Origin of the sequence: Pseudomonas sp. SAR267 (assembly GCF_052077595.1) — a bacterium.
Taxonomy (GTDB): Bacteria; Pseudomonadota; Gammaproteobacteria; order Pseudomonadales; family Pseudomonadaceae; genus Aquipseudomonas; species Aquipseudomonas vlassakiae.
This window is the reverse complement of sequence record NZ_JBQIHU010000001.1, coordinates 329,000-440,307: the sequence shown is the minus strand read 5'-3', so window position 1 is coordinate 440,307 and position 111,308 is coordinate 329,000. Positions and strand designations below refer to the sequence as shown.

100 protein-coding genes and 6 pseudogenes (2 of these 106 running past the window's edge) are annotated in these 111,308 nt (G+C 63.6%); 52 read left to right on the top strand and 54 right to left on the bottom strand.

The annotated features are described in order from the left end of the window. On the bottom strand, positions 1-4,546 hold the 5' portion of the coding sequence (locus ACTORR_RS02370) for an NEL-type E3 ubiquitin ligase domain-containing protein (RefSeq protein ID WP_441343530.1). It extends 332 nt beyond the left edge of the window; the window shows 4,546 of its 4,878 coding nt (coding positions 1-4,546); the start codon lies at positions 4,544-4,546; the stop codon falls past the left edge of the window. Positions 4,547-4,717: 171 nt separating this feature from the next. On the opposite strand from ACTORR_RS02370, the gene ACTORR_RS02365 reads away from it, so the two are divergent. Continuing rightward, on the top strand, positions 4,718-5,644 hold the full coding sequence (locus ACTORR_RS02365; RefSeq protein WP_054887698.1) for an alpha/beta fold hydrolase: 927 nt from the start codon (positions 4,718-4,720) through the stop codon (positions 5,642-5,644). A gap of 238 nt (positions 5,645-5,882) precedes the next feature. Beyond that, positions 5,883-7,556 carry an MFS transporter gene (locus ACTORR_RS02360; protein ID WP_441343529.1) on the top strand — a complete coding sequence of 558 codons (1,674 nt, stop codon included), beginning with the start codon at positions 5,883-5,885 and terminating at the stop codon, positions 7,554-7,556. 77 nt (positions 7,557-7,633) lie between these two features. On the opposite strand, the gene ACTORR_RS02355 is transcribed toward ACTORR_RS02360, so the two are convergent. Next, positions 7,634-8,203, bottom strand: a complete 570-nt coding sequence (locus ACTORR_RS02355; protein ID WP_054887696.1) for a hypothetical protein — start codon at positions 8,201-8,203, stop codon at positions 7,634-7,636. 75 nt (positions 8,204-8,278) lie between these two features. Further along, on the bottom strand, positions 8,279-8,665 hold the full coding sequence (locus ACTORR_RS02350; RefSeq protein ID WP_054887695.1) for a VOC family protein: 387 nt from the start codon (positions 8,663-8,665) through the stop codon (positions 8,279-8,281). 214 nt (positions 8,666-8,879) lie between these two features. Here ACTORR_RS02350 and ACTORR_RS02345 point away from each other — a divergent pair, with 214 nt between their 5' ends. Next, positions 8,880-9,344: a hypothetical protein gene (locus tag ACTORR_RS02345; protein WP_054887694.1), complete on the top strand. Its 465-nt coding sequence runs from the start codon at positions 8,880-8,882 to the stop codon at positions 9,342-9,344. 177 nt (positions 9,345-9,521) lie between these two features. Beyond that, positions 9,522-10,427 carry a LysR family transcriptional regulator gene (locus ACTORR_RS02340; protein ID WP_054887693.1) on the top strand — a complete coding sequence of 302 codons (906 nt, stop codon included), beginning with the start codon at positions 9,522-9,524 and terminating at the stop codon, positions 10,425-10,427. Between the two features lie 41 nt (positions 10,428-10,468). Here ACTORR_RS02340 and ACTORR_RS02335 read toward each other — a convergent pair whose 3' ends face one another. Beyond that, complete coding sequence (locus ACTORR_RS02335) at positions 10,469-10,885, bottom strand: RidA family protein (RefSeq protein WP_014590706.1); 417 nt, start codon at positions 10,883-10,885, stop codon at positions 10,469-10,471. Then, a pseudogene (locus tag ACTORR_RS02330) lies at positions 10,885-12,287 on the bottom strand (flavin-containing monooxygenase). Before ACTORR_RS02330 ends, ACTORR_RS02335 begins: the two are co-directional and overlap by 1 nt. 207 nt (positions 12,288-12,494) lie before the next feature. Here ACTORR_RS02330 and ACTORR_RS02325 point away from each other — a divergent pair. Together ACTORR_RS02325 and argE are read left to right on the top strand one after the other, a co-directional pair. Next, a complete protein-coding gene (locus ACTORR_RS02325) occupies positions 12,495-13,172 on the top strand; it encodes a DUF1028 domain-containing protein (protein ID WP_054887690.1) in 678 nt (225 codons plus the stop codon). Beyond that, positions 13,165-14,325, top strand: coding sequence for an acetylornithine deacetylase (gene argE, locus ACTORR_RS02320; protein WP_313364464.1), 1,161 nt, complete (start codon positions 13,165-13,167; stop codon positions 14,323-14,325). Before ACTORR_RS02325 ends, argE begins: the two co-directional genes overlap by 8 nt. A gap of 109 nt (positions 14,326-14,434) precedes the next feature. Here argE and ACTORR_RS02315 read toward each other — a convergent pair whose 3' ends face one another. The 4 genes from ACTORR_RS02315 to ACTORR_RS02300 form a co-directional block, all read right to left on the bottom strand. Beyond that, positions 14,435-15,703, bottom strand: coding sequence for a carbohydrate porin (locus ACTORR_RS02315; RefSeq protein WP_313364465.1), 1,269 nt, complete (start codon positions 15,701-15,703; stop codon positions 14,435-14,437). A 92-nt stretch (positions 15,704-15,795) separates the two neighbouring features. Continuing rightward, on the bottom strand, positions 15,796-16,749 hold the full coding sequence (locus ACTORR_RS02310; RefSeq protein WP_212632438.1) for an IS110 family transposase: 954 nt from the start codon (positions 16,747-16,749) through the stop codon (positions 15,796-15,798). A gap of 237 nt (positions 16,750-16,986) precedes the next feature. After that, positions 16,987-19,404, bottom strand: coding sequence for a glucose/quinate/shikimate family membrane-bound PQQ-dependent dehydrogenase (locus ACTORR_RS02305; protein ID WP_441343528.1), 2,418 nt, complete (start codon positions 19,402-19,404; stop codon positions 16,987-16,989). A 218-nt stretch (positions 19,405-19,622) separates the two neighbouring features. After that, positions 19,623-19,976, bottom strand: a complete 354-nt coding sequence (locus tag ACTORR_RS02300) for a hypothetical protein (RefSeq protein ID WP_054887686.1) — start codon at positions 19,974-19,976, stop codon at positions 19,623-19,625. 118 nt (positions 19,977-20,094) lie between these two features. Between ACTORR_RS02300 and ACTORR_RS02295 the strand changes: the two genes are divergently transcribed. After that, entirely contained in the window at positions 20,095-20,994 is a 900-nt protein-coding gene (locus ACTORR_RS02295) for a LysR family transcriptional regulator (protein ID WP_054887685.1), read from the top strand. A gap of 113 nt (positions 20,995-21,107) precedes the next feature. Continuing rightward, on the top strand, positions 21,108-22,307 hold the full coding sequence (locus tag ACTORR_RS02290) for an MFS transporter (protein ID WP_054887684.1): 1,200 nt from the start codon (positions 21,108-21,110) through the stop codon (positions 22,305-22,307). Positions 22,308-22,310: 3 nt separating this feature from the next. On the opposite strand, the gene ACTORR_RS02285 is transcribed toward ACTORR_RS02290, so the two are convergent. From ACTORR_RS02285 to ACTORR_RS02265, 5 genes are all read right to left on the bottom strand, one after another. Then, the gene (locus ACTORR_RS02285) at positions 22,311-22,922 is read right to left on the bottom strand and encodes a LysE family translocator (RefSeq protein ID WP_054887683.1); all 612 of its coding nucleotides are present in this window, start codon (positions 22,920-22,922) and stop codon (positions 22,311-22,313) included. A gap of 48 nt (positions 22,923-22,970) precedes the next feature. After that, complete coding sequence (locus ACTORR_RS02280) at positions 22,971-23,822, bottom strand: CAP domain-containing protein (protein ID WP_054887682.1); 852 nt, start codon at positions 23,820-23,822, stop codon at positions 22,971-22,973. A gap of 165 nt (positions 23,823-23,987) precedes the next feature. Further along, on the bottom strand, positions 23,988-24,599 hold the full coding sequence (locus tag ACTORR_RS02275; RefSeq protein ID WP_099813617.1) for a cell wall hydrolase: 612 nt from the start codon (positions 24,597-24,599) through the stop codon (positions 23,988-23,990). 48 nt (positions 24,600-24,647) lie between these two features. Further along, entirely contained in the window at positions 24,648-25,565 is a 918-nt protein-coding gene (locus ACTORR_RS02270) for an AEC family transporter (protein ID WP_441343527.1), read from the bottom strand. Positions 25,566-25,664: 99 nt separating this feature from the next. Then, positions 25,665-26,528, bottom strand: a complete 864-nt coding sequence (locus ACTORR_RS02265) for a LysR family transcriptional regulator (RefSeq protein ID WP_313364468.1) — start codon at positions 26,526-26,528, stop codon at positions 25,665-25,667. A gap of 127 nt (positions 26,529-26,655) precedes the next feature. On the opposite strand from ACTORR_RS02265, the gene sodC reads away from it, so the two are divergent. Beyond that, positions 26,656-27,171: a superoxide dismutase family protein gene (gene sodC, locus ACTORR_RS02260; protein WP_054887679.1), complete on the top strand. Its 516-nt coding sequence runs from the start codon at positions 26,656-26,658 to the stop codon at positions 27,169-27,171. A gap of 12 nt (positions 27,172-27,183) precedes the next feature. On the opposite strand, the gene ACTORR_RS02255 is transcribed toward sodC, so the two are convergent. The 4 genes from ACTORR_RS02255 to ACTORR_RS02240 form a co-directional block, all read right to left on the bottom strand. Then, positions 27,184-27,783, bottom strand: coding sequence for an START domain-containing protein (locus ACTORR_RS02255; RefSeq protein ID WP_313364469.1), 600 nt, complete (start codon positions 27,781-27,783; stop codon positions 27,184-27,186). Positions 27,784-27,871: 88 nt separating this feature from the next. After that, positions 27,872-28,708: a bifunctional allantoicase/(S)-ureidoglycine aminohydrolase gene (locus ACTORR_RS02250; RefSeq protein WP_027918838.1), complete on the bottom strand. Its 837-nt coding sequence runs from the start codon at positions 28,706-28,708 to the stop codon at positions 27,872-27,874. A gap of 132 nt (positions 28,709-28,840) precedes the next feature. Continuing rightward, entirely contained in the window at positions 28,841-30,205 is a 1,365-nt protein-coding gene (locus tag ACTORR_RS02245; protein ID WP_313364471.1) for an LLM class flavin-dependent oxidoreductase, read from the bottom strand. Positions 30,206-30,221: 16 nt separating this feature from the next. After that, entirely contained in the window at positions 30,222-31,193 is a 972-nt protein-coding gene (locus ACTORR_RS02240; RefSeq protein WP_099813621.1) for an aliphatic sulfonate ABC transporter substrate-binding protein, read from the bottom strand. 191 nt (positions 31,194-31,384) lie between these two features. On the opposite strand from ACTORR_RS02240, the gene ACTORR_RS02235 reads away from it, so the two are divergent. Further along, complete coding sequence (locus ACTORR_RS02235; protein WP_054887675.1) at positions 31,385-32,263, top strand: hypothetical protein; 879 nt, start codon at positions 31,385-31,387, stop codon at positions 32,261-32,263. A 39-nt stretch (positions 32,264-32,302) separates the two neighbouring features. On the opposite strand, the gene ACTORR_RS02230 is transcribed toward ACTORR_RS02235, so the two are convergent. The 3 genes from ACTORR_RS02230 to ACTORR_RS02220 are packed head-to-tail and all read right to left on the bottom strand — an operon-like array spanning position 32,303 to position 34,494. Then, positions 32,303-32,965: a class I SAM-dependent methyltransferase gene (locus tag ACTORR_RS02230; protein WP_099813622.1), complete on the bottom strand. Its 663-nt coding sequence runs from the start codon at positions 32,963-32,965 to the stop codon at positions 32,303-32,305. 27 nt (positions 32,966-32,992) lie between these two features. Then, positions 32,993-33,814 carry a phosphatase PAP2 family protein gene (locus tag ACTORR_RS02225; RefSeq protein ID WP_054887674.1) on the bottom strand — a complete coding sequence of 274 codons (822 nt, stop codon included), beginning with the start codon at positions 33,812-33,814 and terminating at the stop codon, positions 32,993-32,995. A 2-nt stretch (positions 33,815-33,816) separates the two neighbouring features. Continuing rightward, positions 33,817-34,494, bottom strand: a complete 678-nt coding sequence (locus ACTORR_RS02220) for a histidine phosphatase family protein (RefSeq protein WP_313364472.1) — start codon at positions 34,492-34,494, stop codon at positions 33,817-33,819. A 177-nt stretch (positions 34,495-34,671) separates the two neighbouring features. On the opposite strand from ACTORR_RS02220, the gene ACTORR_RS02215 reads away from it, so the two are divergent. Both ACTORR_RS02215 and ACTORR_RS02210 read left to right on the top strand, forming a co-directional pair. Further along, a complete protein-coding gene (locus ACTORR_RS02215; RefSeq protein WP_054887672.1) occupies positions 34,672-34,872 on the top strand; it encodes a DUF1289 domain-containing protein in 201 nt (66 codons plus the stop codon). A gap of 53 nt (positions 34,873-34,925) precedes the next feature. Continuing rightward, positions 34,926-35,057 (top strand): annotated as a pseudogene (locus ACTORR_RS02210) (LysE family translocator); the annotation flags it as partial. Between the two features lie 32 nt (positions 35,058-35,089). Here ACTORR_RS02210 and ACTORR_RS02205 read toward each other — a convergent pair. Beyond that, positions 35,090-35,584, bottom strand: a pseudogene (locus tag ACTORR_RS02205) (AraC family transcriptional regulator); the annotation flags it as partial. Between the two features lie 128 nt (positions 35,585-35,712). Beyond that, the gene (locus ACTORR_RS02200) at positions 35,713-35,886 is read right to left on the bottom strand and encodes a DUF2986 domain-containing protein (RefSeq protein ID WP_082433707.1); all 174 of its coding nucleotides are present in this window, start codon (positions 35,884-35,886) and stop codon (positions 35,713-35,715) included. Positions 35,887-36,002: 116 nt separating this feature from the next. Here ACTORR_RS02200 and ACTORR_RS02195 point away from each other — a divergent pair, with 116 nt between their 5' ends. Then, positions 36,003-36,407 carry a tetratricopeptide repeat protein gene (locus ACTORR_RS02195; RefSeq protein WP_054887668.1) on the top strand — a complete coding sequence of 135 codons (405 nt, stop codon included), beginning with the start codon at positions 36,003-36,005 and terminating at the stop codon, positions 36,405-36,407. Between the two features lie 58 nt (positions 36,408-36,465). Here ACTORR_RS02195 and ACTORR_RS02190 read toward each other — a convergent pair whose 3' ends face one another. The 4 genes from ACTORR_RS02190 to ACTORR_RS02175 form a co-directional block, all read right to left on the bottom strand. Then, entirely contained in the window at positions 36,466-37,527 is a 1,062-nt protein-coding gene (locus ACTORR_RS02190) for a ferritin-like domain-containing protein (RefSeq protein WP_054887667.1), read from the bottom strand. 15 nt (positions 37,528-37,542) lie between these two features. Next, on the bottom strand, positions 37,543-39,174 hold the full coding sequence (locus ACTORR_RS02185) for a GMC family oxidoreductase (RefSeq protein WP_313365767.1): 1,632 nt from the start codon (positions 39,172-39,174) through the stop codon (positions 37,543-37,545). Next, on the bottom strand, positions 39,171-39,650 hold the full coding sequence (locus ACTORR_RS02180) for a hypothetical protein (RefSeq protein ID WP_054887665.1): 480 nt from the start codon (positions 39,648-39,650) through the stop codon (positions 39,171-39,173). Before ACTORR_RS02180 ends, ACTORR_RS02185 begins: the two co-directional genes overlap by 4 nt. Positions 39,651-39,816: 166 nt before the next feature. Beyond that, the gene (locus ACTORR_RS02175) at positions 39,817-40,200 is read right to left on the bottom strand and encodes a hypothetical protein (RefSeq protein ID WP_054887664.1); all 384 of its coding nucleotides are present in this window, start codon (positions 40,198-40,200) and stop codon (positions 39,817-39,819) included. Between the two features lie 257 nt (positions 40,201-40,457). On the opposite strand from ACTORR_RS02175, the gene ACTORR_RS02170 reads away from it, so the two are divergent. Continuing rightward, positions 40,458-41,648 (top strand): MFS transporter, encoded by a 1,191-nt coding sequence (locus ACTORR_RS02170; RefSeq protein ID WP_099813628.1) that lies wholly within the window; start codon positions 40,458-40,460, stop codon positions 41,646-41,648. 10 nt (positions 41,649-41,658) lie between these two features. Here ACTORR_RS02170 and ACTORR_RS02165 read toward each other — a convergent pair whose 3' ends face one another. After that, on the bottom strand, positions 41,659-42,591 hold the full coding sequence (locus ACTORR_RS02165; protein WP_099813629.1) for a LysR family transcriptional regulator: 933 nt from the start codon (positions 42,589-42,591) through the stop codon (positions 41,659-41,661). A gap of 303 nt (positions 42,592-42,894) precedes the next feature. Between ACTORR_RS02165 and ACTORR_RS02160 the strand changes: the two genes are divergently transcribed. The 4 genes and pseudogenes from ACTORR_RS02160 (at position 42,895) to ACTORR_RS02145 (ending at position 46,663) form a co-directional block, all read left to right on the top strand. Further along, on the top strand, positions 42,895-43,788 hold the full coding sequence (locus ACTORR_RS02160; RefSeq protein ID WP_054887661.1) for a LysR substrate-binding domain-containing protein: 894 nt from the start codon (positions 42,895-42,897) through the stop codon (positions 43,786-43,788). Positions 43,789-43,888: 100 nt separating this feature from the next. Beyond that, positions 43,889-44,593: an SDR family oxidoreductase gene (locus tag ACTORR_RS02155; protein WP_054887660.1), complete on the top strand. Its 705-nt coding sequence runs from the start codon at positions 43,889-43,891 to the stop codon at positions 44,591-44,593. 116 nt (positions 44,594-44,709) lie between these two features. After that, positions 44,710-44,883, top strand: a pseudogene (locus tag ACTORR_RS02150) (hypothetical protein); the annotation flags it as partial. A 154-nt stretch (positions 44,884-45,037) separates the two neighbouring features. Continuing rightward, positions 45,038-46,663 carry a methyl-accepting chemotaxis protein gene (locus tag ACTORR_RS02145; protein WP_099813631.1) on the top strand — a complete coding sequence of 542 codons (1,626 nt, stop codon included), beginning with the start codon at positions 45,038-45,040 and terminating at the stop codon, positions 46,661-46,663. A gap of 3 nt (positions 46,664-46,666) precedes the next feature. On the opposite strand, the gene ACTORR_RS02140 is transcribed toward ACTORR_RS02145, so the two are convergent. Both ACTORR_RS02140 and ACTORR_RS02135 read right to left on the bottom strand, forming a co-directional pair. Further along, positions 46,667-46,963, bottom strand: a complete 297-nt coding sequence (locus ACTORR_RS02140; RefSeq protein ID WP_054887657.1) for a DUF3144 domain-containing protein — start codon at positions 46,961-46,963, stop codon at positions 46,667-46,669. Positions 46,964-47,048: 85 nt separating this feature from the next. Next, positions 47,049-47,900 carry a GGDEF domain-containing protein gene (locus tag ACTORR_RS02135; protein WP_099813707.1) on the bottom strand — a complete coding sequence of 284 codons (852 nt, stop codon included), beginning with the start codon at positions 47,898-47,900 and terminating at the stop codon, positions 47,049-47,051. 119 nt (positions 47,901-48,019) lie between these two features. Between ACTORR_RS02135 and ACTORR_RS02130 the strand changes: the two genes are divergently transcribed. From ACTORR_RS02130 to ACTORR_RS02105, 6 genes are all read left to right on the top strand, one after another. Then, entirely contained in the window at positions 48,020-48,508 is a 489-nt protein-coding gene (locus ACTORR_RS02130; protein WP_313365712.1) for a cysteine hydrolase family protein, read from the top strand. Positions 48,509-48,596: 88 nt separating this feature from the next. Then, a complete protein-coding gene (locus ACTORR_RS02125) occupies positions 48,597-49,367 on the top strand; it encodes a hypothetical protein (RefSeq protein ID WP_441344116.1) in 771 nt (256 codons plus the stop codon). A gap of 890 nt (positions 49,368-50,257) precedes the next feature. Next, positions 50,258-51,139 carry an RHS repeat-associated core domain-containing protein gene (locus tag ACTORR_RS02120; RefSeq protein ID WP_441343526.1) on the top strand — a complete coding sequence of 294 codons (882 nt, stop codon included), beginning with the start codon at positions 50,258-50,260 and terminating at the stop codon, positions 51,137-51,139. 196 nt (positions 51,140-51,335) lie between these two features. After that, entirely contained in the window at positions 51,336-51,857 is a 522-nt protein-coding gene (locus ACTORR_RS02115; protein ID WP_262108235.1) for an HvfA family oxazolone/thioamide-modified RiPP metallophore, read from the top strand. 64 nt (positions 51,858-51,921) lie between these two features. Then, positions 51,922-52,767, top strand: coding sequence for an HvfB family MNIO-type RiPP peptide maturase (locus tag ACTORR_RS02110; protein ID WP_313365193.1), 846 nt, complete (start codon positions 51,922-51,924; stop codon positions 52,765-52,767). Then, positions 52,760-53,491, top strand: a complete 732-nt coding sequence (locus tag ACTORR_RS02105; RefSeq protein WP_099813634.1) for an HvfC family RiPP maturation protein — start codon at positions 52,760-52,762, stop codon at positions 53,489-53,491. The genes ACTORR_RS02110 and ACTORR_RS02105 overlap by 8 nt, the downstream gene beginning before the upstream one ends. Before the next feature lie 57 nt (positions 53,492-53,548). Here the strand turns inward: ACTORR_RS02105 and ACTORR_RS02100 are convergent, their stop codons facing one another. Continuing rightward, positions 53,549-53,974 carry a hypothetical protein gene (locus ACTORR_RS02100; protein ID WP_313365192.1) on the bottom strand — a complete coding sequence of 142 codons (426 nt, stop codon included), beginning with the start codon at positions 53,972-53,974 and terminating at the stop codon, positions 53,549-53,551. A 127-nt stretch (positions 53,975-54,101) separates the two neighbouring features. Here ACTORR_RS02100 and ACTORR_RS02095 point away from each other — a divergent pair. After that, positions 54,102-54,281, top strand: a pseudogene (locus ACTORR_RS02095) (ATP-binding protein); the annotation flags it as partial. A gap of 19 nt (positions 54,282-54,300) precedes the next feature. Here ACTORR_RS02095 and ACTORR_RS02090 read toward each other — a convergent pair. Continuing rightward, a complete protein-coding gene (locus tag ACTORR_RS02090) occupies positions 54,301-55,002 on the bottom strand; it encodes a DUF3053 domain-containing protein (RefSeq protein ID WP_099813635.1) in 702 nt (233 codons plus the stop codon). Here ACTORR_RS02090 and ACTORR_RS02085 point away from each other — a divergent pair. Then, entirely contained in the window at positions 55,001-55,204 is a 204-nt protein-coding gene (locus ACTORR_RS02085) for a hypothetical protein (protein ID WP_054887649.1), read from the top strand. The genes ACTORR_RS02090 and ACTORR_RS02085 overlap by 2 nt on opposite strands. A gap of 225 nt (positions 55,205-55,429) precedes the next feature. On the opposite strand, the gene ACTORR_RS02080 is transcribed toward ACTORR_RS02085, so the two are convergent. From ACTORR_RS02080 to ACTORR_RS02070, 3 genes are all read right to left on the bottom strand, one after another. Next, complete coding sequence (locus ACTORR_RS02080) at positions 55,430-55,906, bottom strand: YMGG-like glycine zipper-containing protein (RefSeq protein ID WP_313365191.1); 477 nt, start codon at positions 55,904-55,906, stop codon at positions 55,430-55,432. A gap of 134 nt (positions 55,907-56,040) precedes the next feature. Further along, the gene (locus tag ACTORR_RS02075) at positions 56,041-57,597 is read right to left on the bottom strand and encodes an MDR family MFS transporter (protein WP_441343525.1); all 1,557 of its coding nucleotides are present in this window, start codon (positions 57,595-57,597) and stop codon (positions 56,041-56,043) included. A 5-nt stretch (positions 57,598-57,602) separates the two neighbouring features. Further along, positions 57,603-58,265 carry a TetR/AcrR family transcriptional regulator gene (locus ACTORR_RS02070; RefSeq protein WP_313365190.1) on the bottom strand — a complete coding sequence of 221 codons (663 nt, stop codon included), beginning with the start codon at positions 58,263-58,265 and terminating at the stop codon, positions 57,603-57,605. Positions 58,266-58,527: 262 nt separating this feature from the next. On the opposite strand from ACTORR_RS02070, the gene ACTORR_RS02065 reads away from it, so the two are divergent. The 7 genes from ACTORR_RS02065 to ACTORR_RS02035 all read left to right on the top strand — a co-directional run bounded on the left by ACTORR_RS02065 (position 58,528) and on the right by ACTORR_RS02035 (position 65,362). Beyond that, positions 58,528-58,848: a hypothetical protein gene (locus tag ACTORR_RS02065; protein ID WP_054887645.1), complete on the top strand. Its 321-nt coding sequence runs from the start codon at positions 58,528-58,530 to the stop codon at positions 58,846-58,848. Between the two features lie 347 nt (positions 58,849-59,195). Beyond that, the gene (locus tag ACTORR_RS02060) at positions 59,196-59,792 is read left to right on the top strand and encodes a paraquat-inducible protein A (RefSeq protein ID WP_099813639.1); all 597 of its coding nucleotides are present in this window, start codon (positions 59,196-59,198) and stop codon (positions 59,790-59,792) included. After that, positions 59,789-60,433 carry a paraquat-inducible protein A gene (locus ACTORR_RS02055; protein ID WP_254480075.1) on the top strand — a complete coding sequence of 215 codons (645 nt, stop codon included), beginning with the start codon at positions 59,789-59,791 and terminating at the stop codon, positions 60,431-60,433. Before ACTORR_RS02060 ends, ACTORR_RS02055 begins: the two co-directional genes overlap by 4 nt. Continuing rightward, entirely contained in the window at positions 60,417-62,057 is a 1,641-nt protein-coding gene (locus ACTORR_RS02050; protein ID WP_313365189.1) for a PqiB family protein, read from the top strand. The genes ACTORR_RS02055 and ACTORR_RS02050 overlap by 17 nt, the downstream gene beginning before the upstream one ends. A 28-nt stretch (positions 62,058-62,085) precedes the next feature. Beyond that, positions 62,086-62,622 (top strand): PqiC family protein, encoded by a 537-nt coding sequence (locus tag ACTORR_RS02045; protein ID WP_262108226.1) that lies wholly within the window; start codon positions 62,086-62,088, stop codon positions 62,620-62,622. Between the two features lie 30 nt (positions 62,623-62,652). After that, the gene (locus ACTORR_RS02040) at positions 62,653-64,527 is read left to right on the top strand and encodes a diguanylate cyclase domain-containing protein (protein ID WP_441343524.1); all 1,875 of its coding nucleotides are present in this window, start codon (positions 62,653-62,655) and stop codon (positions 64,525-64,527) included. Positions 64,528-64,546: 19 nt separating this feature from the next. Continuing rightward, positions 64,547-65,362: a substrate-binding periplasmic protein gene (locus tag ACTORR_RS02035; RefSeq protein ID WP_313365519.1), complete on the top strand. Its 816-nt coding sequence runs from the start codon at positions 64,547-64,549 to the stop codon at positions 65,360-65,362. 75 nt (positions 65,363-65,437) lie between these two features. Here the strand turns inward: ACTORR_RS02035 and ACTORR_RS02030 are convergent, their stop codons facing one another. The 4 genes from ACTORR_RS02030 to ACTORR_RS02015 form a co-directional block, all read right to left on the bottom strand. Further along, positions 65,438-66,451: an XdhC family protein gene (locus ACTORR_RS02030; protein ID WP_313365520.1), complete on the bottom strand. Its 1,014-nt coding sequence runs from the start codon at positions 66,449-66,451 to the stop codon at positions 65,438-65,440. 141 nt (positions 66,452-66,592) lie between these two features. Beyond that, positions 66,593-67,939 (bottom strand): c-type cytochrome, encoded by a 1,347-nt coding sequence (locus tag ACTORR_RS02025; RefSeq protein WP_313365521.1) that lies wholly within the window; start codon positions 67,937-67,939, stop codon positions 66,593-66,595. A gap of 18 nt (positions 67,940-67,957) precedes the next feature. Beyond that, the gene (locus tag ACTORR_RS02020; RefSeq protein WP_313365522.1) at positions 67,958-70,207 is read right to left on the bottom strand and encodes a xanthine dehydrogenase family protein molybdopterin-binding subunit; all 2,250 of its coding nucleotides are present in this window, start codon (positions 70,205-70,207) and stop codon (positions 67,958-67,960) included. Further along, positions 70,207-70,662 carry a (2Fe-2S)-binding protein gene (locus ACTORR_RS02015; protein ID WP_054887635.1) on the bottom strand — a complete coding sequence of 152 codons (456 nt, stop codon included), beginning with the start codon at positions 70,660-70,662 and terminating at the stop codon, positions 70,207-70,209. The genes ACTORR_RS02020 and ACTORR_RS02015 overlap by 1 nt, the downstream gene beginning before the upstream one ends. Before the next feature lie 257 nt (positions 70,663-70,919). Here ACTORR_RS02015 and ACTORR_RS02010 point away from each other — a divergent pair, with 257 nt between their 5' ends. Then, a complete protein-coding gene (locus ACTORR_RS02010) occupies positions 70,920-73,106 on the top strand; it encodes an OsmC domain/YcaO domain-containing protein (RefSeq protein ID WP_441343523.1) in 2,187 nt (728 codons plus the stop codon). 102 nt (positions 73,107-73,208) lie between these two features. Beyond that, positions 73,209-73,994, top strand: a complete 786-nt coding sequence (locus ACTORR_RS02005; RefSeq protein ID WP_054887633.1) for a hypothetical protein — start codon at positions 73,209-73,211, stop codon at positions 73,992-73,994. Between the two features lie 3 nt (positions 73,995-73,997). Here ACTORR_RS02005 and ACTORR_RS02000 read toward each other — a convergent pair whose 3' ends face one another. Continuing rightward, entirely contained in the window at positions 73,998-74,297 is a 300-nt protein-coding gene (locus tag ACTORR_RS02000; RefSeq protein WP_313365524.1) for a hypothetical protein, read from the bottom strand. 171 nt (positions 74,298-74,468) lie between these two features. Between ACTORR_RS02000 and ACTORR_RS01995 the strand changes: the two genes are divergently transcribed. The 4 genes from ACTORR_RS01995 (at position 74,469) to ACTORR_RS01980 (ending at position 77,558) form a co-directional block, all read left to right on the top strand. Continuing rightward, positions 74,469-74,897 carry a DUF2231 domain-containing protein gene (locus tag ACTORR_RS01995; RefSeq protein WP_099813649.1) on the top strand — a complete coding sequence of 143 codons (429 nt, stop codon included), beginning with the start codon at positions 74,469-74,471 and terminating at the stop codon, positions 74,895-74,897. Then, positions 74,894-76,183, top strand: a complete 1,290-nt coding sequence (locus ACTORR_RS01990; RefSeq protein WP_054887630.1) for a PQQ-dependent sugar dehydrogenase — start codon at positions 74,894-74,896, stop codon at positions 76,181-76,183. Before ACTORR_RS01995 ends, ACTORR_RS01990 begins: the two co-directional genes overlap by 4 nt. 148 nt (positions 76,184-76,331) lie before the next feature. Beyond that, complete coding sequence (locus ACTORR_RS01985; protein ID WP_054887629.1) at positions 76,332-76,910, top strand: hypothetical protein; 579 nt, start codon at positions 76,332-76,334, stop codon at positions 76,908-76,910. 141 nt (positions 76,911-77,051) lie between these two features. Next, entirely contained in the window at positions 77,052-77,558 is a 507-nt protein-coding gene (locus ACTORR_RS01980; protein WP_054887628.1) for a DMT family transporter, read from the top strand. Here the strand turns inward: ACTORR_RS01980 and ACTORR_RS01975 are convergent, their stop codons facing one another. Further along, on the bottom strand, positions 77,559-78,467 hold the full coding sequence (locus tag ACTORR_RS01975) for a LysR family transcriptional regulator (RefSeq protein ID WP_099813652.1): 909 nt from the start codon (positions 78,465-78,467) through the stop codon (positions 77,559-77,561). It lies immediately after the preceding gene. 158 nt (positions 78,468-78,625) lie between these two features. Between ACTORR_RS01975 and ACTORR_RS01970 the strand changes: the two genes are divergently transcribed. The 3 genes and pseudogenes from ACTORR_RS01970 to ACTORR_RS01960 form a co-directional block, all read left to right on the top strand. Continuing rightward, the gene (locus ACTORR_RS01970) at positions 78,626-79,840 is read left to right on the top strand and encodes a YeeE/YedE family protein (RefSeq protein WP_313365733.1); all 1,215 of its coding nucleotides are present in this window, start codon (positions 78,626-78,628) and stop codon (positions 79,838-79,840) included. Between the two features lie 32 nt (positions 79,841-79,872). Next, the gene (locus ACTORR_RS01965) at positions 79,873-80,343 is read left to right on the top strand and encodes an OsmC family protein (protein ID WP_313365732.1); all 471 of its coding nucleotides are present in this window, start codon (positions 79,873-79,875) and stop codon (positions 80,341-80,343) included. 120 nt (positions 80,344-80,463) lie between these two features. Further along, positions 80,464-80,763 (top strand): annotated as a pseudogene (locus ACTORR_RS01960) (LysR substrate-binding domain-containing protein); the annotation flags it as partial. Positions 80,764-80,817: 54 nt separating this feature from the next. Here ACTORR_RS01960 and ACTORR_RS01955 read toward each other — a convergent pair. Further along, positions 80,818-81,147 carry a hypothetical protein gene (locus tag ACTORR_RS01955; protein WP_262108218.1) on the bottom strand — a complete coding sequence of 110 codons (330 nt, stop codon included), beginning with the start codon at positions 81,145-81,147 and terminating at the stop codon, positions 80,818-80,820. Between the two features lie 40 nt (positions 81,148-81,187). Then, a complete protein-coding gene (locus ACTORR_RS01950) occupies positions 81,188-81,871 on the bottom strand; it encodes a DUF998 domain-containing protein (protein ID WP_313365731.1) in 684 nt (227 codons plus the stop codon). A gap of 144 nt (positions 81,872-82,015) precedes the next feature. Here ACTORR_RS01950 and ACTORR_RS01945 point away from each other — a divergent pair, with 144 nt between their 5' ends. Continuing rightward, a complete protein-coding gene (locus ACTORR_RS01945) occupies positions 82,016-82,765 on the top strand; it encodes a FadR/GntR family transcriptional regulator (RefSeq protein ID WP_054887622.1) in 750 nt (249 codons plus the stop codon). A gap of 107 nt (positions 82,766-82,872) precedes the next feature. Here the strand turns inward: ACTORR_RS01945 and ACTORR_RS01940 are convergent, their stop codons facing one another. From ACTORR_RS01940 to ACTORR_RS01890, 11 genes are all read right to left on the bottom strand, one after another. Further along, positions 82,873-84,453 carry an aldehyde dehydrogenase (NADP(+)) gene (locus ACTORR_RS01940; protein WP_441343522.1) on the bottom strand — a complete coding sequence of 527 codons (1,581 nt, stop codon included), beginning with the start codon at positions 84,451-84,453 and terminating at the stop codon, positions 82,873-82,875. A gap of 185 nt (positions 84,454-84,638) precedes the next feature. Beyond that, positions 84,639-86,192 (bottom strand): galactarate dehydratase, encoded by a 1,554-nt coding sequence (gene garD, locus ACTORR_RS01935; RefSeq protein WP_313365868.1) that lies wholly within the window; start codon positions 86,190-86,192, stop codon positions 84,639-84,641. 78 nt (positions 86,193-86,270) lie between these two features. Next, positions 86,271-87,635: an MFS transporter gene (locus ACTORR_RS01930; RefSeq protein WP_099813658.1), complete on the bottom strand. Its 1,365-nt coding sequence runs from the start codon at positions 87,633-87,635 to the stop codon at positions 86,271-86,273. Positions 87,636-87,738: 103 nt separating this feature from the next. Further along, positions 87,739-88,650: a 5-dehydro-4-deoxyglucarate dehydratase gene (kdgD, locus tag ACTORR_RS01925; protein WP_054887618.1), complete on the bottom strand. Its 912-nt coding sequence runs from the start codon at positions 88,648-88,650 to the stop codon at positions 87,739-87,741. 607 nt (positions 88,651-89,257) lie between these two features. Further along, complete coding sequence (locus ACTORR_RS01920) at positions 89,258-90,067, bottom strand: gamma-glutamyl-gamma-aminobutyrate hydrolase family protein (protein ID WP_054886601.1); 810 nt, start codon at positions 90,065-90,067, stop codon at positions 89,258-89,260. A gap of 297 nt (positions 90,068-90,364) precedes the next feature. Continuing rightward, positions 90,365-91,147, bottom strand: a complete 783-nt coding sequence (locus tag ACTORR_RS01915) for an amino acid ABC transporter ATP-binding protein (RefSeq protein ID WP_054886600.1) — start codon at positions 91,145-91,147, stop codon at positions 90,365-90,367. Between the two features lie 22 nt (positions 91,148-91,169). Continuing rightward, positions 91,170-92,414, bottom strand: a complete 1,245-nt coding sequence (locus ACTORR_RS01910; RefSeq protein WP_441343521.1) for an NAD(P)/FAD-dependent oxidoreductase — start codon at positions 92,412-92,414, stop codon at positions 91,170-91,172. Between the two features lie 15 nt (positions 92,415-92,429). After that, positions 92,430-93,140: an ABC transporter permease gene (locus tag ACTORR_RS01905; protein ID WP_054886598.1), complete on the bottom strand. Its 711-nt coding sequence runs from the start codon at positions 93,138-93,140 to the stop codon at positions 92,430-92,432. Further along, on the bottom strand, positions 93,137-93,856 hold the full coding sequence (locus ACTORR_RS01900) for an ABC transporter permease (RefSeq protein ID WP_054886597.1): 720 nt from the start codon (positions 93,854-93,856) through the stop codon (positions 93,137-93,139). The genes ACTORR_RS01905 and ACTORR_RS01900 overlap by 4 nt, the downstream gene beginning before the upstream one ends. Positions 93,857-94,030: 174 nt before the next feature. Continuing rightward, complete coding sequence (locus ACTORR_RS01895; RefSeq protein WP_054886596.1) at positions 94,031-94,783, bottom strand: transporter substrate-binding domain-containing protein; 753 nt, start codon at positions 94,781-94,783, stop codon at positions 94,031-94,033. Positions 94,784-94,804: 21 nt separating this feature from the next. After that, the gene (locus ACTORR_RS01890; protein WP_054886595.1) at positions 94,805-95,677 is read right to left on the bottom strand and encodes a MurR/RpiR family transcriptional regulator; all 873 of its coding nucleotides are present in this window, start codon (positions 95,675-95,677) and stop codon (positions 94,805-94,807) included. A 143-nt stretch (positions 95,678-95,820) separates the two neighbouring features. Here ACTORR_RS01890 and ACTORR_RS01885 point away from each other — a divergent pair, with 143 nt between their 5' ends. The 9 genes from ACTORR_RS01885 to ACTORR_RS01845 form a co-directional block, all read left to right on the top strand. Further along, the gene (locus ACTORR_RS01885; RefSeq protein WP_099813661.1) at positions 95,821-96,846 is read left to right on the top strand and encodes an Ldh family oxidoreductase; all 1,026 of its coding nucleotides are present in this window, start codon (positions 95,821-95,823) and stop codon (positions 96,844-96,846) included. A gap of 217 nt (positions 96,847-97,063) precedes the next feature. Next, entirely contained in the window at positions 97,064-98,260 is a 1,197-nt protein-coding gene (locus ACTORR_RS01880; RefSeq protein ID WP_313364573.1) for an amino acid aminotransferase, read from the top strand. Between the two features lie 313 nt (positions 98,261-98,573). Beyond that, positions 98,574-99,854, top strand: coding sequence for a serine/threonine transporter (locus tag ACTORR_RS01875; protein ID WP_099813664.1), 1,281 nt, complete (start codon positions 98,574-98,576; stop codon positions 99,852-99,854). Between the two features lie 167 nt (positions 99,855-100,021). After that, on the top strand, positions 100,022-100,522 hold the full coding sequence (tpx, locus tag ACTORR_RS01870) for a thiol peroxidase (protein WP_054886591.1): 501 nt from the start codon (positions 100,022-100,024) through the stop codon (positions 100,520-100,522). 329 nt (positions 100,523-100,851) lie between these two features. Then, positions 100,852-102,159, top strand: a complete 1,308-nt coding sequence (locus ACTORR_RS01865) for an MdtA/MuxA family multidrug efflux RND transporter periplasmic adaptor subunit (RefSeq protein WP_054886590.1) — start codon at positions 100,852-100,854, stop codon at positions 102,157-102,159. Continuing rightward, on the top strand, positions 102,156-105,254 hold the full coding sequence (locus tag ACTORR_RS01860; RefSeq protein WP_054886589.1) for an MdtB/MuxB family multidrug efflux RND transporter permease subunit: 3,099 nt from the start codon (positions 102,156-102,158) through the stop codon (positions 105,252-105,254). The genes ACTORR_RS01865 and ACTORR_RS01860 overlap by 4 nt, the downstream gene beginning before the upstream one ends. After that, positions 105,251-108,358 (top strand): efflux RND transporter permease subunit, encoded by a 3,108-nt coding sequence (locus tag ACTORR_RS01855; RefSeq protein WP_313364574.1) that lies wholly within the window; start codon positions 105,251-105,253, stop codon positions 108,356-108,358. The genes ACTORR_RS01860 and ACTORR_RS01855 overlap by 4 nt, the downstream gene beginning before the upstream one ends. After that, complete coding sequence (locus tag ACTORR_RS01850; RefSeq protein WP_313364575.1) at positions 108,355-109,842, top strand: efflux transporter outer membrane subunit; 1,488 nt, start codon at positions 108,355-108,357, stop codon at positions 109,840-109,842. The genes ACTORR_RS01855 and ACTORR_RS01850 overlap by 4 nt, the downstream gene beginning before the upstream one ends. Positions 109,843-110,158: 316 nt before the next feature. Beyond that, positions 110,159-111,308, top strand: the 5' portion of a protein-coding gene (locus ACTORR_RS01845; RefSeq protein WP_054886586.1) for a putative bifunctional diguanylate cyclase/phosphodiesterase. It continues 938 nt past the right edge of the window; the window shows 1,150 of its 2,088 coding nt (coding positions 1-1,150); the start codon lies at positions 110,159-110,161; its stop codon lies beyond the right edge, outside the window.

Here is a 111,308-nt window from a genome sequence, read left to right as displayed (position 1 = left end):
CCATCCATTGTTGACGTGCAGTGGCGTCGGCATCGAGCTCGAGCACGGCAGTGCCCAGGTTGTCGATTATCGTCTGGTTGATCCTCGCAGTACCTCGATAAAGCATGCCCCTGCTGGGTTCGGGAAAGTCGAGGCTTTCGGCCAGGGACTGACGCAGGGCCAGGCGGACTTCAATGTCATCGACCAGACCGGTTTCCAGGTCCACATCGGGAAAGGCTACAGGGGAGTCCAGCACATCGTAGGCTGGCAGCTCGTCGTCCATGACATCGTCCAGCAGCGCCTGCTTGCGTTGATTGCGCTTGAGACTGATGCGGTCAGCCAGTTCGTTGACCTTTTCCCGGCGATACAGCTGGCGGTACAAGTCGGCAAGCGGCTTGATGCTGCCCTGCGCCTGGCCCGCTGCCCGGTTGGCCAGCAATTCGACCTCCAAGGCGCTGAAGGCCTCGGCGCCGGCATCGCCACAGGTGGGCGGGTAGAGTTGCGCCACTTCCGTCAGGCGGTCTCGCAGCGCGGTGTCTTCGCTGGCTTGCTCGAGCAGCGACCATACACGCATGCGCAGGCCTTGCGGATCGCTTTGCGCTTCTTTCGAATAGGTCAGGCGCTCGATCACGCCTTGCAGGGCACCGTTTTCGTTCTGGTCGAACAAGTCGGCCCAGAGCTGATCCTGGCGGCTGCTCGCCGGGTCTCGCCAGAACTCCTGCCACTCCGGCCTCTCGGGCGTATGCTCGAAGGTGTTGACACCGCTGGCGCGTAGACGCCTGAGGGATTCGGCCTCGATGTTGTTGTAATTGAACAGCCAGTTGCGTTCAGGCAGGCGGGCGGCGACATCGCGTGCAAACGGGCTGCGGAGTATGTTGGGCAGGTCCTGGACATGGTGGATACGGTTGCACGACAGGTTCAGATAGCGCAGCTGATACTGGGGTTGGTTCATCAACGTGGTGAGGCCGTTGGGCCATGCCTGCAACTGGCAGTTGTTCAAGTCCAGATGGCGGAGCCGAGCCATGAAACCGACGTCGGGGGCGACTTGCAAGGGGTTGAAGTCCAGCTCCAGCCGTTGCGGATGGACAAGGTCCTGGAACCGTGCCGCGAGGTCTTCATCGAGTGTGATGCGGTTGCTGCCCAGCCTCAGGACATCCAGGGGCATGTTGCACAGAAAGGCCAATGTGTCCTGGTCGAGGGTCAGCCGGTTACGACGCAGGTTCAACTGGCGCAGGTCGGGCATCGCGGTCAGCACCCGCTGCGCAGTGGGCGAGAGGACTTCCAGCGTATTGCTGGTCAGGTCGAGCGCGCGCAGCTTGGGCACCGCCGCAAGCGCCTGATACAGCGACTCTGCAGGGAGGTGCGGGTTGTCGATCACTTCCAGCATTCGCAGGTTGGGGAAGCATGACAGAAACTGCTGGTCCAGATGTTGCAGTTCCAGGCCGGTCAGTTTCAGTTCCCGGACATGAGGCAGGCGGGCGTTGATTGCGGGTAGTTGGGGTAAGCGCATGCGTTCCAGCACGAGCACCTGCTGGTGGCTGCCTCCTTCCCGACGCCAGGCCTGTATGAGTTGCTCGGCACACTGTTGTCGATCGAAACGATCGTCCAGGCCTTGCGCATCCTTGACCCATTTGCGCAAGTCATTATCGAGATCGCGCAGTTCTGCGCGCAAGCGTCCGATCGCAGAGCCGAGGTCGCCGGTCTCGGCCAGTTCGGCCTGCAAGGCCGCAATCTGTCGACCGTTCAGGCCAGGGAACAGTGAGCGCAGCCGCCGCGCAGCAACGCTGGCATCGAGGTGAGTGGCGCCGCGACCACTGAGCGGGTAACCGATTCGACCATGGGCCAGGCGCATCGGCGAGCGCACGCCGGGCTTGATCGGTTGCTGGCCAAGCAGCGTCGCACAGCCAGGGCGGTCGGCAAGCGCGATGTCCAGCAATCGGGCTTCACCCGCTTGCGGATGTTCAGTTTGCAGGGCTTGGCGCAGCAGCGCGCTGTCCGCATTGGCCAGGTTGGGCCGGTACAGGCCCAGCAGGGCACGGTCAAGGCGGGCGCGGGCTTGCAGGTAGCGCGCTTCTTCAGCCACGCGCAAGGGCACGCGGCCACTCGCCATGCGTCGCCGCTCGCTGCTGCCAGCATGGGCAACCAGCTCTTCCAGTGCGTTGTCGGGCAAGCCGGGAAACTGCCGGCCGAGCGTTTGTGCCTCGGCGCTGAGAGGCGTTTGCTGGCTTTTGCGCATGCTGTCGAAGAGATCGCCGCGGCGTTCTGTCAAACGGTTCGCCAATTGCTCATCCAGAGCGCGTGCTCGCTGTTCCGGCGCCATGCCTGGCAACAACTGTTGCAAGGCTTGCTCATCCATCTGCTCGACGATGACATTGCTCAGGTTACCTGAGTCGAGATCTTCCCGGCCGATCTCGATGGATAACGCATCGGGCGCGCCTTCAGCACCGAAGTACACGGCATCCCCCCAATTTTCAGGTCCCGTGAACACCTTCAACCGGTAACGCGCTGGCCACCCCGGCATGTTGGTCAGTTCCGGCAGCGCAAATTTCTTGTAGGCCGCCAGTGGCAGGCCGTGGCGCACCCGGGTGATGATGCTCTGGGTTTCGTTATCCAGACGCAGGCGCAGCAAGGTATCGGCCAGCAACGCTGGCGGGCGAACGCCATTGATCTGGCTGTGGCGCAGGCTGTCTGCATCGCCACCGGCAATGCGCAGGGCCGTGAGTTGTTCCGAAGGCTCAAGGCCGTCGCTGAACTGGCCAAGCCCGTTCAACAGCTTGCTGTCGTCCCATTCGAGCGGGTCGTCATGATCCAGCTGCCAACGTTTGTCACCCAGATAGCGCAACGCCGGGCTATAGGCATCGCGGGTTTGAGGATGGCGGACACGCCATCTACCGTCGCCGCCTTCGAACACTTCGTACAGCTGCCCCTCAAGCAGTAGATGGTCTTTGCCACTGATGACGTAGAGCCCCAGGTCGTTGGGCTGTGCGTCTGCAGGCAGCAGTTCGCCGCTGGCATAAGGGCGCATGTCAGGCTGCCAAAGGCTTTGACGGCCACCTTTCCAGACGCTTTCCAGGGCATCGACAAACCCCGACGCCTTGAGCAGTTTTGCACCGACTGCAACGCCCCCGATCGTAGCCGCGTTGATGGCCAGTGATTCCAGTTGCAACAATGCCTCATGGGTATCGCCGTTCTCCCAGGCCTCAAAGCCGGTGAACACCGAGTCCATGATGTCGTAGGCGAACACGCCGAGCATGACGACGTCCAGGCCTGGCACGAAGAACGCAGCCACATTGAGCACGGTCATACCGATATCTAGCCACCGTGCAAGCCGTGCCTTGCGTGCCTTGGCGTCGGCCTCGGCAGTGGGCACCGCAATCGCTCGCGCATCAGCCATCAGGCGTCGCGTGTGGTTGCGGTACAGCACCGGCCAGATGGGCAAGGCCAGCTTGGCGGAGTCGAACGGCACGTGGGGCTTCACTACGGGCTTGCGCTCGGAAGGGGGGCCTTCGAAGAGGGCGGCTTCCAGCATTTCGGTGAGTCTGGCTTGATTGTCCTGGTCAGCGGATGCGATCAGTTGGTGGCGGAATGTGGTTTGCAGCAAGCGTTGCAGTAAATGCGCGCCAGCCTTCTGCAACGAGGGGAATTCCCTGAGGGGTTGCTCCTGATCCTGGGGAATGTAGAGCATGCAAGGGTTGGCCTGGTCCGTACGATCCGGGCCAATCAGCAGGGCATCATTCAGCGGGATGCCGAACAGGCTGAAGCGCCAGCAGTGAAGCGTGTCGCCGGCATAGTGCGGTGTAGGGTGGTTATCGCATAACTGGGTCAGCGCATCGCGCCCCTTGCGCGTCAAAAAGCCTTTGAGGCAGGCAATCATTGCCTGGGTTTTCAGCGCCTGCCGGCTTGCTTCAATCCATCGCTGTTCGATCTCTGCTTGCCGGGGCCCCTTGTAAATGGCTTGCAGGTGGTGTTGATAGCGCTGGCCCAGGTCCAGCGCTCGGCATTGATCGATGAACATCTGTGGCGTGAGGCCGCGGAGTCTTGTGTTGTTGCGGCCTTTGGTCAGGGTGTCATACGGGCCTGCTTGCTCAGACGCGGCAAAATTATGCAGGGCGGCTTCCATCAGGGAGCGTGGTTGCGGCGGCCCGTCGGGTTCGGTGATGAAGGGTTGGGGCTGGTCCAGTGAAATCTCCAGGCCGGGCGGGTTTGTTTGCTTGATGAACACCTTGTAGGGCTGGTGGATGTAGTGGGCCTGGTCCACTTCGACATCCAGGCCCAGTTGCTCGCTCAGCAACGGTTTGCAGAACTCATGGATCTGCTTGAAATCCCTGAGCGCGCCGCGCAACGCCTTGAACTGCGCATCGCGATCGCCAATGAGTTGCTGCACAAGCGCCTGGTCGTCGTGACTGGCCCCAGCGTACCAACTGTACGGCGCGCCATTTTCATCCAGGTAGTCCTTGCGCACGGCCTGGACGATGCGGCGGGTATGCTCAGGATGCATCGTTCTCGCCCAGAGCGGCAGGCTGCGATCAATCTGGGCTTGATGGTAGGGCATGGGTGGGGTTGGCATGATGGTACTCCTGTCGAAAGAAGCGCCATTCGGCAGCCTGCCCGGCCTCACGAGGTGGTAATCAGTTGCGTGCAGCGGTCGGTCCTGTGCATGCAGGGGTCGGCGAGGGGCCAGCGTGGGCAGGCTGACTGAGGGATGGTGGAGTACGGCATGTTTTCAGGGAGAACTCCAATGCATTCGCTGTGCAGTCCCAAGGATCATTTGCTGGACCTCGATGGTATTGAAATTGCGGTACGCACCTGGGGGCCAGAAGACGGCATCCCAGTGCTGGCCTTGCATGGCTGGCTGGACAATGCGGCCTCGTTCGAGCGCCTGGGGCCATTGCTGGAAGGTTGCTTCGTGGTGGCCCCCGACCTGATCGGCCATGGCCGTTCCGATCACCGCCGCCACGACAGTGGCTATTACCTCTGGGAGCATGCCGAGGACATGCTGGCGGTCACCGACAGCCTGGGCCTGTCCCGGTTTCACGTACTTGCCCATGGCATGGGCACCGGCATCGCCTCGCTGCTTGCGGCCATGACCAGTGGCATCGCCAGCATGATCTTCCTCGATGGCATCGGCGCGCCGTTCACCGTGGCCGAGGATGACCGTGTACAGCACCTGGCACGCGCGTATCGGCTGAAGAAGATGGTCCAGCGCAGCCAGTTGCAAGGTGCTGGCGAGCCCCATGGCAGCCGGTTCGACAACCTGGAAACAGCGCTCGAACAACGGCGCAAGCGCCTGGACGGCGAACTGAGTGAGGATGCCGCGCGCCTGCTGGCCCTGCGCGACCTGCTGCAATTGCCTGACGGTTACTGTTGGCGCCACGACCCACGGCTGGTGCTGCCCGAGCCGATGCCGCTGACCGAGCGCGAGGCGTGTGACCTGTTGCGGGAAATCCGCTGCCCGTTGTACCTGATGTTCGGCAGGCAGGGCGCATTCAGCGGCCACGGTTTCGAACGGCGCCAGGCGGCTTTGCCGGGCCATGCCAAGGTGTCCTGGCACCCCGGTGGGCACCATTTCCATCTCGAGGCGCCGGACCGCGCGCTGGTCGACCAGCTTCTACGCATCCTCGCCCGCCATGAGGGGGGGCTGCTACAGCGCCTGGTGAACGAATAGCGGGCTATGGGATTTCGTGGCGGCGCAACTGCAGCGGTTTCTGGGGTCAGGGTATCTGGCGATGCTGGCAAGTGGATATTGCCGCAAAGCCGATTATGCTTCAGTCACCTTGCTGCGATCCGAGGCGGCTGACCTCGTCGTGCTTCGCGCAACCTTTGTAGCCCTTGGGCCTGGGTGCGACGGTTAAATGGAAGTGAGGTACTCCGGCCTGCGATTAGCGACAAGACGGAGGCAACCCATGGCGGTTCTCGACAGCGCTTCCACGGGCAGTAGCTCGCCCCAACGGGGCATCACCAAGGAGGAGCGCAAGGTCATCTTCGCCTCCTCGCTGGGCACCGTGTTCGAATGGTACGACTTTTACCTGTACGGCTCGCTGGCAGCGATCATCGCCAAGCACTTCTTCGCCGGCGTCAATGAAACCACCTCGTTCATCTTTGCCTTGCTGGCCTTTGCCGCGGGCTTTGCCGTGCGGCCGTTCGGCGCCATCGTGTTCGGCCGCCTGGGCGACATGATCGGGCGCAAGTACACCTTTCTCATCACTATCGTCATCATGGGCCTGTCTACCGCAGTGGTGGGGCTGCTGCCCAGCTATGCGGCGATTGGTGTGGCGGCTCCGGTCATCCTGATCACCTTGCGCCTGCTTCAGGGGTTGGCGCTGGGTGGCGAGTATGGCGGTGCAGCCACCTATGTCGCCGAGCATGCGCCCAAAGGCCGGCGTGGCTTCTTCACGGCGTGGATCCAGACCACCGCCACGCTGGGTTTATTCCTGTCGTTGCTGGTGATCCTGGCCTGCCGCACCGTCATGGGTACCGAAGTGTTCGAGGCCTGGGGCTGGCGAGTGCCGTTCCTGCTGTCGATCGTGCTGCTGGCGATTTCGGTGTATATCCGCATGCAGCTCAACGAGTCGCCGGTATTCATGAAGATGAAGGCCGAGGGCAAGGCGTCCAAGGCGCCCCTGACCGAGTCGTTCGCCCGCTGGGACAACCTCAGGGTGGTGATCATGTCGCTGTTGGGCGGCACGGCCGGGCAGGCGGTGGTGTGGTACACCGGGCAATTCTATGCGCTGTTCTTCCTGCTGCAGATGCTCAAGATCGACCCACAGACCGCCAACCTGCTGATCGCCGGGTCCTTGCTGATCGGCACGCCGTTCTTCATTTTCTTCGGCAGCCTGTCGGACCGTATCGGCCGCAAGAAGATCGTCATGGCCGGCTGCATCATCGCTGCGCTGACCTACTTCCCGATCTTCAAGGCGCTGACCGAGTACGGCAACCCGGACGTGTTCGTTGCCCAGGAGCAGAACCCGGTGGTGGTGGTCGCCGACCCTGGCCAGTGCGCGTTCCAGTTCGACCCGGTGGGCAAGGCCAAATTCACCAGCTCGTGTGACATTGCCAAAAGCCTCCTGGCCAAGCGCGCGATCCCCTACACAAACCAGGCAGCCGAACCTGGCAGCGTGGCGCAGGTTCGTATCGGTGAGCGGGTGATTCCGAGCTTCGATGGCAGCAGCCTGGCGGCTGCCGACTTGAAGACCCAGGCCGATGCCTTCACCGCGACCATGGCCGGGGCCTTGAAGGAGGCCGGTTACCCGGAAAAGGCCGACCCGGCGAAGATCCATTACCCGATGGTGCTGTTGCTGCTGACCCTGCTGGTGATCTACGTGACCATGGTCTACGGGCCGATCGCGGCCTGGCTGGTTGAACTGTTCCCGGCGCGCATCCGCTACACCTCGATGTCGCTGCCGTACCACATCGGTAATGGCTGGTTCGGTGGTTTCCTGCCGACAGTGGCGTTCGCCATGGTGGCGGCGACCGGGGACATCTACTACGGGCTGTGGTACCCCATCGTGATTGCGCTGATGACGGCGGTGTTGGGTATCTTGTTCCTGCCGGAGACCAAGGACCGCGATATCTCATAGGCAGGTCCGGCCTCTTCGCGGCGCAAACCGCTCCCACAGGTGCAGTGCAGGGCCTGTGGGGGTGGCTCAGCGACCGCTCAATCGAAATAGCCACGCAGGGTGAAGGCATACCCGGTATCCACCGCCTTGGCCTCGCCCCGGTTCCAGCGTTTGGTCAACACGAACTCGAACGCCGGTTCGTACAACCCGTCCCTGATCAGCGCCCCCGCCAGCACCTCGACGTCATACCAGCCGTTTTCCAGCTCGATCATCGGCCGCCCCGGCACCTGGTAGCGGGCCAGCAGGTCACCCAGCGTCTTCGGGGTGAAGTGCTGCAGGATGCGCCAGGTGTACAGCATCAGCGCACGGTTCTCCACGTGCAGCACATAGCCGTTGCGCCGGTGCTTGAGACGGCTGCCGGGTTCGAGCAGGGCGGGTGGATGGCCATCGAGGGTGAACAGGATGTGATAGGGCAGGTTGTCGACGCCTGCCAGGGGTATCACCACGCCTTCGGCCACGGCCTTGTCGCCACTGTCGTTGCTGGTGAATTCACGAGCCAGGTCGTCGGACAGGTGATTTTCTTCTTTGAAACGATCGAGCAGCTGGATATCGCCCAGCAGGAAATAGTCGACCAGGTCGTTGAGCACTTCGCTGAATTCGTGGCGCATCTGTTTTCCTTGTTGTGGCGCACGGGATACAGCTGCAATGTAGCCAATGGCAGCATCGGCTGCCATGGGCGCCGCTCAGTGTTTCTGAGCGATCTGGATCAGGTTGCCGCAGGTATCGTCGAACACCGCGACAGTGACCGGGCCCAAGTCGGTGGGCTCCTTGGTGAACTTCACGTTGGCCTTGCACAACCGGGCATACTCGGCCTGGATGTCGCGCACGCCGAAAGTGGCGGCTGCAATGCCGTCCTGTTTCAGCGCTTGCTTGTAGAGCTTGGCGGCGGGGTGCGCATCGGGCTCCAGCAGCAGCTCGACACCATTCGGGTCATTGGGTGAGGTCAGCGTCAGCCAGCGATGCTGGCCCATGGGGATGTCGTGCCTGGGCTCGAAGCCCAGTATGTAATGGTAGAAAGCCAAGGCCTTGGCCTGGTCGTCGACGAGGATGCTGGTGACAACGATCTTCATAGGCGTACACCGTACCTGCGGGTCGTTACCTACCAGTAAAGACGTTCTGGCCTGTTTCACCAGCCTTGAGCATTGAAGCGCCTCTACGCTGCGTCAAATTTGTAATACCTTTCGTTGATTTATGTAAGGCTGCTCCCTAACTGCGTCAAACCACTTTTCCCCCCTGCGTATGCAACTATCGTGTGGTTCCTTAACACGCGTAAGAGGAACAGACATGACGCTCAAATCCATGCTCGTTGCTACTGCCATCAGCATCCCGGCGATCACTCAAGCAGCCACTGCTGAGCCGATCAAGGTCCCTGTTGGCTCCCCTACCATGGTTCATCATTTGAAGTACGAGGTGATGTACAGCGAAAAGCCGTTCGAGCTGGCGAGCATCTACTACTACGACAATGGTATCTACAAGATCGTGTCGCCTGGCGAAGATCACTATGGTGTATACGTGATCGTGGGGCAGTCGACCGATTCGGTCTACAAGATCAGTTACCTGTCACTGCCCTCCGAAGATTGGGGCAGAAATGTCGCCAGGCATGATCTGACCTTCGACAATCAGAAGCAGGTCTTCACTCAGCAAGCCCTTGCTTACACGGACCAGAACATACCCCCGCAGCATGGCAGCTTCGTTCAAGCAGAAAACACGGCTAGCGATCATGCCAGTGTTAGCTGGCAACATCCCTGACGGCAGGTACGGGGCACTGACAGCTTGGTACCAATGTCCGGCCGGCGCTGGTAACACAAAAAGTATGTTCAAGCCTTAGGCAAATCCTTCATCACCCAGCAGCCCGCTGAACCAGGCCACAAGGTAAAGTGACAGGAAAATTCCAAGGCGCCCGCGAGCGGCGCCAACGAGGTGCCTGTGGCTTCCTACACCCTGCGACAACTCAAATACTTCGTCACCACCGTCGAGGCCGGCAGCGTCGCCGAGGCCTCGCGGCAGCTGTACATCGCCCAGCCGTCGATCTCCACGGCGATCAAGAGCCTGGAAGAAAGCTTTGGTGTGCAACTGTTCATCCGCCACCACGCCCAGGGCGTCTCGCTGACGCCAAGTGGCAAGCGTTTCTACGCCAAGACCAAGTCGTTGTTGCAGATGGCTCACGAGTTCGAGCAGAACGCCCTGGCCGACAACGACACCGTGGCCGGTCAGATCGACATCGGTTGTTTCGAAACCGTGGCGCCGCTGTATCTGCCGCGGCTGATCGCCGGATTTCGCGAGCGCTATCCGGGCGTGGACATCCGCCTGCGCGACGGCGAGCAACAAGACCTGATCCAGGGCCTGACTGCGGGTACCTTCGACCTGGCGTTTCTGTATGACCACGACCTGGACGGCACCATTGAAGCCGAACCCTTGATGCCGCCACAGAAGCCATACGTGCTGCTGCCCGAGAAGCACCGCTTCGCCGGCCAGGCGCAGGTGTCGCTGCGCGACCTGTGTCCGGAGCCGATGATCCTGCTGGACGTGGCGCCTAGCCGGACCTACTTCGTCAGCCTGTTCAATGAAATGGGCCTGACACCGAACATCGTCTTCAGTTCGCCGTCGATCGAGATGGTGCGCGGGATGGTGGGGCAGGGCTTCGGGTTTTCGCTGCTGGTGACCCGGCCGCATTCGGAATGCACTTATGACGGGCAAAAGCTGGTGACGATCGACATCGCCGAGCCGGTGGCGTTGTCGGGGCTGGCGGCTGCGCACCTGAAGCGGGTGCAGCTGACTAAACCCGCGCAGTTGTTCGTCGAGTTCTGCCGCGAAGAATTGGCCAGGTTCTGAATATCCGGGGCCGCGAAGCGGCCCCAGCGATCTCAAACGGATCACTGCTGATCCGGCACCACCGCAATCACGTCGATTTCCATCAGCCACTCGGCCTGAGCCAAGCCGGCGACCACCAGCCCGGTGGAAATCGGGAACACGCCCTTGAGCCATTTCCCCACTTCCTTGTACACCGGCTCGCGGAAGCGTGGGTCGGTGATGTAGGTGGTGGTCTTGACGATGTGCGACAGGTCGGAACCCGCCTCTTCGAGCAGCTGCTTGACGTTCTTCATCGCCTGCTCGGTCTGCGCCCGAGGGTCACCCAGGCCCACCAGCTTGCCTTCGAAGTCGGTACCGACCTGGCCGCGTACATAGATGGTGTTACCGGCCCGCACGGCCTGGCACAGGTCGTTATCCAGGGTCTGGTTGGGGTAGGTTTCCTTGGTGTTGAACATGCGGATGCGAGTATGGGTAGGCATCAGTGGGCTCCAAAGCTGCTGACATTGCTGATCGGGTTTGCTTGGCCATCCGCTTCGCGCTGCTCGCGGTCGCGGTAGGCCAGGTAGGTGCGCTGCGTGGCGATGTGGCCGGCGACGTGCTTGGCGTCATGCCACACGCCCCAGATGAACGACGAGCCGCGGCGCGACAGCCAGGGCAGGCCCAGGAAGTACACACCCGGCTCGCGGGCCACGCCGCGCTGGTGCTGGGGCTTGCCGTTGGCGTCGAAGGTGTCGACCTGCAACCAGCTGAAGTCGACGCCGTAGCCGGTGGCCCAGATGATGCTGGTGACGCCGGCCTGGGCCAGGTCCAGTTGCTGCAGCGGGTTGACCATGCATTGCGGGTCAGCCAGGCGCTTGCGTGCTTCAGGCTCTTGCGGCAGGTCCAGGCCGTTGCGCTCGATGTAGGCATCGGCGGCATCCAGCAGGGCCAGGTAGTTCTCGTCGCCGCGGTTGATGTTATCGACCAGGTTGTCCTGGAAGTGGGCCACGCCGTTTTCGAACGACTGGGTCAGGCCGACCAGGGTCATCCCTTGGTGAGCGAGGGCGCGGAAGTCCACGGTGTGGCCGCCACGGGCGCCGCTGACGGCGATGGTCACATGCTCGCGGCCCGGCTTGGCGATTTCCGCGTCCCATTCGCCGAGCACACCCAGCCACCAGCAGAAGTCGCGGTTGCGGTAGGATCGCGGCGGGCGGTCGTGGGCACCGACCGACAGGTATACCTGGCGCCCGGCACGCATCAGCTCTTCGGCAATCTGCACGCCGGAGGAACCAGCACCCACCACCAGCACGGCGCCGTCAGGCAGCTGCCCGGGATTGTAGTAGGCGGCGGAGTGGATCTGGTGCAGGTTGGCATCTTTCGGGGCGATCGCCGGGATCACCGGTTTCTGGAACGGGCCAGTGGCGGCCACCACGCGGTTGGCGCGGATCACGCCTTCGTTGGTCTCGATGGTGAAGCCAGGGCGGTCGGCGTTGCGTACCACCTTCTTGACTTCGATGCCGGTGCGTACCGGCAGGTTGTATTTGCGTACGTACTGCTCGAAGTAGTCGGCGACCTGGTCCTTGCCGGCGAAGGCATCAGCGTCGAGGTTGAATTCCAGCCCCGGGAAGCGGTCGTGCCAGACCGGGCCGTTGGCTACCAGGGAATCCCAGCGGCCGGTGCGCCAGGCCTCGGCGATGCGCTTGCGTTCCAGCACCAGGTGCGGCACGCCAAGCTTGCTCAGGTGTTCACTCATGGCCACGCCGGCCTGGCCGGCGCCAACCACGAGGGTGTCGATTTCGATGTTGTTCAGTGTCATGTCCGAGCCCTTGTTAAGGCGGTTTTTGTCAGGTCGGTTTGGAGGACCGCCGTTGCCTGGGGCCAGACTAGGGATGCCTGGAAAATCGCGAAAATAGTATTTAGCTGGGGCTTGCCGATAAAACGGCGAAGGCCGCGTTTTGCCTGGGCTCGGCCAGGGGGCTGCGGGCTTTGCGAGCGGTGTTGGCCGGCCTTAGTTTTTTCCTGTTCAAGGCACAGGAAAATGTTGGTTTCGTGGCCCTGAAGGTTCCGCCCAGAATGCCGGGCATCGCACAGAACAACAGGAGCTCCACCATGACTTTCTCCATCATCGGTCGCTGCCAGGAAACCGGCCAGGTCGGTATCGCCATCAGTTCGTCGAGTATCGCCGTCGGCGCCCGCTGCCCATGGGTACGGGCAGGCGTCGGTGCCGTGTCCACCCAGAACATCACCTTGCCGGCCCTCGGCCCGCAAATCCTCGATGCCCTGGAGCAGGGACAGCTGCCTCCTGCCGCCGCACTGGACCGGGTGTTGAGCGCCAATGGCTGGAGCGAGTATCGCCAGGTCACGGTGATCGACAGCCAAGGCCAGGTGGCACTGTTCACCGGCAAGGAAGCGTTGGGCGTGCATGACGCTGTGGCCGGTGAACAGTGCGCGGCCGCTGGCAACCTGCTGTCTTCGCGCCAGGTGATCGATGCCATGGTGCAGGCCTTTGAACAGGCAGGCGGGCATCTGGCCGACCGCCTGTTGGCAGCGATGCATGCGGCGATGGCGGCGGGGGGTGAAGCCGGCCCGGTGCATTCGGCGGCGCTGAAGATTGCTGGCGAATTGACCTGGCCGCTGGTGGACCTGCGCGTGGACTGGGCCGATGAGGACCCGATCGGTGTGCTCGACGGCCTGTGGCAGGCGTACCGCCCACAGATGCAGGACTACGTCACCCGCGCCCTCGACCCGACCGCCGCCCCCAGCTACGGGGTGCCGGGCGATGAGTGAAGTCAGCAGCCGCGCCTTGCTGGAACGGCTGATCGGCTTTGCTACGGTCAGTCGCGACTCCAACCTCGAACTGATCGCGTTCATCCGTGACTACCTGGCCGGGCAGGGGGTGGCGTGCGAGCTGTTCCATAACCCGGAAGGCACCAAGGCCAACCTGTTCGCCAGCATCGGCCCCGCGGATGTCGGCGGTATCGTGTTATCCGGCCACACCGATGTGGTGCCGGTGGACGGCCAGGCCTGGACGCTGCCGGCCTTCAACCTCACTGAACGTGACGGGCGCCTGTACGGTCGTGGGACCGCTGACATGAAAGGTTTCATCGCCTCGGTGCTGGCGGCCGTGCCAAGGTTCCTGGCGCAGCCGCTGCGCATGCCGGTGCACCTGGCGTTTTCCTATGATGAGGAAGTCGGTTGCCTGGGCGTGCGCTCGATGCTGGCCGCACTGGGAAATCGCCCGATCAAGCCACGGCTGTGCCTGATCGGTGAGCCTACCGAGCTGAAGCCGGTGCTGGGCCACAAGGGCAAGTTGGCGATGCGCTGTGAGGTGCATGGCGCGGCGTGTCACTCGGCGTACGCACCTTACGGGGTGAATGCCATCGAGTACGCTGCCAAGCTGATCGGCAAGCTGGGCGAAATCGGTGATGCCCTGGCGCTGCCGGCGCATCACGACGGGCGCTTCGACCCGCCGTTCTCCACGGTGCAGACAGGGGTGATCAAAGGGGGCAGGGCGCTGAACATTGTGCCGGAGGAGTGTGCGTTCGATTTCGAGGTGCGCGCGCTGCCGGGGTTTGAAGCACAGGCAGTGGCCGACCAGCTGCAGACCTACGCCGAGGCCGAGTTGCTGCCACGCATGCGCAAGGTCAACGCGGGCAGTGCAATCCGCCTGCAACTGTTGAGTGCGTATCCGGGGCTGGCCACGCCGCCCGACAGCGAGGCCGCGCGCTTGGTGGCATTGCTCAGTGGCTCGGAGGATTTCGGTACCGTGGCGTTCGGCACCGAGGGTGGGCTGTTCGACCAGGCGGGGATACCGACCGTGGTGTGTGGGCCGGGCAGCATGGACCAAGGGCACAAGGCGGATGAGTTCGTCAGTGTCGAACAGCTTGAGGGTTGTGATGCGATGTTGTTGAGGTTGGTGGATTATCTCAGGCAGGAATGACGGTATTGGCTTCTTCGCGGATAAATCCGCTCCTACAGTACGAAGCATGGCCCGGGCCCCGTAGGAGCGGATTTATCCGCGAATGGGCCGCAGAGCGGCCCCGGCGATTCTAGAAGGTCGCCTTGACCTGCAGGCCAACTACCAGCGCATTGTCGATGTCTTTGCCCGAGAACGCCCCCGGCTCGATGATGTACTGCACATCCGGGCGCAGGTTCAGCCACGGCGTTGCCTGGTAGCCATAGCTCAGTTCGATCAGTTGCTCGGCGTTGTCGATATTGGGGAATTGCTGCCCGGCGTTGAATGCGGCGTCTTCCAGCACATCGCGGCTACGCGGATTCGGCACGGCGCGGCCATAGCCCAGGGCCAGGGTGTCGCGCGGGCGGCCTTCGAACGGCTTGTACAGCACCACACCGGCGCCATACCACTTGGTGAATGGCGAGGCGGCCTCGCTCGCTGCCGAGTACTGGCCGAAGGCGTGCAGGCTGCGGCCCGGCGAGCCGGCGTCGTTCCACACGGCCTGGTCGACCAGCAGGTAGTGGCCACCACGACCGGGCACTTCCTTGCTGCTGTCGACGCGCTTCACGTCGGAGCTGTCGTAGTAGTAGCCCAGCTTGTACTCGCCCGGCAGTTCGCCCTGCAGCTTGTACACCAGCTCCACCGGCACCACGGTACCGGTGGTGTGCTTGGGCCCCAGGTGCCAGGCGCGGCTGGAGTTGCCGTTGCTTTCCGGGTCGACGTTGAACGCCGCAACGCGCAGCTGCCAGGACGGCGACAGGTCGTACTTCACGCGCACGCCGAGGTGGGCGTTGGGGTAGTTGGTCCAGCCGCTGCCACCGGACATGTTCAGCGGGTGGCCACAGAAGCCGGCGTTCATGAAGTTGCACAGGATGCCGCTGTCGAGGCCGCCGAGGTCGTTGCCCATGGCCATGTAGCCGAGCTTGACGTTGAGCGCCGGGGTGAACAGGGTGCGCTCATAGCTCAGTTCGGTCAGGCGGGTGTACAGGCCGCCGTAGTTTTCCTGGATCGGCAAACGGTTGCCGACCAGGTCTTCCGAGGCGCTGTTGCCGCGGCGGTCGTTGATGGTCAGTTGGACCTTGCCGCCGTTTTCCAGGCCGTACAGTTTCGACAGGTCGAACTGTGCGCCGAGCTTGATGTTCTGCGAGTAGCGCGCCGAGCGGTGCAGGCCGCCGTTGGCGTTGTACGCGGTTTCGCCGCTGTAGTCGCCGGTGATCTTGACGCCGTCTTCTTCGAGCTGGTGACGCAGGCCGCCCCAGTCACCAGTCATGGTGCTGCGGTTGAGCAGGTCGCCGTCGGCCAGGGCTGCGGTGCTGGCCAGGGCCAGAAGCAGGGTTGGGGTGATGCGGATTGCGGATGGCATTGCTGTGTCTCGTGTTGTTTTTGGGGGGGCATTCGCGAACAAGCCCGCTCTCACCAGGATCAGCGCAGAACCTGTGGGAGATTCTATGGTTTTCAGCAAGCCAGTTTCCCACCTTTGGTGACGTATTCGTCCTGATTTTTCATCAGGGCGAATGCCACCCGCGCGAGCTTTCTAGCCAGGATTACCAGAGCTTGAGTTGTTGCTTTACCAGATTTCCGGTGCTGTTCATAAAGCCCTTTCCAAGCGGCCGATCTGCTGGCTGCCATCGCAGCGTTATGCAATAGGCGACGAATTTCTGAGCAACCTCGCTTGGTGAGACGACGCCGTCCATTTTTCTGTCCAGAATCACTAACCCGTAAATCCATTCCCAAAAAGGCGATGTACGAGTCGCTACTTTTGAATTCGCCCCTCATAAAAGCCATCACCAATGCTGCGGCGGTGAGAAAACCAATGCCCTCTACTGCCTGACAGCGAGCGACTTGCTCCTGCAGCCCAGCTTCTCGCAACACTTCCTTGATCTTCTGTTGGATCAACTTGTCCAGCCGATCTATTGATTTCACAAAGGTTTCGAAGGCGGCTTGCAAGAGGCTTTCGTTAGCCCAGCTCTGGGTCATCGCAGTGCGAGCAGTCACCAGGGCGGCTCTGCGTCGCAGAAGGCTTTGAAGCTTGCCGTAGACCGCTGGAGGGGGGCTCCAAGGGCGAAGGTCCTCGCCTTCATTTTTCAGAAAACGGGACAGCAATCGAGCATCGGAAGGGTCAGTTTTAACCCGGCCTCCAACGCTTTTTCGGTAGTTGCTCAGTTGAAAGCCATCAATGACATAAACCTCGAAACCCAGGCTATGGGCCTGCTCAACCAAGTCCAGGTGGTAGACATTGGTCGCCTCAACAGCAATTGCAGTATTGAGGGGCTGCTGTTTCAGCCAGCGTTTGATTTCGGGTTTGGAGTTTTTCAGTCTGATAATTTCATCGCGATCATCGTGGTGGATAACCAGCTCAGCTTTCGCGACATCCGCACCCACGATTAACTTACCTGCCTGCATTGCCATGGGCGGCTCCTCACGTTATGGTTTTTCGGCTTGAAGGGGTTTCACCAAGAGGCGCTGGCTTGCTTCTATCGTCGCTTGCAAACGATGCATTCTTTATCGGCGCTTTGGTGGAAGGGGTGGGGCGATGTCTCCCACGGTCTGTACTGCTGCTAACAGTCAGAATCGGGCATTTAGTCCCACCACCCCTTCAAGTCTAACCATACAAGCGGGCTTGCCCGCGAATGCAGCGATGCGGTCTTACGGCAGGGCGTAAGAAATCACGTAGTCGCCACGATCAGTCGACTGGCGCGCACCGCCAGCGGTGATCACCACGTACTGTTTGCCGGTCTTCGGCGAAACGTAGGTCATCGGGCCACCCTGGCTGCCTACCGGCAGGCGGGCTTTCCAGATTTCGTTACCGTTGCTGCTGTCGTAGGCGCGCAGGTAGAAGTCCTGGGTGCCAGCGATGAACACAAGGCCGCCTTGGGTCGATAGGGTGCCGCCGAGGGTCGGCAGGCCGATCTTGATCGGCAGGTGCATGCGGATGCCCAGGGGGCCGGTGTCTTCCACGGTGCCGACCGGTACCTGCCAGGCGATCTGGCGGGTCTTCATGTCGATGGCGGTCAGGGTGCCGAACGGCGGCGCCTGGCACGGGATGCCGGCAACCGACAGGAAGCGGTTCTTGTTGACTGCGTATGGGGTGCCCTTGAGCGGTACGGCGCCCATGCCGGTGTTCAGTGCTTCACCGCCGGAGGCTGCGTCGCCCTTGTTCTGCGACGGGATCATCTGGATCCACAGGCCCAGGCGCATGTCGTTGACGAAGATGAAGCCATGCACCGGGTCGGTGGACAGGCTGCCCCAGTTCATGCCGCCCAGCGAACCCGGGAAGCTCAGCGACAGGTCAGTACCCGGCGCGGTGTACAGGCCGTCGTAGCGCATCTTCTTGAAGTCGATACGGCACAGCAGCTGGTCGTACGGCGTGGCACCCCACATGTCCGACTCGGTCAGGGTCTGCGCGCCGATCTGCGGCATGCCTACCGATTTCGGCTGGGTCGGGGAATACGGCTCGTTGGGGATGTTGCTTGGCTTGACCGGTACCTCGTCGACCTGGGTCAGCGGTTTGCCGGTGGCGCGGTCGAGCACGTAGATTTGCCCGGCCTTGGTGCCGATCACCACCGCAGGCACGGATTTGCCGTCGTCCTTGGTGAAGTCGATCAGGCTCGGCTGCATCGGCAGGTCAAAGTCCCAGAGGTCGTTGTGCACGGTCTGGAATACCCACTTCTGGTTGCCGGTGGTGGCGTCCAGGGCCAGTACGGAAGCGCCGTAGGTGTGGTCCAGCTTGCTGCGCTCCACCCCGTAAATGTCAGTGGACGACGAGCCCATCGGCAGGAACACGGTGTTCATCGCCGGGTCGTAGGACATCGGCGCCCAGCTGTTCGGAGTGCTGCGCACATAGGTGCGGCCATCGGCCGGCGCCTTGCGGTCTTCCGGGTTGCCCGGGTCGAAGGCCCAGCGCATTTCCCCGGTGATAACGTCGAAACCGCGGATCACGCCGCCTGGCATGTCGGTCTGGACGTTGTCGGCGATACGGCCGCCAACCACCACGGTGGTACCGGCCATCAACGGTGCGGAGGACAGCTGGTAGTAGGAGTCCGGTACGTCACCCAGGCCGGCCTTCAGGTCGACCTGGCCGTTGTTGCCGAAGCCTTGGCAGAACTGGCCGTTGTCGGCGTCAACGGCGATCAGGCGGCCGTCGATGGTATTGGTCAGCAGGCGACGCTGGCAGTTGGCACCGGCCGGCACGCTACCGACAGGGATCGGCGAACTGTTCGGCTGGGTCGGCTGGGCGATCGCCGCGGTGGCGTCGAAGTAGGCCATGCCACGGCAACGCTGCCAGACCTTGGACTGAGCGTTGATCGCGTTCTTCCACAGCTCTTTGCCGGTGTCGGCATCGAGGGCGATCAGGTTGTTGTGCGGGGTGCAGATGAACACCTTGTTGCCGATCTGCAGCGGGGTCAGCTGGTCTTCGGCGCCGTTGCCGTCACTGATGGCGACGTCACCGGTGTGGTAGGTCCAGGCCACCTTGAGCTTGTTGACGTTGTCGCGGTTGAACTGGTCCAGCGCGGCGAAGCGGCTGCCCCCTTCGGTGTTGCCGTAGTGGGCCCAGTCCTTCTGCTCTTTGCCGGCCTCGACCGGGGTGATGCCCGGGCCTTTGCCGGTGGGGGCAACGCTTGGGTGGGCGACGAACATGTTGCCTGCGGCGATCACCAGCAGCACCGCCAGCACACCGGCGATGCCGTATGCACCACGGCCGGCGCTGGCGCCATTGGCGCGTGCGAGCATCGGGTAGACCAGCGCCACCACCATGCCGATTGCGCCGAACATGAACAGGCGCGAGAACAGTGGCCAGAACACCAGGCCGGCGTCGATCAGTGCCCAGACCACGGTACCGACCAGAAACGCCGCGTACAGCCAGGCGCCGGACGGCTTGCGGCGAGCGATGAGAACACCGGCGATGGCCATGGCCAGGCCGCCGATCAGGAAGTACCAGGAACCGCCCAGGCCGGCGAGCTTGACGCCGCCAGCGGCCAGGAGCAGGCCGAGCAGGGCGACGATCACGCCCAAGCCGACCAGGATGATAGTTGTGGCGCCAGAGGCGCGCGGTGTTTCGTTCATGCCAGGGATCTCAGCAGGTGGAATGAGCGCAGTTTAAGCCCTTAGCTTGCTAATTAACAAGTTAGTACATAATTTAATGAGGCTGATTGTCGCAGGGGCAAACTTGCAAAGGTGTGGCTAAAAGTGTAGATCACGCGTTGAAAATTGCAGTAAACGTGGCGTTTAACCCGCCTGTAAATTTTCGAGGGCTGGACGTTTGCAACAGGCGATGGGGTATCTCAATGAGGTGGCCATGGCGTGTCGATACCATGAAACACGGCAAGCCAGACGGTCGGTTGCCCTCGGGCAGTCCATTCCACCCGATGCCGGCAATGCGCCGGAATGTCCAGGCAATCACCCGGCAGCAGCAAGCGGGAGTAGTTCTCGCACTCAAAGCGCAGCCCGGCTCTGCCGGTCAACAGCAGGATCCATTCGCTTTCGGCCTGGTCGTACCAGAAGCCGTGCGGGCTGGCCTGGCCGCAGGAGACGATGCGCTCGATGCGCAGCCCAGGGCGTTGCAGCAGTTCATCGACCCGCTCGGCTGCGGCAGGGTCGCAATGGGGCAGGGCATTGAGCAGGTTGGCAATGGGCATGGGATGTTCTCGCACTGACGGAGGTGTTTCCACTATGGACCTGATCGCTCTGTTGTGCGCTTCTTGACCCGCCTTGCCGATTGTAGGAGTGTTCCGAAATTCGAAAACTGGAGTAGCTATGGACAAGCTCCTGGCGATGAAGATGTTTACCGCAACAGTGGATGCCCAGGGCTTTTCTGCGGCTGCGCGCAGGCTCGGCGTCGCTACTTCGTCGGTGACGCGTCTGGTCGATGCTCTGGAGTCGGAGCTCGGCACGACCTTGCTCAACCGCTCCACACGCCAGGTCAGCCTGACCGAAGCGGGTGCACGTTACTACGCAAGGGCGAGGGACATCTTCGACGCGCTGGATGAGGCCGACGCCAGCGTCGCCGACCGAGGCGATGAGCCGGTCGGTGTGCTGCGCCTGTGCCTGCCGGTCGAGTTCGGCCGACGCGTGATCGCACCGCACCTTGGGCCATTCCTCGCCCGTCACCCGTCGCTGGAGCTGGACATCGACATGAGCGACCGGCTCGATGACCTGCTCGACGGCCGCTACGATCTGTCCATTCGCCTCGGCGACCCGTCGCCAAACGGCGAGCTGGTGTGCCGGCAACTTGGCCGCTTTCAGCGCTGGCTGGTGGCAAGCCCCGACTACCTGGCCAGGCGTGACGCGTTGCTGCACCCCGAGCAACTGCTGCAGCAGGCCTGCCTGCGTTTCCGCTACGGGCAGAAGGCGCGCGCCTGGCGCCTGCAGCGCGCCGACGAGGTGCTGGAACTGGAAGTGAGCGGGCCGCTGCGCAGTGCCAACGCCGACCTGTTGCGCGAAGCGGCGCTGGCTGGCAGCGGCATTGCCTTGCTGGCCGACTGGCTGGTGCGCGAGGACGTCGCTGCCGGGCGCCTGCAGCGGCTGTTTGCGGACTGGCAGGCGAGCCCCGGCACGGCCAACGACAGCATCAATGCCCTGTACTTGCCCAACCACCGCGGCTCACGGCGGGTCAACGCATTCATCGGCTTTTGCGAAGGCCTGCTCAAGCCCTGACCCCTACCGTTGCGCCTGGCGCAAAGCCTCGTTGCGCCGGGGCTGGATTCTCTCGCAGGCAAGCGCTCGGTAAGGTGCCTGGCATATTCCAACCCGATGCCGAGGTACCTCGCATGAATCCCTCCCTTGCTGCTGCCCAGCCAGCCCATGCCGGCCTGAGCCGTGCCCTGGTCGCGCTGCTGGCGTTCTGCTGCGGCGCAATCGTCGCCAATATCTATTACGCACAGCCCATCGTTGGGCTGATCGCCCCGGACCTGGGCCTGTCTACCGAGCGCGCCAGCCTGATCGTGTCGTTGACCCAACTGGGCTACGCGCTGGGCCTTTTGTTGCTGGTGCCACTGGCCGACCTGGTGGAAAACCGCCGGTTGATGATCACCACTGCCGTGCTGGCCTGCGTCAGCCTGTTGCTGGCTGGGACCAGCAGCAGCGGGCAGGGGCAACTGTTCCTGATGTATGCCTTGCTGATCGGTTTCAGTTCGGTGGCTGTGCAGATGCTCATTCCGTTGGCCGCTCACCTTGCGCCTGAGCAAGAGCGCGGGCGGGTGGTCGGCAACATCATGGGTGGCCTGCTGCTGGGCATTTTGCTGGCACGGCCGTTGTCGAGCCTGGTCGCCGACCATTTTGGCTGGCGCACGGTGTTCATCGGCGCCGCTGGCCTGATGTTGGCAATCATCTTGTTGTTGGCGTTGACCCTGCCGCGCCGGGTACCTGAGCACAAGGCCAGTTATGCCGGGCTGATGTTGTCGCTGGTCGCCCTGTTGCGCCAATACCCGGTGCTGCGTCAGCGCTCGCTGTATCAGGCGTTGATGTTTGCGGCGTTCAGCCTCTACTGGACCGCAGTACCGTTGGCCCTGGCCAGTGAGCATGGCCTGTCCCAAAGCCAGATCGCGTTGTTCGCCCTGGTTGGCGCGGTCGGCGCCATCGCAGCACCGATGGCTGGGCGCCTGGCCGACGCTGGCCATGCCCGTGCCGGTTCGTTGCTGGCCCTGGTGCTGGCGCCCCTGGCGCTGATGCTGGGCTTGACCACACCCGGCTACAGCGTGATCGGCCTGGGGCTGACCGGGGTGCTGCTGGATTTTGCCGTGCAGATGAACATGGTCATCGGCCAGCGTGAGGTCTATGCCCTGGACCCGGCCAGCCGCGGGCGGCTGAATGCGCTGTACATGACCAGCATCTTCCTGGGCGGGGCAGTGGGTTCGGCGGTGGCCAGCGCGGTGTTTGCCCAGTACGGCTGGCACGGTGTGGCGCTGGTGGGCGCCGCGTTGCCCGGCTTGGCTCTGCTGGTCTTCCTGCTGGTTTCGCGGCGCGCTTGAGCACTACCGGCCCAGCGGCAAGGCGACGCCAATCAGGGCGAACAGGCTCGCGCAACAGCGATTGAACCCCTTGCCGCCCTTGGCCAGCCACGGCCGGATACGAAAGGCCAGGCGCGCCAGCACGTATTCGACCACGCATTCCACGCTGGCAAAGGTCGCCGCCATGATCACGAACTGCAGCAACAACCCACGCTGGGGCTCGATGAACTGCGGCAAGAAAGCGCCGTAGAACAACAGGACCTTGGGGTTGGCAAGCGCCGACAGCAGGCCTTGGCGGAACATCCCCGGGTTGCTCAGGCGTGCAGTGCGCTCGGTCACCTCCAGCTGCAAGCCAGGGCTGCGCCACAGCTGGATGCCCAGCCACACCAGATAGGCGCCACCGACCCACTTGAGCACGATCAGTACCGAGGCTGACGTCTGCAGCAGCGCAGTCAACCCGAACATCGCCAGGGCAATCAGCGCACTGAAGCCGAACACCCCGCCAACGATGGTGAACAGCGTCCGGCGCGCACCATACAGTGCGCCGTGGGTCAGGGCCAGCAGGCTGTTCGGGCCGGGCGTTAGCGACAGGCCGATGCTCGCCAGCAGGTAGAGGAGCCAGGTATCCAACGCCATGGTGTGCGCCTCAGCTGTTCACGTGTGTGTTCTGGACCTGAGTCGCGCTCATTGCGGCGTGCCGAACAGGCCGGTCCAGTAGATGCCCGCATCGCTCTTCGGGTCGACCGCATAGGCCGCACCCATTTCGCGGAAATCCGGGTTCATCAGGGTGGCGCAGTGGCCAGGGCTGTCGAGCCAGCCATCCACCACCTTCTGCGCGGTGTCGCGCCCGGCGGCAATGTCTTCGCCGATCTGCCGGTACAGGTAGCCGGCCAGCTCCGCCCGGTCACCGGGCGTACGCCCGTCCTTGTCGATATGGTCGAAGAAATTCTGGTTGGCCATGGCCCGCGTGTGGCTGGCAGCCACGCCTGCCAGCGCCGTGCTCCAGCTCAGCGCAGGCGCTGCAGCGAACGGCTGGCCACCGCATTGTCGGGGCGCCTTGCGTGCGGCATTGATGGCCTGCAGCACCTTTTGCCCCTCGGCTTGCCAATCGCCCAGGCGCCCGCTGAGCAAGGGCCGGGCGAGCACGATACGCCAGTCGCGGCCTTCCTGGCTGACGCCGATATCGACAAACTGCGGGTCGAGCACGACCTGGCAGAAGCTCTCTTCGATGGCGTGCATGGCCGCACGGGCATCGCGTGGGCCGGACAGGCTGATGGCCTGGACATTGACCATGGGGTAGGCGGCGCGGCTCATGGCCTGTTGCAGGTCGCGAGTGCCTTCCGGCGACAGTGCCAGACGGGTATCGCTGTTGAGCGGCGGCAGCTCCACCGACACCTCGTCACCGCAGCGCTGGGCCTGGCTGCGGTAGGCATTGATCGATTCGATCAGCTGCGCCTCTTCGCCGGTGGCGGCCATGGCCCCGGTCGACATGATCAGGCCCAGCGACAAGGCGGCAACGGATGACAGGACGCGCATGTGGATCTCCCTGTGGCTGGCAGCGTCTTGGTATGCGCTGCTCATCCTACACAAGCGCGAGGCTTTTGGCCCGGTCTCGTGCAAAGCAAAGAAAACGCCAGCAAAGACTTGCGGGCGGCAAAAGAGGGAGTAGACCGGATAACGCCAGAAAAGTGCGATTGCGTGTCAGCGGGCCAGCGCCTGGTTCGGTTTGTAGAACAGGAAGTGCCGGGTTTCGGCCGTCTTGCGATAGGCCTTGGCCCAGTCCGGGTGCACATTGCGGTCATGAAAATACAGCGCGCCTCCCGTCGAGTCCTTGAGCTGCTGGTTCAGGGCCTTGCGCGCAATTTCCTTGGCCACATCGTAGCGCTGCGCTTCCTCGACCTGGTCGGAACGCCCGTCACACCACCAGGAAAATTGGCAGGACTTGGTCTCCACGCCTTGCTTGACCACGCCGCAGATGGTGTCGGGAAACCCTTCTTGGCCCAAGCGGTTGAGCACCACGCTGGCCACTGCGCTCATGTCCTGGGCGTCGGCGCCCTTGGCTTCCCAGTAGAGGGTGCGGGCCAGGCAGGTGATGCTGTCGTCCAGCGGCGCCTGGCCTGCCGGGTCTACTGCCTGCACCTCGGCAGGGGTGATGGTTTCTGTCTTTTTGGGTGGCGGGGCATCATCCACCACCTTTTTCTCCAGCTTCTCTGCCTTGTCTTCGGCCACGGCGGCCTTGGCACTTTCCTCGGCATGCAAAGGGCTGGCGAGCAGGGGCAAAGTCAGGCAGATCACTGTCCAGTAGAGGCGCATGGTCGCGTATCCAAAGTGTGGGCTGATTCACAGTCTAGCCAAGCGGCTTCACTTCAGCGCCAGCATGAGCACCAATGGCAAGGTGACTGCGGCCAGCACGGTCTGCAAGGCGATGATGGTGGCCATCAGCGGTGCGTTGCCGCCCATCTGCCGCGCCATCACGTAAGACGACGAGGCTGTCGGCAAGGCCTGGAACAGCACGGCCACCACCGCCGCCTGGCCACCCAGCCCCAGCAGGCGGCACAGGCCCCAGGTGGTCAGCGGCATGACCAGGAACTTGAAGACCGATGCTGCCAGCAGTGGCCGCGCCTGCTGGCCCAGGCTGGCACCACCCAGTGCCGCTCCCACGCACAGCAGGCCCAGGGGCAGGGCGGCCTGGCCCAGCGCCTTGACGGTGGGTTCCAGGCCCGCCGGCAGTCCGAGGCCGGTGACCCGCAGCAACAGGCCGCCGGCGCAGCCGACGATCAAAGGGTTGGCAAAGATGGCCCGCAACACCGTCGCCGGGGAGCTGTGGCGTGCGCTGAATCGGGCGAACACCAGCACGCAAAGCAGATTGACCAGGGGTACGATGGCGGCGTTGGCCACCGCCGCCAGGGCAATCCCGGCGCCGCCATAGAGGCCGGCGGCGAGGGTGGCACCGATGTAGTTGTTGAAGCGCACGCCGCCCTGGAACACCGAGGTGAAGTCAGCGCCCTCGTGGTTGACCGCACCTTGGTAGATCACCAGCAGCGCGGCCCCCAGCAGGGTCGAAAGCATCAGTACGCCGACCATGCCCAGCACCGGCACGCCATCGAGATTGGCCGTGGCCAGGCCATGCAGGAACAATGACGGCAGCAGCACGAAATAGCTCAGGCGTTCAGCGCCCGGCCAGAACGACTCGCCAAGAAAGCCGCGGATACGCAGGAAGGTGCCCAGGGCAATCAGCAAAATGATAGGCACCAGGGTGGTCAGCAGCAGGTGGAGCATGGGGGGATGTCCGTGGTCGGATACGAGCACAGGTTAGCGTGGTCGATCGATTGGGAAAAACGTTGATTTCTGCAGTGACCGTTGAGAAAAACTGTACGTTCAGGCGTCCATGGCAGCCCTCAACACGGCAGTCAGGTGCCGCCGCTGACTCTTCTGGTGTTCCAGCAACACCACCCGTCGCACCAGCTGCGGCTCGCCAAAGGGCAGGCAGGTGGCCGCCGACAAGCGTTGCAGGTCGTCATCGGCCATGGGAATGATCGCCACCCCCAGCCCCATCACCGCCATGCGCGCCAGTGCCTCCTGACTGTCCAGTTCCATTTGTTCGCTGACCTGCAAATGCTGGCGGCGAAGCTCCTGCTCGATCTGCCGCCCGGCCCAGGCACGCTTGTCGAAGCGCAGGAACGGCTGGCTGGCCAACAGCTGTGGCAGGCTCTGGCCGGTCAGGTCGGGGCTGGCGATCGCCCAGAAACGGTCTTCGAACAGGGGCGTGAAAACCAGGCTCTGCGGGTAGGGGCTGACCGGTTCCGTGGTGATCGCTGCATCCAGCTCGCCGTCTTCGACCCGCCGGGCAAGTTCCGCCGACATCCCTGAGTTGACGCTGATGTGCAGTTCCGGGTGGTGCGCCTTGATCCAGACCAGGGCCTTGGGCAGGCGTCGCGCCAGGACCGTGTGGATCGCCCCCAGGCGCAGCCGGCCACGCAGGCTTGGGCCGCTGGCCAAGGTGTCGGCCAGTTCGTCGTAGGCGCCGAGGATGTGTTCGGCCCGGGCAACGGCCAGTTGCCCGGCCTCGGTCAATACCACCTGGCGGCGGCTGCGGTCGAACAGTGCGACCTTGAGTTCGTCCTCGAGGGTCTTGATGTGCAGGCTCACGGCCGAAGGGGTGAGGCTGAGCAGGTCGGCGGCACGGGCGAAGGTGCCGTGGCGGGCGATGGCAACCAGGGTGCGCAAGGCTTTGAGGGACACGCGAACGGGCTCCGGGCGGCTAGGGAAGTGTTTCAGTCTGTGGCTGAACGGAATGGCTGGCAAGCTGCGCAGTCCCACTCGTGACGCGGGAAAGAAACCCGCCTGACCCCAACCATGGAGAAAGTACATGAAAGCAGTCATCTTCACCGCCTTGCTGGCCTCGGCCGGTCTCGCCCAGGCCGCGCAAACGGTGGAATTGAAGCTGGCCGGGACGGATGGCCCGGGCAAGTCGGTCGGGACCATCAGCATCGAGCAGAACCAGTACGGCACCGTGCTCACCCCGGATCTCAAGGACCTGCCGCCGGGTGTACACGGTTTCCACCTGCATCAGAAGGGTTCATGCGCAGCGGCAGAGGAAAACGGCAAAGCGGTGCCAGCGGGTGCGGCAGGCGGGCACTGGGACCCTGACGCCACCAACGCCCACAAGGGTCCCTATGACGACAGCGGCCACCGGGGTGACCTGCCGGCGCTGTATGTCGGTGCCGACGGCAAGGCCACCTACCCGGTGTTGGCGCCACGCCTGAAAGCTGCAGATTTCAAAGGTCATGCGTTGATGGTGCATGCAGGTGGCGATAACCACAGCGACCATCCCGAGAAGCTGGGCGGTGGCGGTGCCCGCGTGGCCTGCGGGGTGGTTCAGTAAGCCAGGAGCCGCTCAGGGCTGGCGTTCGGCTACCGCACGCAATGTACGCAGCGTCACCACCGGAGCGTCTACCACAAACCGGTTGGCCAACCAGCCCGGTACGTCCCCGGCCGGGTCTGCCTGCAACTGGTAGGTCACCTCGGTTTCCCGTTCGCCAAGCGGCTTCATGATCCATTCGCCCGACAGGTGCTGCACGCGGATCAACCCCGGCTCTTCTGGCAGGCGGTTCGGTTCGGCGCTCAGGTGGCGCACCAGCGCGCCGTCTTCCAGGCGTTCGGTGCGGACCTTGAGAATGATGTCGCGCGGCAGGGTCGGCCATGGCAGGTTGGTGGTCAGGTAGACCCAGGTCGTGTCGCCTTCCACCTGCAGCAGGCGCATCTGCTCGCAGGCATACAGCCACTTGCAGGCCACCCGCAGGTTTTCCTGAAGGTCGGTGAGCGTGCGCACACTGGCTTTCATGGTACTGACGCCGCGAAACTGCTGGTAGGGCGAATCAGCTGCCGCGGCCAGGTAAACGCGGATACCTTCGCGGTCGTAGGCGATCTTCCAGTCGTCAGCCGCCAGGCTGGCAATGGAGACAAGCAGCAGGGCAAGCATCAGGCAGCGGTTCATGGCGTGTACCGCGCTAGGGCAGGGCTAGTCAGTATGCGCGGCAAACGGAAAGCCCGCCAGGTGGCGGGCTTTCGGCATCAGCCTGAACTCAACGCTGTGGGTTGAGGGTCAGGTGCACGTGACGGTTGACGTCCTTGTACAGCAGGTAGCTGAACTTGCCTGGGCCGCCGGCGTAGCAGGCCTGCGGGCAGAAGGCGCGCAGCCACATGAAGTCACCGGCTTCCACTTCGACCCAGTCCTGGTTCAGGCGGTATACCGCCTTGCCTTCCAGTACGTACAGGCCGTGCTCCATGACGTGGGTTTCAGCGAACGGGATCACCCCGCCAGGCTGGAAGGTGACGATGTTGACGTGCATGTCGTGGCGCATGTCGGCCATGTCGACGAAGCGGGTGGTGACCCAGCGGCCTTCGGTACCCGGCATTTCGATGACGGTGGCGTTGTCGCGGTGGGTGACGAACGACTCCGGCACGGCCAGGCCTTCGACTTTCTGGTAGTGCTTGCGCAGCCAGTGGAAGGTGACGTTGGCCTTGCTGTTGTTGCGCAGGCTCCACTCGGCGCCAGGGGCGAGGAACGCATAGCCGCCTGGGGTCAGGGTGTGGTGCTTGCCTTCGACGGTGATGTCCAGCTCGCCTTCGACGATGAACACCACGGCTTCGGCGTTCGGGTCCAGCTCAGGGCGCTCGCTGCCGCCTTCCGGGGCTACTTCGACGATGTACTGCGAGAAGGTTTCGGCGAAACCGGTCAGCGGGCGGGCGATGACCCACATGCGCATCTTGTCCCAGAACGGCAGGTGGCTGGTGACGATGTCACGCATCACGCCTTTAGGGATGACGGCATAGGCTTCGGTGAACATGGCACGGTCAGTCAGCAGCTCGGTCTGAGCTGGGTGCCCACCGTGGGGGGCGAAGTAGGAGTGGTTCGACATGAGCAGTCTCGACTTGTTGTTCTCTCCCCGTGCCTTGGACCACACCGGCCGGTGCGTGCAGGGGATGTGCGGACAGCATAGGGGGCAGCCCGCATCATCCACAAATTAAATGTTGAAATACTCGACATTCAGTTACTGAATGCGAGCCTGACGCCCGGCGTGCCCATCGGGCAGCCGGTCGCCGTGGCCGAACAACTTGTGGCGCAAGGTGCCGTCGGTGTAGTTCAGCGGGTAGCGGCCACGACGCTGCAGCTCCGGCACCAGCAGATCGACGACATTGGCCAGGTCGTCCGGTTGCACGGCGTAGGTGAGGTTGAAACCGTCGATGCCGGTCTGGTCGAGCCAGTGTTCCAGCTGGTCGGCAATTTCGCCGGGCGAACCGACCAGTACCGGGCCACGCCCGCCCAGGCCGACGAATTCGGCGGCTTCGCGCACGCTCCAGCGGCGGTTCGGGTCGGCGGCGGTGAACGCCGCCAGGGCCGCACGGCCAGCATCGTTTTCAACGTATTCGATGGGCGCATCCGGGTCGAGGCCGGCGAAATCGATGCCGGTCCAGCCCGAAAGCAGGGCAAGGGCGGCGTCCAGGTCGACGTAGCGGCGGTATTCGGCAAAGCGCGCCTGGGCCTCTTGCGAGGTCGGCGCGACGATCAGCAGCGCCTGGGCATAGATCAGCACCTCATCCCGCCCACGCCCGGTCACCTCGCTGGCCTGGCGGATGCCGTCGGCGTAGCGGCGCAGCACGGCGGGCGTCGGGCCGCTGATGAACACGCACTCGGCATGCCGGGCGGCGAACTGTTGGCCACGCGCCGAGGCGCCGGCCTGGAACAATACCGGGGTGCGCTGGGGCGAAGGCTGGCACAGGTGCATGCCGGGCACCTGGAAGTGTTCGCCAGCGTGGTTGATGGCGTGCACCTTCGACGGTTCGATGTAGCGTCCAGCTTCGCGATCCTGTTTTACGGCATCGTCTTCCCAGCTTTTCTCCCAGAGTTTGTACAGCACCTCCAGGTACTCCTCGGCCAGATCGTAGCGCTGGTCATGGCCCAGCTGCCGGGCCAGGCCCAGGTTGCGCGCGGCGCTGTCGAGGTAGCCGGTGACGATGTTCCAGCCGACCCGGCCATTGCTCAAATGGTCGAGCGTGGACATACGCCGGGCAAAGGGATAAGGGTGTTCATACGTCAGCGAAAAGGTGACGCCGAACCCCAGGTGCTCGGTGACCCCGGCCATGGCCGGCACCAGCAACAGCGGGTCGTTGACCGGCACTTGCACGCCACCGCGCAGGGCGGCTTGTGGGCCACCCTGGTAGACGTCGTAGATGCCCAGAACGTCAGCGATGAACAGCGCATCGAACAACCCGCGCTCCAGCAGGCGCGCGAGGTCGGTCCAGTAGCCCAGGCGGTTGAACGCCACGCTGGTGTTGCGCGGGTGACGCCACAGCCCCGGGGACTGGTGGCTGGCGGCGTTCATGCTGAAAGCGTTGAAGCGGATGTGGCGGGGCATTGCCTTCACTCCCTGGTCACGGCAATACGGAAGCCGGGTAGATCGCATCGGCCACCTGCAGCTTGTGCGGGATCAGGCCCAGACCCTGGAAGGTATCGGCCAGTTTCTGCTGCTCGGCGATGATCTGCGGGGTGATGGCCACGGCGTTATAGTTGCGCCGCTCGCTGGCCACCTCCAGCACATTGGCGCTGATGCCCAATTGCGGTGCCAGCAGTGCGGCCACTTCGGCGGGCTTGGCGTTGGCCCACTGGCTGACCTTGCCCAGCTCGCTGAAGAAGGTTTTCAGCAGCGCGCGGTGCTGGTCGGCGAAGGTGGCGGTAGACAGATAGAAGGTGCGGTTGTTGGTCAGGCCGCTGCCGTCGCGCAGGTTTTTCAGGCCTGGCTGGCTTTCGGCCGCAGCGAGGAAAGGGTCCCACAGGGTAACGGCTTGCACGCTGCCCGATTGCAGGGCGGCGACGGCATCGGCGGCGTTGTTGACATAGGCTGGGGTGATGTCCTGATAGCTCAGGCCGGCCTGTTCCAGGGCCACCGCCAGCAGGTATTGGGCGTTCCAGCCGCGGCCGGTGGCCACGCGCTTGCCTTTGAGGTCCTGCACTGCGGTGAGATGATCCTGTTCTCGCACCACCAGGCCGATGCCACGCGGGTAGGGTTGTTCGGCGGCCAGGTAGACCACCGGCTTGCCGGCAGCCTGGGCGAATACCGATGGCGCGTCGGCCGCGTGGCCCAAGTCGATGGCGCCGGTGCTCAGCGCTTCGAGCAGTTGCGGGCCGGCGGCGAATTCGTGCCAGCTGACCTTCACGCCTTGGGGGGCCAGGGCCTTTTCCAACGCGCCGCTGCCTTTGAGGATGTTGATGCTGTTGAATTTCTGATAACCGATACGCAGGGTCTTGGTGTCTTCGGCGAAGGCGCTGGACCACGGCAGCAGGCTGCTGGCCACAGTCGCCAGGAGGCCGCCGACGAGCAGGCGGCGCAAGGGGGAGAAAGGCATGGTCGACGCTCCTTGAGCAGGGTGGGAAACGGTGTACCCAGCCTAAGGAGGACGCGTTTGGCTTTCAATTTTTTAATTCCATTTGGTTAGATTGTTTTGTTCTTTTTATATCCTTTTGTGATTGCCTGGTCGTTGACGAAATTTTCACATCCTCTTGCTAGGATTCGGGCCCAACAAAAGGAGCCCCGTTCATGCCCATCCTGCGTCGGCGCAGCACCCGCATTGCCCTGACTGTATCTACCGGCCTGGTGGCTGCCACTTTGGGTTTTTTCGCCTGGCAGTCGTTCTACCCGGTGCAGGCCGCCAGTGGCTGGCGGGTCGAGGTGCTGCATCGTGACGTGGCCAAGGCCGCTTCGCTGCTGCCCCAGGCCGACGGCAGCCTGCTGGTCAGCCGCGAGCTGGATGACGGCAAAGGCAGCATTCTGAAGATCAGCGCCAGCGGCGATCGGGTCGTGCTGATCGACAACCTGTCCAAACCCGACGGCATGGTCGCGGCACAGGAGGGTTGGGTATTCAGCCAGGAAGGTGGCCACGCGCCTGTCAGCCTGTCCCGCGATGGCCAGGTCACCCGCCTGTTCGACGGCGACAGTGTGCAGGGGCTATGGAACGACGGCGATCACCTGTATGCCATCGAAGACCGCAAGGGCAATGGGCGCCTGATGCGTTATGAGTGGGCCAGCGGCCAGCTTGACGTCCTGCGCTCGGGGCTGACCGAAACCGAGGGCCTGACCCGTTGCGCCGACGGCCGCCTGCTGTACACCGAGAAGGGCACCGGCATCGTTCGTGCAGTGTCCGAGGACGGTAGGGACCCGGTGGTGGTAGAGGGCCTGCGCCATCCGACCTTCCTGATGTGCGATCAGCGCGGCCTGTGGATCAGCGAAGACAATACCCACCGCGCACGTTTGTTGCGGGTGGACGCTGATGGCACCCAGCACGTGGTGCTGACCTTCCTCAAGGCGCCGCAGTCGATCATCGCCGATGGCAAGGGTGGCTACCTGCTCGCCGAAGGCGGGCGTGATCGCATACTGAAGCTGAGCCCGTCCGTGGACCAGGCCACAGCCCAGCGTTAACCGGGGGACGCGCCCCTAGAGTAAAAGCGTGGGATCGGGCTACTCGGCAATCATCAGCAATGACTGCGGCAGCGGGCTCTGCGGATGCTGCGGCTCCTGCAGGCTCAGCAAGCGGAACCCGGCCATGTCCAGGGCATTCAGCCAGCTGGCCAGGGTCCGGAAGTACCACGGCATCGGCTGCCAGTCCCCGGCAAACCCGGCAAAAGACTCCTCGCGCCAGCCGTCCTGATAGTCCCCGTCTGCCACGCTCCAAGGGTGCAAGGTCTGGATCACCAGCACGCCACCGGGCGCCAGCCGTGCTTTCATCGCCGCCAGCAAGGGGATGATGTCTTGTTGCAACAGAGCGAAATTGGCACAGATCAGCGTGTAGCCACGGCCGATATCCACTTCACCTGCGGCGAGCTGCGCATAGCTGGCCTGGTGCACGGGCGTCGAGCCTGAGGCCCGCGCCGCCTCGACCAACACGATGTCGCCATCTACGCCAGTCACTTCTATGCCGCGATCAGCCAGCGCCCGCAGCAACCAGCCTTCGCCGCAGCCCAGGTCCAGCACACGCTCAGGCTGGCGGCCGAGGATCGCCAGCAAAATTGCCTGGTCGGTGACCTGCCGGCGGCTCTCGATGAGGCCGCCACGCACCGCATCTATCCACGCCTGGGCGTTGTGCTGCCAACTGTGCAGCAGGGCGTCTTCGGGGTTGGGCATGTCGCTGATCCTGAGCAGTGGCATCGCTCAAGCATAGGCGTTCACCGTCGCCTTGTCCGAGGGGGACCGAGCGGGCGCCTGGAGTGCCTCGCGGCCATAGAAGCCCAGGGCGGTGGCCCAGGTGGTCAGCCACACGAAGATGCCGGCCCAGAAGGTATGCGACATGTAGTGCCAGCCCTGCAGCACGCGGGTGGTGCCGTAGACGAAGCCGATCAGCAGGATGGCCACCAGCAGCTTGCGTGCATGCTGCCAGCGGTAACGCAGCGCCACGAAGTACAGTGCCAGCAGGGTGAAACCGCTGGACGCATGGCCGCCCGGCCAGCAACGGCCTTCACCGGCCTTGCTGAACCAGCTGAACTGCTCGTACCACTCCACGCGCGCCTCTGGGCCACCGTAGAGGGTAGTTTCCACCGGGCAATACACACTGGTGTGGCTTTTCAGGTAATGGATGACGGTGGTGCACAGGGCAAATGCCACCACCACGAACAGAAAGTCGCGGCGATGACGGTGGGTGAAACGCAGCACCGGGCTGATTCTGGCGGCATTCAGGCCACGGGTGATCAGAGCATCGGGATGGTTGGCCAGGCGCGGCCAGATGAACGACAGCAGCGAACCGATGATCGCCGCCTCACCGGTCCAGTTCGGTAGCACGCGTGGCCATTTGTGGGTCAATTTTTCGAACAACTGGTCATGCAGCAGCGGGAATTGCCCGCTGACGGGATCGAGCAACAGGTTGCTGATCCAGCGGTCCAGTTCGGTGAGATCGAACAGCAGGAACGTGATTGCTGCCAGCAGCAGCGGCAATAGCAAATTGTTGACATAGAACGCGGTGCGTGGAGAAACGGGCATGCTTACATCCCTGTGCTGCTGTTGAGTGTCTGCCATTGGTTGGCGTTGAGTTGCCCGAGCAAGTGGGCCTTGCCGTTGCTGTCTTTGCTGACGAACAGTGCACTGGCATAGCCGGCAACCCGTTCGCCGCCTGCGACGCGCAGCTGCCGCTCGAGGTGGTCGATGCAGCCGCTGTGGGTGATCAGCACCAGGTTGTGACCCTCGCGCTTGTGAGCCAGGGCAGCGTTGGCAAAGGCACTGTCACAGCGTGCCAGCCAGTCCTGGGTTTCGATGGCTTTGCCAAACACGGCTGATGCCGTCTGCTGGGTGCGCACCTCGGGGCTGCTGAGGATATCGGCGTCGGCCAGGCCCAGGTGGCGGATGCCCTCGCCAACGGCGGTCGCGGCCTGGTTGCCCTCCACCGTGATGCCGGCAGGGTCGCCCAGGCAGGCATGGTTGGAGCGGTCGCAGCGTTCGGCATGACGGATCAGGACAATCACCTGGTCGCTGTTCCAGGCGCTGTAGACGCCGTGCTCGCTCATCAGCTGCGCGCTGCCCAGGTTGCTGACATGCGGACGAAGTACATGCCACAGGCCGAACGCCGTGAAGGCCAGCACCACGGCCAGCAGCCAGGCTGCAGGCAGCTTACGGCCTTTGAGGTGCACAAGGCGCGGGTGCGTCGCAATTACATTTTCCAGCATGCTGCCACTCCGGGGACAAGGCTGGCTGCACCTTATCCTCGGCTTTGTGGCCCGTTGGTGAAGCGGATGTGAAAATTGTCTTAGCCCACAAGCTGGCCGACGCGGAGGATTTTTTCCGCAGGTTGCGGCAGTCTGTGATGCACACGGTATGATTCGCGCCCGCAACCGGAGCCCGCCATGGCCAAAGACATCGAAAACCCCTGCGTCGCGCTTTGCCAGCTCAACAGCGAGTTGTGCGTGAGCTGCGGCCGCACCCGTGAAGAAATCCGCAAGTGGCGTGGCATGAAGCGCCCGGAGAAGATGGCCACCGTGCAACGCGCGGCCACGCGAATGAAGGCCATCAGCAAGAAGAACGCCAAGCGCCAGGGCAACGACTGAAACCGCTGGACTTGTGTAAGATGCAGGCTTGGCAACGTTCGTGAACTTGCCGTATGGATACCCACTCGCTTCTTGCCTTCACCCTGGTCGCTGCAATCGCCATCGCCATCGCCAGCCCGGGGCCTGCCACGTTGATGGCCATCAACAACAGCATCAACCATGGCCAGCGCAGTACGCTTTGGTCGTGTCGCCGGCATTTCTTTGCGCTGCATGTCGCCTACTTCAACGGCACGTAGACATCCGTTTGCCACTGATCCAGCGGTGTCTCGGGGTAGACACTCAGGTAATGGAAAAACAACGGATGGTCGCGCAGCTGTTCGTTGCTGGAGGGTAGCCAGTCGCGGTAAAGCGGGTAGAGGGTTTCACCGATGTAGTCAGGTGAGCCTGCATGGCGAATGACGGCACATCGTCCAGCAGGGATGACCCGCTCCTGCACGCTGCAGGTATTGGGTCGTATGGATTCGGATATTTCGCCACAGATTGCGAAGCGAAAGTCTTTTTCAGGGATGGTGTCAGGGTTGTTGTACGCAATGCCGAAGGTGCGGCTATGGGCTACCGGCGACTGACCGCTGTGCAGGCGCCATTGGCGAAAGCGTTCGACGCTTTCACCCAGCAGGCCGGGTGCGCCATGGTGTTCGAGTGCCGCCACACGGGTTTCGGCAAATTCCACGATTCGTATCTGCATGCTGATGCTCCTAGACAAGTGAGGGCTGGCGTAGGCGGGGCTGGGCTGTATGTCAGTCACCGTACGGAGTATCTGGAAGTGCGGTGAGCACTGGCATCTGCCGATCAGCCCTTGTCGTGCCTGGCCGTGATTGCTCTGCCGGCACTTGCCTGGGTTCAGGCTTGCACGGCAGGGGTATCGACGCCGGCAGCGGCCTGTGCCTCGGCATCCAGCTTCAGCCGGTCGGCCTTGCTGATGTACCTGGGCTTGTTGCTCTTGGGCGCCAGCTTGGCATTGGCCTTCTTCTGGTGGGCCTTGAGCAGCTGTTTGATTTTCTTCTGGCGGTTCATGTCCATCTCTGATGTGCAGCGTAAGACGCGCATTGTACCTCGGGAACTTCAGGCTGCGGGCCCGGTCTGTAGCCTCTCGCCAAATTCACCTGACGCCTCTTCGAGTGCCCACCCCCATGCCAAGCCAGCGCCTGCTGTCAGCACTGTTCCTGTTGTTCAGCACCGTTGCCTGCCAAGGCGTGCAGGCAGGTTCATACTCGGCACCGGCACGCAGCAACAACGCCTCGACCCAGCTGATCGAGCGCGCTTCGCGGCAGTATGAAGAAGGCAAGCTGGACCAGGCCGCCGCCACGCTGGAGCGCGCCCTGCAGATCCAGCCGGGCAACCCGGCCACGCTGCACTATCTGGGCGTGCTGCGCCTGGAGCAGGGGCAGTATGACCAGGCCGAAGTGCTGGCGGTGCGTTCCAACCAGCGGGTTGGCGGCAACACCGCCCTGCGCAATCGCAACTACCAGTTGATCCAGGCCGCGCAGAAGGCTCGCCAGTCTGCAGCGGTGACGGTCGCAGGCAAGGCCCGCTGAGGCTCAGCTGAAAAGCGAGTGCCGCCCTCAAGGCGGCACTCCTGGTGTTGCGCGGGGCTTAAATCGCCGGCGGCACCCATTCGAAAGTGGGCGCACCATGGTGCCCGTCGGGGTCGTTGGCAATCGGCGTGGCGACCATCTGCAGGGCGGTGCCGGTCATGTCGTGCATGCTGTTGAGGATGGCCGTATACATGGCACCGGAGGCGCCGTTGAGCGCTTCGGCGATCTGATACAGCATCAGCGAGTAAAGGCGATTGAACTGCTCGTTGAGTGCCGCCATCTCCGGGTCGCCCAGATAGTCCGTCGCTTTTGGGTTGGCCTTGATTGGGTACACCTCAAGGTAGTCCACCTCGAATGCCGCGCCCGTGGGGGGCTGTCGTGGGTCGTCCCCGGGTCGGTAATGGCGGGCGAACTGGATTTCGCGAAAGCGGAAGAAATGCGCGACTTCCTCGGGCTGACTGAAATAGCTGTCAACGTCATACACCGCGCCGCGAGTGCCTTCGCCCTGGGTGACGATCACCTCGATCGCTTCCCGAGCCAATGCCAGGCTGGTGATCACGATCGGCTTGCCGCCGCCGCCCCAATAGTAGTTCAGTCCCAGTTGGTGCTGTGGATTGCCGCTGAAGACGGCCCGTTCGCCGTAGACCTCGCACAGGGCTGCCAGCTTATGGGCCAGGGCATCATAGAACTCACCGATGGTGTAGCCGGGCACGTCGATTTCCTGCATGGCCTGCAGTTGCGGTGGCTGGCCCCAGCCTTCGGGCAGTTCGATCTCGGTGAAGACCTCGATGCTGGCTGCACTGAACGGGCCGAGGTTGGCCTCGAATTCACGTTCTCTGAACTGCTTGCCCTGGAACTTCAGGGTCAACGGGAACGATGGCACGTTCTGTTCGCTGAACTGCACGCGGCCACCGATGGCCGAGAGCAGGTTGCCGGCGAGCGACAGGTGCAGCATCTCTTCCATCATCACGCTGCGTATCAGGTTTGCTGCAACCCGGTTCCTGCCGGGCTTGATGCTGATCAGTGCCGTCATGTAGAGGGGGATGGTCGACAGTTCGATGCCCATGGCCGTGTGTAGCCATTGGCTCAGCTCGCTCTTTTCTTGTTCCAGCGTCTTCATGGGTGACCTCCATTGTCAGGGCTTGCGCGCCGCAGCCAGGTGTTCGCCCAGCCGCAGCGCAAGGGCGGTCAGGGTCAGCGTCGGGTTGACCGCGCCGGTGTTGGGGAACGCAGCGTTGGAGCAAACGTACAGGTTGTCGACACCGAACAGCTTGAGGTGCTTGTCGATCACCCCGTCTTGCGCGCTGTCCGCCATGCGACAGGTGCAGGCTGAGTGGTCGGCTCGCCAGGAGATCGATGGCGGGCCGGCTGGCGTGGCACCCATGCCTTCGAAAATCTTGGCAATGTGGTCGCCAATCTCCTGGATGCGGGTGTTGAAGGCCGGCGACTGGGAGTAGTCGACGATGGTTTCCGGCAGGCCGATACGGTTGCGGATGTCGAGGTTGGTCACCCGATTGTGGTATTCGCTGGGGATCTCGAGCATGCCGTGGATCTGCACTTGCGCAGGCCCGCGCACTGCAGCATCGATGTCGGCGCGGAGCATGCCGCGCTGCATCATCTGCGCGATGCTCAGGGTCTTGCCGTTGACGAGGCTGGTGTACGTGCTGGGCGGGTTGATCAGGATGAACTTGCCCTTGGCCTGCTCCTGCGGGCTGTCGAAATAGCGGCTGCACAGCGTCGGGAAGTCCATTTCCGGCTGCAGGCGCTGCGGGTTGTGGTCTACCGTGGCGGTGAAGATGAAGTAGGGGTGGGTGATGAAGTAGCGGCCAACCAGGTCGTGGTCATTGCCGACCCCGTTGGGCCAGTAAGCCGAGCGCGAGCGCAGCAGCAACTTGGGCGACTCGATGGCACCGCCGGCAACGATGACCGTGCAGGCATCGATGGTCAGCCGTTGGCCGCTCATCTTGTCCAGGCAGGCAACACCGCTGGCGCGCTGCTTCGAGGCCATCAGCACCTCTTCGACAACGCAGTTGTCGAGCACCCGCAGGTTGGGGAAGTTGCCCCAGTCGAGCATATCGTTCAGGTAGTTAGGGGCGGCATAGCGCGCGCCAAATGGGCAGTACTTGCACGTGCCAGTGGTCTTGCAGGGGGCATGGCGCGAGGTGGTGTCGGTACTGCCGTGGCGCGCGATCGGCACGTGAGCGGTGCTCATCCCCAGCGCCGTCATAGCCTGGTGGGCAGGCTGGTCTTCAAGGGTGTAGGGAAAGGCGGGGAAGGGGTAGTCCGCCGAGCGAGGCGGGTCCTGGTCGCTGGAATCGCCTGACACCCCGATGTAGCACTCGGCCTGGTGGTAGTAAGGTTCCAGTTCGGCGTAGTCCAGCGGCCAGTCGGCGCCCTGGCCGGTATTGCTTTTGAGCCTGAAGTCTTCGGCTTTGAGGCGAAACGACCAGCCGCCCCAGTGGATGGTCGAGCCGCCGTAGGTCATCACTCTGGCACCGGCCAGTGGCACCACCGTCGCGCCGACATTGCGGTTTTCGCCGGGAGCATCGCGCTCCGGATAATCAAGATCGTTGTACTTGTAGTAAGGCAGTTTCGCGTAGGCGTTGCCCGAGACCATGAAGTCGTCCCACAGCGCCTGGTCCTGCATCTTGACCCGGGTACCGGCTTCGATGATCAGGATGTCGCGCTGCGGGTCATCCTGCAGCAGGCGGCTGGCCAGCGCGGCGGCGGCAACCCCCGACCCTATGATCAGTACGTCCGTGTTCATCGTGGCGACTCCTCGGTGGTTCTGTAGGGCGCGGGTTCACCGGGGATGAATGCGCCGGCGATGAAGCTCAGGTAATTCACTGCACCGGTGAAGGCTTTGAAGCCCCCTTGCGAGACCTGGAAGGCGATGAACTCGTTGGAGACCTTTTGCCTGGCCAAGGCCAGTGGTGTTTCCGGCGGGCTCTGGTTGGCAGCGGGGTCGGTGAACAGGGTCTTGTAGGCCTGCGCCTTGCCCACTTCGGCGATCAGCGCGTCCAGGGTCTGTCTGGCCTGGGTGTAGATGCTGCGGTACTCAGGGTGCAACCGGATGCGGTTGTCCATGAACACGAACAACCTGGACTTGTACTGCTGCGGGGCGGGCAGGTTGCCCCAGAAACTCGATATCTGCTCGAAGACTTCGAACATCGCCTCGTAAACCTCGGTAGCCAAGGGCTCGGCGCCAAGGTTGGCCGGATGGTTGACCTGTTGCTGGTACATGTGCGGATTCTCCCTGACAACATGCGAACGAACGCGCCGCAGTGCACGGCCGGCAAATGCCCGTGCACACGGAAACCGCGCCAGCGGGCGAGGGGCGTCAGCCCTTCAGGCCAGGTGACGTGCGTACTGTTGGCGCGTGGCTAGATCATCGGCGTGACCCGGGCGGTCACGTAGGCTTCTGCTGAAGGTTGCCGGCAAGGGACACGCTCAGCGTGTAGTCGTAGCGGTTCTCGCCACTCCCTTGCGGGCTGCCGATTTCACAGTTGAGGCCAGCAGCCTGAGCCACAACGATGTAAGGCTCCCAGGTGCCTGGCTGAGACCCGGAGTTGATCACGCAGTTGATCTCGGGGTTGTCCGTCAGGTACAGGGTGAAGAACACATTGCCATCACTGTCCCACAGGCCAGTGGTGACAGGGCCGGCAGTGGCTGGGGTGAAGATACTGATCTGGCCACCGTAGCTGGCGCCGCCATTGTCGCTGGCGAACGAGACACCCAGGTCGAGGCTGCTGGAGATACTGAAATTGCACGTGAGGCTGGAGCTGGCGGGCATGATTCTCTCCTTGTAATCATCAGACGCTAAGGCCCTACATTATTCGTGGGCAAATGCAGTGTAGTAGCCATTTGCCAAATGCCAATGGCCAGCCATCTGCCCGCTTGTCGCCCTGGACCTGCGCCTCAGGTTGAGTGCAGCTTACTGGTCAGTCACTGCTCCATTGATGAATCTGATTCCATTTTCATGTGATCATTTGCCAATAATTGATTATTTGGGAATGAATAAACTGGGAGGCCATTAACAGGAGCTTCCCAATGTCCGTTTACGAACCAACCGCACAGGTTGCTTCCACTTCCAGAAACGCAGGAATCAGCATCGCGATCCTGGCCTTTTCCGCCTTTCTCATCGTTACCACCGAATTCCTCATCGTAGGGCTGCTTCCCGCGCTGGCCAGGGACCTGAACATTTCGATTGCCGTGGCCGGGCAACTGGTGACGCTATTCGCCTTCACAGTGATGGTGTCCGGTCCGCCGCTGACGGCTGCGCTGTCGCACCTGCCACGGAAAAAACTGTTCATCGGCATCTTGCTGCTGTTCGCCGCGGCCAACGCGGTGGCCGCCGCTTCAAGCAGCTTCTGGCTGCTTGCCGTGGCCCGTGTCGTGCCTGCCTTGGCTTTGCCGGTGTTCTGGGGCACAGCCAGCGAGACAGCCGGGCAACTGGCCGGGCCGCAGCGGGCGGGGCAGGCTATTTCAAGGGTGTACCTGGGGATTTCGGCGGCCATGTTGCTGGGCATTCCGCTAGGTACCGTGGCGGCCAGTGCGGTCGGCTGGAGAGGGGCTTTCTGGCTGCTCGCCGGGCTGTCGTTGCTCATGGCTGTGGCCATGTGGATCTACATGCCGAGCGTGGCGCGCATGGCCAAGGTGGATTTCCTCCAGCAGGCACGGATTTTCAGGGAGCCGCGTTTCCTGGCCAACGTACTGCTTTCGGTGGTGGTGTTCAGTGCCATGTTCATCGCCTACACCTACCTGGCCGACATCCTCGAGCGTGTCGCGGGCGTGGCACCTGCCGATGTGGGCTGGTGGATGATGGGCTTTGGCGCCATTGGCCTGGTGGGTAACTGGATGGGTGGCAAGGCAGTCGACCAGTCGCCGATCAAAGCCACCCTCGGCTTTCTCGTGCTGCTTGCGCTGGGCATGGCCGCGGCCGTTCCGCTGGCTCAAGACGGCTGGCTGTTCTGTGTTGCGCTTGGGCTGTGGGGCATCGCCAACACGGCGCTTTACCCGGTCAGCCAGGTACGGGTCATGCGTTCGGTCAACCACGCACAGGCGCTGGCGGGCACCAGTAATGTCTCGGCGGCCAACGCCGGTATCGGTGTGGGGGCCATCGTCGGTGGCATGACCGTGGCGAACCTGGGTATTGGCTACCTCGGCTACGTGGCTGCTGCCGTTGCGGTGCTGGCGCTGTTGCTGGCGTTGGCCATTCGCAATCTGGCGCCTGAGCGCTAGGGCAGGGCAGTCAGCTGTCGCCGGCCCGGCTGCCGTGGGGCGTCAGCCGCGGCAGCAAGTAGTCCAGCAGTGCGCGGACCTTGGGCTGGTTCTCGCGGCTTTTCAGCCAGACCAGGTTCATGGGCAGGCCGTCCGTTGCCAGTTCTGGCAGCACCTCGACCAGCGTGCCTTGGTCGAGGTGCCGTTGGGTCAGCCAGGTCGGCAGCTGGCCAATGCCATGCCCGGCGAGCACAGCGGCCACTTCACCCTCGCCATCGCCGACTGCGATGCGTGCCTGCAGTGTACGCCGCTCCATCTCTCCCGGCTGCCGGCCTTTGAAAAACCACGGGCTGACCTGACCGTCGCCGTGCCCATAGCCGACGCAGTGATGCTGATCGAGATCACCTTCGCTTTGCGGGGTACCGTGCTGTGCAAGGTAGCCGGGTGAGGCGCAAAAGATCAGGCGCTGGGCGCCGAAATACTGATGGCCAAGGCTGGCTGGCCAGGCATCCGCGCCGCCGATGCGCACGACGATGTCGATGCCTTCGTGCTGCGGGTCGATAAAGCGGTCGGTAAACGAGATGTGCGGTCGCAGCAACGGATGCTGGTGGATGAAATCCAGGATCAGCGGCAGCACATGCAACCGGCCATACGAGGCTGGCAAGTCTATCCGCACCTTGCCGTGAGGCTCGTCGCCCTCGGCGCTGAGCGCATGCTCGACCTGCTCCAGGTCGGCCAGGACCGACGTACAGGTGCGGTAGAACGTGATACCCGCCTCGGTCAGCGCCAAGGTGCGGGTGGTACGGTTGAACAGCCGTACCCCAAGGCGTTCCTCCAGGCGCGCGACACTCTTGCTCACAGCCGATCCGGTGAGGTTCAGCCGCTCGGCCGCGGCAGTGAAACTGCCCAGGTCAGCGACCGCGACAAAGACGTCGAGACCTTTCAGCCGTTCAGATGAAAACATTCGCATCTCCCGTTGAGCGCCATGGAACAGGAATTGCTGGCAATGCTTTAAAGCTGACCAGGCGGGGGATACGCCAATGCTCGTGGAAGACCACTGCTTCATGTTCCTCGTGGTGATGATCGTGCTGGCCGTGGATGCGGTGGCGCTCACCCTTTATTGGCGCAGCAAACCCTGACCCCAGCCTCGGGGGCAGGATACCCCCTGGTCGGGGCCTTTGCGATGAATGATCGACTGGCACCGCTTCCAAACCCGAGCTGACGGCGGTAGCCTCGGTAGACCTTCGCCGATAGAAATTCCATTCCCATGCCTGCTGGTTTTCCCGGGTTGCCGTCACTCAATGCGCTGCGTGTGTTCGAAGTGGTGGCGCGTCAGTTGAACTTCCGCCTCGCCGCCGAGGAGCTGGGCGTGACCCAGGCGGCTGTCGCCCAGCAGGTGCGCGGGTTGGAAGCCAGCCTGCAGGTACGCCTGTTCGAGCGCCTGCCACGGGGTGTCAGGCTGACCGATGCCGGGCGTGGCTATGCAGCGAGTATCCGCAGTGCCTTGGGCATGATCGACGAAGCCACCCGGCTGCTGCGCCCGGTGCCTTCCCAGCTCACGGTCAGCGTGACGCCTACCTTTGCTTCGAAGTGGCTGATTCCAAGGCTCGGCCACTTCGCCGAGGCCTACCCCGACATCGATCTGCGCCTGCTGGCCAGCGAACGCCTCGCACACTTCCATACCGATGGCGTCGACATCGCCGTGCGCTACGGGCAGCCGCCGTTCGCTGGCGGGCTGAACGCTGAGCTGCTGATGGAGCAGCGCATCGTCGCGGTGGCGAGCCCGGCACTGGTGGCTGAGATGGGCAGGCCAGACAGCTTTGCCGCCTTGCAGCGATATGTCGCGTTGCACGATGGGCACAACTTCTGGCCGCAGTTCACCGCCGCCTTGTTCCCTGCGCATCCGAAGCCGACGGCCAAGAGTGTGCGTTTCAACCAGACATCGCTGGCCATCGATGCTGCCATCGGCGGGCAGGGTGTAGCACTCGCCAGCCATGCCTTCGTCAAGGACGACATCGCTGCAGGCAGGCTGCAACAGGTGTTGGCTCTGCAGCTGCGGCTGGACAAGGCCTTCTACCTGGTCTGGCCACGCAAGGCGCAGGAGGCGCCAGCGCTGGGCTTTGTCAGAGCGTGGCTGAAAAGCCAGGTAGACGATAGTTAATCTACTGCATGCGCAAACCTTGGCTGCCTCCCTCGGCCAGTGGGTGACTGCTAGTGTAATGGACTCGCAACTGCACGGTTCCATCACCCCAGGAGGCAACATGTCTGTAGAAAAAGTGGCAATCATCACCGCCGGTGGCAGCGGCATGGGCGCAGCAGCGGCACGTCGTCTGGCCGCTGACGGGTTCAAGGTTGGCATTTTGTCCTCATCGGGCAAGGGCGAGGCGCTGGCCGCCGAGCTTGGCGGCATTGGCGTCACTGGCAGCAACCAGTCGGTCGAGGACCTGCAGCGCCTGGTAGAGGCCGTGGTCGAGCAATGGGGGCGCATCGACGTGCTGGTCAACAGCGCCGGCCACGGCCCGCGCGCTCCCATCCTGGAAATCAGCGACGAGGACTGGCACAAGGGCATGGACACCTACCTGCTCAATGTCATCCGCCCGACGCGGCTGGTGACGCCTCATATGCAAAAACAGCAGGGCGGGGTAATCATCAACATCTCCACCGCCTGGGCGTTCGAGCCGGTTGATCTGTTTCCTACTTCGGCTGTGTTCCGTTCAGGCCTGGCCGCCTTCACCAAGATCTTCGCCGACCATTACGCCGGGGATAATGTGCGCATGAACAATGTGCTCCCCGGCTGGATCGACAGCCTGCCGGCCACCGAGCAGCGCCGCGACAGCGTACCGCTCAAGCGCTACGGTACCAGCGAGGAGATCGCCGCCACCATCGCCTTCCTCGCCAGCGATGGCGCTGCCTATATCACCGGGCAGAACATCAGGGTTGATGGTGGCGTGACGCGCAGCGTCTGAGCAGGTTGTTTTGGGGGCGGCCGGGAGGTGTTCGCCGTGGCAGTTCCGGCGCTCGATCACCTAAGCGCTGCACGCCTCGCGGCATACATCTGTAAGCCCTGATCGGCCTGAGTTGAACCTTGGCGATTGTGGTGGCCGCCGCGTTCGGCCTGCTGGGTGCAGCGGGTGCGATGATCGCCGCGCTGCTGCACAACCTCAGTACGCTGTTGGTGCTGACCAACGCCGGGCGCCTGTTGCGTCATGCCGAACGGCTCGGGCCTGGCAATGCGGTGCCGGCGGTGAAGCCCTAGGCCGAAGCGCACGGCACGCAACATCTGTTCGGTTACCGAACACAAGCCGTGTGGGCGCGCTCAAGCCTGCGGCGCAGACTCCGATAGCTGCTGACCCACCGTCGAAACCTCGACCAGAAGTGGCGTCAACCAGCACAAAAGGAGTACCGCACGCATGTTTGCCGACCTGAAGATCCGTACCGGAATGTTCTGGGTGCTGTTGTTGTTCAGCCTGACCTTGTTGTTTTCCACCGTCAGTGCCTGGCGGGCGGCGCTGGGCAGCGACGAGCAGATCACCGAACTGGATCAGACCGCGCACCAGTCGGACCGGCTGAACAATGCCCTGCTGATGGCGATCCGCTCCAGTGCCAACGTGTCTTCGGGCTTCATCGAGCAGCTGGGTGGCCACGACGAGAGTGCGAACAAACGCATGGCGATGTCGGTCGAGCTGAACGACAAGAGCCAGAAGCTGGTCGACGAGTTCGTCGAAAACACGCGCGAGCCGGCGCTGCACGCAGTGGCCAGCGAGCTGCAAGCCACCTTCGCCGAGTACGCCAAGGCGGTGGACGGGCAGCGCGAAGCTACCCGGCAACGCTCGCTGGAGCAGTATTTCAGGGTCAATACCGACGCCGGCAATGCCATGGGCCGGCTGCAGGCGCTGCGCCAGCAACTGGTTGCAGCCTTGACCGAACGCGGGCAGCAGATCATGCAGGAATCCGACCGTCGCCTGGAGCGTGCGCAACAGCTGAGCCTGGGGTTGCTGGCGGTGACATTGTTGCTTGCCGGCCTGTGCTGGGCCTTCATCGCCCAGCGTGTGCTGCACCCGTTGCGTGAAGCGGGCCAGCACTTCCAGCGCATTGCCAGTGGTGACCTGAGCGTGCCGGTGCAGGCTCAGCAACGCAACGAGATCGGCCAGCTGTTCAATGAACTGGAGCGTATGCAGCAGAGCCAGCGCGATACCTTGGGCAAGATCAGCAGTTGCACCCGGCAGTTGGCCGATGCGGCGCAAGCGTTGAATGCCGTCACCGAGCAAAGCGCCAACAACCTGCGCCAGCAGGGCCAGGAGTTGGAACAGGCGGCCACCGCCGTCACCGAAATGACCACGGCCGTGGAAGAGGTTGCACGCAATGCCGTGACAACCTCCCAGGCGACCCATGAATCCAATCAGCTGGCGGAGAAAAGCCGTCAGCAGGTCAGCGACAACATCGATGGCACCCAGGCCATGACCCGCGAGATCCAGACCAGTAGCGGCCATCTCGAGCAGCTGGTGGGGCAGGTGCGCGATATCGGCAAGGTGCTCGAGGTGATCCGTTCGGTGTCCGAGCAGACCAACCTGCTGGCACTCAACGCAGCCATCGAGGCGGCCCGCGCCGGGGATGCCGGGCGCGGTTTTGCGGTGGTGGCCGATGAGGTGCGCACGCTCGCCTACCGTACCCAGGCCTCGACCCAGGAAATCGAGCAGATGATCGGCCGCGTGCAGCAGGGGACCGAGGCGGCGGTCGCCTCGATGCAGGCCAGCACCAGCCGGGCGCAGTCGACACTCGACGTCACCCTGGCTTCAGGCCAGGTGCTGGAGGGGATCTACAGTGCCATTGGCGAGATCAACGAGCGCAACCTGGTGATCGCCAGTGCGGCCGAAGAGCAGGCGCAGGTGGCGCGTGAGGTGGATCGCAACCTGCTGAACATCCGCGAGCTGTCGAGCCAGTCGGCGGCGGGTGCACAGCAGACCAGCGAGGCCAGCCAGGCGTTGTCAGGGCTGGTAGGGGAGATGACGGCGCTGGTGGGGCGGTTCAGGGTCTGAAGCTCAACTTTGCTTGCCCAGCACGTAACGGTCGAACTGCTCGATGTACTCGTCGACGTTGTCTTCCAGCATCATCCGGTATTGCTCGCTGAAGTACTTCAGGATTTCTTCGCGAGCGGCGGCCATTTCGGCGCCGGACTTGAAGTTGCGGGCGCTGAGCCAGGCACTGAAGCGGCTGGCGGCGAAGGTCATCGAAGCGCTGACCTTGCCGATATCGGCGAGCGTGTCGAGCTGCTGGTTGGCCAGGTCGATGTGCGCATCGGCGCGGTCGTAGAATGCCTGGTCGGTGGCTTGGGTCATGGCGGTATACCTGTGTGGGCCGGTCTTGCGGGGCGCAAAGGATGCCACAGCGGGCGCCTGGCCGGCAGCCATTACCGGCGCCGGCTCACCCGGTTACGGAACGGCGCCGCTTGTTGCGGTACATGTCGTCATCGGCGCAGTTGAGCAGCGAGTCGATGTCTGCGCCGTCAGTGGGATAGCAGGCCACGCCGATGCTGCAGGACGGCATGGGCAGCTGCCGCTGGCCGCTGGTCAGCGGCACGGCCATGGCGGTGAGGATCTGCGCCATCTTTTCAGCTACCGCGCCCACTGCGCTCAGCCCGGTCAGCAGCACGGTGAATTCGTCGCCGCCCATGCGCGCCACCGTGTCCTGCGGGCCGACACAGTCCTCCAGGCGGCGTGCGACGGTGCACAGCACCTGGTCACCCATGGCATGCCCGTGCACATCATTGATGCCCTTGAAATCATTGATATCGAGGAACAGCAGCGCAAACGGGCGTTGCTGGCGCAGGGCGCTGGCCAGCCGCTCGTTGAACAGCGAGCGATTGCACACCCGGGTCAACGGGTCGTGGTGGGCGAGCCAGCGCAATTCCAGCTCGGCCTGGGTGAGCGCCGTAACGTTGCGTGCCACGCCGATGCGCGCGCCCACCTCTTCGGACCAGAAGGCCGACCAGAGGATGTGCACCACGCCACCGTCCTTGCGCAGGTAGCGGTTGCGGAAGTCACTGTGGGAGTGGCCATTCATCACCCGGATGATCGAAGCTCGCGTGGCTTCCAGGTCTTCGGGGTGCATATAGCGGGTGATCGGCGTGCCGATCAGCTCCTCGGCGCGGTAGCCGAGCAGCGCCTCACAGGCATTGCTGACGAACACGATGGTGTTGTCCCGGTCGACCACGAATACTGTGTCCAGCATCAGCTGGATCAGCTTGGGGTAAAGTGCTTGCAGGTCAACGGGCATAGGGGCGTCCGGTGCATCGGGCTCGGGCGTGGCCAGCATACACAGAGCAGGGTTGGTTCCACCAGCGGCCATTCAAACAGATATACTCCGCGGCCGTTTCGAGCATTCAGGAGTCGTTCATGCAGCAGGTTCTGCTCATCGTTGATGTCCAGTCCACCTTCAGCCCCCCCGAATGGCTGGTGGACGGGATTCGTCTGCTGTCAGCGAGGATTCCGTCGTTCGCCTCGGTCGAATTGCACGATGAGCAGGTAACGCCGTTCCAGCGCCAGCTCGGCTGGCACCCGGCAGCCGAGGACGAGTGCCTGATCGAGGTGGACCAGGTGTTCATCAAGCATGGCTATGGCCAGACTGCCGAGACCATCGCCCACCTCCGCCAACTGGGCGTGGAGCGCGTGCTGGTGTGCGGCATGCAGACCGAAACCTGCGTACTGGCAGCAGGCTTTGCGCTGTTCGATGCCGGGCTCTGCCCGACACTGGTGACTGACCTGACTGTCGGCTCATCACTGGACCGCTCTGGCAAACTGGGGACCGACCTCTGGAAGCACCACTTCGGCAACGTGACCACGCGGGCCGAGGTGATGGCCGAACTCGCGCATTCGGTCGCCTGAGAAAACCGCGAAAAGCCAGCGCGCATCGTTTAGCATGGGGGCGCCGATGCACCTGGCCCCTTTTCTTGTCGACATGCTCTGGCTTGCCATGACTGCCTTCTACCTCAAGTTTCTCATCACCCCCACGCTCATGTTGGCCATCTCGCTGGCGGCCAAGCGCTGGGGCGCGCAAATCGGCGGGCTGCTGTCCGGGCTGCCGGTTACCTCAGCCTTGGTCGTGCTGTTCCTGAGCCTCGAGCAGGGCCCTGGTTTTGCCTTGCAGGCAGTGCCTGGAGCGTTGGCCGGCCTGGCGGCGGTGCAGGCGACGTACCTGTTCTACTACCAGGCGACGCGACGGATCTGTGCATTGCCCGGTTGCATCGCCGCGATGGCGGTTTACGCGGCTATGGCAGCCTTGATGAGCCACCTGGGTTGGCTCGCGCTGTCAGTGGTGGTGACCCTGGCACTGCTCACCCTGATCATCATCGTCACCTCGCAACCGGCGCCGGCCGGTGCTGCCAAGGTGGTGCAACTGCCGCGCTGGGTGATCCCGATGCGCATGCTCACGGCCACCGCGCTGCTGGTGGCGATCACCGCCAGCGCCGAATGGCTCGGGCCGGTGGCCAGCGGCCTGCTGGCGCCGATCCCGGTGATCGCCTGGCCGCTGGCGGTGTTCGCCCATGTTCAGGGCGGGCACCATGAATTGGGCGCGATCGTGCGCGGCAACGCCATTGGCGGCGTGGGCGTGTTGGGGTTCTACCTGACAGTGAACAGCTTCATCGAGCAGTGGGGCAGCGTGCCGGCCATTGCCGCCGCCGTGGTGCTGGCCGTGGCAGCCACCTTTGCCCTGGCCAGACTGCTGGACCGCCGACGGGCGTAATCGTCACGGCTTATTGCGCAGCCCGACTGCTGCCGGGAGATGCGCATTACTGGCCTGTTTCAGCAAGTTGAGCGTCGTTATGGCCTTCGCCTCGGCGGTGGCTCACTGTCGATCCTGGCCAGCGAATCAGCATCTTTTAAACTTCCGTAAATTCGGCATGTGCTCGGCATCGTATCAAGTGTCATGATCTTGGCGGCTGATTGCAGGTAGATAATCTTGAATTTCACACTCAAGCAATCGCTGTCGGTTGACCTGAATTCTACGAGCTGCCCAGGCTGGTTTAATGCCAGTCCGTCCAGCACGCCGTTGATTTCTACGAGTTTCTTGGGATTTTTAACATAAATCGTTGCGCTATATGGCGCGAAAAGCAAAATACCTGCCGTCCACCATTGAGGAGGTATCCATCTCTTTACTGGTGTCAACATGCAATAGCGAGCATAGGATCGCACCCCCAACAAATAATGTGATGAGATTGTACGTCTAGGTGAACAAAGTGTTTTGCACGAGTTTTCACTTCCAGCGATATAGGATGTTGGCAATGGCTGGGCAGTCGATTGACTACGTAATCGGCAGTGGCGGAGGTTTCGTTAAGCTGATGTGTATGCGCATGCAAGTGAGTTGCATCAATCGCCCCTGTTGGAGCCTTTCCAATATGGCCGTCAGCATCTGTGGTCGGTGTCACTGCCCTTGGTGATAGGTATCGCACCTTTGCCTGGAGGGCATAAGGCCATGTTGCCCTTTCTAAGGGTGTACGGAATCGCCGCGCATTCGGATACGATACCTGAATATTTTTGCCAGGAAAGCTAGCACTATTACCAGTTATGGATTTTGTGTAGACGGGGTAGTCTAGGCTTCATTGGTTGATAACGCTTGGCGGCATGGGGCGAGCAATGATTGACAGTGCAATATTGAGGCCGCTAATTTATGACGCCTACGGCCACAGTTCATCGGCCGGCGGAGACGCACCGTTATTGGGATTCAATGCTGAGCTGCTCAGTCCGCTGAATTTGTATTTGTTAGGTAACGGCGCACGCGCCTACAGTGCTAGAATCCGTCGATTCCTTAATCCGGATGCGTTGAGCCCGTTCGGATACGGGGGAACGAATGCCTACGCCTACTGCTCAGGAGATCCAATCAATAGGATTGATCCCACAGGACAAAGCTGGAAGAAAATCAGGTCCGTGATACTTGGTAGAGAAGGGAGGGTAGTTGCAAGTGCAAATGGCATGTCGGGAGTTACCGGCGGTAGCTCAGGGCAGTTGAGCAAAGCTGCTTTGGAAAATATTGGGAAGATGGAAAATGGACGACATTTTGTCGGTGTGATGAAAGTGAGTGACAAGCGCATCGATCTAGCCATCTCTAACCAGCTGGGTCATGTAGGGTCAGATGTGGAAAAGAGGCTGCCCAAGGGCGTTACCTACCAAATTGGCTCCGGTATGAAGGCCGTGAGTATTCCTGTACCCCTGGAAGGCTTGCATGAGATCGGCCGACGGGCCGGAGGCGAGCCATTTGATATCACCGGGCACGCAATGATGGTGAAGATGCTCAGCGGCAGGGAGAAGGACTACGTAGGGTTTTCCGGCCTCAAGCGCGGTGAGACCACCCTACGCTTAAAGTGGACCTCACGAACCTTAAATCCCCGTCATGCATCATTCATGACTCGTCGACATTTAGGTATCCCAGGACAAGGAAGAGACTACATCCTGCACCCTTCATATCAGCAAAAAATCATCAGACAGTTTGAGAGTTTCGAGGTTATTACGGATCGGTAGTAAGCTCGACTGAGTGTATCACTCTGTATCAAGACATCTGCCACCGCTATTCGCTTACAAAACCTTCGCTCTGCTGATACGCCCGGGATACATCCCTGGGGCCAAATGAACCAGCCCGAACGAACAAGCCCTACGGCTCGCGTTCCCTGGCTCTTCGCCCTTGAGGCATGACCGTACGACTATCAGGAGAAACACCATGTCCCGTATCCAGTTCCCCAACAAGACCCGCCTCGGCCTGCTGAGCATCGCCCTGGTGGGCGGAATCAACCTGGCTTCCTCGGCATTTGCCGTCGAGCCACTGGCGCAAGGCTACCAGCTGGCGGCTGCGGAAAAGGCCGGCGAGGGCAAGTGCGGCGAAGGCAAGTGCGGTGCCAGCGGCGCCAAGGCCAAAGCCACCCAGGCCGAAGGCAAATGCGGCGAGGGCAAGTGTGGCGCCAGCGGGGCCAAGGCTACCCAGGCTGAAGGCAAATGCGGTGAAGGCAAGTGCGGCGATGCTTCGTTCGCCCGCACTGACACCGACCATGACGGCCGCGTGTCCCGCGCCGAACTGCTGGCGGTCGCGCCGAAGGCCGGTGCTGAGTTCGATGCCATAGATGCCAACCACGACGGCTACCTTTCCGAAGCCGAGGTCTACCAGTTCCGCAAACATCAGTTCGACGCCAACGGTAAACCCTTCCCGACCGACCTGTACAGCAAGCTGAGCCAGGCAAAGCACTGACCCGCAGCGGCATCCCTCCCCAGGCTGCCAGCCGGGGAGGGCGCTGCACCACAAGGAGCCTGCGATGAGCACTCATTCCAATCTGCAGGGCGCCGGCCTGGGCCTGCGCCGTGCACTGCTGCCAGAGCTGCTGAGCATGGACAGCACAGCCGTGGACTTTCTCGAATGCGCGCCAGACAACTGGATCGGCGTCGGCGGCGCCTTCGGCGAAGGCCTGGCGCAACTGGCCGAGCGCCATCCGCTGGCTTGTCATGGCCTATCGTTGTCGCTGGGCGGCCCGGCACCGCTGGATCATGGCTTCCTGCGCCAGATTCGAGCCTTTCTCGACCGTCACCAGGTGCCGCTGTTCAGCGAACACCTGAGCTACTGCGCCGATGACGGCCATCTGTACGACCTCATCCCCATGCCGTTCACCGAAGCAGCCGTGCGCCATACTGCCCAGCGCATTGCTGAAGTCCAGGATGCCCTGGGTCGGCGGATTGCCGTGGAGAATATCTCTTACTACGCCGCACCGTATCAGGCGATGAGCGAAATCGAGTTTCTGCAGGCGGTGTTGAGTGAAGCCGACTGCGACCTGCTGCTGGACATCAACAATATCGTGGTCAATGCCTGCAACCATCGCTACGACGCTGCCGGGTTCCTGGCCCAGGTGCCGGCCGAACGGGTGGTCTACCTGCATGTGGCCGGGCACTACGACCAAGCGCCGGACCTGAAGATCGACACCCATGGTGCCAGCGTCAAGCCTGATGTCTGGGGCCTGCTGGCCAGTGCCTACCAGCACTTGGGGCCGGTGCCGACCTTGCTCGAGCGCGACTTCAACCTGCCACCGCTGGTCGAACTGCTGGTCGAGGTGGAGCACATTCGCAGCCTGCAATCTTCAGCGCAGGCCTTGGCGGTGCGCCATGGCTGATTCACTGCATGAACAGCTGCTGCGCATGGCTGGCCATATCCGCGATCCGCAGGCCAATCCGCCACCGCCTGGTATCGAAGCGCGGCGCCTGGCGGTGTATCGGCAGCTGTTCTTCGGCAACCTGCAGGCACTGCTGGCCGGCAGCTTTCCGGTGCTGCATGCCAGTCTCGCTGCCGAGCACTGGCAGGGGTTGTGCGAAGACTTCTACGCCAGCCATCGCTGCCACACGCCGCTGTTCACCGAAGTGGGCAGCGAGTGGGTCGAGTACCTGCAAGGGCGAGGCGAGCAGCCCGGGTGGATCGCCGAACTTGCCCATTACGAGTGGATAGAGACGGCATTGTTGCTCAGTGATGCCGCCGAACCTGAGCATGCCCCGGAGGGTGATCTGCTGGCTGGCGTGCCGGTGCTGTCCAGCCTGGCTGTGCCATTGGCTTACGCCTGGCCGGTCAGCCATATCGGGCCGGAACATCTGCCGGGCGAGGCGCCCGATGAGCCCACCTTGCTGCTGGCTCATCGAGGTAAAGACCACAAGGTGGCCTTTTCGCGCCTTGCGCCGCTGGCCCATGCGCTGTTGCAATCGTTGCAAGACCAGCCCGTGAGCGGGCGCGAACATCTGGCGGCATTGGCCGCAGCTACCGGCGTCGAACCCGCTGCCATCGCGGCACCTGGCCTGGCGTTGCTGCAAAGCCTGAAAGCCCAGGGCGTCGTGCTCGGCACCCGATAGGTGCGAGCGGTGAAGCATTTACTGAGGGGACTGGAGCGCACAAATTGCCACTGAGGGTCAGCGGCGGTAGTAGCGATGGTCGGCATCGTAATGGTGGGCCCGCTCGTGTCGGCGCTCCCAGTCGCGGCGGCGCTCCGCCTCACGTCGCGCCTCTTCCCGGCGCCATTGGGCCCGGCGCCATTCTTCGCGGCGGCGGTCTTCGCTGTGGTAGTGCCAGCGGCCGTCGCGCCAGTAGCGGTCATCATCATGGGCGAGCAGTGGCCCTGGCTGGCCATCGGCGATGCGGGCCAGGTTCGGCCAAGGGCTCTGGGCCGGGTTGGCCGGCGACGGGGCGATGGTTTCAGTGGCCAGGGCCGCATTCGACGCGTGGATCGGTGTCGCTGAGGCAGAGCCAATGGCTACCAAGGCGAACAGGCCGGCAAAGAGGATTCTCGGGATATGGCATTTCATCGGCGTAGGCAACCCCAGGTTGTCATTGAACATGCGATTGGGCAGCACCGTAAGGCGGCGCCCACCGCGAACGTGAGCATGTCCAGATAGACAAGTAATTGGGGAAAAGTTCTGTTCGTTCAGCGCCTTGGCTTCTGCACGTCGCTGGGCCAGAGCAATGGCCCGCCTGCAGAGCATCTTCGAGCCGTTCGTCCGGGGCGGGCAGAGCGGCACCGATGGCTTCGGCCTGGGCCTGGCCATCGCCCGCCGTGCCCTCGGGCTGCACCAGGGCAGTATCAGCGCGAAGGCGGGCGGCGCGGGGGGCTTGTGCGTGACAGTCCTGTTGCCACGCCTGGGTTGATGCGTCTGAGCGCCTGGGGTCAGCGGCCGAGCATCACGGTCTGCAGTTGCGCCTGAGCCTGCTGTACGGTCTTCGCTTGAGCCGTCAGGTCTTGCAGCAAGGCATTCAGTTCAGCCTGCACCTTGGGGTCGTTGACCTTGACGATCGGCCCGTTGATCTCGATCTGGGCCTTGTGGGCGTCCACGTAGTCGGCGACTTTCAGGCTGCTGTCGAGGGTGCCGTTGATCTGTGGCAGCACCTGCAGGAAGGTCTCGGCCGGGACGCTGACGGTGCGGTCGTAGGCCTTGTCGTAGACCACCTTGAGGTCATCGGGCTGCTTGAGCTGGGCATGGGCGCTGTCGGCCTTGGCCTTCTGCTCCTGCAGCTGGACACCCATGTCGTTCAGGCCGGTCTGTACCGCCTTGATGTCGTCACGGCGACTGGTGATATCGTTCAGCGACCGCACCGCACCTTTCTGCAGCAGGCTGCCCAGCGGTTTCACCGCGCTATCCATGGCGCCGTTGAAATCGGTGATCACCGCGTAATGGTCGTTGTAGGGGCCAAACGCCTTGGACTCGTCGGCGCTCGGCTTGGGCACGTGAACGCCGGGCTTGTCGATGATACGGGTTTGCAGGAATTCGCTGAAGGCAGCGCGCTGCTTGGGTTCATTGTCGCCACAGGCGGCAAGGGCGAGGGGCAGGGCGAGGGCGAGTAACCAATTGCGGCGGAATGAGACGTTCATGTCGATGAAACTCCGTAGGGGGGTGAGGCGCGCCAGCGCTATGGCTCGCGCGGCGGGCAAGGGTAGCGCTTTTTCCGGTCTGGATCCAACTTGCGCTGTGGTGTTCGCCGCGATATTTGCAGCGAACACCCGCAAGCCATCACTCAACGCACCGGAATTAAATCACCCGAGCCTGATGCAAGGCTTCCAGCCAGTCGAATGAAGGTGTGTTCATTCGATTGCAGGGTGCATGCCATTTGGCCATGCAGTTGCACAAGGAGTTGGCGCAATCACTGTGGGAGCCGGTTGACCCATGCATGCCGCGCGGTAGATACCGACGCATTCGCGGGTGAACCTGCTCCCACAGGCTACATGGCTGGGCGCCTGGACTGTTTGCAGCTGTAATTTCTGTTGATCGGCTGTTGCCGTGCAGACAGTGCCCGGGGCTTCAAGGGTAGACCTGATAGCCACGCCCCTGCAGGCACCCGCTGTAAGCACTGGCGTGCGCCGAACTTTGCGCCTGGCCCTGGTTGCGCCGGTCTTCGCGGCGCTCCTGCCGTTGCCGCGAGGCACCTACCGCAGCGCCGGCAGCGGCCCCTTGGCTTGCACGGTTCTGCCGGTATTGCTCCTTGGCATTGTCGCCGACCCGGTCATACATCTCGTCGTGCTGGTTGCCCCGCACCTGGGCGCCAACCGCACCCGCTGCGGCACCAGCCGCCGCGCCCTTGACCCTGCCGCCGACATGGCTGCCAGTGGAACTGCTGCTGGCGCTGTTTGCGGCGTTGCTCGCCACGCTGTTGCATTCGTTGATGTCCAGCTGCATCTGTTGGCTACTCTGGCCCTTGAGCGGCACCACCGACTGGGCCTGGGCTGCAGACGCCGCGCACAGCAGCATCAGCCGGTAACTCCACTTGAACGCACGCATCGCACACCTCCAGCGGATGGGGATTGCATCTCACAGGATAGCCGGGGCTACGGTAGCTTGTGGTGTGCAACTGCCGGTTGATCAAGTACCGTTTGCCGGTACTGGCCTTTTTGCGGATACCGGCTGTGCAAGGCTCAATGGGCAGTACGCAGTGGCACCTCGCGCAACAGCCACGACAAGGCGAAGGCCACACAGGTAACGATCGCCGCCAGCAGAAATACCCCATGCATGGCTGCGCAGAACGCCTCGAGATAGGCCTGCTGCTGCGGTGCCGCCAAGGCGTGCACCGCCGTTGGCGAAAGGCTTGCGGCACCGCCACTGCTGGCCGCGAAATCACTCGGCAGGCCGTCGAGCAGGGCATGGGAAAACAACGCGCCAAACACCGAGACGCCCACCGAACCACCAATCGAACGGAACAGCGTGGCCCCTGATGTTGCCACCCCCATGTGCCGGCGTTCGACACTGTTCTGCACTGCCAGGATCAGCACCTGCATCACCATGCCCAGGCCTGCGCCAAGCAGCCCCATGTACAGGTTCATGCGCCACATCGACGTGTCCAGTTCCAGACGGCTGAGCAGCCCTAGCGCGACCACCTGCAGCAGCGTGCCGACGATCGGGAACACCCGGTAGCGCCCCCAGCGGCTGATCAACCGCCCGGTGATTGCCGACACCACCAGCAAGCCCCCCATCAAGGGCAGCATCTGCAAGCCGGCGCTGGTGGGCGAGGCGTTTTTCACCACCTGCATGTACAACGGCAAGAACGTCACCGAACCGAACAGCGACACGCCGACGATCAGCCCGATCAACCCGGCCAGCACGAAGGTGCGGTGGCGGAACAGGTGCAGCGGCATGATCGGTTCGGCCGCGCGGCGTTGTTCGAACACGAAACCGACCAGGCCGATGACCGCGAACAGTGCCAGGCACAGCACATCCAGCGAGGCCCACGGCAGTAGACTGCCGCCCAGGCTAGTGATCAGCACCAGCGCGCCCAGGGTAACGGTCAGGAAGAACGCGCCGATGTAGTCGACCACATGCTTGACCGGTGCCACAGGGGGACGGAACACGCTGCCGATCACCAGCACCGCCAACAGGCCCAGCGGCAGGTTGATGAAGAAGATCCAGTGCCATGACAGGTGTTCGACCAGAAACCCCCCGATCAACGGGCCCACCACGGTGGCCAGGCCGAACACGCCGCCGAACAGGCCCTGGTAGCGGCCCCGTTCGGCGGGTGGAATGACGTCGCCGATGGCCGCCATGGCCACCACCATCAGGCCGCCGCCGCCCAAGCCCTGCAGCGTGCGGAACAGGATCAGCTGGGTCATGTCCTGGGCCAGCCCGCACAGCGCCGAGCCGAGCAGGAACAAGGCAATCGCAATCTGCAGGACGCGCTTGCGCCCGTAAAGGTCGCCGAACTTGCCATACAGCGGCACGACGACGGTGGAGGCCAGCAAATAGGCGGTGACCACCCAGGACAGCCAGCGTAGCCCGCCGAGGTCGCTGACGATGGTGGGCAGCGCGGTGGAGACAATGGTCTGGTCCAGTGCCGCGAGGAACATCACCAGCATCAGGGCGCCGAGCAGCAGCGGGATGGAGGCTTGAGTGCCGGGTTCGGCCTGTACGCAGGAGGGCGCGTCAGCAGATGTCGGTTGCATGCGGTTGCCTTGAGCCTGTGGATGCGATTGAACGTTCATGTGCGTCAGCAGCCTTTGCCCTGGGCATGCTGGCGGCCGGCTTCCTGCAGGCCGGCCAGGGCGAAGCTGAACAGCTGGGCAGAGACGTCTGCGGCTGGCATGCCGAGTATTTCGTGCAGGGTCCCGGTGGACCCGCGTGGGCCAATCAACAGCATCGCCCAAGGCGCGGTGATACAGAGGATGCAGCGGGTCAGTGCCGGGTCGCTCTGGGGAATGCCTGTGATTTCGCTGAACAGGCCCTTGAGCAGCGACAGCTTCAGCGGTGCCTCAGCCTGCAGGTGCGCCTGGCCGTGCGGGCTGGGGGCGAGGATTTCCGCCGCCAGCACGCGCAGGTGCCAGATGTCGCGGCGCTGCGTGGCCTTGCGTACGACCAGATCGACCAGCCCTCGCAGCTTCTCTGCTGCCGGTTGCTCGCCGAGGGTGATCCGCTGCAGGTCGCTGATGTCCAGAAAGCGCCGCCGCGCTTCATCGAGCACGGCCAGGTACAGGCCACTGCGGCTACCGAAGTGGTAGTTGATCGAGGCCAGGTCTACCTCGGCCTTGGCGGCGACGGCTTTGTTGCTGGCCTCGGCATAACCCACAGCGGCGAACAGCTCGCCGGCGGCCTGGAGGATGCGCGTGCGAGTCGCTTCGCCGTCCTTGCGTGGTTCGCGTTGAGTAATGGCCATGGGTGGGTTCTCGGATTGGTGGAATGGCAGTCAGCCTGATCCAGGCTGAATCTAAATTCAATTTAAATTTAATGATTGCCCCGGGCGGCCGACAGAAGGTGTCGCTGCACTGCGCCCGGATGGCGCACGCCACTAGGGAGAGCGCCCTCAGTTGTGGTACAACACGCTAGTTGACACCAGCTTCGCAGGCGCCCGGATGCGTCGCGGCTAGCTAGTGATTCCCTTGTCCCTGCTCCTTTTACTGTGAAACGGAGATTCGAAGATGACCGCCACCGACCGTCTGAGCCTGCTGCAGTACGAGCATCTGGGCCTGGACGATGTTGCCGCTGCCGAGTTCAAGGTGGCTCTGGAGGAGCTGCGTAAACTGGCGCTCGAAGACCGCTATGAACATCCCGCCGCCCTGCACCTGGGTGATATCGCTGACGCCGAGAACCGTCAGGAACTGGCTGAAACCAAAGGCTGGGGAATCGGTTTTCTGCAGGGGCTGACCTGCGCCAAGGCACTTACCCAAGAGCAACTGGAAGCACTGCGTCGGGTGTTCCAGGCCGCGGCGGAGCGGGCGATCAAGCGCATGTGCAGGTAACCACCGCTTTATCGAGCTTGCCGCTCTTCGCAATGAACAGCGGCAACCTGCCCATACATGACTCAAAGGTTAACGCTTTCTCGCTAATGCCTTATGTAATCGGCTAACTCCATGTTTTTCATGCGCTGTCGCGATCGCCTGCAGAACCGCGCAAGAAACGCTTCAGGGTCAACCAGATAGGCCGCCCAGGCCGAACTTTCGAAACAGGCTTTTCCCTTCCGGTGAAGACGAGCGCATCCGCCGTTTATCGACTTTACTGGTGAGGCGCTGCTGTCAGATCTTCATGTATCAAGCGCGTTGAGTATTGGCTTTGAGTGACGGAGTGACGCGGGCCTTTGGGGTAGACCATGAGCCAGAGCCAGACACTGATCATCTGTGAATATTGCGACGCGGTGTATCAGCGTATGCCAGTGCACAAACATCAACGTGCATTGTGCGTGCGTTGTGGCGGCGTGCTGTATCGCCATGCAAGTCTGACCCTCCAGCAGCGCCTGGCACTGAGTGTTACCGGCGCGATTCTGCTGGTATTCGCCAATGCCTATCCGGTCATGACCATTGGCATGCAGGGGCTGACCAACTCTGCGACGCTCTGGGATTCGGTGCTGATCCTCAGCAGCGGTAGCATTACCTTCATTGCCCTGGTCATGGCCTTGGCCATCATCTTCGCGCCAGTGCTGCAGATCGCCTTGCTTTGCTGGGTGCTGAGCTTCGCCGTGGCCGGGCAGCGGGCGCCTGGCTTTGCCATGTGCATGCGCTGCCTGGAAGGGCTGCGGCCCTGGAGCATGCTGGAAGTCGGCCTGCTGGGCGCGCTGGTGGCGGTGATCAAGCTGGCCGGCCTGCTCGATGTGATCCCGGGCATCGGCCTGATCGCACTGGCAGCGCTGAGCATGCTGATCATCTACATTGCCGGGCGTGATATCCGCGACCTTTGGGACGCGCTATGAGTTCGCCCGCGCTGGCAGACGAACTGGGCCTGTGCCTGTGCCATGGCTGCGGGTATGCCTGCGAGCAGGAGGGTCATGTGCACACCTGCGCGCGCTGCGGCGCGCCCCTGCACCGGCGCAAGACCAATGCCATCGCCCGTGGCTGGGCCTTCCTGGTGGCCGCGCTGGTGTTCTACGTGCCCGCCAACCTGCTGCCGGTGATGCATACCGAAATGCTGGGCAGTGGCAGCGACAGCACCATTGGGGGCGGCGTGGTGGAGTTCTGGGAACACGGTGCCTGGGACATCGCCCTGATCATCTTCATCGCCAGCATGGGCGTACCGGCCATCAAGTTCTTCTCCCTCGGCTTGCTGCTGTACACCGCCCAGCGGCGTTCGAGCTGGGCTTGCCGGCAGCGCTCGCAACTGTATCGCGGCGTCGAGTTGATCGGTTACTGGTCGATGCTCGATGTCATCGTGGTCGCACTGGTGGCCGCGTTGGTGCAGTTGCGCGGGCTGGGCACCATCGAGCCGCGCCCGGGCATCCTGTTTTTCGGCATGGTCGTGGTGCTGACCATGTTTTCGGCAATGAGCTTCGACCCGCGCTTGATCTGGGATCACCCTGGCAAAGATGGAGGCCGCACCGATGGCGCAAGCGAGTGACGCGCGAAATGGGGCCGGGCAGGTAGAGGTACGCACCCGGCGCTGGAATGTTTCACTGGTGTGGATCGTGCCGATCCTGGCGATCCTGGTCGGGGCATCGCTGGTGGTACGCAACTGGATGCAGCAAGGGCCGGTCATTTCGATATCCTTTCGTTCCGGTGAAGGCCTGGTGGCGCACAAGACTCAGGTCAAGTACCGCAGCGTGGTGATTGGCGAAGTGACCACCGTGGACCTTGCCGAGGACCACAACAGCGTCATCGTCAAGGTGCAGCTGTCCAATGACGCTCGCTCGTTCGCCACCCAGGGCGCGCGCTACTGGGTAGTCCGCCCGCGGATCGGCGCGGGCGGGGTATCCGGGGTCGATACCTTGCTCTCTGGCAGCTTCATCGGTGCCGATGCCGGTGAATCGAAAGCCGCTGAAAAGGACTTTACTGGCCTGGAGCTGCCACCGGCGATCACCTATGGCGAGAAGGGCAAGCGCTTTCTCCTCAGCGCCGATGACCTCGGTTCGCTGGATATCGGCGCCTCCATCTATTACCGCAAGATCCCGGTGGGTGAGGTGGTGTCCTATGCGTTGCAGGATGATGGCAAGGGCGTGGATATAGGCATATTCGTACAAGCGCCCTACGACAACTTTGTCACTGGCGATACCCGGTTCTGGAATGCCAGCGGCGTCGACATGCAGATCGGCGCCAATGGCCTGAAGGTCGATACCGAGTCGCTGTCGTCCATTCTGGTCGGCGGGCTGGCATTCGGTTCTCCGGACTTCAGCGCCGATGCTCAGCCGGCCGCAGACCAGGCGCGCTTTCAACTGTTCGCCGACCGCGACGCTGCCCTGGCACCGCCTTTCGGCAAGGGTCAGTACCTGCAGCTGCGCTTCGACCAGTCCATGCGCGGTCTGTCGGTGGGGGCCCCGGTGGAGTTCAAGGGCGTCGAGTTTGGCCGGGTCACGGCGATCAAGCTGGATTACGACCCGGTGAAGCAGATATTCCCGGTGGTGGTGGATGCAGTGGTCTACCCGCAACGCCTGGGCCCTGTGCATAAGAAGATGCTTGCAGTGTTCAAGCACACCGAGGGTGACCTCGATGGTGCCCGGCAGTTGATTGGTACCTTCGTCGAGCATGGCCTGCGGGCGCAGGCGCGCAGCGGCAACCTGATCACCGGGCAGATGTTCGTCTCTCTGGACTTCTACCCGAACGCCCCCAAGGTCGCGTTCGACCGGGAGGCCAACCCTATCGTCATCCCGACGATGCCCGGCAGCCTGGAGATGCTGCAGGAGCAGTTGCAGCATTTCGTCGAGCGCATCGGCAAGTTGCCGTTGGAAAGCATTGCCAGCAACCTCGATGGCACCCTGCGTGACCTGCGCGCCAACCTCAAGACATTCAACAGCCAGACGCTGCCTGGGGTGAAAGCCACCCTCGACGATATGCAGCAAACCCTGAAGGCGGCCAACGCGACCATTGCCGATAACTCACCGGAGCGCGAACGGCTGGGTGAAACACTGGATGAGCTGGAGCGCATGTCGCGTTCGCTGCGCGACCTGACCGACTACCTGGGGCGCCACCCCGAGTCGCTCATTCAAGGCCGGCCGAAGGCGGCCGGGGCGCAAGACTTGAGACCTTGAAAGTGGAAGGCCAAAGGAGTGTCAGCTGATGCATCGAGTGCGCAACCTGTGTAGGGCCAGCCTGCTGATCTGGCTGGGCGGCTGCAGCAGTACCCCGAACAACTACCACACCCTGGTCCCGGCCCAGCCGGTGCAAGGGGGTAGCCAGCATGTGCTGGTAAGCCGGGTCAGCCTGCCGCCGCAAGTGGACCGTCCGCAGCTGGTGGTGCGCCAGGGCAGCAGCGGCCTGGCCATCCTGGAAACGGAGTGGTGGGGCGCCAACCTGGTGGATGAGTTTCGCAGTGCCCTGCAGGACATGCTGGGCGGCCCGGTGTCTGGCCCCAGCACTGTGTTGAGGGTCGAGGTGCAGCGCTTCGACAGCGTGCCCGGCCAATACGCCTCGCTCGATACCTTGTGGCGCCTGAAACGGCCAGGCGAGCCCGCAATCACCTGTCGGACGTCGGTGCAGACCGTTGCCGACAACAGCATCAACAACCTGGTCAACGCCCACCAGGCCAACTTGCGCAAGCTGGCCGACGCGGTGCGCGCAACGGCGGCGCCAGGCAGGCCCTGCCCAACCACCTGATGCAGATGAACAAGGGTACGGGGAGCCCGCATGAAGTTACGCACGAGATTGCTCTGGCTGTTCGTACCGCCGTTGCTGCTGGTGTTGTCGCTTGTCTACTTCGCAGCCCAGGGCATGCTGCTGGCACGGCTGGACAAGCAGGACGAGCGGCTGCTGGTGGCCGAGGCCGAGCGCCTGCGTGCGTTGCTGGGCAACAGCTTCGAGCGCGACGCCAACCGCCTGCGGCAATGGGCCCAGGCGATGCCGGGTACGGTGCCGTCGGCTTTTCCGCTCGATGCCGCCACGCTGGGCCGCAGTGGTTTCGACTTCATCCTTTACTTTGCCAATGGTGAGCAGCGGGTGAGCTGGCGTCCGCTGGACCTCGCAGCGCTTGAGCGCCCGGCCGGCGCGCCGGCACTGAACCTGAAGGCGCTGCATGAGGGCGTTGCCCGGCAACTGGCGCGCCTGCTGCAGTCTCAGGATGTGGCGCCGCCTGCGCAACTGCTGGCCGTGCTCCGGGTGCCGCTGATTCTGGTCGCCGTGGATACCGCGCGCAGCGGCGACAGGGCCAGCGGTGTGCTGCTGGCGGGCACCTTCCTGGACAGCAAGCGCATCGCCATGCTGCAGCAACAGCTGGGCGGAGAGCTTACCTGGTTGCCGTCGACCGCTGGGCAGGAACGGCCCGTGCTGCAGGCTGAACTGATGAGCATCGGCAACCGTCGCGTGGTCGATGCCCGTCATCAGAGTATCGACCTGCTGTTCCAGGACAGCCTGGGCGAGCCTCAGCTGCGCTTGCAACTGACCCGCGAGCGCCATCTGTTCCTGGAAGGCGAACAGCAGCTCGATGTATTCCTCGGCGTGACCGGCGGGCTCATCGGCCTGGCCTGGCTGCTGATCTACCTCGCCCTGGACGTCACCTTGCTGCGGCGCATTGCCCGCTTGCATCACGAGCTTCTGGCCATTGGCCCGGCTGCGGCAGGGCGGCGCCTGACCGACGACGGCCGCGATGAGCTGGGCCAGCTGGCGCGTGAGGCGAACCGTGCGCTGGACCGCCTGGAGCAGAGCGAAACGCGCGACCGGGCGATCCTCGATGCCATGGAAGACGGCTACTTCGAACTCGACGATCAGGCCAGGATCGACTCGGTCAACCCGGCTTTCTGCAGGCTGCTGGGGTATTCGACGGCGCAGGTGCTGGGTCGCACCTTTGCATCGCTGCAGGAACAACCAGAGCCCACCCCGACGACGGAACCGGTGATCGCCGAAACCGAGCCCGGCGCGCCACTTTCGGCTCGCCTACGGCGTGCCGACGGTAGCATCGGTCACTTCGAGACGCAGATATCCAGGCGCCACAACGCCGGGGGGCGGCTGATCGGCTACCGTGGCATCCTGCATGACGTCAGCGAGCATGTGCTGCATCAACAGCAACTGTTTGACCTGGCCTATCAGGATGCCCTGACCGGGTTGGGCAATCGCAAGGCGTTTCATGAGGACCTCGCCCGGTACATGCACAGCGCCAGCATGCCGCTGGCGCTGATCTTTCTCGATCTGGACCGCTTCAAGCAAGTCAATGACCGCTTTGGCCACGACGTCGGTGATACCTTGCTGGCGTGCATGGCCGAGCGTCTTCGCAATGCGCTGCGTCAACCGAGCAAGGCCTATCGTTTGGGTGGAGACGAGTTCACCGTGATTGTCCCGGCACCCGGGTTCCAAGGGGCCAGCGCGCTGGCCCAGCGCTTGCTCAAGGTGTTGGGCGAGCCGGTCAGCGTCAGCGGAGTGAGCATCGACTTCGTCACGCCAAGCATCGGCGTTGCCTTGGCGCCTGCCCATGCCAGCGAGGTGGATGCCCTGATCAAGGCAGCCGATCATGCGATGTACGAGGCCAAGCGTGAGCGCGGGCGGGTCTGCGTGTACCAGCCAGCCGAGTGATCAGCCCAGGAGGGTATCGATGGTCGAGCGTTGTCGTTGCCAGTCTTGGCTGTTGCCGCTGTTGATGCTCCTGCTGCCCGACCTCGCGGTGGCAGAGCCGTCGTGCGGCCAGCTCACTGCAACTGGCAATCCGGAATACCCGCCATATCTCTGGCGTGACCCGAGCAACCCTGAGCAACTGATCGGGGCCAATGCCGACTTGCTAAAGGACGCCGGCAAGGCACTGGGGCTGGAGGTGAAGGTGGTCTATGGCGGGCCTTGGTCAAGGGCTCAGGAAGAGGTGCGCACCGGGCGTATCGACCTGATGGCGGGGTACTTCATGACCCAGGAGCGCCAGCAGCGGATGGACTTCATCAGCCCGCCGTTCCTGCGGACCCGCAGTGTCGTCTGGGTCCGCCAGGACGCTGCATTTGCCTATCAGGGTTGGGCGGACCTCAAGGGCCGCAACGGGGGTACGCTGGTCGGTAACAGTCACGGCCAGCAGTTCGACGATTACGCCAGGACCAACCTCCGGCTTGAAGCGGTGCCCAGCGCCAGGCAGGCGTTCGAAAAACTGTTGCTCAGGCGCAATGATTACCTGATCTACGAGCTGCATCCCGGCATGGCCCTGGCGCGGACGCAGGGTTGGGATACGCAGTTGAAGGTGCTCGACCCGCCAGTGTCCAGCGAGGGGTTGTACCTGGCGCTGTCACGTCAATCGAAGTGCAATCGACCGGAGCTGCGCGAGCGGTTGGCGCAGGCGATGAAAGCGCTGGTTGCCGGGCCGGTGCCGGAGCAACTGGTTGAAAAGTATCTGGAACTATGGAGGCAACAGCAGGCAGTGGGGCAGCCTTAGCGCCTGCGGGACCGAGCGCCGCGCCGGTGGCGCTCGATGTCACAGGCGCAAAAACCTCAAAGCGAACCCGCCAGCTTACCCATCAACCTCCAGCGCCCGCTTGGCCTCGCTCACGGTGACCTCCCCGGGCAAGGCGACGCCGTTCTTGGTCGCCAGGATCTCGGCCATCACACTTACGGCAATCTCTGCCGGCGTCTTGCTGCCGATATAGATACCGATCGGCCCGTGCAAGCGTTGTAACGAGGCCTCGCTTACCCCGAAGTGCTCGATCAGGCGTTCCCGGCGCGACTGGTTATTGCGCCGCGAACCGATCACCCCGATGTAGAACGCCGGGCTGTGCAAGGCTTCGAGCAGGGCCAGGTCGTCCAGCTTGGGGTCGTGGCTGAGGCCGATGATGCAGCTGCGCAGGTCCGGGGCGAACGCACGCACCACGTCATCCGGCATGCCAACGATTTTCTCCACGCCCGACACGTTCCAGCCATCCATGTATTCGGGGCGCGGGTCGCAGACTGCCACCTTGAAGCCATTGAACAGGGCCATGGTCGCTAGGTACTCGGCCAGCACCCCGGCGCCGATAAGCAGCATGCGATAACCCGGGCCCAGGGTATTGAGCATGTGCCGGCCATCGAAACCGAATTGCTCCGGTGCGCCGGTGGTGGTCAGGTGAACCTGACCGTTGTCCAGGTCCAGTTCGCGGCGCACCAGGTTGCCGCTGTCCAGCAAGGGCAGCAGTTGCTCCAGGCTTGCCAGCGCCGGTTCGAATTCGAGGATCAGCTCGAGGGTGCCGCCGCAGGGCAGGCCGAAGCGCTGCGCTTCATCGGCGCTGACGCCATATTGCACCACTTGCGGCAGGCCATGCGGCATGCCGCCGCCCTGATAGGCCGTGGTGTAGCGGTGGATGAGGTCGTCCTCGATGCAGCCGCCGGAGACGCTGCCGACCACCCGGCCGTCGCCGCGCAGGGCCATCATCGAACCCACGGGCCGCGGCGATGAACCCCAGGTGCGGGCTACGGTGGCCAGCAGAACCCGTTGCCCGGCCAATAGCCAGTCACGGGCGGTGCGCAAGACCAAAAGATCAATGCTTTCCATGGGACCTCTTCAAAAGTAAATACCTGTACCGGCCTCTTCGCGGCTAAAGCCGCTCCCACAGGGTCATCACAATGCTCAAGGGCTGCGCATTACCTGTGGGAGCGGCTTTAGCCGAGAAGAGGCCGGTTCAGGCAGCATCCTCTATCGCATGTGCAAGATGATCGGGCTGCTGCTGGCCGGGTCGGTGTGCCCGCGCAGCTTGCCGACCGCTTGCGCATCTACCTTACCGCCCGAGTTACCCCAGGTGCTGCGCACGAAACTCAGCACATCTGCGATTTCCTGGTCCGACAGCTGTTCGCGGAACGCTGGCATGCGGTAGGCATCCGGCATACCGGCGGCGACGACGCGTTGCGAACCATTGAGGGTAATGTTGATCGCCGAGGCGTCTTCCCTGGCCAACGCCGAGGTGGCACCGGCCAGCGGTGGCATCCACTCGGCCTGGCCCTTGCCGTCCAGGCCGTGGCAACTGGCGCAGCGGGTGACATAGATATGAGCGCCAGTGCTGTCCAGGCGCGTGGCCGCGGAAACCGGCTGATACTGCCAGGGCGCACCGTCACGCTGTGGATCTCCGGGCAGCGACTTGAGGTAACGGGCAATGGCGCTCAGGTCTTCATCGCTCATGAACTGCGTGGAGTTGTTGAAGGCCTCGGTCATCGACCCATACACCACGGCGTGCTGGTTGCGCCCGGTCTTGAGGAACTGGACGATCTCGGCCTCGCTCCAGCGGCCAAGCCCGGTGTTGTGGTCATTGCGCAGGCTGGGCGCGTACCAGCCATCGAGCAGGGCACCGGCGAGGAATGGCGTACCCGCTTCATCGAGTGCCTTCTCGTTGAAGGCCAAGCCCCGTGGCGTATGGCAGCTGCCGCAGTGGCCAGGGCCTTGGACGATATAGGCGCCGCGGTTCCACAGCGCGTCTTGCCCGGTCTTGGCCGCGTAAGGCGTGTCGGCGGCGAACACGCCGTTCCACAAGGCGATGGGCCAGCGCAGGTTCAACGGCCAGGGAATATCGCTGGGGATGTTCGGCTGTTGTGCCGGCTGCACACCCTTCATGAAGAAGGCGTACAGCGCCTTCACATCGTCATCGCTGAGCTTGGCGTACGAAGGGTAGGGCATTGCCGGGTACAAGCGCCGGCCACCCGGCGCGACGCCATGGCGTACGGCGCGGTCGAAGTCGGCCAGGCTGTAGTTGCCGATGCCGGTCTCGCGGTCGGGTGTGACGTTGGTGGCGTGGATCGTTCCCAGCGGCGTGGCCATCTGCAGGCCACCCGCGAACGGCTTGCCGTCGGGCAGGCTGTGGCAGGCTACGCAGTCGCTGAGGCGGGCGACATATTCGCCCCGGCTGACCACTGCGGGGTCAAAACTGGGGGGCTGTTCGGCAGCAAATGGCGAGGCGGGTTCGCGAATCACGTACCAGGCCAGCAGGCCGGCCGCGACCAGGCACGGCACGGCCAGCCAGCCCGCAGTGCGGGCAAAACGGCTGTGGGTCATGGGGCAGTCCTTGTCCGGTCAGCTGAAGGTGTGGCGGCTAAGCGGCAGGCTACGCACGCGCTGGCCGGTGAGCTGCGCCACGGCATTGGCCACGGCAGGCGCTACCGCGGGCAACGGAGGCTCGCCAATACCGCCCATCTTCGCCCCGCTCTCGACAATGCGCACATGCACCCGGGCCATGCGCGAGGGCGGCAGGATCGGGTACAGGTCATAGTTGCGCGCGCGCGGCTTGCCGTCGATGAACACCGCTTCTTCCACCAACGTCTGCGACAGGCCCAGGGCTACCGCACCGTTGACCTGATGCTCGATGATCGCCGGGTTGACGATGCTGCCAGGATCGATCGCCTGCCAGATGTCGTGCACTTTGACCTGGCCATTGTCGATCGACACTTCGGCGATTGCCGCGGCCTCGGAGCCGAACGGTGAGGCCATGGCAATGCCCCGGGCACGCTTGCTGCCGTCTTCTGCGGTGAACGGCCCACGCTTCCAGCCGCCAGACAATTCGGCGACCGCATGCAGCAGGTTGGTCAGGCGCTGATTGTCACGCAGCAGGTGCAGGCGCAGTTCGTAGGGGTCCTTGCCACCCTTGTCGGCCAGCTCGTCAAGGAACGACTCATAGAAGAAGTCGTTCAGCGAATTGCCTACCGAGCGCCAGTAGCCAAGCATGGCCGGGCCTTTGACGTAGATCTGGGCGATGCGTTTGTTGGCAATGGCGTAGGACTTGCCCGACAGCCCTTCGAGCGCCGTGGGGTCGATCTTGTCGCCTTGCTTGCCGGCCAGGGCTTCGGTCGGGCCTTCGGTGGCGCTTACCGCTTCGATGGCCACCGGCAAGCCGTCGGCATCGAGCCCTGCGCGGAACTTGACCACCGCGACGGGGCGCAGCACGTCGCGCAGGAACTCCTCCTCGCGGCTCCAGATCAGCTTGACCGGGCGGCCGACGGCCTTGGCCAGGGCGATGGCCTGGGGATACGGATTGGCCGAGTCATAGAGGAAATGGCGGCCGAAGAAGCCGCCGAGCAGCGGCGAGTGCAGGGTGATTTGCGCGGCATCCAGGCCGGTGCGCTTGGCGATGTCGTCGCGGAACATGTCTGGCGCCTGGTTGGGCAGCCAGACCTCCAGGGTGCCGTCCGGGTTGAAGCGAGCGAGGGCAGACGGCGGCTCCAGCTGGGCATGGTTGAGGTACTGGTTGTGGTAGCTGGCCTCGACCTTGGTCTTGGCATTGGCCAGGGCACCGGCGATGTCGCCTTGGTTTTCTTCGTCGCGGGCCGGCCCCTCAACGCTGGCCAGGTGCTCGCGCCAGCCGTCGCTGGAAAAATCTGCCGGCATCGGCCGGACCTTGCTGTCGGCGCCCGGTTCTTTCCAGTCCACCTGGATCGCTTCCACTGCGCGCTTGGCGTGCCACCAGCGTTCGGCTACCACGGCCACCGCGCCCGGCAACTGATGCACCGAGTGCACCCCTTTCATGCCCTTGACCTGCTCCTCGTTGCGCAGGCTGCCCACGGTCATGCCCAGGCGGGGCGCGTGCTGCACGGCGGCGTGGAGCATGCCGTCGACCTTGAGGTCGATGCAGTATTGAGCCCTGCCGGTGGATTTGTCATAGGCGTCCAGGCGCCGCACCGGTTTGCCAATCCAGCGGAACTGGCTGGGGTCGCGCAGCTTGATGCTGGCAGGGTCCGGTACTGGCAGGTCCATGGCACGGCTGGCCAGCTCGCCATAGGCCAGCGAACGGCCCGAGGCAGCGTGAATGACCTTGCCAGGCTCGGTGGACAGCTCACCGACCGGTACCCCCCATTGTTCGGCCGCTGCCTGCAGCAACATGGCACGGGCCAGGCCGCCGAGGCGGCGCATGGTCGGGTAGCTCATGCGCACCGACATGCTGCCACCGGTAATGCGCATGCCGTTCTCCATCACCACGTAGGCTTCACCGGGCGGCGCGCTTTCCACCAGGAAGCTGGCCGGGTCGAAGTCGAGTTCTTCACCGACGATCTGGGCCATGGCCGTGAACGGGCCTTGGCCACCTTCCATGAACGGGCTGAGCAGGCGCACCGTGCCGTCCGGGCGGATCTCCAGGAATGCCGGCACCTGGGTGCCGCGCTCAGGGGTGGCTGCCGCCGCTGCCTGCGCGCGGGGCGCGCCCATCGGCAGGCCGAAACCCAGCACCAGGGCACCGACCGCGGTGCTGGCCAGAAAGCGTCGGCGCGACAGGTTGACGGTTTCGCCCAGTTGCAGCCTGAGCAGTTCTGCGGGGGTGTCGACGGGCGTGTTCATCAGGCCTGCTCCCCTTGGGCCAGCGCATGCACGGCGGCATGGATCGCGTTGTAGGTGCCGCAGCGGCAGAGGTTGACCATCGCCGCGCTGATCTGTTCGTCGCTGGGCTTGGGGGTGTGCTTGAGCAGCGCCGTGGCCGCCATCACCTGGCCGGACTGGCAGTAGCCGCACTGGGCCACCTGGTGCTCGACCCAGGCCGCCACCACGCGCTTGCCCACCGCGTCGGCCTCGACCGCTTCGATGGTGGTGACCTCCCGCCCGACCACGCCGGCCACCGGAGTGACGCAGGCGCGTACGACGTTGCCATCCACCAGCACCGAGCAGGCGCCACACTGGGCCAGGCCACAGCCATACTTGGTGCCGGTCATGCCCAGGTCGTCACGCAGCACCCATAGCAAGGGCGTGTCGGCATCGGCGTCGACCTGATAGGTCTTCTGGTTGATATGAAGTTCCATGGCTCACCTGCTGATCATCGGTTGATGGCGTTCATTGTCTGCTGGGGAGTCCGTTGTTCCCCAATCCAGAAACGCTAGCACAGTGATACGACCACTGGTCCGGTGGCGGGCACAGGTTCAGAGGATCAGGCAAGTAATTCGGTGGAATGCGCAATATCCAGGCTGGCGCCGACTTTGCGAGAGAGGACTTGCGCGGCGAAAACCCGGATAATGCCGGCCAATTTCGTTTTGCACGCTTAAATCACGGTAATCCCCGCATGGAAATCAAGGTCAATTTTCTCGACAACCTTCGTCTGGAAGCCAAGTTCGACGACTTCACGGTGATCGCCGACCAGCCGATCCGCTACAAGGGCGACGGTTCGGCCCCGGGCCCGTTCGACTATTTTCTGGCCTCGTCAGCCCTGTGCGCGGCGTACTTCGTCAAGCTGTACTGTCAGACCCGCGATATCCCCACCGAGAATATCCGCCTGTCGCAGAACAACATCGTCGACCCGGAGAACCGCTACAACCAGATCTTCAAGATCCAGGTCGAACTGCCCGAGGATATTTCCGAGAAAGACCGCCAGGGCATCCTGCGCTCCATCGACCGCTGCACCGTGAAAAAAGTGGTGCAGACCGGCCCCGAGTTCATCATCGAGGAAGTCGACAACCTCGACGCCGATGCCCAGGGCCTGCTGATGCCGGTGGCCGACACCACCACCTACATCCCCGGCAAGGACCTGCCGCTGGAGCAGACCATCGCCAACATGTCCGGCATCCTTGCCGGCCTGGGCATGAAGATCGAGATCGCCTCGTGGCGCAACATCGTGCCCAACGTCTGGTCGCTGCACGTGCGCGACGCGCAGTCGCCCATGTGCTTCACCAACGGCAAGGGTTCGACCAAGGAAGCGGCACTGGCCTCGGCGCTGGGTGAGTTCATCGAGCGCCTGAACTGCAACTTCTTCTACAACGACCAGTTCTGGGGCGAAGACATCGCCAACGCGCCGTTCGTACATTACCCGAACGAGCAGTGGTTCAAGCCAGGGCCGAAGGACGAACTGCCGGCCGAAATCCTCGACCAACACTGCCTGGCGATCTACAACGCGGACGGCGAGCTGCGCGGTTCGCACCTGTACGACACCAACTCGGGCAACACCGGGCGCGGCATCTGCTCGCTGCCGTTCGTGCGTCAGTCCGATGGCCAGGTGGTGTACTTCCCGTCCAACCTGATCGAGAACCTGTTCCTCAGCAACGGCATGAGCGCCGGCAATACCCTGGCCGAAGCCCAGGTGCAGTGCCTGTCGGAAATCTTCGAGCGCGCGGTGAAACGCGAAATCCTCGAAGGCGAGCTGGCCCTGCCGGATGTCCCCCAGGAGGTGCTGGCCAAGTACCCAAGCATTCTCGCCGGCATCCAGGGCCTGGAAGAGCAGGGCTTTCCGGTGCTGGTCAAGGACGCCTCGCTGGGTGGTGAGTTCCCGGTGATGTGCGTGACCTTGATGAACCCGCGCACGGGTGGCGTGTTCGCCTCGTTCGGCGCGCACCCAAGCTTTGAAGTGGCGCTGGAACGCAGCCTCACCGAACTGCTGCAAGGCCGCAGCTTCGAAGGCCTCAACGACCTGCCGCAACCGACCTTCGAAAGCCATGCGCTGACCGAGCCGAACAACTTCGTCGAGCACTTCATCGACTCCAGCGGCGTGGTATCGTGGCGTTTCTTCAGTGCCAAGGCCGATTTCGAGTTCGTCGAATGGGACTTCTCCGGCCAGGGTGAGGACTCCAATACGCAAGAAGCCGCGACCCTGTTCGGCATCCTCGAAGACCTTGGCAAAGAGGTGTACATGGCCGTGTACGACAACCTTGGCGCCACGGCCTGCCGCATCCTGGTGCCGGGTTACTCCGAAATCTATCCGGTCGAAGACCTGATCTGGGACAACACCAACCGCGCCCTGGAGTTCCGTGCCGACATCCTCAACCTGCACAGCCTGGATGACCGCGCCCTGCGCGCGCTGCGCCGGCGCCTGGATAAATGCGAGGTGGATGACTACACCACCATCACCACCTTGATCGGCGTCGAGTTCGACGAGAACACGGTGTGGGGCCAGCTGACCATCCTTGAGCTGAAACTGCTGATCTGCCTGGCGCTCAAGCGCTTCGAAGATGCCAAGGAACTGGTCGAGGCGTTTTTGCAGTTCAACGACAACACCGTCGAGCGCGGCCTGTTCTACCAGGCGCTGAACGTGGTGCTGGAGGTGCAGCTGGATGAGGAGCTGGAAATGGCCGACTACGAGGCCAACTTCCGCCGCATGTTCGGCAACCCGCGGATGGACGCGGTGCTGGGTTCGGTCGACGGTAGCGTGCGCTTCCATGGGCTGACCCCGACCAGCATGAAGCTGGAAGGGCTGGACCGCCATCTGCGGCTGATCGAGAGCTACAAGAAGCTGCATGCAGCGCGGGCGAAGTTTGCCTGACCCATTTTGGGGCTGCAAAGCAGCCCCAGATAGCCTGACGTTCTTGCTTCTATCTGCTGGGGTAGGATGGCGGGCGTCCGTACACGCACAAGGAAGTCATTGGTGATCAACCTTTCCCACCTGCCGCGCAACAGAAGGGCGCCCGAACCACTCGACCTGCCGCCGCCGCAGTGCCCGGAGCTGGGCCTGGCCGGCCAATCACTGCAACAGCGTTACGCGGCCTTTATCGCGCAGGCCGCGGAAACACTGCCGCCGGTGCAGGCTGCTGCACTGCGCGAGGTAGGCCAGCCGCTGGCCAGGGAGCTGCTGTCAAAGGCGTTCGACCTGGGCAGCAGCAAGGGCCACGAACTGTCGGATGAGATCTACTGGCTGGTGCAGTGTGCGGCGATTGTCTCGTTGTATGCCGACGGCCCGCTGTCTGCGGCGTTCGCCGGGTACAGGAAGCATGTCGATTATTACCAGGACATGGGGCGCTTCGGTGCCCAGGTCGAGGCATTCCAGCACTATGTTGCCGCCAATGGCTTGCCCGCAGACGAGGTGGAGATTCAGTCGCGCTCGGCAGACGACCGCTACCGGCTGCTGGTCAACCCGTGGGAGGCGGGAAACACACACTGGGTCTATCGGCCGCGGATAATCGATACCCGGCAGGGGACCCGCCTGCTGGCGTTCGAAGACAGGCGCTGGTCGGCGGACAGCAGCACCTGGCTCAGTGCCTGGCAGGTCGAGCTGACGCTGCGCAAATACCCGGGGAACCAGGCACGTCGGAGCGTGCAGGTAGTCATCGACTGTGACCAGCGCCTCGCGCAAGCGGGGGCGCAGACGGAAATCGAGCTCTCGGAGCTCGAAAGCGTTGTTGACGCGCTGCTCAACGGCGCAGACCCGACCTAGGGGTCAGTTCTTGCACTTGGCCAGCACCACCTGGCAGGTGTCTGGCGTGCCGCCTGAGCGGCCGGCATAGCGGATGCAGTTGTTCAGCGACTTCTGCTTGGCAATGCCCAGTGTGTTGCCCCAGGCCAGGCCGCCTTCGCCGGTGCTCGGAAGCGCCTTGGCGTAACAGTTGGAGCCCGGGGCGGCGGCGTAGTAGCGCGCCTTGCTGCTTTTGCTCGAACAGCCGGCATTGAGTGCCAGGCTGATGGCCAGCAAGGCATGCGCGGTCCAGTACGCGTAAGGTCGAGCGCTGCAAATGCTCATGGTATCCCTCATTCCGACGCGCAAAGTCTTTCAGGATATTTCTATCAAGCCAAGCGGTGAACTATCCGAACGTCAAGGTGATCCCTTCTTAAGCGCACCCTGCGCACGCCTGATGGACCAGGCCCTGTGCCAGTCCTTCAGCCCCGGGTCACCGACTGATAAGGAGGCGCCGTGACCGCTACTGAGCAAACCCTCTACCGATGCACGCCCGGCCCGCTCCACGGGATACTGCTGGCCGGCACGGTTCCGCTGTTTCTCGGCGCGCTGCTGAGCGACATTGCCTACTTCAAGAGCTACCAGATCCAGTGGAGCAACTTCGCTGCCTGGCTGATTGCCGGAGGCTTGCTGTTCTGCGGGCTGGCGCTGCTGTTTGCCCTGGCCAACCTGATCCGCGCCCCGCGCAAGGGCGGGCGGCCGACGCTGTACTTGCTGCTGTTGCTGGCGACCTGGGTGTTGGGGCTGATCAACGCCTTCGAACATGCCAAGGACGCCTGGGCGGTCATGCCGGCGGGCCTGGTGCTGTCGGTGATCGTCACCGTGCTGGCCTGCGTGGCGGCATGGCTGGGCATGAGTAACCTGGGTTCGGGAGGTGAGGCATGAAGCCATTGCATGGAATGTCGCTGCTGAGCGTGGCACTGCTTCTGGCCGCCTGTGGCGGTGACGGTGAGCCGACCCAGGCGCTGGGCCCCGACCCGAAACTGCCGGCCCCGGAGCGCGGCCTGCTGCCGAGCATGAAGATCGCGCAACCGGCGCAGTGGGGCGAGCGCAAGCCCACCGTGCCCGAGGGCTACAGCATCACGGCCATCGCCACTGACCTGAAGATCCCGCGCCAGAGCCTGGTGCTGCCCAATGGCGATATCCTGGTCGCCGAAGGGCGCGGCGGCAGCGCCGCCAAGCTCAAGCCCAAGGACGTGATTGCCAGCCAGATCAAGGCCAAGGGCAATACCCAGGTCAAGGGTGGCAACCGCCTGACCCTGCTGCGCGATGCCGATGGCGATGGCACGTATGAGCTACAGACGGTGTTTGCCGAAGGCCTCAATGCGCCCTACGGCCTGGCCTTTGCCGACGGCAAGCTGTACGTGGCCAACCAGGATGCGCTGGTACGTTTCGACTACCAGGACGGTCAGACCAAGGCGGGTGGCCCGCCGACCAAAGTCACCGACCTGCCGGCCGAGATCAATCACCACTGGACCAAGGCACTGACCATCAGCCCTGATGGCCGCTACCTGTACGTGGGCATCGGCTCGAACAGCAACATCACCGAGCGTGGCATGGAGGTGGAAATCGACCGCGCCATGGTCTGGCAGATCGACGCCGTGACGGGGGCGCACAAGCCTTACGCCACCGGTTTGCGCAACCCGACGGCGCTGACCATTCAGCCGGATACCGGGCAGTTGTGGACGGTGGTCAACGAACGTGACGAACTGGGGCCGGACCTGGTGCCGGACTACCTCACCTCGGTGCGAGAGGCCGGCTTCTATGGCTGGCCGTACAGCTACTGGGGGCAGAACGTCGATGAACGGGTGAAACCGCAGAACCCGGAAAAGGTGGCGGCCGCGATCAAGCCGGATTACAGCCTGGGGTCGCACGTTGCCGCGCTGGGCGTGGACTTCTCCATCCCGGCCATGGGTGAACGGTTTGCCGACGGGGTGTTCGTGGGCGAGCACGGTAGCTGGAATCGCCCGAACCCGGTGGGTTACAAGGTGATCTTCGTGCCGTTCAAGGCGGGCAAACCGGCGGGTGAGCCGATCGACTTTGCCACCGGGTTCCGCGGGGAAGATGGCAAGACCCGAGGCCGGCCTGTGGGCGTGACGGTGGACCCACGCGGGGCGTTGATCATTGCCGATGACCTGGCCAACACCGTCTGGCGTGTGACGCGTAACTGACCGACGGTGATCGCGCCTATTGACGCCAAGGGGTTGAAATGTGCAGCAGTGCGGGCGTTTGCCTGCAGAGTGGCGGGCAATGGCTATGCTTCTTTGCGCGTAAACATTTCACGCGCAAACCCGGTCTTGAACACATGGAAGCAGGCCTATGAATCCTATTAGCACGCTCGCTCGCGCTGTTGCCCTCGCCACGCTGATGTCCGCTGCCACCTTCACGGTGCAGGCTGCCGAGATTCCGATTGGCAGTGAGGCGCTGGAAAGCCACGTCAAAACCCAGGTCACTGCCATCGACCTGGCCAACCGCCAAGTCACGGTAAAAGGGCCGAACGACAAGGATGTCACCCTGCAACTGACGGAAAAGGCCAAGGCACTGCCCAACCTGAAGGTCGGTGACAACGTCGATATCTATGTCACCCGGGCAATCGCCTACGTGCTCAACAGCAATGTGGGCGGCGCGCCTAAAGCGAGTGAGGAATCCGGCACCATTCGCGCCACCAAGGACAATCCCAACCCGGGCGGCGAAGCGTTCCGTCAGGTTCGAGTAACCTCGCAGATCAAGAAAATCGACCTGAAGACACATGAAGTGACCCTGTTGCCGCCAGAAGGCAAGCTGCAGGTGGTCAAGGTCGAGAACCCGGACCTGCAGAAGCGGATGAAGAACCTCAAGGTCGGCCAGACCGTCGATGCGATCTACACCGAAGTGCTGCGGGTCGATACCTGGCGTTGAGGTCTGACTGCGGGAACGCTTCGGCAGGCCCGCATTCGCCAGCATGCGTGTAACGAATACATCATGTGCACCCTTTCGATTTCCATAAACACTGTCGATTTGCCGATCATGGTCTCATCCTGACTTCAGATGAGACTTATCATGTCCTTCAAGACCCTGCTGCTTGCATTCCTTCCCGTGATGATGGCCCTGCTTGCGGGCTTCGTACTGCCGTATCAGGCCGCCAGCAACGCTGCCGTCGGCCGTGCGCTGGGGCACTGGTTGTGGGGCGCCTTCACCTCGTTGACGGTCAGTTCGGTGGTGATCATCACGGCGTTGCTGATCCTGCGGGTGCCCATGCCTGACCTGAGCAAAGCGCTGCAGGGCCCATGGTGGCTCTGGATCGGTGGTGTGCTGGGCGCCCTCTATGTGGCGGGTGCCGCAGCCTTGACACCTAAGCTGGGTACGGCGGGTTTCCTGGTGCTGGTGGTGGCAGGGCAGATCCTGACCTCGGTGATCGTCGATCACTTCGGGCTGATGGGCGTTGCCAGCAAGCCAGTGAACCTGGCCAGGGTTGCCGGCGTGCTACTGATCCTGGGTGGCGTGTTGCTGGTGCAGGGCGGCTGGACCTCGACCCCGTCGTCCGGCCAGGCCGTGATCGAGCGCTGATCAGTGCCCGGGCTGGCTGCACGCCCAGACCGCCTCACGCAGCCAGCGATGGCCGGGGTCGCTGTCCTTTCGCCCATGCCAAGCCTGTTGATAGGCGAGGGCAGGCACCGGCAGTGGCGGCGTGAACTCGCGCAGTGACGGATGCTGGCGCATCGGGCCTACCGCACGGCGGGCAACGGTGAGGACCAGGTCGGTGCCCGCGAGCACCTCGACGGCAGCGCTCCAGTGCGGCAGCGCCAGGGCAATATGCCGGTGCAGGCCTTGCTCGGCCAAGGCCCGCTCGATCTCATCGTGGGCATCCGGGTGCATGGCCATGAGCACGTGCGGGCGTGCCAGCCAGTCATCCAGCGTAAGCCCGCCCTTGGCCGGTAGCACCTGGCGATCGGCGACGCTGATGAAGCGGTCTTCGAACAAGGTCTGGGCGGTGATGTCGGCAGGCAGTTCCGGGAAGATGCCCAAGGCCAGGTCGAGTTCGCCATCGAGCAACTGCGCGAGCATGGTTTCGCGGCTGGCCTGACTGATGGCCAGATCGACGCCGGATGCGACCTGGCGCAGGTGGCGCACCAGCGGCGGCAGGATGATGCGCGAGGAGTAGTCGGACAGCGACAGCCTGAAGCGGCGCCGGGCTTGGGCAGGGTCGAATTGTGGCGCGGCCAGCAGGCCGTTCAGGCTGCCGAGGGCATCCTGCAGCGGTTTGGCCAGGGACTGGGCGCGGGCGGTCAGGGCCATCTGGCCGTGCTGGCGGATCAGCAACGGGTCGTCGAAGTGTGCACGCAGCTGCGCCAGGGCATGACTGACGGCGGGTTGGCTGCGGTGCAGGCGCAGGGCGGCGCGGGTCACGTGCTTTTCGCTGAGCAGGGCGTGCAGGGTGAGCAGCAGGTTGAGGTCGATCTTGCGCAGTTCATCCATGGGGCGAATGCTTTTGATGGCTTTGACAGGTGACTATCAGCCTAACAGATGTACCGGCCCCTTCGCGGGCTTGCCCGCGAAGGGGCCGGTACAGGCCACACAAAGCACCTGACGGGGTTATACTCGCCCCCCCGTTTCACTGTAATCCGAGTATTTCAATGGGTCTTTCCGCAACCGCCACACCCGAACCGCGCCGCCTCGGTGCGCCCTTGATCGCCCTGGCCCTGCTGCTGGCCGGCGCCTGGTTCCTCAACCTCAACGCCGGCTTCAAGCAGGTGCTGCTGCTGATGGTCGGCGCCGCCCTGGGCCTGACGCTCTATCACGCTGCCTTTGGCTTCACCTCGGCCTGGCGCGTGTTCATCAACGAGCGCCGGGGCGCCGGCCTGCGTGCGCAGATGGTCATGCTGACCCTGGCCGTGCTGTTGTTCTTCCCGGCGCTGTCGGCCGGCAGCCTGTTCGGCACCCCGGTTACCGGCCTGGTCGCGCCCGCTGGCGTATCGGTGGTGTTCGGCGCGTTCATCTTCGGCATCGGCATGCAACTGGGGGGCGGCTGTGCCTCGGGCACGTTGTTCACGGTCGGCGGCGGCAATGCGCGGATGCTGGTGACCCTGCTTTTCTTCATCATCGGCTCGGTCAGCGCCACCCAGCATGCCGACTGGTGGTTCGCGCTGCCGTCGTTCCCGGCCACTTCGATTGTCCAGGCCTGGGGCGTGGTGCCTGCGCTGCTGGTCAGCGTGGCCGTGTTCGCGCTGATCGCCTGGGCCACGGTGGTGCTGGAAAAGCGTCGTCATGGCACCCTGGAAGCACCACCGAGCAGCGAGCATCACGGCCTGCGCCGCTTCCTGCGCGGCCCTTGGCCGCTGTTGTGGGGCGCGATTGCCCTGGCCTTGCTCAACTACGCCACCCTGGCTCTGGCCGGGCGCCCGTGGGGTATCACTTCGGCCTTTGCGCTGTGGGGCGCCAAGACCCTTTCCAGCTTCGGCGTGGACGTCGGCAGCTGGGTTTTCTGGCAGGCGCCTGCCAATGCCAAGGCGCTGGCTGCGCCGCTGTGGCAAGACATCACCACGGTGATGGACATCGGCATCGTGCTCGGCGCACTGATGGCGGCAGGCATGGCAGGCCGCTTTGCGCCCAGCCTGAAAATCCCGCTGCCATCGCTGATCGCCGCGGTGATCGGTGGCCTGCTGCTGGGCTATGGTTCGCGGCTGGCCTACGGCTGTAATATCGGCGCCTACTTCAGCGGTATCGCGTCGGGTAGCGTGCATGGCTGGCTGTGGCTGATTGCGGCTTACGCCGGCAACCTGATCGGCGTGCGCCTGCGGCCGATGTTCTTCGCCGGCGAACGCCGCCCGGTGGCGCTCAGCGGCTGCTGAAATCAATCGATCAATTGAACAAGGAGGTTCGAATGGCGCAATACACCGCTCATGTGGCTTGGGCTCGCGAAGGCCAGGATTTTCTCGGTAACCAGTACAGCCGCCGGCACCTGTGGCGCTTCGACGGCGGCATCGAGGTGCCGGGGTCGTCGTCGCCCGATTTAGTGCCGTTGCCCATGTCCGATGCCTCGGCCGTGGACCCGGAAGAGGCCTTCATTGCCGCGCTGTCCAGCTGCCACCTGCTGTGGTTCCTGTCGCTGGCGGCCAAGCAACGCTTTTGCGTCGAGCACTATGCCGACGACGCCGAAGGGGTGATGGCGCGCAATGAAGCCGGGCGCATGGCAATGACCGTGGTCACCCTGCGACCGCGGGTCGAGTTCTCCGGGGAGCGCCAGCCAACGGCGGAGCAGCTCGATCAGCTGCATCATCTGGCCCACGACGCCTGTTTCATCGCCAACTCGGTGAAGACTGAAGTGCGCTGCGAGCCGGTCTATCCCGGCTGAGCATTGCTTCACCAGGTGCTGCAATCATCTGCACCTGGTCCGATTGTTCGAATTCCGCCTGCCGACCATAACTGTATTTAATTCAGTGACTTACGATCATTTCCTAAATGGCGGCTTAACAGTGGAAAGCAGGAGATGAGCGTGCGGGTCAGCGGCTCGTTACGCGGCAACGACAACGAGGCACTGCTTGAGGCCGCGCGGCGTGGCGTGGGCATTTTTGCAGGTGGCGACTGGCTGACGGGCGAGGACCTCCCGGCCGGGCGTCTGGTGCGGGTGCTGCCGCAATGGCAGCTGGACGTGGCAGCGGGTATCTACCAGGTGCACCCCTCGGCGCGGCTGAACAGCGCCGCCATGGGGGCGTTCAAGGCCTGGATCGAGGAACACTTCAAGGACGGCCCGCCCTGGCGGAACCAGGGCTGACTGATTCTCGAAAATACATTATTAAGATATTTCAACTAATTGAAATATATAGATTTATCGTTTGGCCACTGCGTGCTGAACGCATTGCTCGTAATACGTCTGCTTGATCGCTGCCGGCTTCAGCTTCGAACGGCTGTTGTAGGTCTGTTCGGTGATGCCGAAGGCGGTCATGCGCATCCATGGCTTGTCGAAACGGCGCACCTGCAGCTTCTTGCGCGTGGCATACAGGGTGACCCCGGAGAGCTTGGCCTGCTGGGCCTCGGCGGCGATCTGCGAACCCCAGCCACAGACGCTGCGATCGTTCTGGCTCAGCGCCTTGGCCTGGGCGCCGAAGCCGACAGTGGCCAGTAGGCAGCCGGCCAACGTTGCTAGAATTGTTCGCATGTTGCTGTCCTAAGCATATGAAGATGAACGGAGTTTGCCTTCACTGGCGATGCCTGGGGGCCAGCATTTTCCTATCACGTAGTGGCGATGGAAAAGCGATTTGCCAGTGCGGGCGCAGGCTGCTCCACGCCAGGCCGGCAACCCACGTGACCGACACGCCGTAGTTCAGCCGTTGGTACAGGCCAAACAGCTGGCCGCTTTGTGCGGCCTGGGCCATGAGGACGACGCTGACCAGCGCAGCAATCAGGCACCCCAGAGAAAACCAGCCCAAGGCCTTTGAGCCGGCCAGGCGCTTGCCGAGCCAGGCCCATAGCGCGCTGGCAAGCGTCAACGACAAAAACATCAGCAAACCGCTGAGGTTATGCAGTTGCTGCGAGGTGGACGGCTCGGCGGGCGCACAGCCCTGGTCGCAGGGAAACAGGCCGGTGCCGAGGCTGCCAAGGCCATGCAGCAGGACCAGCGCAGCACTCAGCAGCGCCAGTTTCGAGGCACGCCAGCGCCGCGCCAGGCCCAGGGCGAACAAGGCAAAGAGCAAAGCCAGGGGGAAGTTGTTCAGCAGCGGTGACCAGTGTTGCGTCGGGGCACCTGTGGCGCCAAGTTGGCTCATGGCCTGTTGCAGGTGGTCATAGCCGGGGTAGGCCTGGGCGGTGAACCAGACACCTAGCAGCAGCCAGAAAGGGATCAGCAGGCCGCAGGCGAGCAAGGTACGGTCGAGCGGTTTCATACAGGGCTTTCCTTCCATGGACAAGGCTTACTGTACCTGAATTCACGGCTGCTGGCCCTGGCAAGAAATACCGCGTCGGGTGTATGTGATCGTACAACTGCTTGCGTTATGATGACGGCTGTCTTTCAAGGTGAAATACAGGGCATGACAGAGCAGCAGGTACAGGCTAGGACCCGGCGCAAGCCGCGCAGTCTGGCCCAGGAACTGGTCACGGTGCTGACCGAGCGCATTCGCAGCGGCCAGCTCAAGCGCGGCGACAAGCTACCGACCGAGTCGCAGATCATGGCCGAGGAGGGTGTCAGCCGTACCGTGGTGCGTGAGGCGATCTCCCGGCTGCAGGCGGCCGGGCAGGTCGAGACGCGCCATGGCATCGGCACCTTCGTGCTGGATGCGCCGGCGACCGGGGGTTTCCGTATCGACCCGGCGACCGTGGTGACCTTGCGCGAGGTGCTGGCGGTGCTGGAGCTGCGCATCGCCCTGGAAATCGAGTCGGCAGGCCTGGCGGCACAACGGCGCAGCGATGAAGAGCTGGCTGGCATGCGTGCGGCGCTGGACGAGCTCAACGAAGGCGCGGCGCATGCCACCGATGCAGTATCGGCGGACTTCCAGTTCCACCTGCGCATTGCCCAGGCCAGCGGCAACCATTATTTCGCCGATATCATCAACCACCTGGGGACCAGCATCATTCCGCGTACCCGGTTGAACTCGGCGCGCTTGGCCCATGATGACCAGGCGCATTACATGAGCCGCCTGATGCACGAGCACGAAGCCATCTACGAAGCCATCGCCCGGCGCGACAGCGAAGGGGCGAAGATGGCCATGCGCATGCACCTTAGCAACAGCCGCGAGCGCTTGCGCCAGGCCCATGAAGCAGCCGAGGCGCAGGGTGCCTGAGGCCTCCATGACTTGTGCCGGCCTCTTCGCGGGCATGCCCGCGAAGAGGCCGGGACAGGCGATAAAGAAAAGCCCCGCTGATGCGGGGCTTTCTTGCTTCAGGGTACTCAGACCGTCCCTTCACTCCACTGCCCGTTGACCAGGCGACGCAGCCCCAGCGGGTTGCCGTCACGCAATGCCTCCGGCAACAGCGCCTGCGGGTAGTTCTGGTAGCACACCGGGCGCAGGAAGCGGTCGATGGCCAGGGTGCCGACCGAGGTGCCACGCGCGTCGGAAGTGGCCGGATACGGGCCGCCGTGGACCATCGCGTCACACACTTCCACACCGGTCGGGTAGCCGTTGACCAGAATACGGCCGACTTTCTCTTCCAGCAGCGGCACCAGCCAGGCGAAGGCCTCGAAGTCCTCCGGCTCGCCGATCAGCGTCGCGGTCAGCTGGCCGCGCAGGCCGAGCAGGGCGTCACGCAGTTGCGCATTGTCCTTGACCTCGACCGCCACGGTGGTCGGGCCGAACACTTCTTCCTGCAGCAGCGGGTCGGCCTCCACCAGCAGGCGGGCATCGGCCTTGAACAGCTGGGCACGGGCCTGGCTGCCTTCCTGGGCCTGGCCGGCCAGATGCTCGATACCGGCGTGGGCGCGCAAGTGCTCCAGGCCGCCAACGTAGCTGCGCAGGCCACCCGCATTGAGCATGGTCTGCCCGGCCTGCTGGTCCAGGTGCTGGCCAAGGTCGCTGAGCAGCTGGCTGTACTGCGCTGACTGCAGGCCGATCACCAGGCCCGGGTTGGTGCAGAACTGCCCGGCACCCATGCACACGGAGCCGGCCAGCTCGCGGGCGATGGCCTCGCCGCGCTTGGCCAGGGCACCTGGGAGGATGATCACCGGGTTGATGCTGGACATCTCGGCGAACACCGGAATCGGTTGCGCGCGCTCGGCCGCCATGCGGCACAGGGCGTCACCGCCCTTCAGCGAACCGGTGAAGCCGACGGCCTGAATGGCCGGGTGCTTGACCAGCGGTTCGCCGACGCCAGCGCCAAACACCATGTTGAACACACCTTTGGGCATGCCGGTGCGCTCGGCGGCGCGCTGGATGGCACAGCCGACCAGGTCAGCGGTGGCCATGTGGCCGCTGTGCGCCTTGAACACTACCGGGCAACCGGCGGCCAGGGCTGCGGCGGTGTCACCACCGGCAGTCGAGAAGGCCAGCGGGAAGTTGCTGGCACCGAACACGGCGACCGGGCCGACGCCGATGCGCATCTGGCGCAGGTCTACCCGCGGCAGCGGTTGGCGCTCGGGCAGCGCCAGGTCGATGCGCGCACCGAGGAAATCGCCCCGGCGCAGCACCTGGGTGAACAGGCGCATCTGGCCGCTGGTGCGACCGCGCTCGCCCTGTATACGAGCGGCGGGCAGGGCGGTTTCGCGGCAAACGATGGCGACGAAGGCGTCGTCCAGTTCGTCCAGTTCGGCAGCGATGGCCTCGAGGAATTCGGCGCGGCGGGCCGGTTTCAGGTTGCGAAATTCGACAAACGCGGCTGCAGCGGCGGTGGCTGCCTGGTCCACTTCGGCCTCGGTGGCCTGGACGAAGCTGTAGGGCAGGGCTTCGCCGGTGGTGGCGTCCAGGCTCTGCAGGCGTTGCGAACCAGCGGCGCTGCGCTGGCCGGCGATGAAGTTGTGGCCGAGGATCTCAGGCATGGGGTGCTCCTGTTGAAGTAGCTGAAGGAATAAGGCAATTCAGGCCGGTCGGCTTGCCCCTGTGGGAGCGGGTTTACCCGCGAACACCGGCGAAGCCGGTGCCATGCACCGAGTCGCCTGCTTCGCGGGTAAACCCGCTCCCACAGGGATCGCGACACATGGGGGTTGCGAGCCAGCCCGATTCATCAGGTGATCGGTGCCGGATTGAACAGGGTGATGTCGTTGTGCAGGCGGTGCTGTTCGGCCCAGGTCTGTTTGCGGCCGCTGGCCACGTCGAGGTAGTAGTGGAACAGTTCCCAGCCCAGTTCTTCGATGGTCGAGCGGCCACTGGCGATGCGCCCGGCGTCGATGTCGATCAGGTCCGGCCAGCGCTGGGCCAGCTCGGTGCGGGTACAGACCTTGACCACCGGCGCCATGGCCAGGCCATACGGCGTGCCACGGCCGGTGGTGAACACGTGCAGGTTCATGCCGGCGGCCAGTTGCAACGTGCCGCAGACGAAATCGCTGGCCGGGGTGGCGCAGAAGATCAGCCCCTTGCGGTTGACCCGCTCGCCTGGGCCAAGCACGCCCTGAATGGCGCCACTGCCGGACTTGACGATCGAACCGAGGGACTTCTCGACGATGTTCGACAAGCCGCCTTTCTTGTTGCCCGGCGTGGTGTTGGCGCTGCGGTCTGCTGCACCTTGTTGCAGGTAGCGGTCGTACCAGTCCATCTCGCGCACCAGGGCATCGGCGACTTCCTGGTTTTCGGCGCGCGAGGTGAGCATGTAGATGGCATCGCGTACTTCGGTCACTTCCGAGAACAGCACGGTGGCGCCAGCGCGCACCAGCAGGTCGGCGGCAAAGCCGAGCGCCGGGTTGGCGGTTATGCCGGAGAAGGCATCACTGCCGCCGCACTGCATGCCAAGGATCAGCTCGCTGGCCGGCACGGTTTCGCGGCGGCGCTGGTCGAGCTTCTTCAGGCGGGTTTCGGCCAGGCCCATGATCTGCTCGATCATCTCGGCAAAGCCGAGGCTCGCGTCCTGCAGGCGATACAGCCAGGGCTCGCTGAGGTCCACCGACGGGTCGTTGTCGTGCATCACCTGGCCAGCCTGGAGCTTTTCGCAACCCAGGCTGATCACCAGCGCCTCGCCACCGAGGTTGGGGTTGCGCGCCAGGTTGCGCACGGTACGGATCGGGATATAGGCGTCGCGGGCGTTGATCGCCACGCCGCAGCCATAGCTGTGGGTGAGGGCGACCACGTCATCGACGTTGGGGTATTTGGGCAGCAATTCGGCGCGGATGCGTTTGACTGCGTGCTCCAGCACGCCGGTCACGCACTGCACGGTGGTGGTGATGCCGAGGATGTTGCGGGTGCCGACGGTGCCGTCGGCGTTGCGGTAGCCTTCGAAGGTGAAACCGTCCAGCGCTGGCAGGGCATCCGGGACTGCGTCGCAGCGCGGCAGGCTGTCCAGCTCGGGGGCGGCCGGCATGGCCAGCTGGCTTTCCTGCACCCAGCTGCCCTGGCGCAGGTCTTCCAGCGCATACCCGATGATTTGCCCGTAACGACGCACCGGCTCGCCCTTGGCAATCGACACGGTGGCAACCTTGTGGCTCTGGGGCACGCCTTCGACCAGGGTCAGGCCATCGGCGAAGCGGGCGCCTTCGCCCAGGCCGCCGTCGTTGACCACCACCACGACGTTGTCGTCGTCGTGCAGGCGGACGTAGCGGGGCGAGTCGGAATGTTCGATCAACTGCATGTTTGGGCCCTACTTGTCAGGTTCTCAGGCTTTTGTACATCCGCCCGCGCAGGCTTCTGCCGGCGCAGGCGTGCTCGGTCAGTGCCGCGAGCTGGCCAGTTCGCCGTTGGCGACCGGCTCAGGCTGTGGCTTTGGGGCATCCTCGCGCAACTCGATACGCTTGATCGGGCCGACGATCACCAGGTAGCTGAACACCGCCACCAGGGCGTTGGCGCCGACGTACACCAGGGCCCACTTGAACGAGCCGGTGGCGCTGATGATGTAGCCGATGACGATCGGGGTGGTGATCGAGGCGATGTTGCCAAAGGTGTTGAACAGGCCACCGGACAGCCCGGCGATCTGCTTGGGCGAGGTGTCGGCCACCACCGCCCAGCCCAATGCACCGATGCCTTTGCCGAAGAAAGCCAGGGTCATGAAACCGACCACCATCCACTCGGCGTCGACATAGTTGCAGAAGACCATGGTGGTCGACAGCAACAGGCCGCAGACGATCGGCAGCTTGCGCGAGAAGGTCAGCGAGTTGCCGCGGCGGAGCAGCCAGTCCGAGATCACCCCACCCAGCACGCCACCAATGAAGCCGCACACCGCCGGCAGCGAGGCGATGAAGCCGGCCTTGAGGATGGTCATGCCGCGTTCCTGCACCAGGTACACCGGGAACCAGGTGAGGAAGAAGTAGGTGATCGCGTTGATGCAGTACTGGCCCAGGTACACGCCCAGCAGCATGCGGCTGGTCAGCAGTTGCTTGATATAGCCCCATTTCGGGCCGTCGTTGCCGCGCTTCTGATCCATGTCGACCAGGCCGCCGTTCTGCTCGATGTGCTCAAGCTCGCTCTGGCTGATGCGTGGGTGCTGGCGCGGGTTGTAGATGGTCTTCAGCCACACCATGGAGAACACGATGCCCAGCGCGCCCATGACCACGAACACGTGCTCCCAGCCGAAGCTGAACACGATCCAGCCCATGATCGGGGCGAACAGTGCGGTGGCGAAGTACTGAGCCGAGTTGAAGATTGCCGACGCGGTGCCGCGTTCCTGGGTCGGGAACCAGGCCGCGACGATACGGGCATTACCCGGGAACGACGGGGCTTCGGCGAAACCGACGAGGAAGCGCAGGGTGAACAGGGTCACCACCGCCCAGGCCACCGGCAGGCCGCCGACAAAGCCCTGCAGCAGGGTGAACAGCGACCAGGTGAAAATGCTGAAGGCATAGACATTCTTCGAGCCGAAGCGGTCCAGCAGCCAGCCACCGGGGATCTGCCCGGCCACGTAAGCCCAGCCGAAGGCGGAGAAAATATAACCAAGGGTAACGGCGTCGATGCCGAGGTCTTTCTGCAGGCTGGAGCCTGCGATAGCGATGGTTGCTCGGTCTGCGTAGTTGATCGTGGTCACCAGGAACAGCATGAACAGGATCAGGTAGCGCACATGCGTCTTTTTAGTCGCTTGCATGCTGTAAACACTCCCACTAGTTATTTTTGTGCGGGCTCACGAGTTGTAGCCGGAGTGGGGCAGGCCCACTCCGGTGGCGGCATTGGCAGGCCGCGGGGCGCGCTTATTGCGGGCCCATCTTGTCCATCAGTGCTGCGAGCATTTCGTACTCTTCGGCGGTCAGGTCGGTCAGCGGGGTACGCACCGGGCCTGCGTCGTAACCGGCGATCCTAGCGCCGGCCTTGACGATGCTCACGGCGTAGCCGGCCTTGCGGTTACGGATGTCCAGGTACGGCAGGAAGAAGTCGTCGATGATCTTGGCCACGGTGGCGTGATCGTCGCGGGCGATGGCGTGGTAGAAGTCCATCGCGGTCTTCGGAATGAAGTTGAACACTGCCGAAGAGTACACCGGCACACCCAATGCCTTGTAGGCCGCTGCATACACTTCGGCAGTCGGCAGGCCACCCAGGTAGCTGAAACGATCACCCAGGCGGCGACGGATCGACACCATCAGTTCGATATCGCCCAGGCCGTCCTTGTAGCCGATCAGGTTCGGGCAGCGCTCGGCCAGTTGTTCCAGCAGGTTGGCGTTCAGGCGGCAGACGTTGCGGTTGTACACCACCACACCGATGTTGACCGATTTGCACACCGCTTCGACGTGGGCGGCAACGCCGTCCTGGCTGGCTTCGGTGAGGTAGTGCGGCAGCAGCAGCAGGCCCTTGGCGCCCAGGCGCTCGGCTTCTTGTGCGTATTCGATGGCCTGGCGGGTGGAACCACCGACGCCGGCGAGGATTGGCACCGACCTGGCGCAGGTGTCGACCGCCGTCTTGATCACTTGGCTGTATTCGCTGGCGGCCAGGGAGAAGAACTCACCGGTGCCACCGGCGGCGAACAGGGCGCTGGCGCCGTAAGGGGCGAGCCACTCCAGGCGCTTGATGTAGCCAGCCTGGTTGAAGTCGCCCTGGGCATTGAAGTCGGTGACCGGGAAAGACAGCAGGCCGTGGGAGAGGATGGATTTCAGTTCTTGTGGGGTCATTGTTGTAGGCATCCTGTGGCGCTTGGGGTGTAGGGTGTTGTTCTGCGTTAGAGGTAAGTTATCGTACAACTAAGGCGATGACTAGTCCCCTTGCATAAATTTTTGTGTGGGCGTCTAGGTGATCGGTTCGAGGTGTGTGTGGGGGCGGATATCGAGCGCCGCCCGCGCGGCGCATCGCGGGCAAGCCCGCTCCCACATCTGTTTCGGGCCAGTCACTCCTATGAAGCCAACAGGGACCGCCTAGTTGGCATGGCGATGCATCTCGGTGGGCGCTGATGCCGCTCCACCTGTCTCCAGTCATGCACCAAGGCAGATCCTGTTGGCGGTACAGGAGTGACTGGCCCGAAACAGATGTGGGAGCGGGCTTGCCCGCGATGCGCCGCGCGGGCGGCGCTCGATCTGACAGGCGCAGAAAATCTAACGACGACCACTAGGCAGTCATCGTATCTCTTGAGAGGAGGGAAACAAAAAAACGATCGCGGAGACAGGCACAAGCCCGCCGCCCGCTTCCACGGGAAGTGTTCTGGGACCAGCAGAGGGTGACCGGGGAAGCGGGGGCGACCTTGCGCCGCCCCGCGATCAAAGCTAACGAAGCTGAAACCGGGTGTCAGGCCGCCTGTTGGCGCTTGATCTGGCTTTTGCGCACCTGGGCGCGGCAGGCGTCGCCGAAGGCCTGGAAGATCTTGATCGAATCAGGGTTCTTCGCCGCTTGCCATTCCGGGTGCCACTGCACGGCAAACAGGAACGGCGAGATGCTTGGAGCGTGGATCGCCTCGACCAGGCCATCTTCGGCGTGGGCGATCGGCTCGATGCCGGCGCCGAGGTTGCGCAGGCCCTGGCCGTGCAGCGAGTTGACGCGGATCTCGTCGGTGCCCAGGGTCTCACGCAGCCAGCTGTCCGGCTTGATCTTCACGCCATGCACCTGGGCGTATTGCACATCGACCGGGTCTTCCGGGTTTTCCCGATGGTCGTTGAAGCCAGGCTCGGCGTAGACCTTCTGGTAAATGTCGCCGCCCAGGGCAACGTTGATTTCCTGCATGCCGCGGCAGATGCCGAAGATCGGCAGGCCGCGCTTGAGCGCCGCCTTCACCAGCGGGATGTCGAACAGGTCGCGGTTCTTGTCCTGGCCTTTGCCGGGGGTTTCGTTTTCCTGGCCGTACAGGGTCGGGTCGATGTTACTACCGGCACCGGTCAGGTACACGCCGTCGGCCATGTCCAGATAGGTCTCCAGGTCATCGATGCCACAGCAGGTGGGCACCAGTACCGGGACGCAATCGGCGAAGTCGACCAGCGGGGTGATGTATTTGTGGGTCATGACCTGATAGTCATGGCCTTTGCGCTCTTGGCTGCCCATGGTCATCAGGACGACGGGTTTGCGCAGGGAAGGTTGCTTGTTGCCAATGTTGCTGTTGGACATATGTCACCTTATGACAGGGCTCTGCCTGTCGTTGTTGTGCAGGTGCACGGCCGGTGGCCAAATTGTGCTACCTGAAGTCCCGAGCACTGCCGGCTCATCACAGGACGATTCCGGTCGGGGCTTGTAGATAGCTTGCCAGAGCCGTTCGATATGTCAAACGAGCAAAAAGCGGTTAGGGCGCCGAATTACGGGGGTGTAACCCTTGCGAGCCTGAGCCGGCAAGGGTTTGGCGGGGGGTATGGTCAATTATATTTAACGACGCAGTCGGTTCATTGCAGCGCTGCAATGATCGACCGCTCAGTGCAGTATCTGCGCCAGGAAGGCCTTGGCCCGTGCAGTGCGCGGCTGGTTGAAGAACACCTGGGGCGGGCTGTCCTCGATGATCTGCCCGCCTTCGAGGAACAGCACCCGCTCCGCCACCTGGCGGGCAAAGCCCATTTCATGGGTGACGCACAGCATGGTCATGCCGGTGCCGGCCAGTTGCACCAGTACGTCCAGCACCTCGGCGACCATCTCGGGGTCGAGCGCCGAGGTCGGCTCGTCGAACAGCATGATCCGCGGCTTCATGCACAGCGCCCGGGCGATGGCCACGCGCTGCTGCTGACCACCGGACAACTGGCTGGGGTATTTGTGCGCCTGGCTCTCGATACCTACCTTGCTCAGGTACATGCGCGCCCGTTCCTCGGCGTCCTTGCGCGACAGGCCGCGCACGCTGGTGGGGGCGAGCAGGCAGTTGTCCAGCACGCTCATGTGCGGGAACAGGTTGAAGTGCTGGAACACCATGCCGATCTCGCTGCGCACCTGGGCCGCCTGGCGAGTGTTGGCGGCCAGGTCGATGCCGGCAACCCGGATGCTGCCCTGTTCGGCGATTTCCAGGCGGTTGATGCAACGGATCAGCGTCGATTTGCCCGAACCGGACGGGCCACACAGGACAATGCGCTCACCTTCGCGCACCTGCAGGTCGATGTCGTGCAGCACATGGAAGGCGCCATAGTGCTTGTTCAGGCCCTCGATGCGGATCAGCTCCGGACGAGGGTCAGTTTCGGGGGCAAGGCTGGCAACGCTCATGGGGGCGGTCATGTTGTTGTTCTCCCGCTGGGTGTCAGTCGAAACGTGCCGCGCTGTAAGGCGCAGGGTCAGTGAAAGGGCGCTCGCCTGTGAGCAGCTCGGCCACCAGGCGGCCGCTGACCGGGCCCAGGGTGAGGCCGTGGTGGGCGTGGCCGAAATTGAACCAAAGGCCTTTATGCCGTGGCGCAGGGCCGATTACCGGACGCATGTCGGGCAGGCATGGCCGGCGGCCGAGCCAGGGCTTGTCATCAAGGCGCTCACCCAGCGCCGGGAACAGCTTGCGGGCCAGCGCTTCGCAGCGCTTGAGCTGGATCTCGTTGCCCGGTGCGTCACTGGCAGCGAACTCGATACCGGTGGTCAGGCGCACGCCGCGGGCCATCGGGGCTAGCACATAGCCACCCTGGGTGTCGCAGATCGCATGCAGCAGCTGGGTACCCTCGCGGGTGCTGTAGTGCATGTGGTAGCCACGCTTGATGCCCAGCGGAATGCGGTAGCCCAGGCGCTCGAACAGGTCGCCCGACTGTGGCCCGAGGCAGGCCACCACCTCCTCGGCGGTAATCAGCCCCCGTTGGCTGTCGGCCTGCCACCGGCCGTCGACCTGGCGCAGGCTGCGCGCATCGCCATGCACGAACTGCCCGCCGCGCTGTACGAACAGTGCGGCATAGCCACGGGTGAGGGCGCCGGGGTTGGTGACGGTCTTCGGATCGAGCCAATGGATGCCGCCAACCACCGTGCTGTCGAGCTGGTGCTCGCGCGCCTGCAGCTGGCCACGTTCGAGGATTTCGTACTGCAGGCCGTAACGGGCCAGGCCCTTGAGCTCGGCCTTGGCCTGCTCGAACAGCGCCGGGGTGCGATACACCTCGATCCAGCCTTTGGCCTGGATCAGCCCTTCAAGGCCGGCCGCCTGGACCAGTGCATCATGTTCCTCGACGCTGCGCTGGACCAGCGACAGCATGTCGGCCGCCGCCCCGGCCAGGCGCCCGGGCGCCGACTGTTGCCAGTAGCGCAGCAGCCACGGCGCCGCCTTGGGCAAGTGCAGCACGCTGTAGCGCACATCGGGCTGGCGGTTCAGGCCATAGCGCAGCAAGGCGCCGAATTGCCGCGGGAAGGCATAGGGGATCACGCTGGAGCGCTCGATCAGCCCGGCGTTGCCATGGCTGGTGCCGGTGCCGGGGTCGTCGCGGTCGAGCAGGATCACCTGGCGCCCGCGGGCCTGCAGGTGCAGTGCGGTGCTGACACCGACGATGCCGGCGCCGAGGACAAGGGTCTGGCAATGCATGGATATATCCTTCGGTCAGTTCAGGTGGCGGCCCAGGCGGGCTTCCAGGTGTTTGAGCACGCGTCGGACCAGTTCGACGATCACCAGGTAGAGCACCGCGGCCCAGAGGTAGATCTGGAAGTCGAAACTGCGCGAGAACGCCAGCTTGGTCACGCCCATCAAGTCATAGAGGGTCACCAGCGAGGCGATGGCGCTGGCCTTGATCATCAGGATCAGCTCGTTGCCCAGCGGCCCGATGGCCACCAGCAACGATTGCGGCAGGATGACCTTGAAGAAGGTGGTTGAACGCTTGAGGTTCAGCGCCCGTGCCGCTTCGTACTGGCCCGGCGCAACGGCCATCAGGCTGCCGCGGAAGATCTCGGCCTGGTAGGCGGCGGTGTTGAGGGTGAACGCCAGCAACGTGCAGAACCAGGCTTCACGGAAGAACCACCAGAGGCCGAGGTCCTGCCAGAAGCCTTTGAGCGAGCCCAGGCCGTAATACAACAGGAACAGCTGGGCCAGCAGCGGCGAGCCGCGGAAGAAGTAGATGTAGCCGGCCGCCAAGCGTTGCAGCAGCGAGTGGCGCGACAGGCGCGCCAGGGCCAGCAACAGGCCGAGCACGGCGCCCAGGCTGAAGGAGATTGCCACCAGCTTGGCGGTCACCAGCAGGCCATCGACGAAGCGCGGCCCATAGCGCTCCAGCAGGTCCGGGTCCAGTACCAGGCCCAGCAGTTGTTCGGCACTCATGCGCGTGCTCCTTGCAGGTGGCGGTTGCTGCGCCGCTCGATATAGGCGAACACCCGTCCCGAGGCGGCCGAGAACAGCAGGTAAGCCAGGCAGGCAACGCCATAGAAGAACATCGGCTCCTTGGTCACGCTGACCGCAAGGTTGGTCTGGCGCATCAGGTCGACCAGCGAGATGGTCGATACCAGCGACGTGTCCTTGAGCAACGACAGCCAATTGTTCGACAGGCCCGGCAGGGCGATGCGCGTCAGTTGCGGCAGCACCACCTTGAAGAACCCGGTGCGCTTGCTCAGGCCCAGCGCCGAGCAGGCCTCCAGTTGCCCTTTGGGCAGGGTCTTGAATGCCGCCAGCCAGATCTCGCTGGAGAACGCTGCGAACACCAGGCTGAAGGCGATCATCGCGGCCAGGAAGGTGTTGATCAGGAATTCGCCTTCATAACCCATCGCCGCCAGCAGCTTTTGCGCGGCGATCTGGCAGCCGTAGTAGATGATCAGCAAGGTCAGCAGCTCGGGCAGGCCGCGGAATACGGTGGAAAAGGTGGTGGCCCAGGCGCGTGGCAGGCGCTTGCGCGAACGCGCCGCCAGGGCTACGGCCAGGCCCAGCGGCAGGCCGATGGGCAGGCAGGCGAGGGCCAGAGAAACGGTGACCAGGGCGCCGGCCAGCAGCGCCTGGCCCCAGCCACCACTGGCGAAGGACAGCAAGGACAATTGATCGAGCATGACGAACCCCTTGGGCGGGTAATGCGGTCTCTGTGTAGGAGCGGCCTTGTGTCGCGAAAGGGCTGCGCAGCGGCCCCAGGATTTATGCAGCAGCACAGATTGCCGGGGCCGCTATGCGGCCCTTTCGCGACACAAGGCCGCTCCTACAGGGATTTCGCAAAGACTTTCTACGGATCAGTTGTAGATATCGAAGGCAAAGTACTTGCTGGCGATCTTCTGGTAGGTGCCGTTGGCGACAATCTCGGCCAGTGCGGTGTTCAGCCGCTGGCGCAGGGCGTCATCGTCCTTGCGCACGGCTATCGCAGCGTCGGCCTTGGTGTTGGCTACATCGCCAAGGATCTTGCAGCAGTCGCCGCCGTTCTTGTTCATCCACTCGTGCAGCGGGAACTTGTCGGCGATCACCCCGTCCAGGCGCCCGGCGGCAAGGTCGGCGTTGGCCTCGTCCATGGTCGGGTACAGCTTCACCTCGGCGCCGGCCTTGGCATACACGTCTTCGGCATAGATGGCCTGGGTCGAGGACGACTGGGCGCCGACCGTGTAGCCGTCGAACTTGGTCTGGGCGTCGCCGATCTTGCTGTCCTTGGCCACAGCGACGGTCAGCGGGGTGCGGTAGTAGTGATCAGTGAAGGCGATTTTCTTGCGCCGTTCCTCGGTATCGATCATCGAGGCCACCACCGCGTCGTACTTGCGCGCCATCAAGGCGGGAATGATACCTTCCCAGTCCTGGGCAACCAGGGTGCATTCGACTTTCATCTGCTCGCACAGGGCATGGGTGATGTCGATGTCGAAGCCGTGCAGCTGGTTATCGGCATCGACATAGTTGAAGGGCGGGTAGGCACCTTCGGTGGCGAAGCGCAGGGTCTCGGCGCTGGCGTTGCCCGCCAGCAGCAGGGCACACGCACCCAGCATAGCCATGGTCTTGTTCATCTCGCACCTCTTGCACTCTTGCTATTGTTGTTTGCCCGCCGGCCACGAGGTGTAGCCGACGAACTCGTTATGTAGAGCGGCAGTTGCTTCCAAGCGTTTTTCAACATCAGGCCCGAGCTTCTTGCAGACCTCGTTGACCATCAGGTGCACCCACGACAGCATGGTCGCGGTGGATTCCCAGAACAGGTTGAATTCGGTGGGGATGCGGAACACTTCGTCGGCATGGGCATCGGCCCAGTCGCAGAAGGTGTCGGTCACCAAGGTGACCGGGATGCCGGCGGCGCGTGCCTTCTGGCACAGCTGCAGGGCATGGCGCGAATAGCGGCGGGCCTCGAACACCACCAGCGCGGTGTCTTCGCTGCGGCCGAGCAGCACGTCGCCGAAGTGCCCGGCGCTGCCATCGACCTGTTGCACGCCATCGCGCAGGTACTGCAGCAGGTGGCTCATGCACATGGCAATGCCGCGTTCGGTCTGGAAGCCGGCGATGCACACCCGGGGCTTTTCGGCCAGGCGCTGGGCCACGGCGTGCCAGGCGTCGCTCTGGCGGTATTCGTGCACGCGCACCAGGGCCGCGATTTCCCGCTCGAGGCTGCCGGCGTTGTCGCGGTCATCCTGGTTCTGGCGGTATTCTTGCAGGCGATCACCCATCAGCCAGGGGCCGTCGCCGAGGTCGCTCTGCAGGTCTTGTTTGAGGGCCTTGAGATGGGCATAACCGAGGGAGCGGCAGAAACGCCCGACACTGGACTCGCTGACACCCAGCTTGGCGGCAATGCTGGCCGAGGTCTGGAACGGCAGTTCGTGCAGGTTGGCGAGCATGTAGCTGGCGATCTTGCGGCCTGAGGCTGCGGCCCCTTGCAGGCTGTTTTCCAGGCGTTGCTTGATCGGTTGGCTCATGCTGCGGCTCCAGGTGAGGCGTGGAATAGAAAATGGCTGTTTTCTGTCATAGAGTCAACATTTGACAGATAGCTGTCACTTATCGGAAAGTTTTTGTCGTTGCATACGCTGTTGCCATTCCAATTCCAAGAAAGGAGCTACAGATGTCCGCACCTTCCGCCAGCCCGCTCGTGCGCCTGCCCTTCGCCGAGCTGCAGGGGCTGTTGCAAGCGATCCTCCAGCAGCACGGTTGCAGCGAGGCGGTGGCCAACGTGCTGGCCCACAACTGCGCCAGTGCCCAACGCGATGGCGCCCACAGCCATGGCGTGTTCCGTATCCCCGGTTACGTTTCGACCCTGGCCAGTGGCTGGGTCGACGGGCGTGCCATCCCCCAGGTGACCGACCTGGCGCCAGGCTACGTGCGCGTGGATGCCGCCGGTGGTTTCGCCCAGCCCGCCCTGGCCGCAGCGCGTCGGTTGCTGGTGGAAAAGGCCCGCAGCGCCGGCATTGCCGTGCTGGCGATCCACAACTCGCACCATTTCGCCGCACTGTGGCCGGATGTCGAACCCTTTGCCGATGAGGGCCTGGTGGCGCTGAGCGTGGTCAACAGCATGACCTGCGTGGTGCCGCACGGTGCGCGCAAACCGTTGTTCGGCACCAACCCGATCGCCTTCGCCGCGCCGTGCGCCGGGCATGACCCGATCGTATTCGACATGGCCACCAGCGCCATGGCCCACGGCGATGTGCAGATCGCTGCGCGGGCCGGCCAGGCATTGCCCGAGGGCATGGGCGTGGATGCCCAGGGCCAGCCGACCACCGACCCCAAGGCCATTCTCGAAGGCGGCGCGCTGTTGCCATTTGGCGGGCACAAGGGTTCGGCGCTGTCGATGATGGTCGAGTTGCTGGCGGCGGCGCTGACCGGCGGGCATTTCTCCTGGGAATTCGACTGGTCCGGCCACCCGGGGGCGAAAACACCGTGGACCGGGCAACTGATCATCGTCATCGACCCAAGCAAGGCCGAAGGTGACCGGTTTGCCCAGCGCAGCCGCGAACTGGTTGAGCACATGCAAGCCGCCGGGTTGTCGCGCATGCCAGGCGAGCGTCGCTACCGCGAGCGGAAACAGGCCGAGCGGGAAGGGGTGGCGGTGACTGAACAAGAGTTGCAAGGACTGAAAGAATTGCTTGGCTGATCCGGCCTCTTCGCGGGCAAGCCCGCAGGTACTGCACAGTCCCAAGGGCTGTGATATCCCTGTGGCAGCGGGCATGCCCGCGAAGAATCCAGCGCGAATCCCCAGCTGTGCAAAGTTGCATAGACAACCTTGCACTTATGTGATGTTCCTTGGGCCCGACTCCGGGTATCCTCAGGGCAGTCTTTCCGAACTGTCCTGATCCAAGGAGCTGCACGCTGTGTTCAAACATGTCGATGCCTATGCCGGCGACCCGATCCTCTCGTTGATGGAAACCTTCAAGGCCGACCCGCGCGCCGACAAGGTCAACCTGAGTATCGGCCTGTACTACGATGAGGCCGGTGTGGTGCCGCAGCTGGAAGCGGTGGATGCGGTGGAAAAGCGCATTGCCGGCCAGGCCCATGAAGCCTCGCTGTACCTGCCGATGGAAGGCCTGGCCAGCTATCGCCAGGCGATCCAGGCGCTGCTGTTCGGTGCCGACCACCCGGCCGTGACCGGCAAGCGCGTGGCCACCGTGCAGACCGTCGGCGGCTCCGGCGCGCTGAAAGTCGGTGCTGACTTCCTCAAGCGCTACTTCCCGCAGTCGGAAGTCTGGGTCAGCAACCCGACCTGGGACAACCACCGTGCCATTTTCGAAGGTGCCGGGTTCAAGGTGCACACCTACCCGTACTTCGACCAGGCCAGCCGTGGCGTCGACTTCGACGGCATGCTGCAGGCCCTGCAAGGCCTGCCGGCCAACAGCATCGTGCTGCTGCACCCGTGCTGCCACAACCCGACCGGTGCCGACCTCGAGCCGGCCCAGTGGCAGCAGGTGGTGGAAGTGGTCAAGGCGCGCCAGCTGATTCCGTTCCTCGACATCGCCTACCAGGGCTTCGGCGCAGGCCTGGTGGAAGACGCCTACGCCATCCGCGAAATGGCCCGTGCCGGTGTGCCGTGCCTGGTCAGCAACTCGTTCTCCAAAATCTTCTCGCTGTACGGCGAGCGGGTAGGGGGCCTGTCAGTGGTCTGCGACGACGAAGCCACCACCCAGAGCGTGCTCGGCCAGCTCAAGGCCACCGTGCGTCGCAACTACTCCAGCCCGCCCAACTTCGGTGCCCAGCTGGTGGCAGGCGTGCTCGGCGATGCCGCGCTGAACGCCCAGTGGGCCGCAGAGGTGGAAGTGATGCGCAAGCGCATCCTCGACATGCGCGAGGCGCTGGTCGATGCCCTGGCGGTGCTGCTGCCAGGCCAGGATTTCCAGTTCTTCCTGCGCCAGCGCGGCATGTTCAGCTACACCGGCTTCAGCGTCGAGCAGGTGCGTCGCCTGCGTGACGAGTTCGGCGTGTACCTGATCGACAGCGGCCGGGTGTGCATGTCTGGCCTGCGCCCAGCCAACCTGCAGCGGGTTGCCGAGGCGTTCGCCGCAGTACAGAAGTAATTGCGGTTCTGCGCAGCCCTTGCAGGAGCGGCCTTGTGTCGCCAAAGGGCCGCAACGCGGCCCCAGCAATCTGTGGCTCTGCACAGATCTGGGGCCGCTGCGCAGCCCTTTCGCGACACAAGGCCGCTCCTGCAATCAGCCCCATCTGTGCAACCTGCTTGTAAAGACAAGTGCAACCGCCTCTCGGAAAGGGGCTTCGCAAGTGCAACCTTTCGGTGCACAATCGCGCCCCTCTTTCCCGGTTGAGTTGGGCGATCACGCAATTTCGCCATTCTCAGCCTGTTGCAGTCTTGCGAGTGGAGCTTCACCCGGAATGAATGAGCAGGCCCCAAGCGTTGAACAACGCTTTGCAGAATCGACCCCCGCCACCCTCGGCAGCTGGTCGCGTAACGACACCACCTGGATGCTGGGCCTGTTCGGCACGGCCATCGGCGCAGGCACCTTGTTCCTGCCGATCAACGCCGGTCTGGGCGGCTTCTGGCCGCTGCTGATCCTGGCCGCGCTGGCCTTCCCGATGACCTATTTCTCGCACCGTGGCCTGACCCGCTTCGTGCTGTCCGGGCGTAGCGGCGGCGACATCACCCAAGTGGTCGAAGAGCACTTCGGCATCAAGGCCGGTGCGCTGATCACCGTGCTGTACTTCTTCGCCATCTTCCCGATCCTGCTTATCTATAGCGTGGCGCTGACCAACACCGTCAGCAGCTTCATGGAGCACCAACTGCACATGGCGCCGCCACCACGGGCAGTGCTGTCATTCGTGCTGATCCTTGGCCTGCTGGCGATCGTGCGCTGCGGCGAGCAGGCCACGGTCAAGGTCATGAGCCTGCTGGTGTACCCGTTCATCGTTGCGTTGGGGCTACTGGGTCTGTACCTGATTCCGCACTGGACCGGTGGCATCCTCGACAGCGCCGCCCAGGTGCCGTCGGGCTCGGCCTTCCTGCACACCCTGTGGCTGGCCATTCCGGTGATGGTGTTCTCGTTCAACCATTCGCCGATCATCTCGGCCTTCGCCGTCGACCAGAAGCGCAGCTATGGCGAACACGCCGACGAGCGCAGCGGCCAGATACTGCGCCGTGCCCACCTGCTGATGGTGGTGATGGTGCTGTTCTTCGTGTTCAGCTGCGTGCTCACCCTGAGCAGCGCCCAGCTGGCCGAGGCGAAGGCGCAGAACCTGTCGATCCTGTCGTACCTGGCCAACCACTTCAGCAATCCGACCATTGCCTTTGCCGCGCCACTGATCGCCTTTGTCGCCATTGCGAAGTCATTCCTGGGCCACTACATCGGTGCCAGTGAAGGCCTCAAGGGCATCATCGCCAAGGCCGGTGCCCGCCCAGGCGCCAAGACCCTGGACCGCGTGGTCGCCGCGCTGATGCTGGTGGTCTGCTGGATCGTCGCCACCCTCAATCCGAGCATCCTTGGCATGATCGAATCGCTCGGCGGCCCGATCCTCGCCGTGCTGCTGTTCCTGATGCCGATGTACGCCATCCGTCGCGTGCCGTCGATGCGCCAATACAGTGGTGCGCTGTCGAACGTGTTCGTGGTGGTGGTCGGCCTGGTTGCGCTGACCTCCGTGGTGTACAGCCTGATCAGCTGACTCACTGCCTGAATCGGAAAAAGCCCGGGGCGTTTGTCGCCATCCGGGCTTTTTTTTGTCCACAGTAATTGTACGGAAATAGAACAATTTCAATGCCCCCATAGGCACCCGGCCGCCTTCATGATTAACTCAGTGTCCTTTTCAAACCCCCGCATAAGGATTTCGTCATGGCTCAAGTGACCCTCAAAGGCAACCCGGTTCAGGTCAACGGCACTCTGCCACAGGTCGGTGCCCAGGCCCCGGCTTTCTCCCTGGTCGGTGAAGGCCTGGCTGACAAGTCGCTGAAGGACTTCGCCGGCAAGCGCAAGGTGCTGAACATCTTCCCGAGCGTCGACACCCCGACCTGCGCCACGTCGGTTCGCAAGTTCAACGCCCAGGCCAACGACGTGGCCAACACCGTCGTCCTGTGCATCTCGGCCGACCTGCCGTTCGCCCAGGCGCGCTTCTGCGGTGCCGAAGGCCTGGACAACGTGAAGAACCTGTCCACCCTGCGTGGCGCCGAATTCCTGGAGAACTATGGCGTCGCCATCGCCGACGGCCCGCTGGCCGGCCTGGCTGCCCGCGCTGTGGTCGTACTGGATGAGAACGACAAGGTGCTGCACAGCGAGCTGGTTGGCGAGATCGCCGACGAGCCGAACTACGACGCAGCCTTGGCTGTACTGAAGTAAGGATCGCTTAGGGCAGGGTGTGCAGTATCAGCCTGTCCCGGCCCATTCGCGGGTAAACCCGCTCCCACAGGGACGGTGTAATACCTGTAGGAGCGGGTTTACCCGCGAATAGGCCGGAACAGGTGAAGGAACTCTTCAACCCATCACAGCTCAAAGCAATACCCTGTAACGGCCCGGAACCTTTTCCGGGCCGTTTTCGTTTAAAGTTCAGCCTTTTGGCAACGTCAGGCAAAGGTAAACCTCTGGTAAAGGGCCTTTGCTAAAACAGAGCCAGTGCTTATCGTTCAACCTTCCCAAGCCGCCATTTCTGAACAAGGTTCGTTCAACCCATGCAAGTGTCCAATTCCCGATCCCCTCGTCGCTGGCTCGTCGGCCTGCTGATCCTGCTGCTGGTGGCCCTGCTGGCCTGGTGGCTGTGGCCTGCGGCAACGCCTGCCCACAAAGCGGCCAGCGCGGGGCGCGGCAACAAAGGCATGGGGATGGGCATGGGCCGGCCGGGTTTCGGCGGCTCCACCGACCCGGTGCCGGTGCGTGTCGAGCCGGTGCGAGTGGGCGACTTCCCGCTCTACTACAAGGCCTTGGGCACTGTCACGGCGACCAACACGGTGAATGTGCGCAGCCGGGTGGCCGGCGAGCTGGTGAAAATCCTGTTCAAGGAGGGCCAGCAGGTCAAGGCAGGCGACCTGCTCGCGGAAATCGACCCGCGCCCTTACCGCATTGCATTGCAGCAGGCCGAAGGCACCCTGGCACAGAACCAGGCGCAACTGAAGAACGCCCAGGTCGACCTGGCGCGCTACAAGGGCCTGTATGCCCAGGACAGCATCGCCAAGCAGACCCTCGATACAGCCGAAGCTCAGGTTGCGCAGTTCCAGGGTCTGGTCAAGACCAACCAGGCTCAGGTCAACGATGCCCGCCTGAACCTCGATTTCACCCAGATCCGCGCCCCGATCAACGGCCGCGTGGGCCTGCGCCAGCTCGACCTGGGCAACCTGGTGGCGGCCAACGACACCACCGCCCTGGTGGTGATCACCCAGACCGAGCCGATCAGCGTCGCCTTCACCTTGCCCGAGACCGAGCTGAACACCGTGCTTGACCGTTACCGCAGCGGCGCCAGCCTGCCGGTCGAGGCCTGGGACCGCACCGACAGCAAACTGCAGTCGACCGGCGTGCTGGGCAGCATCGACAACCAGATCGACACCACCACCGGTACCCTGAAGTTCAAAGGCCGCTTCGAGAACAAGGACCTGGCCCTGTTCCCCAATCAGTTCGTCAACGTGCGTCTGCTGGCCGACACCCTCAAGCAGGTGGTGATGGCGCCGGCCGCGGCCGTGCAGTTCGGCAACGAGGGCACCTTCGCCTACGTGGTCAATGACCAGGGCACGGTCAACATCCGCAAGCTCAAGGTTGGCGCCAGCGATGGCCAGAACAGTGTCATCCTTGAGGGCCTCAAGGCCGGTGAGCGCCTGGTGCTGGAAGGCACCGACCGCCTGCGTGAAGGGACCAAGGTCGAAGTGGTCGAAGACAGCTCGCAAGTGCCGACCACCCCCGGTCAGCACCTGCAGGGCCAGGACGCCAAGGGATCAGCCCAGAGCGATGAGGCGCCTTCCGGCAAAGCGGCAGCCAGGGCGGGCGCATGAACCTGTCACGCCTGTTCATCCTGCGCCCGGTCGCTACCACGCTGACCATGCTGGCCATCGTCCTGGCCGGGCTGATCGCCTACAAGTTGTTGCCCGTTTCCGCCTTGCCCCAGGTCGACTACCCGACCATCCGGGTCATGACCCTGTACCCGGGCGCCAGCCCACAGGTGATGACCAGTGCTGTCACCGCACCGTTGGAGCGCCAGTTCGGCCAGATGCCCGGCCTTGAGCAGATGGCATCGACCAGCTCCGGCGGCGCCTCGGTGCTGACCCTGCGCTTCAGCCTGGACATGAACATGGACGTCGCCGAGCAACAGGTGCAGGCCGCGATCAACGCCGCCAGCAACCTGTTGCCCAGCGACCTGCCTGCGCCGCCGGTATACAACAAGGTCAACCCGGCCGACACCCCGGTGCTGACCCTGGCCATTTCCAGCAAGACCATGCCGCTGCCCAAGCTCAACGACCTGGTCGACACCCGGGTGGCGCAGAAGCTCGCGCAGATCAGCGGGGTGGGCATGGTCAGCATCGCCGGCGGCCAGCGCCAGGCGGTGCGGATCAAGGTCAACGTCGACGCACTGGCGGCCAACGGCCTCAACCTCGACGATGTGCGCACCCTGATCGGCGCGTCCAACGTCAACCAGCCCAAGGGCAACTTCGACGGCCCGACCCGGGTGTCGATGCTCGACGCCAACGACCAGCTGCGCTCGCCGGAGGAATACGCCAACCTCATTCTCGCCTACAACAATGGCGCGCCGCTGCGCCTGAAGGACGTCGCCGAGATCGTCGACGGCGCCGAGAACGAACGCCTGGCTGCCTGGGCCAACCAGAACCAGGCCGTGCTGCTGAATATCCAGCGCCAGCCTGGGGCCAACGTCATCGACGTGGTCGACCGCATCAAGGCGCTGCTGCCATCGGTCACCGATAACCTGCCGGCCGGCCTCGATGTGTCGGTGCTGACCGATCGCACGCAAACCATCCGCGCTGCAGTCAAGGACGTGCAACATGAGCTGCTGATCGCCATCGTGCTGGTGGTGATGGTGACTTTCGTGTTCCTGCGCCGCTTCAGCGCCACGATCATTCCCTCGATTGCCGTACCGCTGTCGCTGATCGGCACCTTCGGCGTGATGTACCTGGCCGGCTTCTCGGTGAACAACCTGACGCTCATGGCCCTGACCATTGCCACCGGTTTCGTGGTCGACGACGCCATCGTCATGCTCGAGAACATCTCGCGCCACATCGAGGAAGGCGAAACGCCGCTGCAGGCGGCACTCAAAGGTGCCAGGCAGATCGGCTTCACCCTGATTTCGCTGACCTTCTCGTTGATCGCGGTACTGATCCCGTTGCTGTTCATGGCCGATGTGGTCGGCCGGCTGTTCCGCGAATTCGCCATCACCCTGGCGGTGGCCATCCTGATTTCCCTGGTGGTGTCGCTGACCTTGACGCCGATGATGTGCGCGCGCCTGCTCAAGCGCGAGCCAAGGGAGGAAGAGCAGGGCCGCTTCTACCGCGCCAGCGGTGCCTGGATCGACTGGATGATCGAACACTACGGCCGCGGCCTGCAGTGGGTGCTCAAGCACCAGCCGCTGACCTTGCTGGTGGCCGTGGCGACCTTGGCACTCACCGTGCTGCTGTACATGGTGGTGCCCAAGGGCTTCTTCCCGGCGCAGGACACCGGGGTGATCCAGGGTATTTCCGAAGCGCCGCAATCCACCTCGTTCGCCGCCATGAGCGAGCGCCAACAGGCGCTGAGCAAGGTGATCCTGCAAGACCCGGCGGTGCAGAGCCTGTCGTCCTACATCGGTGTCGACGGCGACAACGCCACGCTCAACAGTGGCCGCATGCTGATCAACCTCAAGCCCCACGGCGAGCGTGATGTCAGCGCCGGGGAAGTCATCAGCCGCCTGCAACCGCAGCTCGACAAGCTGGTCGGTATCCGCCTGTTCATGCAACCGGTGCAGGACCTGAGCATCGAGGACCGGGTCAGCCGCACCCAATACCAGTTCAGCCTGTCTTCACCTGACGCTGACTTGCTGGCGCAGTGGAGCGGCAAGCTGGTGCACGCCCTGCAGCAGCGCCCGGAGTTGCAGGATGTGGCCAGTGATCTGCAGGACAAGGGCCTGCAGGTGTACCTGGTGATCGACCGTGACATGGCCAGCCGGCTGGGCATCAGCGTGTCGCAGATCACCAACGCCCTGTACGATGCCTTCGGCCAGCGGCAGATTTCAACCATCTACACCCAGGCCAGCCAGTACCGCGTGGTGCTGCAGTCGCAGGACGCGGCAGTCATCGGCCCGCAGGCGCTGGAATCGATCCACGTCAAGGCCACCGATGGCGGCCAGGTGCGGCTGTCGGCACTGGCGCGGATCGAGCAGCGCCAGGCACAGCTGGCCATCTCGCACATCGGCCAGTTCCCCGCAGTGACACTGTCGTTCAACCTGGCCCAGGGAGCGTCGCTGGGCGAGGCGGTCAAGGTGATCGAGCAGGTGCAGCAGGACATCGGCATGCCGCTCGGTGTGCAAACCCGCTTCCAGGGGGCCGCCGAAGCCTTCCAGGCCTCGCTGTCGAGCACCTTGCTGCTGATCCTGGCGGCCGTGGTGACCATGTACATCGTGCTGGGCGTGCTGTACGAGAGCTACATCCACCCGGTGACCATCCTCTCGACCTTGCCGTCGGCGGCAGTCGGCGCGTTGCTGGCACTGATCCTCAGCGGCAACGACCTGGGCATGATCGCCATCATTGGCATCATCCTGCTGATCGGCATCGTCAAGAAGAACGCGATCATGATGATCGACTTTGCCTTGGAGGCCGAGCGCAACCAGGGCATGAGCCCGCGCGATGCGATTTACCAGGCGGCGCTGCTGCGCTTCCGGCCAATCCTGATGACCACCCTGGCCGCATTGTTCGGCGCCGTGCCGCTGATGCTGGCCACCGGTTCCGGTGCCGAGCTGCGCCAGCCGCTGGGCCTGGTGATGGTTGGCGGCCTGTTGGTCAGCCAGGTGCTGACGCTATTCACCACACCGGTCATCTACCTGTACTTCGACCGTCTGGCCCGCCGCTGGCGCCCGGCCGCTGACGCGCAGCAGGCCGAGGCATGAACCTGTCCGCACCGTTCATTCGCCGGCCCGTGGCGACCATGCTGCTGAGCCTGGCGATCATGCTGCTCGGTGGTGTCAGCTTCGGCTTGCTGCCGGTGGCGCCGTTGCCGCAGATGGACTTCCCGGTGATCGTCGTGCAAGCCAACCTGTCCGGGGCCAGCCCGGAGGTCATGGCCGCCACCGTGGCCACGCCGCTGGAACGCAAGCTTGGCAGCATTGCCGGCGTCACCACCCTGACCAGCAGCTCCAACCAGGGCTCGACCCGGGTGATCATCGGTTTCGAGATGGGGCGCGACATCGACGGTGCCGCACGTGAGGTGCAGGCGGCGATCAATGCCACGCGCAACCTGTTGCCCAGCGGCATGCGCAGCATGCCCACCTACAAGAAGATCAACCCGTCGCAGGCGCCGATCATGGTGCTCTCGCTGACCTCCAGCGTGCTGCAGAAGGGCCAGCTGTACGACCTGGCCGATACCATCCTGTCGCAGAGCCTGGCGCAGGTCAGCGGGGTCGGCGAAGTGCAGATCGGTGGCAGCTCGCTGCCAGCGGTGCGCATCGCCGTGGAGCCTCAGCTGCTCAACCAGTACAGCCTGTCGCTGGACGAGGTGCGCACGGCGGTCTCCAACGCCAACCAGCGCCGGCCCATGGGCTTTGTCGAGGATGCCGGGCGCAACTGGCAGGTGAGGGCCAACGACCAGCTGGAAACCGCCAAGGACTACGAGCCGATCGTGATCCGCCAGTCGAATGGCACCATCCTGCGGCTGTCGGACGTGGCCACCATTACCGATGGCGTCGAGAACCGCTACAACAGCGGCTTCTTCAACGACCAGAGCGCCGTGCTGCTGGTGGTCAACCGCCAGAGCGGCGCCAACATCATCGAAACCGTCGACCAGATCAAGGCGCAGCTGCCGGCCCTGCAGTCGTTGCTGCCGGCCAGCGTCCAGTTGAACGTGGCCATGGACCGCTCGCCCGTGATCAAGGCGACCCTGAAGGAGGCCGAGCACACGCTGCTGATTGCCGTGGTGCTGGTGATCCTGGTGGTCTACCTGTTCCTCGGCAGCTTGCGCGCCTCGCTGATCCCCAGCCTGGCGGTGCCGGTGTCGCTGGTGGGCACCTTCGCGGTGATGTACCTGTGCGGTTTTTCGCTGAACAACCTGTCGCTGATGGCGCTGATCCTTGCCACCGGGCTGGTTGTCGACGATGCCATCGTGGTGCTGGAGAACATCTCCCGGCACATCGAGGACGGCCAGCCCCCGATGCGTGCGGCGTTCCTGGGCGCCAAGGAGGTCGGCTTCACCTTGCTGTCGATGAACGTATCGCTGGTGGCGGTATTCGTCTCGATCCTGTTCATGGGCGGCATCGTGCGCAACCTGTTCCAGGAGTTCTCGGTCACCCTGGCGGCGGCCATCATCGTCTCGCTGGTGGTTTCGCTGACCCTCACGCCGATGCTCTGCGCCCGCTGGCTCAAGCCGCACCGCGCCGAGCCGACACGCCTGCAGCGCTGGAGCGACAGGGCCCACCAGCGCATGGTCGATGTCTATGACCGAAGCCTTGGCTGGGCCTTGCGCCACAGGCGCCTGACCCTGATCAGCCTGTTGGCGACCATCGGCCTGAACGTCGCCCTGTACGTGGTGGTGCCCAAGACCTTGATACCGCAACAGGACACCGGCCAGCTGATCGGCTTCATCCGTGGTGACGACGGCCTGTCGTTCAACGTGATGCAACCGAAGATGGAAATCTACCGCCGCGCCTTGCTCGCCGACCCGGCAGTGGAAAGCGTGGCCGGCTTCATCGGTGGCAACAGCGGCACCAACAACGCCATGGTGCTGGTGCGGTTGAAACCGATCAGCGAGCGCAAGCTCGACGCGCAGAAGATCATCGAGCGCCTGCGCAAGGAAATGCCCAAGGTCGCGGGAGGGCGGCTGTTCCTGATGGCCGACCAGGACCTGCAGTTGGGCGGCGGTGGCCGCGACCAGTCCTCCTCGCAATACCTGTATACCCTGCAGAGCGGCGATTTGGCGGCCCTGCGCCAGTGGTTCCCCAAGGTGGTCGCGGCACTGCGCGCATTGCCCGAGCTCACCGCCATCGATGCCCGCGACGGTTCCGGCACCCAGCAGGTGACCCTGGTGGTCGACCGTGACCAGGCCAAGCGCCTGGGCATCGACATGGACATGGTCACCGCCGTGCTGAACAACGCCTACAGCCAGCGGCAGATCTCGACCATCTACGACAGCCTCAACCAGTACCAGGTGGTGCTGGAGATCAACCCGAAATACGCCTGGGACCCGAGCACGCTGGAACAGGTGCAGGTCATCACCAGTGACGGTGCGCGGGTGCCGCTGTCGACCATCGCCCGTTACGAGAACAGCCTGGCCAACGATCGGGTCAGCCATGAAGGCCAGTTCGCCTCCGAAGACATTGCCTTCGACATTGCCGAAGGCTACAGCCCCGACCAGGCCATGGCTGCCGTGGAGCGGGAGGTTGCCAAGCTGGGCTTGCCCGAGGAAGTAATCGCCAAGCTCGGTGGCACGGCCAGTGCCTTCGCCAAGACCCAGGAAGGGCAGCCGTTCATGATCCTCGGCGCCCTGGTGCTGGTGTACCTGGTGCTGGGCATCCTCTACGAAAGCTACATCCACCCGCTGACCATCCTGTCGACCTTGCCCTCGGCTGGCGTCGGTGCCTTGCTCGCCCTGTACGCCACCGGCGGCGAGTTCAGCCTGATCTCGTTGCTGGGCCTGTTCCTGCTGATCGGCGTGGTGAAGAAGAACGCCATCCTGATGATCGACCTGGCGCTGCAGCTGGAGCGTCACCAGGGCCTGAGCCCGGAGGAGTCGATCCGCCGCGCCTGCCTGCTGCGCCTGCGGCCGATCCTGATGACTACCCTGGCCGCCATCCTGGGCGCCTTGCCGCTGCTGATCAGCCGTGCCGAAGGTGCGGAGATGCGCCAGCCGCTGGGCCTGACCATCATTGGCGGCCTGGTCGTCAGCCAGCTGCTGACCCTGTACACGACGCCGGTGGTTTACCTTTACCTGGACCGCTTGCGTCACCGATTCAACCATTGGCGCGGTGTACGCACCGACGCCGCCCTGGACACACCGCTATGAACTTCGCCCAGACCCGACTTCACCGTGCCTTGCAGCTCTTGACCCGTGGGCGGGGCTCTCGCCTGGCCGGCACCGGTCTGTGCGTGGCCATGCTCAGTGCCTGTACCCTGAGCCCGGACTACCACCGCCCGCAGCTGAGCACCCCGGCGCAGTACAAGCAGGCCGAAGGCTGGACCCAGGCTAATCCGTCCGATGCCATTGCCCGTGGCGCCTGGTGGGAAATCTACGGCGACGCCGGGTTGAATGCGCTGGTCGAGGAGCTCAACCGCAGCAACCAGACCGTCGCGCAGTCCGAAGCCCAGTATCGTCAGGCCCAGGCCCTGGTGCGCAGCAGCCGGGCGTCGCTGTTCCCCAGCCTGGACCTGAGTGCCAGCAAGAACCGCTCGGCACAAGGCACCGGCAGTTCCAGTTCGAGCCTGTCCAACAACAGCAGCGGCATCCGCAACACCTACAACGCGCAGCTCGGCGTAAGCTGGGAAGTCGACCTGTGGGGCAAGCTGCGCGAGACCCTGAACGCCAACGAGGCCAGCGCCGAAGCCAGCTTCGCCGACCTGGCCGCGATTCGCCTCAGCCAGCAGTCCGAACTGGTACAGAACTACTTGCAACTGCGGGTGATCGACGAACAGAAGCGCTTGCTCGAAGCCACCGTCGCAACCTATGAGCGCTCACTGCGGATGAACGAAAACCAGTATCGCGCTGGCGTTGCCGGCCCGGACGCGGTGGCGCAGGCGCGTACCCAGTTGAAGTCCACGCAAGCGGACCTGATCGACCTGGTCTGGCAGCGCGCGCAGTTCGAGAATGCCATCGCCGTGCTGCTGGGCAAGGCCCCGGCGGAGTTCTCCCTGGCCGACAGCAAAAGCATTCCGGCACTGCCGCAGATTCCGCTGACGCTGCCGTCGCAACTGCTCGAACGCCGCCCGGATATCGCCTCGGCCGAGCGCAACGTGATGGCCGCCAACGCCAATATCGGCGTGGCCCGTGCTGCCTACTTCCCGGACTTGAGCCTGAGCATGAGCGGTGGCTATTCCAGCAGCAGCTTCAGCAACTGGATCGAACTGCCCAACCGCTACTGGTCGGTGGGGCCGCAACTGGCGATGACCTTGTTCGACGCGGGCAAGCGCGGCGCCGAAGTTGACCGCACCCGGGCGGTGTATGACCAGACCGTGGCGCAGTACCGCCAGACCGTACTCGACGGTTTCAAGGAGGTTGAGAACTTCCTGGTGCAGTTGAAGGTGTATGCCGACGAAGCCGTGGTGCGCCAGGAAGCGCTGGACGCGGCACGCGAATCGTTGCGCCTGACCGAGAACCAGTACCGGGCGGGCCTGATCGGTTACCTCGATGTGGTCAACGTGCAGACCACCGCGCTGAGTAACGAACGCAGTGCTTTGACCCTGTTGCAGGGGCGGCTGGTGGCCAGCGTGCAACTGATAGCCGCGCTGGGCGGCGGCTGGGATGCCGAACAGGCGTTTGCCCGGCAGGACTAAGGCGCGTTCATTGTAGGAGCGGCCTTGTGTCGCGAAAGGGCTGCGTAGCAGCCCCACGATGTTGGCGTTTACCCAATAATTGCTGGGGCTGCTCCGCAGCCCTTTCGCGACACAAGGCCGCTCCTGCAAGATGCGGGTCAACCGACAAATGGCAATGTGCCTTCATTCGGTGATGAAAGCGCTCTAGATCAAGCATTCCGAAATCTCGTGTCGTTCGTTGGATCCATCCCCATTCGCACAAAGCCCGTGCGTTTCGCCAAAGCTTGAGTACAATCGTCAGTTTTTTCGGGCCCCCTGTCCCGAGCTGGATTTTCCAATGCTGACCGGTACTTACTCCTCCGCGCTGGTGCTCATATCACTCTGCGTGGCCATCCTTGCTTCCTACACCGCTCTCGACCTGACTGGCCGTATCGCCACGGCCAAGGGCCGTGCCGTGCATCTGTGGATGGGCGGCGGCGCGTTGGCCATGGGCATCGGCGTCTGGTCGATGCACTTCATCGGCATGCTCGCTTTCAGCCTGCCCATCGCCCTGGGCTACGACATCGGCCTGACCGCGTTGTCCCTGCTGATTGCCGTACTATCTTCCGGTTTCGCCCTGTGGCTGGTCAGCCAGCCCAGCATGCCCCGGTTGCAGCTGGCGTTTGGCGCCCTGATCATGGGCACGGGCATCGCCTGCATGCATTACGTCGGCATGGCGGCGCTGCGCATGCTGCCCGGCATCGATTATGACCCGGCCTTGTTCGGCGCCTCGCTGGCCATCGCGGTAGGTGCCTCGGCGGCCGCGCTGTGGATTGCCTTTCGCCTGCGTCAGCACACGCCATACGTGCGCCAGATCCGCGGCCTGGCGGCGATGGTGATGGGTGTTGCGATCGTCGGCATGCACTACACCGGCATGGCGGCAGCGAACTTTCCCGAGGGCAGCTTCTGTGGTGCGTTGAGCGATGGCCTGCAGGGCGATGGCCTGGTCTATCTGGTGCTGATCACTACCTTGGCGGTGCTGGCTGTGGTGCTGCTCACCTCGGTGCTGGATGCACGCCTTGAAGCGCGAACGGCAGCGCTGGCCCATTCGCTGACCCTGGCCAACCAGGAGCTGACCCAGCTGGCCTTGCACGACACCTTGACCGGCTTGCCCAACCGCACGCTATTGTCCGACCGCATCGAGCAAGCGATTGGCAAGGTGGCGGAGCAGGGCGGCTGCTTTGCGCTGATGTTCATCGATCTGGACGGTTTCAAGCCGGTCAACGACGCTTTTGGCCACCATGTCGGCGATCTGCTGCTCAAGGCCGTCGCGGCCCGCCTGCGTGGCCACCTGCACAGCCAGGACACCCTGGCGCGGATCGGCGGTGACGAATTCGTGCTGCTGGTGGAGCTGCAGGAGCCTGAGGACGCCATGGACGTGGCGGCCAAACAGGTCAACCTGGTGTCGCGCGCGTTCCGCGTTGCCGAGCATGACCTGCAGCTGACCG

What these genes read in the sequence shown, in the direction of transcription:
- ACTORR_RS02365 (WP_054887698.1), top strand. Translation starts at nt 4,718, where the DNA reads ATGCATTCGCTGTGCAGTCCCAAGGATCATTTGCTGGACCTCGATGGT.
- ACTORR_RS02360 (WP_441343529.1), top strand. Translation starts at nt 5,883, where the DNA reads ATGGCGGTTCTCGACAGCGCTTCCACGGGCAGTAGCTCGCCCCAACGG.
- ACTORR_RS02355 (WP_054887696.1), bottom strand. Translation starts at nt 8,203, where the DNA reads ATGCGCCACGAATTCAGCGAAGTGCTCAACGACCTGGTCGACTATTTC.
- ACTORR_RS02350 (WP_054887695.1), bottom strand. Translation starts at nt 8,665, where the DNA reads ATGAAGATCGTTGTCACCAGCATCCTCGTCGACGACCAGGCCAAGGCC.
- ACTORR_RS02345 (WP_054887694.1), top strand. Translation starts at nt 8,880, where the DNA reads ATGACGCTCAAATCCATGCTCGTTGCTACTGCCATCAGCATCCCGGCG.
- ACTORR_RS02335 (WP_014590706.1), bottom strand. Translation starts at nt 10,885, where the DNA reads ATGCCTACCCATACTCGCATCCGCATGTTCAACACCAAGGAAACCTAC.
- ACTORR_RS02325 (WP_054887690.1), top strand. Translation starts at nt 12,495, where the DNA reads ATGACTTTCTCCATCATCGGTCGCTGCCAGGAAACCGGCCAGGTCGGT.
- argE (WP_313364464.1), top strand. Translation starts at nt 13,165, where the DNA reads ATGAGTGAAGTCAGCAGCCGCGCCTTGCTGGAACGGCTGATCGGCTTT.
- ACTORR_RS02315 (WP_313364465.1), bottom strand. Translation starts at nt 15,703, where the DNA reads ATGCCATCCGCAATCCGCATCACCCCAACCCTGCTTCTGGCCCTGGCC.
- ACTORR_RS02310 (WP_212632438.1), bottom strand. Translation starts at nt 16,749, where the DNA reads ATGGCAATGCAGGCAGGTAAGTTAATCGTGGGTGCGGATGTCGCGAAA.
- ACTORR_RS02305 (WP_441343528.1), bottom strand. Translation starts at nt 19,404, where the DNA reads ATGAACGAAACACCGCGCGCCTCTGGCGCCACAACTATCATCCTGGTC.
- ACTORR_RS02300 (WP_054887686.1), bottom strand. Translation starts at nt 19,976, where the DNA reads ATGCCCATTGCCAACCTGCTCAATGCCCTGCCCCATTGCGACCCTGCC.
- ACTORR_RS02295 (WP_054887685.1), top strand. Translation starts at nt 20,095, where the DNA reads ATGGACAAGCTCCTGGCGATGAAGATGTTTACCGCAACAGTGGATGCC.
- ACTORR_RS02290 (WP_054887684.1), top strand. Translation starts at nt 21,108, where the DNA reads ATGAATCCCTCCCTTGCTGCTGCCCAGCCAGCCCATGCCGGCCTGAGC.
- ACTORR_RS02285 (WP_054887683.1), bottom strand. Translation starts at nt 22,922, where the DNA reads ATGGCGTTGGATACCTGGCTCCTCTACCTGCTGGCGAGCATCGGCCTG.
- ACTORR_RS02280 (WP_054887682.1), bottom strand. Translation starts at nt 23,822, where the DNA reads ATGCGCGTCCTGTCATCCGTTGCCGCCTTGTCGCTGGGCCTGATCATG.
- ACTORR_RS02275 (WP_099813617.1), bottom strand. Translation starts at nt 24,599, where the DNA reads ATGCGCCTCTACTGGACAGTGATCTGCCTGACTTTGCCCCTGCTCGCC.
- ACTORR_RS02270 (WP_441343527.1), bottom strand. Translation starts at nt 25,565, where the DNA reads ATGCTCCACCTGCTGCTGACCACCCTGGTGCCTATCATTTTGCTGATT.
- sodC (WP_054887679.1), top strand. Translation starts at nt 26,656, where the DNA reads ATGAAAGCAGTCATCTTCACCGCCTTGCTGGCCTCGGCCGGTCTCGCC.
- ACTORR_RS02255 (WP_313364469.1), bottom strand. Translation starts at nt 27,783, where the DNA reads ATGAACCGCTGCCTGATGCTTGCCCTGCTGCTTGTCTCCATTGCCAGC.
- ACTORR_RS02250 (WP_027918838.1), bottom strand. Translation starts at nt 28,708, where the DNA reads ATGTCGAACCACTCCTACTTCGCCCCCCACGGTGGGCACCCAGCTCAG.
- ACTORR_RS02245 (WP_313364471.1), bottom strand. Translation starts at nt 30,205, where the DNA reads ATGCCCCGCCACATCCGCTTCAACGCTTTCAGCATGAACGCCGCCAGC.
- ACTORR_RS02240 (WP_099813621.1), bottom strand. Translation starts at nt 31,193, where the DNA reads ATGCCTTTCTCCCCCTTGCGCCGCCTGCTCGTCGGCGGCCTCCTGGCG.
- ACTORR_RS02235 (WP_054887675.1), top strand. Translation starts at nt 31,385, where the DNA reads ATGCCCATCCTGCGTCGGCGCAGCACCCGCATTGCCCTGACTGTATCT.
- ACTORR_RS02230 (WP_099813622.1), bottom strand. Translation starts at nt 32,965, where the DNA reads ATGCCCAACCCCGAAGACGCCCTGCTGCACAGTTGGCAGCACAACGCC.
- ACTORR_RS02225 (WP_054887674.1), bottom strand. Translation starts at nt 33,814, where the DNA reads ATGCCCGTTTCTCCACGCACCGCGTTCTATGTCAACAATTTGCTATTG.
- ACTORR_RS02220 (WP_313364472.1), bottom strand. Translation starts at nt 34,494, where the DNA reads ATGCTGGAAAATGTAATTGCGACGCACCCGCGCCTTGTGCACCTCAAA.
- ACTORR_RS02215 (WP_054887672.1), top strand. Translation starts at nt 34,672, where the DNA reads ATGGCCAAAGACATCGAAAACCCCTGCGTCGCGCTTTGCCAGCTCAAC.
- ACTORR_RS02200 (WP_082433707.1), bottom strand. Translation starts at nt 35,886, where the DNA reads ATGAACCGCCAGAAGAAAATCAAACAGCTGCTCAAGGCCCACCAGAAG.
- ACTORR_RS02195 (WP_054887668.1), top strand. Translation starts at nt 36,003, where the DNA reads ATGCCAAGCCAGCGCCTGCTGTCAGCACTGTTCCTGTTGTTCAGCACC.
- ACTORR_RS02190 (WP_054887667.1), bottom strand. Translation starts at nt 37,527, where the DNA reads ATGAAGACGCTGGAACAAGAAAAGAGCGAGCTGAGCCAATGGCTACAC.
- ACTORR_RS02185 (WP_313365767.1), bottom strand. Translation starts at nt 39,174, where the DNA reads ATGAACACGGACGTACTGATCATAGGGTCGGGGGTTGCCGCCGCCGCG.
- ACTORR_RS02180 (WP_054887665.1), bottom strand. Translation starts at nt 39,650, where the DNA reads ATGTACCAGCAACAGGTCAACCATCCGGCCAACCTTGGCGCCGAGCCC.
- ACTORR_RS02175 (WP_054887664.1), bottom strand. Translation starts at nt 40,200, where the DNA reads ATGCCCGCCAGCTCCAGCCTCACGTGCAATTTCAGTATCTCCAGCAGC.
- ACTORR_RS02170 (WP_099813628.1), top strand. Translation starts at nt 40,458, where the DNA reads ATGTCCGTTTACGAACCAACCGCACAGGTTGCTTCCACTTCCAGAAAC.
- ACTORR_RS02165 (WP_099813629.1), bottom strand. Translation starts at nt 42,591, where the DNA reads ATGTTTTCATCTGAACGGCTGAAAGGTCTCGACGTCTTTGTCGCGGTC.
- ACTORR_RS02160 (WP_054887661.1), top strand. Translation starts at nt 42,895, where the DNA reads ATGCCTGCTGGTTTTCCCGGGTTGCCGTCACTCAATGCGCTGCGTGTG.
- ACTORR_RS02155 (WP_054887660.1), top strand. Translation starts at nt 43,889, where the DNA reads ATGTCTGTAGAAAAAGTGGCAATCATCACCGCCGGTGGCAGCGGCATG.
- ACTORR_RS02145 (WP_099813631.1), top strand. Translation starts at nt 45,038, where the DNA reads ATGTTTGCCGACCTGAAGATCCGTACCGGAATGTTCTGGGTGCTGTTG.
- ACTORR_RS02140 (WP_054887657.1), bottom strand. Translation starts at nt 46,963, where the DNA reads ATGACCCAAGCCACCGACCAGGCATTCTACGACCGCGCCGATGCGCAC.
- ACTORR_RS02135 (WP_099813707.1), bottom strand. Translation starts at nt 47,900, where the DNA reads ATGCCCGTTGACCTGCAAGCACTTTACCCCAAGCTGATCCAGCTGATG.
- ACTORR_RS02130 (WP_313365712.1), top strand. Translation starts at nt 48,020, where the DNA reads ATGCAGCAGGTTCTGCTCATCGTTGATGTCCAGTCCACCTTCAGCCCC.
- ACTORR_RS02125 (WP_441344116.1), top strand. Translation starts at nt 48,597, where the DNA reads ATGACTGCCTTCTACCTCAAGTTTCTCATCACCCCCACGCTCATGTTG.
- ACTORR_RS02120 (WP_441343526.1), top strand. Translation starts at nt 50,258, where the DNA reads ATGATTGACAGTGCAATATTGAGGCCGCTAATTTATGACGCCTACGGC.
- ACTORR_RS02115 (WP_262108235.1), top strand. Translation starts at nt 51,336, where the DNA reads ATGTCCCGTATCCAGTTCCCCAACAAGACCCGCCTCGGCCTGCTGAGC.
- ACTORR_RS02110 (WP_313365193.1), top strand. Translation starts at nt 51,922, where the DNA reads ATGAGCACTCATTCCAATCTGCAGGGCGCCGGCCTGGGCCTGCGCCGT.
- ACTORR_RS02105 (WP_099813634.1), top strand. Translation starts at nt 52,760, where the DNA reads ATGGCTGATTCACTGCATGAACAGCTGCTGCGCATGGCTGGCCATATC.
- ACTORR_RS02100 (WP_313365192.1), bottom strand. Translation starts at nt 53,974, where the DNA reads ATGTTCAATGACAACCTGGGGTTGCCTACGCCGATGAAATGCCATATC.
- ACTORR_RS02085 (WP_054887649.1), top strand. Translation starts at nt 55,001, where the DNA reads ATGTCGATGAAACTCCGTAGGGGGGTGAGGCGCGCCAGCGCTATGGCT.
- ACTORR_RS02090 (WP_099813635.1), bottom strand. Translation starts at nt 55,002, where the DNA reads ATGAACGTCTCATTCCGCCGCAATTGGTTACTCGCCCTCGCCCTGCCC.
- ACTORR_RS02080 (WP_313365191.1), bottom strand. Translation starts at nt 55,906, where the DNA reads ATGCGTGCGTTCAAGTGGAGTTACCGGCTGATGCTGCTGTGCGCGGCG.
- ACTORR_RS02075 (WP_441343525.1), bottom strand. Translation starts at nt 57,597, where the DNA reads ATGAACGTTCAATCGCATCCACAGGCTCAAGGCAACCGCATGCAACCG.
- ACTORR_RS02070 (WP_313365190.1), bottom strand. Translation starts at nt 58,265, where the DNA reads ATGGCCATTACTCAACGCGAACCACGCAAGGACGGCGAAGCGACTCGC.
- ACTORR_RS02065 (WP_054887645.1), top strand. Translation starts at nt 58,528, where the DNA reads ATGACCGCCACCGACCGTCTGAGCCTGCTGCAGTACGAGCATCTGGGC.
- ACTORR_RS02060 (WP_099813639.1), top strand. Translation starts at nt 59,196, where the DNA reads ATGAGCCAGAGCCAGACACTGATCATCTGTGAATATTGCGACGCGGTG.
- ACTORR_RS02055 (WP_254480075.1), top strand. Translation starts at nt 59,789, where the DNA reads ATGAGTTCGCCCGCGCTGGCAGACGAACTGGGCCTGTGCCTGTGCCAT.
- ACTORR_RS02050 (WP_313365189.1), top strand. Translation starts at nt 60,417, where the DNA reads ATGGCGCAAGCGAGTGACGCGCGAAATGGGGCCGGGCAGGTAGAGGTA.
- ACTORR_RS02045 (WP_262108226.1), top strand. Translation starts at nt 62,086, where the DNA reads ATGCATCGAGTGCGCAACCTGTGTAGGGCCAGCCTGCTGATCTGGCTG.
- ACTORR_RS02040 (WP_441343524.1), top strand. Translation starts at nt 62,653, where the DNA reads ATGAAGTTACGCACGAGATTGCTCTGGCTGTTCGTACCGCCGTTGCTG.
- ACTORR_RS02035 (WP_313365519.1), top strand. Translation starts at nt 64,547, where the DNA reads ATGGTCGAGCGTTGTCGTTGCCAGTCTTGGCTGTTGCCGCTGTTGATG.
- ACTORR_RS02030 (WP_313365520.1), bottom strand. Translation starts at nt 66,451, where the DNA reads ATGGAAAGCATTGATCTTTTGGTCTTGCGCACCGCCCGTGACTGGCTA.
- ACTORR_RS02025 (WP_313365521.1), bottom strand. Translation starts at nt 67,939, where the DNA reads ATGACCCACAGCCGTTTTGCCCGCACTGCGGGCTGGCTGGCCGTGCCG.
- ACTORR_RS02020 (WP_313365522.1), bottom strand. Translation starts at nt 70,207, where the DNA reads ATGAACACGCCCGTCGACACCCCCGCAGAACTGCTCAGGCTGCAACTG.
- ACTORR_RS02015 (WP_054887635.1), bottom strand. Translation starts at nt 70,662, where the DNA reads ATGGAACTTCATATCAACCAGAAGACCTATCAGGTCGACGCCGATGCC.
- ACTORR_RS02010 (WP_441343523.1), top strand. Translation starts at nt 70,920, where the DNA reads ATGGAAATCAAGGTCAATTTTCTCGACAACCTTCGTCTGGAAGCCAAG.
- ACTORR_RS02000 (WP_313365524.1), bottom strand. Translation starts at nt 74,297, where the DNA reads ATGAGCATTTGCAGCGCTCGACCTTACGCGTACTGGACCGCGCATGCC.
- ACTORR_RS01990 (WP_054887630.1), top strand. Translation starts at nt 74,894, where the DNA reads ATGAAGCCATTGCATGGAATGTCGCTGCTGAGCGTGGCACTGCTTCTG.
- ACTORR_RS01985 (WP_054887629.1), top strand. Translation starts at nt 76,332, where the DNA reads ATGAATCCTATTAGCACGCTCGCTCGCGCTGTTGCCCTCGCCACGCTG.
- ACTORR_RS01980 (WP_054887628.1), top strand. Translation starts at nt 77,052, where the DNA reads ATGTCCTTCAAGACCCTGCTGCTTGCATTCCTTCCCGTGATGATGGCC.
- ACTORR_RS01975 (WP_099813652.1), bottom strand. Translation starts at nt 78,467, where the DNA reads ATGGATGAACTGCGCAAGATCGACCTCAACCTGCTGCTCACCCTGCAC.
- ACTORR_RS01970 (WP_313365733.1), top strand. Translation starts at nt 78,626, where the DNA reads ATGGGTCTTTCCGCAACCGCCACACCCGAACCGCGCCGCCTCGGTGCG.
- ACTORR_RS01965 (WP_313365732.1), top strand. Translation starts at nt 79,873, where the DNA reads ATGGCGCAATACACCGCTCATGTGGCTTGGGCTCGCGAAGGCCAGGAT.
- ACTORR_RS01955 (WP_262108218.1), bottom strand. Translation starts at nt 81,147, where the DNA reads ATGCGAACAATTCTAGCAACGTTGGCCGGCTGCCTACTGGCCACTGTC.
- ACTORR_RS01950 (WP_313365731.1), bottom strand. Translation starts at nt 81,871, where the DNA reads ATGAAACCGCTCGACCGTACCTTGCTCGCCTGCGGCCTGCTGATCCCT.
- ACTORR_RS01945 (WP_054887622.1), top strand. Translation starts at nt 82,016, where the DNA reads ATGACAGAGCAGCAGGTACAGGCTAGGACCCGGCGCAAGCCGCGCAGT.
- ACTORR_RS01940 (WP_441343522.1), bottom strand. Translation starts at nt 84,453, where the DNA reads ATGCCTGAGATCCTCGGCCACAACTTCATCGCCGGCCAGCGCAGCGCC.
- garD (WP_313365868.1), bottom strand. Translation starts at nt 86,192, where the DNA reads ATGCAGTTGATCGAACATTCCGACTCGCCCCGCTACGTCCGCCTGCAC.
- ACTORR_RS01930 (WP_099813658.1), bottom strand. Translation starts at nt 87,635, where the DNA reads ATGCAAGCGACTAAAAAGACGCATGTGCGCTACCTGATCCTGTTCATG.
- kdgD (WP_054887618.1), bottom strand. Translation starts at nt 88,650, where the DNA reads ATGACCCCACAAGAACTGAAATCCATCCTCTCCCACGGCCTGCTGTCT.
- ACTORR_RS01920 (WP_054886601.1), bottom strand. Translation starts at nt 90,067, where the DNA reads ATGTCCAACAGCAACATTGGCAACAAGCAACCTTCCCTGCGCAAACCC.
- ACTORR_RS01915 (WP_054886600.1), bottom strand. Translation starts at nt 91,147, where the DNA reads ATGACCGCCCCCATGAGCGTTGCCAGCCTTGCCCCCGAAACTGACCCT.
- ACTORR_RS01910 (WP_441343521.1), bottom strand. Translation starts at nt 92,414, where the DNA reads ATGCATTGCCAGACCCTTGTCCTCGGCGCCGGCATCGTCGGTGTCAGC.
- ACTORR_RS01905 (WP_054886598.1), bottom strand. Translation starts at nt 93,140, where the DNA reads ATGAGTGCCGAACAACTGCTGGGCCTGGTACTGGACCCGGACCTGCTG.
- ACTORR_RS01900 (WP_054886597.1), bottom strand. Translation starts at nt 93,856, where the DNA reads ATGCTCGATCAATTGTCCTTGCTGTCCTTCGCCAGTGGTGGCTGGGGC.
- ACTORR_RS01895 (WP_054886596.1), bottom strand. Translation starts at nt 94,783, where the DNA reads ATGAACAAGACCATGGCTATGCTGGGTGCGTGTGCCCTGCTGCTGGCG.
- ACTORR_RS01890 (WP_054886595.1), bottom strand. Translation starts at nt 95,677, where the DNA reads ATGAGCCAACCGATCAAGCAACGCCTGGAAAACAGCCTGCAAGGGGCC.
- ACTORR_RS01885 (WP_099813661.1), top strand. Translation starts at nt 95,821, where the DNA reads ATGTCCGCACCTTCCGCCAGCCCGCTCGTGCGCCTGCCCTTCGCCGAG.
- ACTORR_RS01875 (WP_099813664.1), top strand. Translation starts at nt 98,574, where the DNA reads ATGAATGAGCAGGCCCCAAGCGTTGAACAACGCTTTGCAGAATCGACC.
- tpx (WP_054886591.1), top strand. Translation starts at nt 100,022, where the DNA reads ATGGCTCAAGTGACCCTCAAAGGCAACCCGGTTCAGGTCAACGGCACT.
- ACTORR_RS01865 (WP_054886590.1), top strand. Translation starts at nt 100,852, where the DNA reads ATGCAAGTGTCCAATTCCCGATCCCCTCGTCGCTGGCTCGTCGGCCTG.
- ACTORR_RS01860 (WP_054886589.1), top strand. Translation starts at nt 102,156, where the DNA reads ATGAACCTGTCACGCCTGTTCATCCTGCGCCCGGTCGCTACCACGCTG.
- ACTORR_RS01855 (WP_313364574.1), top strand. Translation starts at nt 105,251, where the DNA reads ATGAACCTGTCCGCACCGTTCATTCGCCGGCCCGTGGCGACCATGCTG.
- ACTORR_RS01850 (WP_313364575.1), top strand. Translation starts at nt 108,355, where the DNA reads ATGAACTTCGCCCAGACCCGACTTCACCGTGCCTTGCAGCTCTTGACC.